The 115,343-nt window shown below is 44.9% G+C and carries 98 protein-coding genes and 1 tRNA gene (2 of these 99 running past the window's edge); 41 read left to right on the forward strand and 58 right to left on the reverse strand.

What is annotated here, in order from left to right:
- A protein-coding gene (locus DK846_RS08565; protein ID WP_109968523.1) for an FAD-dependent oxidoreductase crosses the window boundary here: on the forward strand, window positions 1-516 show its end. 831 nt of this gene lie to the left of the window's left edge; 516 of the gene's 1,347 nt are visible here — the last part of the coding sequence; its start codon lies beyond the left edge, outside the window; its stop codon occupies window positions 514-516.
- A gap of 2 nt (window positions 517-518) precedes the next feature.
- On the opposite strand, the gene nrdD is transcribed toward DK846_RS08565, so the two are convergent.
- Both nrdD and DK846_RS18205 read right to left on the reverse strand, forming a co-directional pair.
- Entirely contained in the window at window positions 519-2,714 is a 2,196-nt protein-coding gene (gene nrdD, locus DK846_RS08570; RefSeq protein WP_109968524.1) for an anaerobic ribonucleoside-triphosphate reductase, read from the reverse strand.
- 9 nt (window positions 2,715-2,723) lie between these two features.
- A complete protein-coding gene (locus DK846_RS18205) occupies window positions 2,724-2,879 on the reverse strand; it encodes a hypothetical protein (RefSeq protein ID WP_342769654.1) in 156 nt (51 codons plus the stop codon).
- A gap of 240 nt (window positions 2,880-3,119) precedes the next feature.
- Here DK846_RS18205 and thpR point away from each other — a divergent pair, with 240 nt between their 5' ends.
- From thpR to DK846_RS08590, 3 genes are all read left to right on the forward strand, one after another.
- Complete coding sequence (gene thpR / locus DK846_RS08580; RefSeq protein ID WP_181391692.1) at window positions 3,120-3,659, forward strand: RNA 2',3'-cyclic phosphodiesterase; 540 nt, start codon at window positions 3,120-3,122, stop codon at window positions 3,657-3,659.
- The gene (gene cca, locus DK846_RS08585) at window positions 3,656-5,056 is read left to right on the forward strand and encodes a CCA tRNA nucleotidyltransferase (protein ID WP_109968527.1); all 1,401 of its coding nucleotides are present in this window, start codon (window positions 3,656-3,658) and stop codon (window positions 5,054-5,056) included. Before thpR ends, cca begins: the two co-directional genes overlap by 4 nt.
- Before the next feature lie 67 nt (window positions 5,057-5,123).
- Window positions 5,124-6,854 carry a tetratricopeptide repeat protein gene (locus DK846_RS08590; RefSeq protein WP_109968528.1) on the forward strand — a complete coding sequence of 577 codons (1,731 nt, stop codon included), beginning with the start codon at window positions 5,124-5,126 and terminating at the stop codon, window positions 6,852-6,854.
- A gap of 34 nt (window positions 6,855-6,888) precedes the next feature.
- Here the strand turns inward: DK846_RS08590 and DK846_RS08595 are convergent, their stop codons facing one another.
- Both DK846_RS08595 and DK846_RS08600 read right to left on the reverse strand, forming a co-directional pair.
- Window positions 6,889-8,151: a clostripain-related cysteine peptidase gene (locus DK846_RS08595; protein WP_109968529.1), complete on the reverse strand. Its 1,263-nt coding sequence runs from the start codon at window positions 8,149-8,151 to the stop codon at window positions 6,889-6,891.
- 2 nt (window positions 8,152-8,153) lie between these two features.
- Window positions 8,154-9,068: an ROK family protein gene (locus DK846_RS08600; protein ID WP_109968530.1), complete on the reverse strand. Its 915-nt coding sequence runs from the start codon at window positions 9,066-9,068 to the stop codon at window positions 8,154-8,156.
- A 108-nt stretch (window positions 9,069-9,176) separates the two neighbouring features.
- On the opposite strand from DK846_RS08600, the gene DK846_RS08605 reads away from it, so the two are divergent.
- Together DK846_RS08605 and DK846_RS08610 are read left to right on the forward strand one after the other, a co-directional pair.
- Window positions 9,177-11,174 (forward strand): cation:proton antiporter domain-containing protein, encoded by a 1,998-nt coding sequence (locus tag DK846_RS08605; RefSeq protein ID WP_109968531.1) that lies wholly within the window; start codon window positions 9,177-9,179, stop codon window positions 11,172-11,174.
- 110 nt (window positions 11,175-11,284) lie between these two features.
- On the forward strand, window positions 11,285-13,798 hold the full coding sequence (locus DK846_RS08610; protein ID WP_109968532.1) for a methyl-accepting chemotaxis protein: 2,514 nt from the start codon (window positions 11,285-11,287) through the stop codon (window positions 13,796-13,798).
- A 23-nt stretch (window positions 13,799-13,821) separates the two neighbouring features.
- Here the strand turns inward: DK846_RS08610 and DK846_RS08615 are convergent, their stop codons facing one another.
- The 6 genes from DK846_RS08615 to DK846_RS08640 all read right to left on the reverse strand — a co-directional run bounded on the left by DK846_RS08615 (window position 13,822) and on the right by DK846_RS08640 (window position 22,797).
- Entirely contained in the window at window positions 13,822-14,232 is a 411-nt protein-coding gene (locus DK846_RS08615; protein WP_109968533.1) for a hypothetical protein, read from the reverse strand.
- 61 nt (window positions 14,233-14,293) lie between these two features.
- Window positions 14,294-16,201 carry a response regulator gene (locus DK846_RS08620; protein WP_109968534.1) on the reverse strand — a complete coding sequence of 636 codons (1,908 nt, stop codon included), beginning with the start codon at window positions 16,199-16,201 and terminating at the stop codon, window positions 14,294-14,296.
- Between the two features lie 115 nt (window positions 16,202-16,316).
- Window positions 16,317-17,915: a sensor histidine kinase gene (locus DK846_RS08625; RefSeq protein WP_181391693.1), complete on the reverse strand. Its 1,599-nt coding sequence runs from the start codon at window positions 17,913-17,915 to the stop codon at window positions 16,317-16,319.
- A 10-nt stretch (window positions 17,916-17,925) separates the two neighbouring features.
- The gene (locus DK846_RS08630) at window positions 17,926-21,414 is read right to left on the reverse strand and encodes a CHASE4 domain-containing protein (RefSeq protein ID WP_109968536.1); all 3,489 of its coding nucleotides are present in this window, start codon (window positions 21,412-21,414) and stop codon (window positions 17,926-17,928) included.
- A gap of 52 nt (window positions 21,415-21,466) precedes the next feature.
- Window positions 21,467-21,904, reverse strand: a complete 438-nt coding sequence (locus tag DK846_RS08635) for a hypothetical protein (RefSeq protein WP_109968537.1) — start codon at window positions 21,902-21,904, stop codon at window positions 21,467-21,469.
- A 149-nt stretch (window positions 21,905-22,053) separates the two neighbouring features.
- Window positions 22,054-22,797, reverse strand: a complete 744-nt coding sequence (locus DK846_RS08640) for an SIMPL domain-containing protein (RefSeq protein ID WP_109968538.1) — start codon at window positions 22,795-22,797, stop codon at window positions 22,054-22,056.
- A gap of 220 nt (window positions 22,798-23,017) precedes the next feature.
- Between DK846_RS08640 and DK846_RS08645 the strand changes: the two genes are divergently transcribed.
- The 5 genes from DK846_RS08645 to DK846_RS08665 are packed head-to-tail and all read left to right on the forward strand — an operon-like array spanning window position 23,018 to window position 25,994.
- The gene (locus tag DK846_RS08645) at window positions 23,018-23,338 is read left to right on the forward strand and encodes a helix-turn-helix domain-containing protein (RefSeq protein WP_181391694.1); all 321 of its coding nucleotides are present in this window, start codon (window positions 23,018-23,020) and stop codon (window positions 23,336-23,338) included.
- The gene (locus DK846_RS08650; RefSeq protein ID WP_109968540.1) at window positions 23,335-23,871 is read left to right on the forward strand and encodes a tRNA (cytidine(56)-2'-O)-methyltransferase; all 537 of its coding nucleotides are present in this window, start codon (window positions 23,335-23,337) and stop codon (window positions 23,869-23,871) included. The genes DK846_RS08645 and DK846_RS08650 overlap by 4 nt, the downstream gene beginning before the upstream one ends.
- Entirely contained in the window at window positions 23,868-24,956 is a 1,089-nt protein-coding gene (locus DK846_RS08655) for an ATP-grasp domain-containing protein (protein ID WP_109968541.1), read from the forward strand. Before DK846_RS08650 ends, DK846_RS08655 begins: the two co-directional genes overlap by 4 nt.
- Window positions 24,956-25,477, forward strand: coding sequence for a transcription factor (locus DK846_RS08660; protein ID WP_109968542.1), 522 nt, complete (start codon window positions 24,956-24,958; stop codon window positions 25,475-25,477). The genes DK846_RS08655 and DK846_RS08660 overlap by 1 nt, the downstream gene beginning before the upstream one ends.
- Entirely contained in the window at window positions 25,470-25,994 is a 525-nt protein-coding gene (locus DK846_RS08665; RefSeq protein WP_109968543.1) for an HDIG domain-containing metalloprotein, read from the forward strand. The genes DK846_RS08660 and DK846_RS08665 overlap by 8 nt, the downstream gene beginning before the upstream one ends.
- Window positions 25,995-26,013: 19 nt before the next feature.
- Here the strand turns inward: DK846_RS08665 and DK846_RS08670 are convergent, their stop codons facing one another.
- On the reverse strand, window positions 26,014-26,619 hold the full coding sequence (locus DK846_RS08670) for a regulator of amino acid metabolism, contains ACT domain protein (protein ID WP_342769655.1): 606 nt from the start codon (window positions 26,617-26,619) through the stop codon (window positions 26,014-26,016).
- A gap of 104 nt (window positions 26,620-26,723) precedes the next feature.
- On the opposite strand from DK846_RS08670, the gene DK846_RS08675 reads away from it, so the two are divergent.
- From DK846_RS08675 to DK846_RS08695, 5 genes are all read left to right on the forward strand, one after another.
- Window positions 26,724-26,808: transfer RNA gene (locus DK846_RS08675), tRNA-Leu, on the forward strand.
- Window positions 26,809-26,911: 103 nt separating this feature from the next.
- A complete protein-coding gene (locus tag DK846_RS08680; RefSeq protein ID WP_109968545.1) occupies window positions 26,912-29,980 on the forward strand; it encodes a PD-(D/E)XK nuclease family protein in 3,069 nt (1,022 codons plus the stop codon).
- The gene (locus DK846_RS08685) at window positions 29,977-33,342 is read left to right on the forward strand and encodes a UvrD-helicase domain-containing protein (protein WP_109968546.1); all 3,366 of its coding nucleotides are present in this window, start codon (window positions 29,977-29,979) and stop codon (window positions 33,340-33,342) included. The genes DK846_RS08680 and DK846_RS08685 overlap by 4 nt, the downstream gene beginning before the upstream one ends.
- Window positions 33,343-33,445: 103 nt before the next feature.
- A complete protein-coding gene (locus tag DK846_RS08690; RefSeq protein ID WP_109968547.1) occupies window positions 33,446-35,689 on the forward strand; it encodes a PAS domain S-box protein in 2,244 nt (747 codons plus the stop codon).
- A gap of 10 nt (window positions 35,690-35,699) precedes the next feature.
- Window positions 35,700-37,046 carry a PP2C family protein-serine/threonine phosphatase gene (locus DK846_RS08695; RefSeq protein WP_109968548.1) on the forward strand — a complete coding sequence of 449 codons (1,347 nt, stop codon included), beginning with the start codon at window positions 35,700-35,702 and terminating at the stop codon, window positions 37,044-37,046.
- Here the strand turns inward: DK846_RS08695 and DK846_RS08700 are convergent.
- Together DK846_RS08700 and DK846_RS08705 are read right to left on the reverse strand one after the other, a co-directional pair.
- On the reverse strand, window positions 37,043-37,513 hold the full coding sequence (locus tag DK846_RS08700; protein ID WP_181391695.1) for an OsmC family protein: 471 nt from the start codon (window positions 37,511-37,513) through the stop codon (window positions 37,043-37,045). The two genes, DK846_RS08695 and DK846_RS08700, sit on opposite strands and share 4 nt — an antisense overlap.
- A gap of 70 nt (window positions 37,514-37,583) precedes the next feature.
- Window positions 37,584-38,345: a PP2C family protein-serine/threonine phosphatase gene (locus DK846_RS08705; RefSeq protein WP_146201184.1), complete on the reverse strand. Its 762-nt coding sequence runs from the start codon at window positions 38,343-38,345 to the stop codon at window positions 37,584-37,586.
- Between the two features lie 147 nt (window positions 38,346-38,492).
- Here DK846_RS08705 and DK846_RS08710 point away from each other — a divergent pair, with 147 nt between their 5' ends.
- Window positions 38,493-39,593 carry a V-type ATP synthase subunit C gene (locus tag DK846_RS08710; protein WP_281269825.1) on the forward strand — a complete coding sequence of 367 codons (1,101 nt, stop codon included), beginning with the start codon at window positions 38,493-38,495 and terminating at the stop codon, window positions 39,591-39,593.
- Window positions 39,594-39,601: 8 nt separating this feature from the next.
- A complete protein-coding gene (locus DK846_RS08715) occupies window positions 39,602-40,279 on the forward strand; it encodes a V-type ATP synthase subunit D (protein WP_109968552.1) in 678 nt (225 codons plus the stop codon).
- Between the two features lie 6 nt (window positions 40,280-40,285).
- Here DK846_RS08715 and DK846_RS08720 read toward each other — a convergent pair whose 3' ends face one another.
- From DK846_RS08720 to DK846_RS08745, 6 genes are all read right to left on the reverse strand, one after another.
- Window positions 40,286-41,137: a methanogenesis marker 8 protein gene (locus DK846_RS08720; RefSeq protein ID WP_109968553.1), complete on the reverse strand. Its 852-nt coding sequence runs from the start codon at window positions 41,135-41,137 to the stop codon at window positions 40,286-40,288.
- The gene (locus DK846_RS08725; RefSeq protein ID WP_109968554.1) at window positions 41,134-42,108 is read right to left on the reverse strand and encodes a hypothetical protein; all 975 of its coding nucleotides are present in this window, start codon (window positions 42,106-42,108) and stop codon (window positions 41,134-41,136) included. Before DK846_RS08725 ends, DK846_RS08720 begins: the two co-directional genes overlap by 4 nt.
- Window positions 42,109-42,196: 88 nt before the next feature.
- The gene (locus tag DK846_RS08730) at window positions 42,197-43,699 is read right to left on the reverse strand and encodes a PKD domain-containing protein (protein ID WP_181391697.1); all 1,503 of its coding nucleotides are present in this window, start codon (window positions 43,697-43,699) and stop codon (window positions 42,197-42,199) included.
- Window positions 43,700-43,808: 109 nt separating this feature from the next.
- Window positions 43,809-45,350 carry a PKD domain-containing protein gene (locus tag DK846_RS08735; protein WP_109968556.1) on the reverse strand — a complete coding sequence of 514 codons (1,542 nt, stop codon included), beginning with the start codon at window positions 45,348-45,350 and terminating at the stop codon, window positions 43,809-43,811.
- A gap of 274 nt (window positions 45,351-45,624) precedes the next feature.
- Entirely contained in the window at window positions 45,625-46,233 is a 609-nt protein-coding gene (locus tag DK846_RS08740) for a tetratricopeptide repeat protein (RefSeq protein ID WP_181391698.1), read from the reverse strand.
- A gap of 241 nt (window positions 46,234-46,474) precedes the next feature.
- Window positions 46,475-47,239 carry a hypothetical protein gene (locus tag DK846_RS08745; RefSeq protein ID WP_146201185.1) on the reverse strand — a complete coding sequence of 255 codons (765 nt, stop codon included), beginning with the start codon at window positions 47,237-47,239 and terminating at the stop codon, window positions 46,475-46,477.
- A 489-nt stretch (window positions 47,240-47,728) separates the two neighbouring features.
- Between DK846_RS08745 and DK846_RS08750 the strand changes: the two genes are divergently transcribed.
- The 4 genes from DK846_RS08750 to DK846_RS08765 are packed head-to-tail and all read left to right on the forward strand — an operon-like array spanning window position 47,729 to window position 56,775.
- Entirely contained in the window at window positions 47,729-49,417 is a 1,689-nt protein-coding gene (locus tag DK846_RS08750) for a hypothetical protein (protein ID WP_109968559.1), read from the forward strand.
- Window positions 49,417-51,387, forward strand: a complete 1,971-nt coding sequence (locus DK846_RS08755) for a PA14 domain-containing protein (protein ID WP_181391699.1) — start codon at window positions 49,417-49,419, stop codon at window positions 51,385-51,387. Before DK846_RS08750 ends, DK846_RS08755 begins: the two co-directional genes overlap by 1 nt.
- 1 nt (window position 51,388) lies before the next feature.
- The gene (locus tag DK846_RS08760; protein WP_181391700.1) at window positions 51,389-53,383 is read left to right on the forward strand and encodes a type IV pilin N-terminal domain-containing protein; all 1,995 of its coding nucleotides are present in this window, start codon (window positions 51,389-51,391) and stop codon (window positions 53,381-53,383) included.
- Entirely contained in the window at window positions 53,383-56,775 is a 3,393-nt protein-coding gene (locus DK846_RS08765; protein ID WP_109968562.1) for a PKD domain-containing protein, read from the forward strand. Before DK846_RS08760 ends, DK846_RS08765 begins: the two co-directional genes overlap by 1 nt.
- 206 nt (window positions 56,776-56,981) lie before the next feature.
- Here the strand turns inward: DK846_RS08765 and DK846_RS08770 are convergent, their stop codons facing one another.
- Entirely contained in the window at window positions 56,982-58,487 is a 1,506-nt protein-coding gene (locus DK846_RS08770) for a hypothetical protein (RefSeq protein WP_146201186.1), read from the reverse strand.
- Window positions 58,488-58,658: 171 nt separating this feature from the next.
- On the opposite strand from DK846_RS08770, the gene DK846_RS08775 reads away from it, so the two are divergent.
- Window positions 58,659-58,892 (forward strand): DUF2164 domain-containing protein, encoded by a 234-nt coding sequence (locus DK846_RS08775; protein WP_109968564.1) that lies wholly within the window; start codon window positions 58,659-58,661, stop codon window positions 58,890-58,892.
- Window positions 58,893-59,382: 490 nt separating this feature from the next.
- Here DK846_RS08775 and DK846_RS08785 read toward each other — a convergent pair whose 3' ends face one another.
- The 4 genes from DK846_RS08785 to DK846_RS08805 form a co-directional block, all read right to left on the reverse strand.
- Window positions 59,383-59,565, reverse strand: a complete 183-nt coding sequence (locus tag DK846_RS08785; RefSeq protein WP_146201187.1) for a hypothetical protein — start codon at window positions 59,563-59,565, stop codon at window positions 59,383-59,385.
- A 597-nt stretch (window positions 59,566-60,162) separates the two neighbouring features.
- Entirely contained in the window at window positions 60,163-61,230 is a 1,068-nt protein-coding gene (locus tag DK846_RS08795) for an ABC transporter substrate-binding protein (protein WP_109968568.1), read from the reverse strand.
- 196 nt (window positions 61,231-61,426) lie between these two features.
- Complete coding sequence (locus tag DK846_RS08800) at window positions 61,427-62,488, reverse strand: ABC transporter substrate-binding protein (RefSeq protein WP_181391701.1); 1,062 nt, start codon at window positions 62,486-62,488, stop codon at window positions 61,427-61,429.
- 280 nt (window positions 62,489-62,768) lie between these two features.
- Window positions 62,769-66,809: a PAS domain S-box protein gene (locus tag DK846_RS08805; RefSeq protein WP_109968570.1), complete on the reverse strand. Its 4,041-nt coding sequence runs from the start codon at window positions 66,807-66,809 to the stop codon at window positions 62,769-62,771.
- Between the two features lie 322 nt (window positions 66,810-67,131).
- Between DK846_RS08805 and DK846_RS08810 the strand changes: the two genes are divergently transcribed.
- A complete protein-coding gene (locus DK846_RS08810) occupies window positions 67,132-68,325 on the forward strand; it encodes a cation:proton antiporter (RefSeq protein ID WP_109968571.1) in 1,194 nt (397 codons plus the stop codon).
- An 82-nt stretch (window positions 68,326-68,407) separates the two neighbouring features.
- On the opposite strand, the gene DK846_RS08815 is transcribed toward DK846_RS08810, so the two are convergent.
- Window positions 68,408-69,103 carry a hypothetical protein gene (locus tag DK846_RS08815; RefSeq protein WP_109968572.1) on the reverse strand — a complete coding sequence of 232 codons (696 nt, stop codon included), beginning with the start codon at window positions 69,101-69,103 and terminating at the stop codon, window positions 68,408-68,410.
- Between the two features lie 403 nt (window positions 69,104-69,506).
- Here DK846_RS08815 and DK846_RS08820 point away from each other — a divergent pair, with 403 nt between their 5' ends.
- Entirely contained in the window at window positions 69,507-70,670 is a 1,164-nt protein-coding gene (locus DK846_RS08820) for a thioredoxin family protein (protein ID WP_146201188.1), read from the forward strand.
- Between the two features lie 124 nt (window positions 70,671-70,794).
- On the opposite strand, the gene rd is transcribed toward DK846_RS08820, so the two are convergent.
- Complete coding sequence (rd, locus tag DK846_RS08825) at window positions 70,795-70,956, reverse strand: rubredoxin (protein WP_109968574.1); 162 nt, start codon at window positions 70,954-70,956, stop codon at window positions 70,795-70,797.
- Window positions 70,957-71,082: 126 nt separating this feature from the next.
- Here rd and DK846_RS08830 point away from each other — a divergent pair, with 126 nt between their 5' ends.
- The 6 genes from DK846_RS08830 to DK846_RS08855 all read left to right on the forward strand — a co-directional run bounded on the left by DK846_RS08830 (window position 71,083) and on the right by DK846_RS08855 (window position 81,434).
- Window positions 71,083-72,537: an MFS transporter gene (locus DK846_RS08830; RefSeq protein WP_342769656.1), complete on the forward strand. Its 1,455-nt coding sequence runs from the start codon at window positions 71,083-71,085 to the stop codon at window positions 72,535-72,537.
- Window positions 72,538-72,600: 63 nt separating this feature from the next.
- Complete coding sequence (locus DK846_RS08835) at window positions 72,601-74,550, forward strand: hybrid sensor histidine kinase/response regulator (protein ID WP_109968576.1); 1,950 nt, start codon at window positions 72,601-72,603, stop codon at window positions 74,548-74,550.
- A gap of 140 nt (window positions 74,551-74,690) precedes the next feature.
- Window positions 74,691-76,316, forward strand: a complete 1,626-nt coding sequence (locus DK846_RS08840) for a hybrid sensor histidine kinase/response regulator (protein WP_109968577.1) — start codon at window positions 74,691-74,693, stop codon at window positions 76,314-76,316.
- Between the two features lie 235 nt (window positions 76,317-76,551).
- Window positions 76,552-78,669, forward strand: a complete 2,118-nt coding sequence (locus DK846_RS08845; RefSeq protein ID WP_109968578.1) for a histidine kinase N-terminal 7TM domain-containing protein — start codon at window positions 76,552-76,554, stop codon at window positions 78,667-78,669.
- Between the two features lie 49 nt (window positions 78,670-78,718).
- Window positions 78,719-79,309 (forward strand): flavodoxin family protein, encoded by a 591-nt coding sequence (locus tag DK846_RS08850; protein ID WP_109968579.1) that lies wholly within the window; start codon window positions 78,719-78,721, stop codon window positions 79,307-79,309.
- A gap of 409 nt (window positions 79,310-79,718) precedes the next feature.
- On the forward strand, window positions 79,719-81,434 hold the full coding sequence (locus DK846_RS08855) for a transporter substrate-binding domain-containing protein (RefSeq protein WP_109968580.1): 1,716 nt from the start codon (window positions 79,719-79,721) through the stop codon (window positions 81,432-81,434).
- Between the two features lie 26 nt (window positions 81,435-81,460).
- Here the strand turns inward: DK846_RS08855 and DK846_RS08860 are convergent, their stop codons facing one another.
- Window positions 81,461-82,582, reverse strand: coding sequence for a hypothetical protein (locus DK846_RS08860; protein ID WP_109968581.1), 1,122 nt, complete (start codon window positions 82,580-82,582; stop codon window positions 81,461-81,463).
- A gap of 70 nt (window positions 82,583-82,652) precedes the next feature.
- Between DK846_RS08860 and DK846_RS08865 the strand changes: the two genes are divergently transcribed.
- A complete protein-coding gene (locus tag DK846_RS08865) occupies window positions 82,653-83,537 on the forward strand; it encodes a hypothetical protein (RefSeq protein ID WP_109968582.1) in 885 nt (294 codons plus the stop codon).
- Between the two features lie 23 nt (window positions 83,538-83,560).
- Here DK846_RS08865 and DK846_RS08870 read toward each other — a convergent pair whose 3' ends face one another.
- The 5 genes from DK846_RS08870 to DK846_RS08895 form a co-directional block, all read right to left on the reverse strand.
- On the reverse strand, window positions 83,561-84,604 hold the full coding sequence (locus DK846_RS08870; RefSeq protein ID WP_109968583.1) for a hypothetical protein: 1,044 nt from the start codon (window positions 84,602-84,604) through the stop codon (window positions 83,561-83,563).
- Between the two features lie 60 nt (window positions 84,605-84,664).
- A complete protein-coding gene (locus DK846_RS08875) occupies window positions 84,665-84,979 on the reverse strand; it encodes a DUF6506 family protein (protein ID WP_109968584.1) in 315 nt (104 codons plus the stop codon).
- 71 nt (window positions 84,980-85,050) lie between these two features.
- A complete protein-coding gene (locus DK846_RS17465) occupies window positions 85,051-86,127 on the reverse strand; it encodes a hypothetical protein (protein WP_146201189.1) in 1,077 nt (358 codons plus the stop codon).
- Between the two features lie 119 nt (window positions 86,128-86,246).
- On the reverse strand, window positions 86,247-86,567 hold the full coding sequence (locus DK846_RS08890; protein ID WP_109968587.1) for a hypothetical protein: 321 nt from the start codon (window positions 86,565-86,567) through the stop codon (window positions 86,247-86,249).
- 9 nt (window positions 86,568-86,576) lie between these two features.
- A complete protein-coding gene (locus tag DK846_RS08895; RefSeq protein ID WP_109968588.1) occupies window positions 86,577-86,828 on the reverse strand; it encodes a DUF4405 domain-containing protein in 252 nt (83 codons plus the stop codon).
- A gap of 229 nt (window positions 86,829-87,057) precedes the next feature.
- Here DK846_RS08895 and DK846_RS08900 point away from each other — a divergent pair, with 229 nt between their 5' ends.
- The gene (locus DK846_RS08900) at window positions 87,058-87,606 is read left to right on the forward strand and encodes a tetratricopeptide repeat protein (RefSeq protein ID WP_109968589.1); all 549 of its coding nucleotides are present in this window, start codon (window positions 87,058-87,060) and stop codon (window positions 87,604-87,606) included.
- A gap of 122 nt (window positions 87,607-87,728) precedes the next feature.
- Here the strand turns inward: DK846_RS08900 and DK846_RS08905 are convergent, their stop codons facing one another.
- The 5 genes from DK846_RS08905 to DK846_RS08925 all read right to left on the reverse strand — a co-directional run bounded on the left by DK846_RS08905 (window position 87,729) and on the right by DK846_RS08925 (window position 91,897).
- Entirely contained in the window at window positions 87,729-88,442 is a 714-nt protein-coding gene (locus tag DK846_RS08905; protein WP_109968590.1) for a DUF169 domain-containing protein, read from the reverse strand.
- Between the two features lie 88 nt (window positions 88,443-88,530).
- Complete coding sequence (locus DK846_RS08910; protein WP_109968591.1) at window positions 88,531-89,691, reverse strand: radical SAM protein; 1,161 nt, start codon at window positions 89,689-89,691, stop codon at window positions 88,531-88,533.
- A complete protein-coding gene (locus DK846_RS08915) occupies window positions 89,684-90,493 on the reverse strand; it encodes an EFR1 family ferrodoxin (RefSeq protein ID WP_109968592.1) in 810 nt (269 codons plus the stop codon). Before DK846_RS08915 ends, DK846_RS08910 begins: the two co-directional genes overlap by 8 nt.
- Complete coding sequence (locus tag DK846_RS08920) at window positions 90,490-90,981, reverse strand: flavodoxin family protein (RefSeq protein ID WP_109968593.1); 492 nt, start codon at window positions 90,979-90,981, stop codon at window positions 90,490-90,492. The genes DK846_RS08915 and DK846_RS08920 overlap by 4 nt, the downstream gene beginning before the upstream one ends.
- Window positions 90,982-91,039: 58 nt before the next feature.
- Window positions 91,040-91,897 carry a metalloregulator ArsR/SmtB family transcription factor gene (locus DK846_RS08925; RefSeq protein WP_109968594.1) on the reverse strand — a complete coding sequence of 286 codons (858 nt, stop codon included), beginning with the start codon at window positions 91,895-91,897 and terminating at the stop codon, window positions 91,040-91,042.
- 143 nt (window positions 91,898-92,040) lie between these two features.
- On the opposite strand from DK846_RS08925, the gene DK846_RS18330 reads away from it, so the two are divergent.
- A complete protein-coding gene (locus DK846_RS18330) occupies window positions 92,041-92,577 on the forward strand; it encodes a YkgJ family cysteine cluster protein (RefSeq protein WP_109968595.1) in 537 nt (178 codons plus the stop codon).
- On the opposite strand, the gene DK846_RS08935 is transcribed toward DK846_RS18330, so the two are convergent.
- The 3 genes from DK846_RS08935 to DK846_RS08945 form a co-directional block, all read right to left on the reverse strand.
- A complete protein-coding gene (locus tag DK846_RS08935) occupies window positions 92,470-93,633 on the reverse strand; it encodes an MFS transporter (protein WP_109968596.1) in 1,164 nt (387 codons plus the stop codon). The genes DK846_RS18330 and DK846_RS08935 overlap by 108 nt on opposite strands.
- Before the next feature lie 247 nt (window positions 93,634-93,880).
- Window positions 93,881-94,222 carry a hypothetical protein gene (locus tag DK846_RS08940; protein ID WP_109968597.1) on the reverse strand — a complete coding sequence of 114 codons (342 nt, stop codon included), beginning with the start codon at window positions 94,220-94,222 and terminating at the stop codon, window positions 93,881-93,883.
- Window positions 94,223-94,347: 125 nt separating this feature from the next.
- Window positions 94,348-94,932, reverse strand: coding sequence for a GNAT family N-acetyltransferase (locus DK846_RS08945; RefSeq protein WP_245926507.1), 585 nt, complete (start codon window positions 94,930-94,932; stop codon window positions 94,348-94,350).
- A 116-nt stretch (window positions 94,933-95,048) separates the two neighbouring features.
- Between DK846_RS08945 and DK846_RS17645 the strand changes: the two genes are divergently transcribed.
- Entirely contained in the window at window positions 95,049-95,384 is a 336-nt protein-coding gene (locus DK846_RS17645) for a hypothetical protein (RefSeq protein ID WP_181391702.1), read from the forward strand.
- Window positions 95,385-95,413: 29 nt separating this feature from the next.
- Here the strand turns inward: DK846_RS17645 and DK846_RS08955 are convergent, their stop codons facing one another.
- From DK846_RS08955 to DK846_RS08975, 5 genes are all read right to left on the reverse strand, one after another.
- On the reverse strand, window positions 95,414-96,040 hold the full coding sequence (locus DK846_RS08955) for a hypothetical protein (protein WP_109968598.1): 627 nt from the start codon (window positions 96,038-96,040) through the stop codon (window positions 95,414-95,416).
- Entirely contained in the window at window positions 96,033-96,695 is a 663-nt protein-coding gene (locus DK846_RS08960) for a TetR/AcrR family transcriptional regulator (RefSeq protein WP_109968599.1), read from the reverse strand. Before DK846_RS08960 ends, DK846_RS08955 begins: the two co-directional genes overlap by 8 nt.
- Before the next feature lie 9 nt (window positions 96,696-96,704).
- Window positions 96,705-97,430, reverse strand: coding sequence for a 4Fe-4S binding protein (locus DK846_RS08965; protein ID WP_219970678.1), 726 nt, complete (start codon window positions 97,428-97,430; stop codon window positions 96,705-96,707).
- Between the two features lie 123 nt (window positions 97,431-97,553).
- Window positions 97,554-98,015, reverse strand: a complete 462-nt coding sequence (locus DK846_RS08970) for a MarR family winged helix-turn-helix transcriptional regulator (protein WP_109968601.1) — start codon at window positions 98,013-98,015, stop codon at window positions 97,554-97,556.
- Window positions 98,012-98,485 carry a pyridoxamine 5'-phosphate oxidase family protein gene (locus tag DK846_RS08975; protein ID WP_109968602.1) on the reverse strand — a complete coding sequence of 158 codons (474 nt, stop codon included), beginning with the start codon at window positions 98,483-98,485 and terminating at the stop codon, window positions 98,012-98,014. The genes DK846_RS08970 and DK846_RS08975 overlap by 4 nt, the downstream gene beginning before the upstream one ends.
- 135 nt (window positions 98,486-98,620) lie before the next feature.
- On the opposite strand from DK846_RS08975, the gene DK846_RS08980 reads away from it, so the two are divergent.
- The 3 genes from DK846_RS08980 (at window position 98,621) to DK846_RS08990 (ending at window position 100,376) form a co-directional block, all read left to right on the forward strand.
- Window positions 98,621-99,070: a MarR family winged helix-turn-helix transcriptional regulator gene (locus DK846_RS08980; RefSeq protein WP_109968603.1), complete on the forward strand. Its 450-nt coding sequence runs from the start codon at window positions 98,621-98,623 to the stop codon at window positions 99,068-99,070.
- A 49-nt stretch (window positions 99,071-99,119) separates the two neighbouring features.
- Window positions 99,120-99,494: a carboxymuconolactone decarboxylase family protein gene (locus DK846_RS08985; RefSeq protein WP_109968604.1), complete on the forward strand. Its 375-nt coding sequence runs from the start codon at window positions 99,120-99,122 to the stop codon at window positions 99,492-99,494.
- 270 nt (window positions 99,495-99,764) lie between these two features.
- Window positions 99,765-100,376, forward strand: coding sequence for a hypothetical protein (locus DK846_RS08990; RefSeq protein WP_109968605.1), 612 nt, complete (start codon window positions 99,765-99,767; stop codon window positions 100,374-100,376).
- Here DK846_RS08990 and DK846_RS08995 read toward each other — a convergent pair whose 3' ends face one another.
- From DK846_RS08995 to DK846_RS09035, 10 genes are all read right to left on the reverse strand, one after another.
- Window positions 100,377-101,018: a class I SAM-dependent methyltransferase gene (locus DK846_RS08995; RefSeq protein WP_109968606.1), complete on the reverse strand. Its 642-nt coding sequence runs from the start codon at window positions 101,016-101,018 to the stop codon at window positions 100,377-100,379.
- Window positions 101,019-101,118: 100 nt separating this feature from the next.
- Complete coding sequence (locus DK846_RS09000; protein WP_109968607.1) at window positions 101,119-101,694, reverse strand: hypothetical protein; 576 nt, start codon at window positions 101,692-101,694, stop codon at window positions 101,119-101,121.
- 303 nt (window positions 101,695-101,997) lie between these two features.
- On the reverse strand, window positions 101,998-102,225 hold the full coding sequence (locus DK846_RS18335) for a hypothetical protein (RefSeq protein WP_394339595.1): 228 nt from the start codon (window positions 102,223-102,225) through the stop codon (window positions 101,998-102,000).
- Between the two features lie 9 nt (window positions 102,226-102,234).
- On the reverse strand, window positions 102,235-102,525 hold the full coding sequence (locus DK846_RS09005) for a hypothetical protein (RefSeq protein ID WP_109968608.1): 291 nt from the start codon (window positions 102,523-102,525) through the stop codon (window positions 102,235-102,237).
- Between the two features lie 27 nt (window positions 102,526-102,552).
- Complete coding sequence (locus DK846_RS09010) at window positions 102,553-103,113, reverse strand: PAS domain S-box protein (protein ID WP_109968609.1); 561 nt, start codon at window positions 103,111-103,113, stop codon at window positions 102,553-102,555.
- A gap of 6 nt (window positions 103,114-103,119) precedes the next feature.
- Window positions 103,120-103,827, reverse strand: coding sequence for a PAS domain-containing protein (locus DK846_RS09015; protein WP_181391703.1), 708 nt, complete (start codon window positions 103,825-103,827; stop codon window positions 103,120-103,122).
- A 217-nt stretch (window positions 103,828-104,044) separates the two neighbouring features.
- Entirely contained in the window at window positions 104,045-105,193 is a 1,149-nt protein-coding gene (locus DK846_RS09020) for an MFS transporter (RefSeq protein WP_109968611.1), read from the reverse strand.
- On the reverse strand, window positions 105,190-105,648 hold the full coding sequence (locus DK846_RS09025) for a MarR family winged helix-turn-helix transcriptional regulator (RefSeq protein WP_245926508.1): 459 nt from the start codon (window positions 105,646-105,648) through the stop codon (window positions 105,190-105,192). The genes DK846_RS09020 and DK846_RS09025 overlap by 4 nt, the downstream gene beginning before the upstream one ends.
- A gap of 384 nt (window positions 105,649-106,032) precedes the next feature.
- Entirely contained in the window at window positions 106,033-107,007 is a 975-nt protein-coding gene (locus DK846_RS09030; protein ID WP_109968612.1) for a BMP family lipoprotein, read from the reverse strand.
- Between the two features lie 146 nt (window positions 107,008-107,153).
- Complete coding sequence (locus DK846_RS09035; RefSeq protein WP_109968613.1) at window positions 107,154-107,585, reverse strand: hypothetical protein; 432 nt, start codon at window positions 107,583-107,585, stop codon at window positions 107,154-107,156.
- 489 nt (window positions 107,586-108,074) lie between these two features.
- Between DK846_RS09035 and DK846_RS09040 the strand changes: the two genes are divergently transcribed.
- Window positions 108,075-108,281 (forward strand): histone family protein, encoded by a 207-nt coding sequence (locus tag DK846_RS09040; protein WP_109968614.1) that lies wholly within the window; start codon window positions 108,075-108,077, stop codon window positions 108,279-108,281.
- A gap of 21 nt (window positions 108,282-108,302) precedes the next feature.
- Here the strand turns inward: DK846_RS09040 and DK846_RS09045 are convergent, their stop codons facing one another.
- Window positions 108,303-109,319, reverse strand: coding sequence for a C1 family peptidase (locus tag DK846_RS09045; protein ID WP_109968615.1), 1,017 nt, complete (start codon window positions 109,317-109,319; stop codon window positions 108,303-108,305).
- A 183-nt stretch (window positions 109,320-109,502) separates the two neighbouring features.
- Between DK846_RS09045 and DK846_RS09050 the strand changes: the two genes are divergently transcribed.
- Window positions 109,503-110,603: an ATP-binding cassette domain-containing protein gene (locus DK846_RS09050; RefSeq protein WP_109968616.1), complete on the forward strand. Its 1,101-nt coding sequence runs from the start codon at window positions 109,503-109,505 to the stop codon at window positions 110,601-110,603.
- Window positions 110,600-111,688, forward strand: a complete 1,089-nt coding sequence (locus tag DK846_RS09055; RefSeq protein WP_109968617.1) for an ABC transporter permease — start codon at window positions 110,600-110,602, stop codon at window positions 111,686-111,688. Before DK846_RS09050 ends, DK846_RS09055 begins: the two co-directional genes overlap by 4 nt.
- Window positions 111,689-111,772: 84 nt before the next feature.
- On the opposite strand, the gene DK846_RS09060 is transcribed toward DK846_RS09055, so the two are convergent.
- Window positions 111,773-113,005, reverse strand: a complete 1,233-nt coding sequence (locus tag DK846_RS09060; protein WP_181391704.1) for a tetratricopeptide repeat protein — start codon at window positions 113,003-113,005, stop codon at window positions 111,773-111,775.
- A 529-nt stretch (window positions 113,006-113,534) separates the two neighbouring features.
- A protein-coding gene (locus tag DK846_RS09065; protein WP_109968619.1) for a right-handed parallel beta-helix repeat-containing protein crosses the window boundary here: on the reverse strand, window positions 113,535-115,343 show its 3' portion. 1,002 nt of this gene lie beyond the right edge of the window; the window shows 1,809 of its 2,811 coding nt (coding positions 1,003-2,811); the start codon falls outside the window, past its right edge — the gene reads right to left on this strand; it ends in the stop codon at window positions 113,535-113,537.

The following is a 115,343-nucleotide window of genomic DNA, read 5'->3' on the forward strand; positions in this document are numbered from 1 at the left end:
AGAATAAATGAACGGATGGAAACAGAAATTCCAGGAGTATATGCTGTTGGAGATGTGACAGGAACCTCGTCGCTGACCCCGGTTGCACGCTGGCAGGGACGTACCGCTGCTGATGTCATACTCGGAGGAGAGCCACCATCACCATTACTTACCGTGCCACAGGCGATAAAATTAAGAAACGATCTCGCCTTTTGCAATCACCATGATCAGGGAGGTATGAAGGTGACCATGACATCACCTGCAGGACCAGGGAGTTTCTGGGCGGTTCCGGAGCGGGCCACCGGAAAAGCATCGATGACTACAGACCCTGATTCTGGTGAAATTATCGGGATGTTTGAAGCCTCCCCATATGCATCGGTGATCGCAGCGTACCACGCCCTCCTAATCAACACGGGCATCTCTATCGATGTAATGAAGCAGTTTATCGAGGTTCACCCGTCAGCAGACGCAACAGGCTGGATAGGCAGATATCTTGCTGAGAAGATCGATAAGAAAAAACAGATTAGATCCCTATAGGGTCAGGAGACCAGAGCCTGGTGTTCAGCGGTCACCTTTGGTGACTCAAATGAAGTGACTGGAACCTTTTTTCCTTTATATTCGGTGAATTGATGGAGACTGACTGTCAGATCCCTGGTAAAGGCAAAGTAGCCGATCTGGGTGTTTCTGCAGAGTTTCATTGCCATGTCCATGAGTCCACGGGGATCAGGACGTGCTTCTCCGAGCCAGATATGAAAGATATTCCCGCCATCAACTATCGGGAAGAAGACATGCTCGAGTTCGGCCCGCCGTGCCAGAGAGATATCTGCTCCTGGGGCAACATGAGTACCATTGGTGTAGTACACTGGAAGATCGCGTGTATCACCCAGATGATCCAGGGCATATCCAAGGTTGCCCTTGATAACCAGTTTTGCGTGATCCTCAAACTCACGACTGAGAAGATCAGAGATCGCAAAACGTTGTCCGGTTGTCTCGGCCGGGGTTCGGGCAAGAGCAATGGTCATCCCGTGCTTTGCAGTGATCTCACGGGCATAGAGTTCCATTTCAGTCATAGCCCGCACCGCAAGCCTGAATGCATCATCACTCTCATGAAGCTGTGAGCCGGTAAAATGCTGCACCATCTCGTTCAGGCCCACAACACCGATGGTGAAGACCAAGCCATCAAAGTCCACAGCCATAGCACCTCTCTCACCTGTGATCGGATCACGGGGTCGCTGCATGGCAAAGGGCATCCGCCCATTCCTGCCGATGAGATCCATCCACCTGACTTTGATCCTGAAAACCTCGACGGCAACATCCATCAGGGCTTTCAACTCAGCAAAGAGGCGATCTTCATCACCACCTGCCTTGTAGGATGCCCTTGGGCAATTGAGCGAGACGACGCCCCATGAACCCATTGAGAAGTGCATCCCATCCTCGAAGTAGAGCTTTCGATCAAAATCCTTGTCCTGATCTGCAACTGTTGAGAACTGGTACGCACAGCACTGGTAGCATGAGATCCCTTCTCCAGCTCCCCGGTAAGCTGGAAGCTGGTTGTCATAGTATGGCGTACCGAACTTTGATGCGAGCTCGAATGTGAGCAGGTAGAGATCTGTATAGGTCGGAAGATCAGGATGAGCACTGTTATACTGCTCATCCTCCTGCATAAAGTCAGGCTCGATGCTGATCTCCGGTTTTGGGAAGTTGAATGGTTTTCCCCAATAATCCCCTTCCAGCATCACTTCCATGAGTGCCTTAAAGAGGAGACGAACCTCACGTTCAAACTCACCATAAGTCCGAAGAGGGGCTTGTTTCCCATTCCAGACCCGGCCATTGTATACACAGGGTTTGTCTCTCCATAGCCGTGGTACACCGGGTGAAAGTTGCACAGATGAAAAGACCAGCTGACCACCACGAGCGACCATCATCTGGGTCATCTCGTAGACAAACATCTGCATGAGCTGCTTCATCCCCTCGTAATCCATCCGTTCAAAGAATGGTGCTAAAAACGTCAGGAAGTTATAGTAGCCCTGCCCACCTGCAAAGTTTGTCTGTGCTGACCCGAGTGCTTTTACTGCATGAAGCACGGCAACTTCAGCACGCTTCGCCGGCCCTGCAACAGATGCCTTGGTACCATTTCCGTCAGGCATCAAGCCATAGTACAGGAAATATCTGAGATCCCAGTCCTGACAAAACGGTCTGCTACCAAAGTACTCCAGATCATGGATATGGAGATCCCCACAGAGATGCCGATCTGCAAGATGAGGGGGAAGCTGGAGCAGGTACTGTTCCTTGCTAATCTTATCAGCTTTCTTTTTATGCGAGGTCTCTGCATTTTCCTGCAGATTCGCATTATCTTTAGCCTCAAATCCCCGCCCGACATCTATGAGATGGGCATCGTACACCGGGGTTCCTACCCTTGTACAGACATTGCGATACTGAACCATACCGCGTTCCAGGAGGACAATATTCATGACCTCCCTGATCAACGGCCCGGATAAACTCTTGAGACCCAGCTTTCGGATACGGTCCTCAACTTCCCTGGCAATCTCACGGGCACACTCCTCGTCTGCCCCTTCGTACCCGTAAAAAGTCTCGACCAGCCGTGTCTCCTTGACGATCTGCTTCGCTATCTTTTCCCGGTCCCATTCCAGAATATGTCCGTCACTAGTCCTGACGGATGGCATCGCCGGAATCGAGAGACCATCAAGTGTAACCTGTTTTGATATGCGTCCCATGCCGCCTTCCTACTGAAGAGCTGCAATGGCACTCTCGTTCACGGTATCGGATCCCCCGAAAAGTTCCTTACTTGTAAGAAACTTCTTCCCCATCTGAAGGACCGGCGCCTCCTGAACAAAAACGCCATTCACCCGAAGCTCAGTCAATGAAGCGGCTGATGACATGTCTGCTATGCTGAACCGAATGCCCTGCGACTCAAGATACTCTTTGAGTATCTCACATCGCGGACAAAATTCTAGGGTATAAACGATGAAGCCTGCCCCGTCTTTCATGTGACCCCTGTATCATATGATAGCATCAGCAACCGTATATTTTGTTGCCTAGCAGGGGGGTGACAGAAGAAATAGAGCAACCAGACTGTCTCCGTTCTCTTTATGCACAATGCACTCAGATTTTTAAACATAATGGTACGGCTGTTTATTGCGATAGAAATCCCTGAAGAGATCAAGAGCCAGTACGCAGAGGCACAGGAGATGATTCGCTCAAGCCGTGCACGACTCACAATGGTGCAGCCCGGCGATATGCACATCACACTCAAGTTTATCGGGGAGGTAGAGGGATCACGCCTACCTTCGATCATTGCTGCCCTACAAACAGTGTCCGGTGCGCCATTCATCCTTGACCTGGGATCGATCACTCTGAATAGTCCACGATCACCCAGAGTTGTCTGGGGTGACGTCCATGATCCGGGAGCCTGCAGCACTCTTCCAAAAACCATTGAAAAAACCCTGGAGCCTCTTGGTATTCCTGTAGAAGGGCGACGGTTCAGACCCCATATTACACTGGCACGAATCAGGCAGTTTCATCCAGATATTTTTCAAGAGGTCGCAGAAATCAGCAGTTCATGCACAGGCTCATTTTCTGTTGACAGGTTTGTTCTCAAGAAGAGCGAACTAACGCCACAGGGACCGATGTATTCTGATCTGCTGGAGGTTGGGTTGTGAGCGATCAAACGAAACGAACATCTCTTGAAGAGGAAGTACTCAAAGAGATCCGCCCGACTACTGAGGACCTGGATCAGATGTATGCTCTTGCAGATCTCCTCATCGGAGAGATAAACACCGGAGGCAGAGCTACCGGAATGCTGGTCGGATCGGTGGCACGAAGAACCTGTGTCAGAGGTGACCGGGACCTTGATATCTTCATGCTCTTTGACCCGGATCTTCCTCGTGAAGAACTTGAACGAGAAGGACTCTCTCTCGCTCACTCGATCGCAAGCCGCCATGCTGAACAGGCTGTAGAGAAGTATGCAGAGCATCCGTATGTCAATGCCACCATCAGAGGGATGGATATTGATCTCGTCCCCTGCTACCAGGTGGCCTCTGCCACAGGAATACAGAGTGCCGTGGATAGAACACCATTTCACAACAGGTACATCTCTGCAAGGATAGGGCCATTTACAGATGATGTCCTTCTCCTCAAACAGTTTGTCAAAGCCGGTGGGGTATATGGATCTGACCAGATGACTGAGGGGTTTGCAGGGTATCTCTGCGAACTCCTCACGCTTCACTATGGTGGGTTTATAAACCTCATAACAGCAGGTGCAAACTGGCGTCCCGGACTTGTGATCGATATTGAAAAGCATCAGGCAAAGGAATTTGACGATCCACTGGTAGTTATCGACCCGGTTGATCCAAAACGCAATGTATCAGCGTCAGTATCCCTCACAAAACTTCTTGAATTCAGTGAACTCTGCAGGGGATACCTTGAGTCTCCCTCAAGGTGGTTCTTTTACCGGCCACCGGTATGCATCATGACCAGAGAAGAAGCAGAGGCAGAACTCTCGCGAAGAGGATCGTATCTCTATGCAATCATGCTGCCAACTCCACCTCTGATCGAGGACATCGTGGTTCCCCAACTTAGAAAGAGCATGCAGACCCTGACCGAACTCTTAGAACGGCACGAATTTGTCGTGGCACGGGCAGATGCAGAAATGTTACAGGACAGGTCGATGATCCTCTATGAACTTCTGGTTGACACCCTGCCAGCGGTTAGATATCACGCCGGTCCGCCAGCTAATTCCTCATCCAATGCCAGAAAGTTCCTTGATAAGTATATATACGACGCTGCAATATTTGCCGGTCCGTTTATCAAGGACGGACGTTATGGGGTTGAGATTCAACGAAAATTCAGGACCGTTCGAGAACTCTTCTCCTCAAAAGATATCTTCCAGACAGCTCTTGGTAAACATGTGAAGCTCGCCATGGAAGAGGAGTACACAATCCTATCAGGGATGGAGTGCTGGGCGCAGGGGTTTGAGATCTTCGTGAGCGACTTTTTGATGAAGCGTTCTCCGCTTGTCAGGATTCGCAGGATGGAAGAGCAACAGAGGATTAACTGAGTTTGAGAATACACAAATCCTGGCATTGGAAACTATTTACCTGTCAGGACCTAATCTCGTCCAAGATATGACCGCCTCCACACTGAGGTACATCCCGTTAGTGCTGCTGATCCTGCTGATACTCGTCCAGCCTCTTGAGGCTACCACAGCGCAGGAGTGGTTCACGAGTGGGAATGCACTCTATAGTCAACAGCGATACTCGGAGGCGATCGATGCATTCACTCACGTTATCGAGGCTGACCCTGGAAATGCTGCGGCGTGGTATAACAAAGGGGTTGCACTCTTCAAACTCGGGGAAGCTGATGAGGCAATTGCTGCGTACGAGGTTGCCATTGGTATAGACCCGCGGAACCCGGACTATTGGTACAATAAAGGCAATGCACTATACAGCAAAAACCTGCTTACCTCTGCATTCACAGCATACGATGTAGCCATTCAGTTAGACCCATCAGATGTACAGGCGTGGATGGCAAAAGGGAATGTACTCTCAGACCTCCAGCAGTATGATGAGGCTATTAGAGCATTCGAGGCTGCAATCCAGATGGACCCCGAGAATGCAGAAGCGATTTTTGCAACAGGGAATGCCCAGTACAGTAAAGGTGCGTATGCCGACGCGATAAAGTCATACGCGGTAGCACTACAACACGACAGTAAAGACAGCAAAGCGTGGTATAACAAAGGTAACGCCCAGTATAATCTTGGTCAACTCGATGATGCACTGAAGAGTTATGAGATGGCTCTTGCCTTTAATCCAAAAGACGGAGTGGCCTTCACCAATAAAGGACTTACCCTTGCAGACCTCGGAAGGTATGATGAGGCTGTTGACGCGTACAAAGGTGCCATAGCACTGAACAGTTCTGATCTGAAAGCATGGAAGAGTCTCGGTCATGTCTATGTCAGCCAGAAACGGTATGATGATGCAGTGCAGGCATATCAGCAGGCATTACGACTCGATAAGACAGATCCAGATACCTGGACCAGTATTGGTGATGTATGGATGGAGGAGCGCAGATTAGACGAAGCCCTGGCCGCATACGAACAGGCGGTGGGACTTGCCGGGTCTGATCCAGCAACATGGGCAGGGAAAGGGAAAGCACTTCATGCATTGGGAAGAGACGGCGAAGCCCTTGCATCATATGAGATCGCAATCTCGCTCAAACCTCAGTCTGCACAGGCCTGGGTTGGTAAAGCAGACTCTCTTTCAGGTCTCAACCGTACCAGTGAAGCAGATACTGCATACGAGGTTGCACTTCAGCTCGATCCGAAGGTTTCAGGTGTTTGGGCAGGAAAGAGCAAGAACCAGGTAGAGATGGGTGATACCACCGGCGCCCTGCAGTCAATTGACCTTGCACTCATGTCAAGTCCAGATGATCAGAGACTGATCATCCAGAAGGCAAAGACACTTGCAGGTATGGGACGCGGCAGCGAGGCACTTGAGTTTATTGACAAGTCCCTTCAGAACATGAGCGGATCACTTCCGATCCTAGATGAGAAAGCACGTATCCTAATCAGGGACGGAAGAAGTGCAGACGCAGAACTAGCATACAAACCGGTCCTGAATGGAACTAGTGATGATGCACGGGTACTCGAGCATATGGGTGATGTCTTCGGAGCAGCAGGTCAGAAGAGCATTGCCGAACGTGCGTACAAAGGAGCACTTGCAATAAACCCGAACATGACCCTGGTCACAGCAAAACTGGACGCTCTTGATCAACAGGCAAAGAAGACTCCAGTGCCCCTGATCCTTATCATAGCTGCAGTCCCCCTGGGTTATTTTCTGGCAAGAAGGCAGAGATAATAAAATCCAGATGAGATCAGGAAACCTGTTTTTTTCAGGTTTCATTGCTTTTCTGTTGAACTGATGTCAGACTCACCTGATCAGTGATAGACAAATACCTTGCAAGGAGCCGGTCCCACGACGGGGTGATGAACGCCTCATCATGATAATACTGATAGAATCCTGAATTGAGCTGAACTGGTGAAAGGATGGCGAGGCCATTTGCTCCTGGAACACGATCATCGTGCCCAGATATAAGGACCATCTTTTTTGTTGCATCGATCAGATCGCCTGACGGACCAGCAAAGCCCGGGTCCATGCTGCTTACTTCCCTCGCAAACCCGATGAGATCCATGGTTGCGGGGTCGAGCACGCCTTCTGCCGTAAGCCCGAACTGTTGAGTTTTCTGAAATGCTTGTGAGAGGGACAAGTACCCTTCAGGGGTATCAAGAAGTGGGAAAAGAAGTTTAGAGGTGCGATCAAGAGCAGCCGTAACCACCCCGGCTTCTTCCAGATCAAGAACAGAAAGTGTCTTTCCCGGAGCCTTATTTGAGAGGTATGTATCCAGAAGTGAACGCCCGATATCAGAGATCGGAGTATCAGGATTCTTTGCAAGATCAGAGATGAAAGAGTCATACCGCCAGCCCTCTGCAGGTTCTGACTCCTCACTCGCGATCATATACTGAGAATATCCGGACAAATGAGATGCAACCTCAAGGGTACTCATCAGACAGGTATCAAGTCCGATGACCTCTACATTGAATCCACCAGTTTCCAATCCATCGACCAGTTCTGCTATTGTAAGCGGATCCTCCTTGTGATTCTGATCAAAGAGCATCCCTGTATATGCCTCACCATGACCGATCAGGATTAAAAAGACCCTGTCATACCGGTATCCTGAGCGAATTGTGGAGAGAAAAGTGCCTAACGTGCTTGCATTACCCATACTGACATCGGGATACCATGCAATCGCATCAGACTTGTTCCCTATTTCTTTGTCATTGAGATCGTGAGCGAGACCGGATCTGTTGGCGATAGTCATGCCCTGCCAGCCTGATTTCTTTGATCCGCCATACGCTACCAGGAGTTCGAGGGTCTGGGGAGAGGTATTTGCAGATCCTGCAACCATCTGGGCGATGTCTTCAGTGATCAGCCCGTAATCGGTCTCTAGACTCCCGCCAGCTGCATACACTGCCACTAGTACCTTTCCGGTCTGCATCTCACCTGTTGTAGGAACAGAAAACAGGATGAGTATCAGAAAAGCGACTGTAATTGAAGGCCTTTCGATTCGTATCAGATAGGGTATCCCGGAAAGCACGGTCAGACCTCACGAGAGAATACTGCCGCAGCAACTCCAAGCAGAGGGGCATTTCCTCCCAGAGGACTGATAACAATTTCTGGAGTTTTGAGGTATGAATCGAGGTACTTTATTGCAGAGTTGACAATGATTTCACGGTGAGCTGTGACAATCGGACCGTCCAGGATGATGATTTCAGGGTCATACGCAACAATCACTGTCGAGAGCCCCCGGCTGTTTACCATAGCCAGAACATCGGAAAACTCCAAGGCAACAGGGTCCCCCTGCGAAGCAGCATTTAGAACCTCCTTAGCAGTTTTGAGACGAGATACGTGACCATGGAATCTACACCAGGTCTGAAAAAACCGTGGAATACCCCGACCGGAGGCGCAACCTTCCCAGTGTCCAAAGCACCCGCATGAACATCTTTGTGAATACTTTGATTCAACTGTAAAGTGCCCGATCTCTCCCGCATTTCCTTCCCTTCCAAGCAGAACTTCTCCATTGGTATACACTCCTCCTCCGATGCCAGTAGAGATGGTGATATACACAACATGCTGATACTCTCTACCTCCACCGACAAACACCTCACCGAGCACGGCGGCACGACAGTCATTTAAGAGGGTAACAGGGAGCCCAAAAACTTTTTTGAGAGGAGAGATGATTGGAACCTGATCAAATGGCATATTAGGAGGGGTCACGATGCAACCTGTTTTTATATCAACCGGACCTGCAACCGAGACACCGATTCCACATAATCCAGAGGGTGATATGCCTGCAAGACATGAAAGGGAGGCACCGACCCGTGCAGAAACTTCATCAGGATCAGTTCCAGCCGGGGTTTTAAACCGTTCCATCGATAGGATCAGCCCATCCTCCCTGACCAGAGCCACCCTGGTGTTCGTACCCCCGATGTCTGCGACTCCTGCCACCCTCATTTGTATAACAGCCTCAGTGCTGCAGGAATAAAAGCGTCTCTAAAACCCCGACACAGGGAAATAACCTATATTATGAACCACAAACACTGAACTGTTTTTCAGGAGGATATGATGGAAGGCATATATACGTCATTCTTCACTGACATCGTGGTTATCTTTATCCTCTCGGTATTTCTGCTGCTCGTCCTGTACCGAATCAGAATCCCCTCAGTTGTCGGTTTTCTCCTCACGGGTATCATTGTCGGCCCTTCTGGCCTAGGCCTTATCCATAACCAGGATTCAATAGAGTTCTTCGCCGAGTTTGGAGTGATCTTTCTCCTCTTTACCATCGGGCTAGAATTCTCGATAAGTCATATCCTCAGGAGTAGGCAGTTTGTCCTGATCGGTGGAACAGTCCAGGTCTTCTCAACAATCCTGCTCGCAACAGCACTCATGAAACTTGCTGGGATGGGCTTGAACCACGCCATTTTTGTCGGAATGCTTGTTTCCCTCTCGTCCACTGCAATTGTGATGAAGGTCCTTGCCGACAGGCAGGAGGTTGGCAGCCCACATGGTAAGGCTGCACTTGGTATCCTCATCTTTCAGGATCTGATCGTCATACCGATGATGATGATCACACCGATTCTTGGAGGTGATACAACAGACAGTCCATCTGTCCTAAAACTTCTCAGTGGCGGGATCCTGATCATCGCAGTTGTGTATATCTCATCAAGGTATGTAATCCCTTACCTGCTCCATTATGCTGCCCGGCTGCGCAACAGGGAGATGTTTCTCTTTATTGTTATAGGCACCTGTCTTCTAATCGCGTACCTGACCTCGGAGATCGGGCTCTCGATGGCTCTTGGTGCATTCCTTGCTGGACTTATCATATCAGAGTCAGAATACTCGATGCATGCCATGTACAACATGGTTCCTTTCAGGGACATCTTTGCAGCGTTCTTTTTCATCTCCATAGGGATGATTTTTGATCTTTCGTACCTCCTTGTCCATCCGGTATTAGTGGCTGTACTGGTTGCCATTATCATAATAGTAAAATATGGAACCGGAACCATTGCAGCAATCGCTTCAGGCCTTCCGGCCCGCTCATCTGTGCTCACCGGGATCTCACTCAGCCAAATCGGAGAGTTTTCGTTCATCCTCGCAACAACAGGTGTTTCAGCAGGAATTCTGGCTTCAGACCAGTACCAACTTTTTCTAGATGTGTCAGTTGTTACAATGGGCCTTGCTCCCCTTCTTATCTCCCTTTCTACCCGTGTATCTCCAAAACTCGCTGCACCACTTACGAGGATTGTTCCTGATCATGCAACAACCCCTGACAAGGAGACAGCCAGGGAGATGAAGGATCATATCATCATTGTGGGGTTCGGACTGAACGGGATGAACGTTGCCAAGTCAGCAAAGGCTGCCGGCGTACCATACCGGATCATCGAGATGAACCCTGATACGGTTAGGAAAGAGCGGAAAAAGGGTGAGTCGATCCTGTATGGTGATGCTGCACAACCCGGGATTCTTATGAAGGCAGGCATAGATCAGGCTCGTGTCCTGGTAGTGGTGGTCAATGATCCCTTTGCCACCCAACAGACAGTTCGGATCGCCAGGGAATTGAATCCTGGGTTGTACATCATTGCAAGAACCAGATTTATGGGAGAGGTATCTACTCTTGTTGATCTCGGGGCTGATGATGTTATCCCAGAGGAATTTGAAACTTCTATCGAGATTTTTACCCGAATACTCAATAAATACCTGATTCCAGAAGATGAGATAGAACGTCTAGTGCGGGATATTCGGGCGGGAGGATACCAGATGCTCAGAAGTGTTTCTACGACACCTGCCACATTTGACGACCTTATGGGCCTTGTTCCTGACATCGACATGAGAACAATCCGTATCCCTAACTCGTCTCCATGGGTTGGAAAAAACCTGGCAGAAAGCCAGCTGCGAAACAGGTTCCATGTTTCAGTTGTGGCGATCAGGAGGGGGAACAGGATGATCATCAGCCCTGGGGGAGATGATGTAATAAGTGGATCAGACATCCTGATGATCATCGGTAAGTCAAATGACATCAGGAGGGCATTTCACCAATGTGAGGCTGAACAACAGGTCTAGCGAACCTGCATCAGATTAAATCATGCATCTTATATCCTTGTGATACAGAGATTCCACAATCAGAACTCCCATATGATGATCTAGTGTTCATCAGGGAAGTGGTATGTATCATGAATCGTCAGAAATGGTCTGATTTCAGATCCATCAAACAGAAGATCCTCCTTTTTGGCGGGATTGCCTTACTCCTTGTGGCAGTTGGGATCATCACATATGCAGCCTTTTCCCTTCATGGTGCTGCAGTCAAAAGTGCTACAGAAGGGCTGAACAGTATTGCCGAGCAGCAGGCAGGAAAGGTAGACACGATTCTTGAAGAGCCATTCAATACTGCTTCAGGAGTTGCTGCCCTTCTATCAGGACTGCGAAGTGAAAACGCAAATTTCCCCAGAACTGATGTGGTGCCGATGATAGAAGGGGTGCTTGATGCACGTCCTCAGTATAACGGAGTATATACCATCTGGGAACCGGACTTTTTTGACGGACGTGATACTGAATACAGTCTGAAAGATGGGTACGACAAATCCGGACGTCTGCGTATATACTGGTACCGCGATGCGAACGGAACGCTTGTGAGAAAGATCTATGATGCCCGGGCCCGCGATCCGACAGACTATTACGAGATACCTAAAAAGACCCTGAAAGGAGCAATAACTGAACCATACATTGAGACCCTCCAGGGCTCACCGATTCTGTTAACATCCATAGCAGCACCGGTCCTTTCAGGTGGAAAGTTCAGCGGAATAGTAGGGATCGATGTGACATTGAGTGAACTTGATACCCTTGCTGATAAAATGGACATCTACGGAGGAAAGGGAAAAGTCCTGATTGTAAGCAATCAGGGTATGGTAGCAGGAGTAACGGGTGATATCGATGCAGCCGGAAAGCCGATCAGCGAGATAGCACCACTCCTTCACCTTGACCCTGCAATGATAACAGGAGCCCTTTCCAAGGGAGTGATCACATCCTTTGACAGCGGTGGATACATTGGGACGTTTGTACCTGTGCAGGTCGGCAACGCAGAGACACCATGGGGGGTTATTGCATTTGCACCTCGGGATGTGGTCACTGCAGAGGCAACCTCACAGACCATTGCCCTCATAATCATCGGGATCCTGATATCCCTTCTCGGGCTTGGCCTTCTCTATCTCGTCGCACGATCGATTGCACAACCCATCGAGGATATTACTGTCGTGGCATTGCAGGTTGCGGGAGGAGATCTGGCAACAGAGGTTTCAATCAGACAGCGGGACGAAGTGGGGAGACTTGCAGATGCATTCAGAACAATGACATCAACCCTATTAGAAAAGGCAGATGCAGCCAAGAATATTGCTGGAGGAAATCTTACATTCAGAGTCCCTAAAATCGGAGAGAAGGATCATCTTGGCGAATCGATGATTCAGATGAAGACTGAACTCATCGCGATGACTGATGCAATGTCACGTCTGGCAGAAGAAGCAGCAGCCGGAAATCTCATGTATCGTGGTGACGCAGACCGATTCTCAGGTGAATATAGAAAGATCATTTCCGGAGTCAACCAGACTCTTGATCATGTAATCGGACCGGTCCATGAAGGAATTCGTCTTGCCAATGAATTTTCACAGAACAATTTTTCAGCCCGGTTTAACCCTGATATCAAAGTATCTGGTGATTTTGTCCAGTTAAAGGAATCCCTTGATTCAATCGGTATTCAGGTATCTGCAACGATTCAGGTTATTATAAACAAAATGACCGACCTTGCAGGTGGAGCTGAAGAAGCTCAGGCTTCAATTGACGAGGTTGCAAACGGGGCGAGTGAGGTGGCATCCAATGCTGAAGCAGTCTCGCATCATGCTGATCAGGGGAGTAACGGGGTCAACCAGGTACTTAAAGAGATGGAAGACTTGTCAGTTACAGTGTCAGGAATCTCATGCAGAACTGAACAAGCCTCCCGGTTGGCAGATGAGGGAAACGCACTCAGCGCTCAAGGACAGAAACTAGCACATGTAGCAGAAGAAGGTATGGAAGGGATTAGGAATGCCACCGCTGACTTGAACACGATGATTTTGGCAATTAGGGAGCAGATGGAGCAGATAAATAAGGTGGTAGGTATTATAACAGCAATATCTGATGAAACCAACCTTCTGGCCCTGAATGCCGCGATCGAGGCTGCAAGAGCAGGTGAAGCAGGACGGGGTTTTTCAGTAGTCGCTGATGAGGTTAAGGAACTCGCAACAGAGAGTCGTGAGAGTGCTGAAAAGATTGAGCAGATGATCAGAGGATTGCAGGACGAGTCAGCCAGAGCAGATCACCTGATGACAAGGGCAAATGACCAGGTCAAATCCGGATATGAAGCTGTTAGCAGTACACTTGGGATATTCAACAAGATAGTGGATAAACTGGTTCAGATCGCACAGAACACGACAGAAGTCGCAGCGTCATCACAGGAGCAGACTGCCTCGGTTGAGGAGATCACCTCAAGTGTCCATGAGGTCTCAAAAATGATTAGGCAGACTGCAGAAAATGCAGTCTCAAGTGCAGCAATTAGTGAAGAGTCATCGGCTGCGGTTGACCAGATTCGACAGGTTCTTGAAGATGTGAATGCAGTCATCTCTGATCTCCAATGCGAGATTGGAAAGTTCAGAATCTAAACCGAAATTGATTCAGATTTCTGCTACCCTTCATTTTCAATAAATTTCTTTGCATCACTCCAGGATGACAGACCTTTGAACCTCGCAATTTCAATTATATCATCTTCTATTAGGATACACGGTTCACCTGCTTTTACTATGAAGGTGAGTTTGAAGATACCAACATCACCCATTGGCACACCCCTTAAAAGTTCACCTGCTGAATGAAAAACTAGGAACTCAACCTGTTCATCACCAGGATATGTCTGGAAGTAGTACCAGAAGACCTGCCATGCATTGAGAAGATCAGATGAGAGAATATCATTCCTAGTCCCTGGTTCAAGGGCGTTCAGGGCATCGGCAATGCATGCTGGATCGTCATCACAGCGATCAAGAATTCCTTCCACCAGATCAGCAAGATCCGCATACCGTCCTCCGTCATCTCCAATAATCATGGATATCCATAATCACTTCAGATATAACCGCCCTTCGATCAGTGAATCCCTAATGAGATGGTTACTGGGACTTTTTACTACAGTAATGTTCATCTAGCAGAGAAAAGAGGAGTGAAATCATATCCTTTGGGTGATAGGGTTTTGGAAGAGATGCATCAAATCCGTAATCCTGAAACCGGGAACTTATCGGATCGTCTGAGTATCCGCTCGAGACGATAGAAAGGACTGAAGGCGATATCTTTCTAATCTCCTGTATTGCTTCCTTTCCCCCCATTCCTCCCGGGACAATCAGGTCCAGGACTACTACCTGGTATGGGTTTAGTTCGTCATATGCCTGAGCCACTGCGACTATCGCATCTTCTCCTTTTCCCACCACATCAACCTGAAAACCTTCACGTTTCAGGATGAGTTGAAGCACCTCCCTGATCCCTGGCTCATCGTCCATCACCAGAATTCTGACTCCGGATGAAACCCCTTTCTGCAATTCAGTACAAGACCCGGTAACTGAAGATAGGCCTGAGACAGATGGGAGAAGAATTCGAACACAGGTCCCATCCAGTAAAGATGAAGAGAGATTGATGGAACCACCATGACGCTCGATGATTGAGCGGGCTGAAGTCAGCCCAAGACCAAGATGCCCTTCCTTGGTAGTGAAGAAAGGATCAAACACCTTTGATTGATCCTGTGTTCTTATGCCAGGACCCTCATCTCTGACCTCAACGCTGACAAACGACCCTTTATTCTGATCTCGGTCCTGATATTCTCCGGAATTGGCAGCGATGATATCAATCGGGAGATCAGGAGACGCCTCCACTGCATTCATGACGATTGCACGAAGTGCAGTCCTCATCAGGTCAGGATCAACCTTAAGCATATCGAGATCAGGAGGTATTTTGAGGGTTATTCTGGCATCATTCTGATGATGAAGCGAGAGGACTTCTGTCATAAGATCCTGCAGTGAGATTGTGGTTATCAGCGGATACCCTCCGTCCGCATAGGTGAGAAGACGCGAGGCTACATCCCTGCCCTGTTGGATTGCACGTTCTGCCCGATCAAAACATGAAATCTGCAGATCACTCTCCCGGGAAGCGAGTTCTTTTACAAGCGAGAGATCACAGAGAAGGGAAGTGAAAACATTATTCATCTCATGGGCTATCCCGGCTGCAAGAACTGGAAGAGAATCGGGTGTTGCCTCTTCCTGTACAGGGTGAGAAGTCAGGTCAAATCCTGAATCAAAAAAGAAGATAAATTGCCTCATGGAGGTATTTTTTTCTGATCCCGTTATTGTAGAGTAAAGTGGAACAACCCTCCCATCAGGGAGACTCATGTTATGTATGAGTATCTCTCCTGTTTCATATCGTGCCCTATTGATCTGGTCAACAGGGATGCCATGATTCTTACAGAGATCATCCCAGAACTCTGCCTTCTCTGCTGAGGTTTTGACAAACTCACCATAAGGAGGGAGTCCGAAATGAGAGGCGAAACAGGAGTTAAAAAAGAGTGGTTCGCCGGTGAGGTAGTCCCTGACAAAGACACCGACAGGGGAAGACTCAGTTGAGTACCTACACATACTGCCGATAAGCCGTTCACGAGAAGTATCTATTCGTGCCCTGATGATATTCTCTAGATGACCAGGGAGAGCTGCCAGATATTCACGTGATGGATCTTTCACAATATAATCAGAGGCACCATTCTTGATCGCCCGAACAGCAGTCTCTACATCTGACACCCCGGTAAGGATGATGATAGCAAGACCTGAGTTCCCAACCTGACTGAGCAGATCCAAAGCAGAACCATCCGGGAGTCTCAGATCGGCAATGATGATATCAAAATTTCCTGATTTTATCTGATTCAACCCTTCTGTTAGGGTTTCGGCACAGGTATACTGGATAGGTAGGTAACTCTTCCTGACCACACGTTCGAATGCCATGCGATCAAGAGAACTATCTTCAATATACAGAACCTGCATCAATGAATAATTCTCGTATAGAGTATATAATGAAGTCGATTATTTAGTTCCTTGTGATTTCCAGTGGAGAGTGACTTTGCGGGTTCTGGGCAGACAGAATTAATTATTGTTCTTTTCAGTCCCACATAGGCTGGTTGGACCTTACGGAACGATCCGGGAGGGAGACACAAAACCGGGTACCCATGCCTAGACCGTCGCTCTTTACCGTTATATGGCCGTTATTGAGAAGAACAAGTTTCCTGACTACTGAGAGGCCGAGCCCGTGAGACAGAAGGTCACTCCGTGATGCATCAGCCTTGTAAAAATCGTCAAAGATCCGGGATGAATCCTCATGTGTCAGACCGATTCCCGTATCTGATACACAAAACCAGGTATATTCGCGATCTTTTCCACCATGAAGGGTAATAGTTCCTCCAGGTTCAGTAAATTGCAATGCATTATTGATCAATTTCTCAAGAATGAGATGGAGATGAATGTACTTGATCCGAATCATCATCCCGGGCTTGATGTCATTCCTGATAGAAAGCCCTTTAGAACTTATGACCGGAAGTGAAGCTTCGATAATCTCATCTGCCATACTACCAAGATCACAAGGCCTCGTATCCCGCTGACTAAATGCGGATTTCTCAACTCCCAGGTTTTCCGTCATCAGGATCTCTTCCACCAGGGACCTTATCATCATCGTACTCTCGCAGAGAACTCTCAGAGTATTCTTCTTCTCGCCATCGGTCTCGTTATGTTGAAGATATGGAAGCAGGGCTACAAGCGGGGTGAGAGGAGTGCGAAGGTCGTGTCCAATATTTACGATCAGATCACGCTGTTTTTTCATCAGATCCTCAAGTTGTTGTGTCCGCTCCTGAACCCGCTGATCTAGAGATGCATTCAGATGCTCAAGCCTGCGGGAGTAATCATTTACCGCCTCGTGTGCCTGGCTCAGGGCAGTATTATCTTCAAATATACTCACATAACAAGGAGGATCCCCAGGTTCTATAGGGATCCGGTCTGTGTAATAGCGTATCGTTTTTGAATTCCGAACTCTAACTTCTCCCGATCTGGCAATTCCTGAAATTCCATCTTCACCCAAGGGGAACATAGGAAGGTCATCACCCTCGTATTTGAGCAGGGTTTTAATCTGTCTGGAAATTAAATCGTGAGTCAACAGTGACTCCGATGTCTCAGTATCAAAGTCCCAGATTGAGAAAAATGCATTATTTGCATACATCACGGACCCTGTTATGGGTTCATACAGATACACCCCAAACGGAATCGCCCCCCCCACAGAAAATAAGAGCGAGGAGAGCCGTTTTCTGTCGCGTTCATTCCGCTGCTGTTTAAGCAGGTTTTCAATCTGGATTGGAAGGAGATTTAAATACTCACGTTCAGGATCTTTTACCAGGTAATCCTTTGCCCCAAGCTTTAGTGCAGTGACTGCATTGTTCAAATCTGCCTGCCCGGTCACAACAATTACCGGGGTCCGGGTATCAAATGTGGGGAGAAGATCAAGGATGGTCCCGTCAGATAGGAAAAAGTCGCAGATTACCAGATCATACATCTGGTTTCGGGACCGAGCCTCGGCTAGGGACGACGAGAGATCTATCTGATATGGTAAGGACTTTTTCTGAGCCACCCGGGTTAGTGCTTGCTGGTCAATCAGGTTGTCTTCAATATAGTGAATCCTGATTACCGGCTTATCTGCCGTAAATATCGGCATCATGCAACAACCCCTATCCATTTTTTAATGTAAAACAGAATGTAGCCCCACCACCAGGAACTGATTTAACCCATATTGATCCGCCTGACGTTTCAACAATCCGTTTGACAATGGAGAGACCGATACCAGAACTCTTCTTAGCATTCCCGGAAGGGTATGATCTGAAGATCTCAAAGATAGACTCATGAAGAGCAGGATTTATACCAGGGCCGTTGTCTGTGATCTCAAATGTCCAGAAACCAGGACTCTTGCCTGTGTTATCAGAGTCCGGTTCAACAGGAGTGCCATCCTTATCAGAAGAAGGATACGCACTGATTTGTATCTCTCCATCTTCCCGGTTCAGGCAGGAGAGGGAATTGCTGATGAGGTTCTGAAAAACCTGCTGAATCTTTGTCCGCTCGGCTGTTAGGACAGGCAGACCTGTTTCAATTACTATGTTCACAGATGGAGGAGGAGAGAGAATCTGCAGGGTTTCGTTTATAATATCCCTGATATTAACCGGGACACGGTCTTCTCTGACTATGCCAGCCTGTGAGTAGGCAAGAATTCCATCGATCAATTGATACATCCGTTGGATCTGGTCAGTTATCATGCCAACATATCGCTGGCCATCCGGTCCTATCTGTTCAAAATAATCCTCGCCTATCCAGGATGCCAGTGAATAAATACCTCTGAGGGGATCTTTGAGATCATGGGCAACGATATGGGCAAAATCCTGGAGCCCCTTGTTTGAAGCTGAAAGTTCTTTCAGGAGATCCTGTACCTTCTGTTCAGCCCGTATCCGTTCTGTGATATCAGCGATAGAAAAGAGGACGCAGGGATCGGTATCTATCTCGATAAGAGCACCATAAAGTGAGCCATGCCGTATCTCCCCGCTTTTAGTCTTTAGTGGGAGTTCAAGCCCGCGAATTGAACCTTCGGTAAGGATGGTTTCTTTGATATGCAGGAACTGATCAGGATCGATGATCCCGTACCCTGACCAGTGAGTTGATTTCAGGATCTCTTTTGCACTGTAACCGGTGGTCTCAAAAAATGTTTCGTTGGCATCAATCAGACGTTCTTCACGTAAATTCCAAATAGCGTGGAGAACCTGGCTTGACCTGAACGCTGTTGCAAACTTGTGCTCAGAACGCTTGAGATGAGATATATCTTTACAGATACAGAACACTGCCTGACTTTCATTCCATATACCTGATAGATATCTAATCTCTACCGGGATCTCCTTTCCTTCAATTGTCAGAAGAAATGCAGTCCGCTCCTGCGCAGACATTCTGTTTTCGTCAGGCGACAGGGGGGTGTTCATCCATCGTGAGGTGAAGAGACCTGAAAGGCGCATCCCTCTCATATCTGAAGCCCTGATACCGGTCTCCAACTGTGCAAAGAGATTTGCCGTTATAATCCTACCATCAGAATCCAGAATAAAGACAAAATCATTCAGATGATCAAAAAACTGCTGAAAGTTCTCATCTCTCTTCTTTTGTTCCTCATCTGAATCGATCCGTACCAGTGCAGCCATAAGCATGTTGGTGGCAATGCGGAGAGCATCAAGTTCTGATGCATGCCATGAACGATCACGGACCCGATCTACAAGTACCAGCACCCCCCGTGTTTCTCTTCTTGCAATAAATGGAATCAGGGCGATGGACCTGATGCCCTGACATGTCAGGAACTCCTGCTCTTTTCGAAATTTTTCTGCAGGACCTGCCACCGGACTCTGCATCTCAAAAATGACGGATTTGAGAGGACTTTCAAGGATCTCATCCCAGGTCAGTTGATCTTCAGAGAAGTCTGCGGTTTCTTGCACCCATACATAATCATGGGCCAAAACCGGGTCTCCTGAAGAATCCATATGCCAGGCAAAATAATGAGCTTCGCTGATCCCCATCTTTTTGACGATCTTATGAAGGATCTCGATGATCGAGGAGTCGCTTAGATCACCGATTACCTGCGCAGCTGAATATCCGATGGCTTCAAGAAGAAGATCTCGCCGATTCAATGCAGCTTTTGTTCTTCTCCGGTTCTCTTCACCGCTCAGTGTATGAACAATCAGATCCAGCATGATCTGGTTTACCTCACTCTCATGTTCGTTGCCTGATAGCAGGAGAGAGAGATCGCCAACCTGTTTCCCGGAAACACTAATGGCTCTTGAAACAACTATCCGTGCTCCCGGATATACTGTTTGTACGAGATTTCTCCCTTCTTCAGGTAAATCATCAATTGAGAGTACATATTCCCCACCAAAAGAAAATGAGGAACTCGGATGATCCGGCTGTGATAAGAAAAATTCGGCCAGCCATTTATGGACATTAGTATCCCTTTCAGGCCAGGAACTGACGAGTGAGTACCCCTCATCTTCAAACCGGGTGTAGAAGGTAGCTTCGGTCTTAAGCATCCCTGAAACACCTTTCGTTACCAGAGGGATATTCTGGTCACTTTCAAGACCGGCATACAGGTACTGGTCGAGGACCTGGTGAAATTTGTCAAGAATTTCACGACGCTCTTTCAATGCTGCCAGTTCTACGTTTTGTGCAATGATTTGGGATCGGACCTGATCATGCCTGCGGAAGAGAAGAAAGATAATGAGAATCCCGAGAGGTATTGCTATGAGACAGAAAATTACGGAATGGAGAAAGGAAGTTGATACATATATTCTTCCATGCGGTAACAGGTGCTTATCTCCAGATAAGGTAATCTGGATCTCTGAAGATGAGAAGGGATCAGTATACGATAATGTTCCTGACTTCCATGTCTCGTTCTGCTCCCCTAGGGTTGCAACAGGTTCTATTGAGAGATTAAAGGCAGGGACTGAAGTCAAATGAGGTATTGAGGATACCACACTTACTTTCGTGTCATTCAGCATGAGATCGTGAGCTTTTTTGTTTATTTTTGGCTGAATCGGAGAACCAAAAGTGAGTACTCCTGCTGGAGAAAGATTATCATATGAGTTGCTGATCCCTGCCTGTGAAACCACCAAAAAACTGCCATTTGTGCATACGAGTGATGTCCGGGTATTTCCAGGATTATCTTCAGATGATGTCAACATACCAGGAAGAAAAACCGGAGTTATTTCAGCATATGTATCAGGATCATACTGTTTAAGATACAGAGTCTTTCCATCTGCATCAGTAATAGAGACATAAGTGATTCCAAGGTTTTTCAACGATCTGACCTGCAGATTCTCCTGGAGATAGCGGTCATCCGGCTCCCTTATAAAATCATAAGTTTCATCCCACTTTGCATAATCAAGGGTTATTCTCTCAAATGTTTCGGCATATGATGTTATCACGCTGCCAACACCCATGAGAGCAAATCGGGTGCTTGCATCTTCTGCTTCAGCATACGAGTTCAGTATCATCTCCGAGTTATGGAGAATCAGAAGAATGGCTAAAATCAATATAAGAAACAGGATTGGCAGAACCAGTTTCCTTCTTATCAGGAACGGTCCGGTCCGGTCACCTGGTTTGTAATCAGGAAAAAGAAATGAAATCAGTGAATGTATCAACAAAAACCCTGGAAGTGATTTGTAGTCGATATCAATTAACTTATCTCCGGTTTTATCTCATCGAACTGCTCTTGTTACCATATTGTGACTCATAAGACCTCAGGGCAGGCATGGTACCCTGGACCTTTTCCGGGTCAACAATGATATCACCGGGATTGATATGGAGATAGGCAAAAGTCTCATTTATCAGAGGAATATCTAAAAACCCTTCGCTTTTTCCGGAAGACAGGTCAGTGATGACCCTGGTCAGGGATTCATCAACCATTGAAAAAATAGTCCCTCCATCTTCCCCATATGAGAGATCAATACCCACATCTTTCAGAAAACCAAGGAGTGTCTGGATTAACCCGTTGTCATCTCCTATAATTCCACTAGTACCTGACACATTTCTTCCCTGATCTTGTGCATACACAGCACTACCTGCAACCACCAGGGAGAGAAGTCCGCCTAAAACAAGGAACCGGATGAAAACGGAAAGATGTCTCTTCATATTTATCACATTTGTTTACAGGTACTCATGCCACTTTGAGCGGGCTGATATCAATGAATCTCCTTTCCTCCTATAAAACCAGACAGTATTCACAAGGGTCTAGGACAGGAGAAAAGGTTAAAAAAAGATTAAATTTTTGATAATCTCAATCAGGCAATCTCGTATGTTACTGAAACCCGTGCGCTGACATCCACACTACCGGGCTCTATTGGAGTTGAAGGAGCTGCTGCAGCCAGTTTTTCAGTTCTGAAGTCCTGATTGTAGTACACAGGGGGATTATAACTGTCCTCAACTGTCACCTCATGCACCGCCCCGACACCGGTTCCAAGGGCAGACGTAGTGGCATCGGCGTCAGAACGTGCTTTTTCTACAGCGATCTTAAGAGCTTCACTGCGCAATTCGGCAGTTTTCTGCTTGCTCAGGGTAAATTTCAGAGAACTGATACTATTTGCACCGTTTGCAACCGCCATATCGATAAGATCCCCTACTGAATCGAGTTGTGAGGTCTCAACTGATATGGTATTCGAGACCTCGTATATGGTCACATTATCCCCGAATTTCGCCTTGAGTGCGTCATCAGGGCTGTATACTTCTGATATAGAATATGAACTTGTACTGATTTCTGCTGGGGTAAGATTCCCTTTCGCAGGATCTTTGAGAACGGACATCAAACCATCCATCTTGCGGGCATTCTCCTTCTGTGCAGCTTTAACATCAGGATTCTTTGTTACAACCGAGAAAGATATCTCACACCGATCCGGAGTGGTTTTGATGGTTCCACTGCCAGACACATGGATCTGATTTGTCTTTGTCTCTTTGGTATCATCTGCATATGAAATACCAGCGAGAAAAAGGACCAGTACCAGCACAACACATACGCGTAAGAACTGCATGCTCTGATCTCACAGTGTAGGTACATACCCTTTCTGTTATCCTGAACATTAGTGACGATCACATCATCAAAGCCCAATCTTGTTCAATTGTTCTCCGGGCGATCACGGCCCTCAACCACGATGGATCCTCTCGAGATCACAAAGGAACGGAGTAATTCATGATTTTTCTCCAGCCTCCTGCATTCACTATAATAGTCATTCATACCAATCTTTTCCAAGCGTGAGAGCAGAAGAGTACGACTGGATAATCTACCACGTCATATGCGAAGAGAAAAACAACACTGCAGATGAGATCTGCGAGAAGAGCGGTTTTTCGCAGGAACAGGTTTCAGAGTCACTGGAACGACTTAAGAAAACCCGCCTCGTGGAATGCCGTGGTGATCGATATCGCGTCTGCTCTCTTGAAGAGTTCATTTTTTCGAGCCAGATAAACCAGGATCCTTTTTCAGATATTTTCATCGAAAATGGAGTTATAAAAGTGAAAACCGCGGCTAAGCAACCAGAAGATAAGAATCAGGATGATTCGGGGAACCAGGGATGAAAGAGGTTGCAATTTTAAGGCTTGGTCACCGCCCGCAGCGGGATCAGCGTGTCACAACTCATGTTGGATTGACAGCCCGGGCTCTCGGTGCAACCGGAATGTATCTGTCATCCAATGACACCGGGATTGTAAAGAGTATCCTTGATGTTGGTGAACGCTGGGGTGGCAAATTCTTTGTTGAGAACGATGTAGGCTGGCATTCGTGTATCCGCCGCTGGAAAGAGGCAGGTGGAACGGTAGTGCATCTCACCATGTTTGGACTAAACCTGCCCGATGTCGAGGAGGAGATCCTTTCCCGTGATAAGATTCTCGTAGTCGTTGGTGCTGAGAAAGTACCTGGAGAGGTGTATCATCTGGCAGATTTCAATGTCGCGGTCAGTAACCAGCCACACTCAGAAATCTCGAGTATGGCTATCTTCCTTGACCACCTGATGGGAAAAGATGCCCTTGTCCAGAAATTCCCAAATGCACAGGTGAGAGTTGTTCCCTGCAAGGAAGGCAAGCTGGTCGAGGAGATCAAACCTGAAGAATGACCAGAGCAACTCAGAGAATCCTGGTTGCCGGATTCTCAACCAGGCATGTAGTCTCTTCAGCGGTCAGGGCAGGACTTGAAGTCTGTGCTATCGATAATTTTTGTGACCAGGATCTGAGGCGTCTTGTATTCGCATACAAACGGTTTGAAGAGCTTGCAGAACTTCCTGATCTGATCCGTTCCTTTTGTCGAGAACAAAAGGTAGACGCGGTTATCACAACATCCGGTGCTGAAGATCTTCAGGATCTTCCAGTTCCAATACTGGGAACAGACCCAGGTACGGCAGCAAAATTCCTGGACAAATCTTTAACACAACAGTTCTTCGAGGAGCACGGGTTTCCTGTTCCTGCCAGGGTTTTGCCGGGAGTTTTTCCTGCGATGCTCAAACCATGTCGGGGATCAGGGGGCTGGAGAAACGCTCTTGTTACAAGTGAAGAGGATATCAGGGCATGGGAGAGTCTCTTTCCAGATGAACCATACCTTCTTCAGGAACTGATGCCAGGTATCCCGGCTTCGGTCTGCTGCGTTGCAAACGGGCATAAGGCTGTGGCAGTTGCCGCGAACCTCCAGATTTTACGGGGGAGTGAGGAAGCCAGATTTGGATTCTGCGGATCAGTCACGCCATTTTGCCATCCCCTGGCAGAGCAGATGTGCATAATGGCTGAGAAGATTGCATCTGCATCCGGGTGTTGTGGAGTTCTGGGTATCGACTTTCTTGTAACAGACACCAAAATCACCGCGATAGAAGTCAATCCCAGGTTTGTTGCAACCCTTGATACCATCGAACGGGCGACCGGTTGCAACCTTGTAAAAATGCATATCGATGCCTGTAACGGTGTTCTCCCGGATACGATTCCAAAAGCAGAAAAAACCAGCATCAGGCAGATCCTCTTTGCACCCCGTGACCTGACCATCAGGATAGATCTATCAGCTCTTATCCCCGACGTTGCAGATATCCCGGTTCCTCCGGCATCGTTTGAACAAGGAGATGCTGTAATCAGTGTGTACGGTGAAGGAGAAGACGAGGCATCAGCCCGACTCACACTGGATAATACTATCAGAAGAGTAACCCAATATATAGGGTAATGGTCACCGTAGAAGAGCTGCTCAAGGAGCCGGCGATCGTGGCGTACCTGCACCGGATGATCGGTGATGAGGGGATGGACCTTGTCCGCCGGTTCCCTGAGGGGAAAGAGTACAGCGACGAAGAACTGGCCGAACTGACCGAGATTAACCTGAACTCAGTCAGGAACACGCTCTATACCCTGTATGAGCACCGGCTTGCACGATACCGGAGGATTAAGAATAACGAGACAGGCTGGCTGACCTATCTGTGGCAACTACAGCTCTCCAATATCTATGACGCAGTTGCAAAGGACATGGACGTGATCCTTACAAAACTGAAGAAGCGTCACTTTTACGAGGAGCAGAACGACTTTTACATCTGCAAGGAATGTGGATGCGTATCCACGTTCTATGATGCAATGGATAGCCAGTTCGCATGCCCTGCATGTGAAAAGCAGATGTCCCACTTTGATAATGATCCTCTTGTAGATGCACTGGCACGTCGGATTGCCAGGATGAAGGAAACCCTCGGGTATGCCTGATCCCGGGGACAAGTATATCAGATATCTCAAAGAAGCAGGCTGTGATCCCCAGGTAATCTCACATTGCATCACGGTGCGTGAGGTTGCGGTAAGGATAACAGACCTGATCCTTTCTGCCGGTACAGCAAAAGTTGATCGCGATCTCGTTGCTGCCGGTGCTATTCTTCATGATATCGGCAGATCAGAGACACATGGCATGGATCATGCCGATGCGGGAGGGAGGATCTGCAGAGAAACCGGGTTTTCACAGGAGATATGCCGGATCGTTGAGCGACATATCGGTGCTGGCCTGAACCGAAGTGATCGAAAAGGATTCGGGCTTTCAGAAGAGGATCGAATTCCTGAAACGATTGAGGAGAAGATCGTAGCACATGCTGATAATCTGGTGAAAGGATCAGGGATCATCACGAGAAGCGATCTTGATGTATCCATCCAGAAGTTTCCACATGATGTTCAGGCAAGATTTACAGCGCTTGCTGATGAACTCGAAGCACTCGCGGGCAGCAGACTTCCCTGAACTTTTTTGTTTCCCCAAATTAGAGGATAAGCCGTCTGACCACCGGCAGTGCTCTGAGATCTTCGATAACCTGAGCAGGAATTACACTCTCTGTTATAATGACCAGCCGTGGATCTTCGGAGAGATGGGGATCAGTGACAAAGAGTTGTCTTATCCCAATCCCATGAGAGGAGAGGACGTGAATGCAGGCATCAACGATTCCGGTCCTGGTGGCGTCATCAGGAAGGATCGTAATAACCGAGAGTGAGAGTTTGTCAGCAATGAGGGTCACATCGGGGGTCGCCCTCATTGATAGGAAAATATCTCTGTATTGGGAATCAAGGATGCGCTTTGCAGTTGTGTCCACCACCCTGCGATCAACACCCACCCGCTGGCCAATCTGTGTTGATGCGATAGGGATAGAGTTACAGCAGATCCTTCCCTCCTCATTCACCCCGAATCCGTTCTCTAGGAGAAACCTGACAACCCTTCCCTGGGACGGAGAATCTGAAAAACCGGAGAGAATAGCCGACCACATATGATGCAGAGTTTTGATCTGGCAAAGATAAATAACGGGCCTCTCTGGATCGGAAGAGAAGAGATCATGGAGACTCAAGTCAATAAGTATAAGTGCTGGTGCGTCCACCTTATTCAGGCACGCAGTCAAAGGGACCCGTCAGAAATCTGAGTGATTCGGGGTGTTCTTTGCTTGTGATGACTGAAGAAATTCAGTGTCATCTTCTATTCTGCGTGGGAGTATCCGAGCCAGGTCAAAGGAGCAGGGTTGAGGGCCCTGTCGCGAAGGCGTTCGAGGGTTCAAATCCCTTCTCCCACATTATTCTTACATATTCAGAGAGCAGGAGCTGTCTTTTTTCACATTGATACGTCGGTATCACATGATCAGCAGATAAACGGTACATCCAAGGTGATATCCTGCGATGAGAACCGGCCCTGATGATCATACTGACTCACTGCTTTCAAACCTCACAGATTTTTCTCCTTCATCTGACAGGGATTTTCTGCTAGTTCCAACAACACATCTTGCCAGGGCGATCCAGGATGCATATATCAGCAGTAAAGTTCCGATAATCCCTGATCAGATCACAACACTGCGTGAGTTCTGCAGGCGCTGTCATGAAAGTGCAGGCTCCCTGACCACACTGATCTCTGACGGTCAGTCACTCCAGATCCTGTCAGAGACACTTGAAGCCATTCGGAATGATATCCCATTCTTTTTTTCACGGCACAATCCCGCTCCCACAACCCTGAAGGATCTCCTCGCACTCAGGGACATCATATCTCAGCGGAGAATCGATTTTTTTAAACCGGTCCTGATACAGAATTCAGAAAAATGCCAGCAGATACACCGGGCACTGGAGGCGTATGAGGCTACCCTTCTTGAGAAAAACCTGCTTGACGCAACCGGACTTATCGACTGGACCATCTCTGAGATTGATGATGGGTCATCTTTCAGTTTTGGAACTGTGATATTCCGGGGATTTCACCGGCCCCTCCTCCGTGAAAAAGAACTCATCCTAGCAATCAGGGATCATGCCAAACTCTGCAGGTATGATTATCCAACCGGGAAAGACAGCAAAATTTTTGATCTCCCGGACTGGTTTGGAGACGGAATTTCTCCGCTGGATGAACCATCTTTGTCTGGCCTTTTTACCGGTGAGGAATGCCATAACCACAACGAAATCAGGATCGGGATCTTCCAGAGTCCGCATGAGGAGTTCGAATCCATTGCAGAAGAGATCTGCACCCTCAACAACAGCGGCGTGGCACTTGATGATATCACAGTAGCATTGCCGGACATATCTTCCCATTCCCTGATCACCGGAATCTTTCAGGACTTCAATCTCCCCTGCCGTGTTTTAACCGGTGAAGCCCTGAACAGGGAACCACTAGTTGGTTTTTTTTCCCTCTTTCCCTCGCTGGTTGTGAATAATTTTCCACGTGAAGATCTGATCAGCCTTATTTCGAGCCCGTTCTTTAAAACAGAACAGTTAGATATCAGACTGCCAGAAGTCGGGGTAATAGATACAATACTCAGAAAAGCACGAATCATGGACGGGACTTCCTGGGACCATGACCTTGAAGCACTGGCTGGAGATAGCAACTGCGAAGCCGGTGATGAGAGAGGAGAACCTGTTGATCCAGATGCCTTGAATGCGGTGAGAACGTTTATCGTTACATTCCAGACCTCCCTTCTCACTCTAAAAATGGAGCAGACTCTGGCAGATCATGTAACTGCTTTGCGCCTGATCCTTAAGCACTGGGTAAAACCAGAGTTCATCGGAAACCCGGACATAAACAGAGTATCAGAACGCGAGAGGAGGGCATGGGAGCGGTTTGATGCCTGTCTCACAAGGCTTTCTGTAATGACTGACCCGGACAGGAAGATAGGAGCCGGATCATTCAACAGGTACCTGAATTACCTGCTTGAGGAACTGGTAACCATCGCCGAGGATCATGGTGGGGTCACTGTTATGAGGCTATCAGAGACTGCTCACCTGAACCTGCCGGTCCTTTTTCTTGCCGGGCTTGTTGAAGGAGATATCCCAAGGCCCTCTACCAGGCTCCCGCTCCTTACATCTGCAGAGTCAGAGGTGCTTGGAGGCAGAAACTTGGCCGAAGTGATCAGCGGGGAACAATACTCCTTTATCAGTGCCATCTCTGCCGGCAGGCAGGCATACCTTTCAGCACCCCGGACCAGGAGCGAGAAGACCCTGCTGACCTCACCGTTCCTGGAAGAGGTGAGGCAGAGGTTGAACTACCTGGAATGGAACCCTAAAATCACCAGGTCAAAGAGAAACGCCTCTATCTCTGCCGGGAGTGTTATAACGAAAGGGACTGGTTGTGCAGATGATATCCTTGATCTTCTTCCTGTAAACCAGACGTATGGCTCTGTTGCAGAGAGAATCCTGATGGAAGACTGGTACCGGACCGGTGCCCCGGACTCACCATATGACGGGATTGTGTCTGATGATCCGGATATTGCTGCCTGGCTTTCTAAAAAATTCGGCCCTGAAAAAGTATGGGCACCAACCAGACTTGAGACCTATGCCACCTGTCCGTTTCGTTTCTTTCTTGAGCGTGTGCTCAATCTCTTTCCGCTTGTGGAAGTTGACCCATCTCTCACTCCGGCACAGCGGGGTACCTTCATCCATGAGACCATATGCGATTTCTTCAGGCAGTGGTCACAGGACGGTCCAAAGCATATCACCAGGCAAACTCTCCCAGAAGCTGCAAGACTTCTCAAAGAGATCGGGAAAGAGAAAAGTGGAAGATATCATTTCACAAGTTCAGCATGGCATGCAGCACTTCTCTCTCTCTTTGGGACCCCGGATACCTCTGGACTGTTTGACCGGTTTCTCATGCGGGAAGCTGCACGGGAAGACTCATCACTCCTCCCCAGGTTCTTTGAACTTGAGATAAGAGAACGCCAGGATAAAAACTCTGATGAAAAAGAGGATGATGCAACACGAGAGGCAGCTGATGACCATCGGGTTCTTCTGGACCAGGGTGAAGGAGAACCAATCCTGATATCGGGGAGGATCGACAGGGTTGATATCTCCAGTGACGGGTTTTTTGCAATCATCGATTATAAGACCGGAGGTTCGTACCCGAGTGCCAAAGGGATCAAGGAGGGAACCGCCCTTCAGCTTCCTCTTTACCTGCTGGCTCTTGAGAAGATGCATGAAAGTGATGAGATCCCTCTTACCGGTATTGCGGGTTCATACTGTGAGATCAGCAGAAGGGTAAAACAGACATGGCCGTTACTGAGCCCTGATCAGAAAAATCTCATCTCAGCAGGTACCAGCAGGGCAACCAGTGGTTTTCGCGAGGTGATCTTAAGTTCGCTTGAAGCGGCCCGGGATTGCATCAATCAGATAAGATCGGGAAGATTCCCCCTACCAGACACCTGCCAGGTCCCGTACTGTGAATTCTCCGGGATATGCAGGTTTGATCGTTACAGGATATCCAGCGGGGATGAGTCATGAACGGAACACCGCGTCAGATTGAAGCGATTACTACCCATGACCGCTCTCTGGTAGTCACCGCTGGAGCAGGAACCGGGAAAACCCATGTTCTGGTCAACAAATACCTGAACCTTCTTGAAACATTTGGGGATGGAAAGAAGCGATACGAAGACCCGATATCAGTCAGGAACATCCTCGCTCTCACCTTTACCGACAAAGCAGCAGCTGAGATGAAGGAACGTATCAGAAAGAGTCTTGTTGAGAAGAAGGGAGAATTCTGGGAGAAGACACGGGCAGAATTTTTGATAGCCCCGGTCCAGACATTTCATTCATTTTGTGCCCAGGTACTCCGGGAGTTTGCATTTGAAGCACAGATCGAACCATCATTTGTTGTCCTGGATGAACAGGAAGCATCCCGGATCCTCACAAGTTGTTATCAGGATCTGATCCATGCCCCGTCAGAAGAAGGCGATGTCGTGTATGCCCTTGCAACTGTGGGAGCCTTTAACCTTGAGCAGATGATCAGAACGCTGTACTCCCGCAGGGATGAGGCTGAAAGATTCTTTGAGAGTATTAGAGCAGATCAGGATACAGTGATCTCATTCTGGCAGGACGAGATCAGGGCACACCGGGAAACAGAAGCAGAAAAGATCAGGGAAAGTTACAGGTTCAGAGAGACGGTGAGATCACTCATCGCTTTTTCACGGATGGATGTTTCACCTGAAGACAAGGCGATGATATATCTCCAGAAGGTCAGGCCGTTTCTTGAGGTCATGGACAGTGACGGGGCAGTGGACGAATTCCTTGATGCTGCTACCCGGTATCAGAAAGTGAAACTAGGAGCCGGCGGCTCTAAGAAACTCTGGACTGAAGAGATACTCTCTGAACTAAGAGAGACATACAAACAACTCAACGAGATGCTTGACAGAGCACCGGCTGTCGCAGCGATGAGATTTAATCCCGGTGATCAGTTCAGTATCCGCACAATCAGATTCCTGAATGCTCTGGGAATTTCATTTGCCCGGTTTTGTGAACTGGTGGAAGAAGAGAAGGCTGCTGCAGGAGGCATCGATTTTGCAGACCTGATACGAAGTTGCAGAAGGCTCTTTCGGGATCACCAGGGCCTGGTAGCAGAGCATTACAAAAGACAGTTCAGATACATCCTGGTTGATGAGTTCCAGGATACTGATCCTGCCCAGTTTGAGATTGTAACCGCAATTGCCGGCAGACCAGACCCTGGCATGCAGAGTCTTTTCATCGTCGGTGACCCCAAGCAGTCTATCTACCTCTTCAGGGAGGCAGATGTGACGAGGTTCCGTGATGCTTCCTCTCTGATAACTGACAAATGCAGTGGAAAGGAGATCCCGCTTGATGTCTGTTTCAGAAGTTCACCTGCCGTCATTACCTTTGTAAACATCCTCTTCGCGGGTCTTTTCCACAGCGTAGAAAAGCCGTGGGAGTTTCCGTACGAGCCAGCCCTGGTCTCTGATGAACGGGCTGGACATTCAGGAACCGTCAGCCTGCTCCTTACACACAAAAACGGAGAGGTATCAGAACCTGAAGCAGTGGCAGATGAGATTCTGTCAATTGTCAGAGATTATCTTGAGGTCTATGAAGAGGGAGATAGGGACGGAGATGGACTGCGGACGTTTACTACAAGACCGGCAGCGTGGAGAGACATTGCCATTCTGCTTGAAAGACGGACAAAACTAGGTGAGTTTCTTCACGCCCTGAGGAGAAGAAACATCCCGTACTATGTTCACAAAGGCTCCGGCTTTTACCAGCGTCAGGAGATCCTGGATCTCATTAACCTTCTCACATTCCTGCAAAAACCATACGACGATATATCCCTTGTCGGGCTGCTCAGGTCCCCGTATATCGGGATGAAGGATACCGATATCGCTCATATCCAGAGATCCGGGAGAGGAACATTCTTTAAGAGGCTCCAAAAGCGAGGAGAGAGCTTCGAACCGGCTGCCCGGGCATACGACCTTTTGGCTACCTGGAGAAGCAGGGCAGGAAGATGGCGTGTTTCAGATCTGATCCAGTCGGTACTTGATGAGTCTGGAATTTTTGCTGTGTATGGCGGACTCGCCGAGGGGCAGCAGATCCTCTCAAACATCAGAAAACTCCAGGAGATGGTCAGGGCACAGGAAGAGAAAGGGAGATACCAACTCCCAGATCTCGTCGCGGATCTTTCTGAAGCGGTAAAAACCGGGGATCAGGAAGGAGAGGCGATGGTTGATGACCCTGGACTTGATGCTGTGAGAATTATGACCATTCACGGAGCCAAAGGACTTGAGTTCCCGGTGGTCATTGTCCCTGAAATGGGCCAGCGATCAAACCGGGTCCAGCCTCCGATTCTCATGGAAGGACCCGGACCACTCATGGGAGTGAGAATACCTGATCCTGAAGATGACTTTGAGACTGTAGAGACTCCGGTTTATTCTCTCCTTAAAAGCAGGCAGGAAGAAAAACTGCTTGCAGAGAAGAAACGGCTTTTATATGTTGCACTAACACGGGCAGCAGATCACCTGATCATGAGTGGTGAGATTGGAGATGAACTTCCGGATGGAAGCAAAGATACACGGCTTGACTGGATCTGGAAAGAACTGGGTATTACCGGTAATGCAATAGAGGACGGTGAAATCCATCTTGTATCACCGGACGGAATGGATCTTTCAATGCGGATTGTTCAGCCTGATAAAAGACTCATTCAGGAACAACAGATCTCACCTCCGTTTACTATCCCTGATGAATTACGTGATGAGCCAGGACGATTTGTGTTACCACAGATCACTGGAAAAAAACCAATAGCACCCCTGCTGGTAACAGAGATTGCAAGCACAATTGACGAGCCTGCCGGGCAGCAACATGAAGGCTATGGAGCAGCCTTTGGAACTGCAATCCACGAAGTGCTCAGAGGAAAAGATCCGGATAGAGTAATCAGAGAATGGGAAATAACTGACCCGGTTCTTCAGCAGGAGCTCAAAGAGGCATTACAACGGTTTGAGTCGCTTCCTGAACTCAAACAGCGAGTACAGATCAAACGTGAACTTCCTTTCACTATAACAATCGGCCAAGCGGCTGTGACCGGGCGGATCGATTGTATCGTTCAGAATCAGGATGGATCGTGGCTCGTGATCGACTACAAGAGCGATATCCTTTCAAAGTCAGAACTTTGCGAAAAGAAAGCCTACCGAATCCAGACCGAGATCTACAGGCAGGCAGCAGAAATTCTGGGTATGAAACCAGCCACCGCTGCATTATATGGAGTTTTTGAAAGAGAACTCATGTATATGAATTCAGGTGAGAAAGAGGCTGCTATCAAGATTATACATGAGGTCTGGAGTGACCAACAAAACAAAATCGTAAATACATAATAGTTAGCAGACAGAGGAATAACGCGAATTAAGCAGGTTTTAATCTGGTATTAGAAACAGCAGAACAGTGCCAGATCTGCACAATAAAACAGAGGAGCGATAAATGAATCAGGTGTCTCATCCTGCTAAGCCTATTTCAGTGCTGTATGTAGATGACGAGCCTGATCTCCTCTCCCTTGCCAAAAAAAATCTTGAAGCAACAGGCAGATTCAGAGTAGATACTGCAATATCAGTACCCGGCGCTCAGGAAATGATGTTGTCAGGGACTTATGATGCCATCCTCTCTGATTACCAGATGCCCGGAATGAACGGCATAGATCTCCTCAAATATGTCAGAACAAATTATGGCTACATTCCGTTCATTCTGTTCACAGGAAAGGGAAATGAAGAGACAGTAATTCAGGCATTTGAGAGTGGTGTTGATTTTTACATAAAGAAGGGAGAGGATCCCTGCAAGCAGTTTACTGAACTCCAAATCAAGATAGAAAAGGCAGTATCAGATAAAAAAATTGACTTTCAAAGAGAAAAGTCAGAGTTACAGATATCTGACATCATAAACTCCCTTCCTGATGCATCGTTTGCAATCGATCGAAAAGGAACAGTGATTGCCTGGAACAAGGTGTTAGAGGAGATGACCGGGGTTTTGGCAGAAGCGATGATGGGAAGATCCGGTTTTGAATATGCAATCCCATTTTATGACTCACATCGCAAGACTCTGGTAGATCTGGTTCTTTTTCCAGATCAGGAGACTGAATCAGCATACTCTTCCTTCATCAGAGATCAGGACAACGTGATTATCGCTGAAGCGATTATTCAGAGACCACCTGGTAAATGTCAATGGCTTTGGATTAAGGCAAGCCCGCTGCGAGACAAACACAAGAATATCATCGGGGCTGTAGAAACAATCAGAGACGTATCTGACTGGAAACAGACAGAAGAAAGCCTGCTTGAAAGCAGGAATTTTTTAAACCAGATCTTCTCATCAGTGAAAGAGGGGATCCTCATCGTTGATGCGAACACCCATGCAATCATGGACCTCAATCCTTCTGCCGCTGCCTTGATTGGAGCAGAAAAAGAAGATATTGTTGGCAAAGTATGTCATAAATTCATCTGCCCTGCCGAAATTGGTGAGTGCCCGATTACTGATCTCAACCTGATCATCGATAATAAAGAACGAATTTTACTGACCGCAGACGGCAGAAAGATTCCAATTATAAAAAACGGGTACCCATTCCAGTTCCAGGGGAGGGAGATGCTGCTGGAAACATTTTTTGACAATACCCAGCGGATTGCAGATCTTGAAGCATTACGCCAGAGCGAAGAAAAATTCAGATCCTTTGTTGAAAATGCCAACGATATTGTATATGACCTGACTCCTGATGGTATCTTCACCTATGTTTCTCCAAACTGGACAGCCATCCTGGGCCACCCAGTTGATGATGTCATTGGGAAACATTTTTGCCAGTTTGTACATCCCGATGAATTTTCCCTGTGTGATGAACATGTCAGAACCATCCTTTCTACCGGAACAGGGCGGACCGGTATCAAGTACAGGATTCTTCACCATGATGGAACATGGAGATGGCATGTCTCAAACAATGCACCGAACCGCGACGATCAGGGAGAGATAAAATCAATCATCGGCATCGGGCGTGATGTTACTGAACAGAAAAGGATGGAGGACGAATTAAAACAGGCTTACCGGCAGTTAAACCTCCTTTCCGGGATTACCAGGCATGATATCCTGAATAAGATCTCTGTTATCACCGGGCTTCTGGTTCTTGTCAGGGAGATGACAAACAATCAGGAGGCAGAAGAGTATATCAGCAAAATTAATGAGTCTATCAGGATCATCAGGGCACAGATTGAGTTTACCAGGGTGTATGAGGATCTCGGTTCTCATGAACCACAGTGGCAATCACTTGATCAGATCATCGATTCCATCTGGGTGCCTGATTCTGTCGCCATCTCATCAGATACGAAAAATATCTCTGTCCTTGCTGATCCGATGTTTGAGAAGGTGTTCTTTAATTTATTAGACGATTCGATCACTCACGGAGCAAATGTACATTCTATCAGAGTAACTACTGAACCAGAGGAGGATACACTCACTATCATCTGGGAGGATGACGGTGGTGGGATCTCAACTGAGGAAAAATCAAAGATTTTCAATAGAGGGTACGGAGCTCATACCGGACTAGGTCTCTTTTTATCACGTGAGATCCTCAGAATAACAGGTATCACGATAGAAGAGAATGGTGTTCCGGGAGAAGGTGCACGCTTTGAGATCACAGTCCCAAAAGGAATGTGGCGAATTGAAACCCGAAGAGCAGGAGAGCAGAACTGAATGATCACCGATGTCCATGCTTATTGAACCCCTTGTAATAGGAGATCTGCTTGAGAAATTGTCAACCGTCTGCTTTGCAGCATACCTGCTCACAAGGCTTAAGGGCGTAGACAAATACACGGGAAAGGAGCAATCATGGCGATATATCGCCATAATGGCGGTGATTTTTGGGATACTCTATGCATTCGGGTATTATGCAGGGAGCGGTACAGAAACCGATTTCTTAAGCATCAAGAAGATTGGGCCCAATATGGCAGGGCTCATCGCAGGGCCATTTGCCGGAGTCGGAGCAGCAGCTTTTGGTCTTTTTCTTCAGGGAGCCGGAACTGGCGGGATACCGATAGATACCCTACTCACGGAACTCATGAACGGACTTGTGTGTGGGATCGTGTTTCTGCTGAACGGCAGGAGGCTGATCAAAGTCTGGCATGCAGTCCTGCTTGGTGCAGTCCTTACCACTGCTGATTCTATCATAACTCTCTTCTTTTATCAGGGGATTGACCTCTCGAGACTCCTTCTCTTCAACATTGCTTCAATAGAAATTCTGGTGATCGCAACCGGCATGGGCCTCTTCACTCTGCTGATGCATAACGTTGCCAGGGAACGGGAGATAAGCAGCACTGCCTCACGGCTTGAAGGACAGGTTCTTGCAGCTCGGGAGATTCAACTGGGGTACCTGCCTGCAAAGATTCCCTCAATGAAAGGGATCAGGGTTGCTGCAAAGCTGATCCCTATGCATGAAGTGGGTGGGGACTTTTACGATTTTCAACAGATTACACCAACCAGGTGTTTTTTTTGTATCGGTGATGTTGCAGGAAAAGGAGTCTCTGCAGCATTTGTGATGGCTTCATCCCTGACCCTGCTTCGCAATGCACTCATCTACTCGCAAAGCCCGGCTGAGATCCTCTCACAGGTGAACCAGGGGCTTATCAGGAGTAGTAATGACAGTCTTTTTGTAACCCTTCTTGTGGGAATAATGGATATTGAAACCGGTCTGATAACTTACGCTAACGCTGGTCACAATCTCCCATTTCTCATGAGTAAAAACACTGCTACTCTGATCCACATGGAGCCTGACATCCCGGTGGGAACATTTGATGATTACCAATACCAGCAGAATGAATTCAGACTCGAGAGCGGTGAACAACTCGTCCTGTACACCGATGGCGTAACCGAGTGTGAGAATAAAACTGGGATGCTCGGGGTTGAGCCGGTAATAAGAGCACTTTCAGATCTGCAGGGACCAGACCCCGATACCACGGTTCATACTATCACAGAACTTGTGTTTACATATGCTGGAAGCGGGATTCCCAGCGATGATGTGACCGTTCTTGTGATCGGAAGACAGGATTCTTAAGAGTTCTTTTCAGGTAGGATATGATGCTCAAATGTGACTTTGCCAACATCGGCAAACATCGCAGCAATCGGGCAGAGATGCGTCATGGTTCTGGTCATGATTTCTGAGATCTGGTCGCTTCCAATCAGACCGGAAAGTGTGACAACCAGATGTACCCGTTCAAACACAGCGGGGAGTTCCTGCCTTCTCTCTGCCTGAATCCTGATAGTTAGCAGATCAGGAGTGATCCCTTGATCGCTCAGTGATAGTAGGATCTTGATGCCGACGCAACCCCCTAGCGAGGCGATGAGGTACTCGATGGGGTTTGGAATCTTACCTCCTCCACCGAGATGAACATGTGCATCAATCGGAATTGCCAGACCTGAAGAGGTTTCAGCAGTGAATTTCATGCCGCCCGTATGAGAGACGATCATAGAGACCGGTTGAAACTCCATCCGTGACTGATCCCAGGTTATATCAGATTTCATGGTACTCATACAGAGTTAGCAAACCTAAACTTTTTGCAGATTAAAAGTGGTCTCTTAAACCACCATGGAATCAGCCAACAAGAACGATACTGATATTATCAGGACCTCCACCATCAAGACATGCCTTCAGCAGGGCATCAGTGGCTGACTGAAGATCACTTCCCATACCGAGGGTGAAGATGATGTCATCCCTGACAACCTCCCAGACTCCGTCAGTGCAGATCAGAAATCGTCCGGTGCCGGACCATGGAACCAGGTTTACTAATACCGTAGGAGCAGCCCTGCTGGGATCACCTGATATTGAAGCTGTTATAATGTTACGGTACTGGTGTGTATACATCTGGTCGCTTGTTATGGCCCCGCTGTCACAAAGTTCCTGAACAAGCGAGTGATCATGGGAGAGTCGTTCTGCCTTTCCATTATCGATGAGATACACCCGGGAGTCCCCACAGTTGAAGATGAGTGCATGATCAGAAAAGAGGACTAACCCTGCAACTGTTGTCCCAAAACCGGTATATGAGGGATCAGCACGGACAATCCTGTCAAGAGTCTCTTTTGCCCCTTGGATCATCGCCATGACTGCTGTAGGGGACTTAGGAACCTGAACCAGTGAGCAGTACTCCAGAACAGTACGGCTGGCTACCTCACCGTGAACTGCGCCACCTATTCCATCTGCGACCATGAAGAGAGCAGGCAGGTCAGGAATATCTGCAATCTCAGCCTGGTCCATGCTGGCAGTATTGATCACCTTTCCCGGAACCAGGATGCTGTCCTCGTTACCTGACCGGAGGTATCCACGATGGGTGAGGTAAGAACAGCGTGGTGACATCATGAGATCTACTGTACCTAATACCCGGATCCAGAAGAGTATTCTGATCCACAAAATACACCTTTACCAAGATTTCAGAGATGACCGTGCATCTTTAAGGTTCACCGATAAACCGTAACTAAAAGGAGGAGAAGACTGCACCATTTTCCGATCACCCCAACTGCATATATCTATATCTGTACCAGATTGACCGTCAGGAAGGCACGACTCATTAAAAAAGACCAGTATATGCGGCTTTTAAACATGGATCTCAACCAGATTAGCAGATTTATTGGTGAGACCGAATACCAGAACGAGGTGAACGAACTTGCCGGTAGTCTCTCTGGAATCGCTTTGATTGAAGGAGCCCTTACCAGAAACCTTGCTGAAACTTACCAGAGTGTGGTTGCAATAACTCCCGGAACCCTTCATGAACTCACCGTACGGTACCTTGCCAGATGGGATATCTGGAACGTGATGCTTGTGCTCCGGAGCAGACAGTTCAATATCCCTGCCGACCAGATACGGCAGGTACTGATCCCAGCAGGAGGGATATCTCCTGGACAGATAGAGGCGCTGCTCTCACAGCGTACAATAAATGATATTATCGAGGGGCTTGAGAAGTGGGAACTGTATCCAATTCTAAAAGACGGTTTTGCCACAGGATATCGGAAAGGGCTGTTTGCAGAGGTTGAAAACTCCCTCTACATGTCATTTTACAAGAATTATTACAAGGATGCAAAATCTGGTATCAGAGGTGGTGATGCTATCCTTCCGTACATGCGGTTTGAGATAGACATTGTCAATATCAGAAACCTCTTCAGGCTCAGGGCCGGAAGCAGGGTGACCGACATCAAACCATACATAATACCGGGAGGAAACCTGAGGCCTGAATATTTCCAGCAGATGTATCCTGTAGAAGATAAACAGCAATTTGTTGCAGGAATGCAACAGGCGAAGATCCTGCCGATTCTGATGGAGGCACTGCAGGATGTGAGATGCAATGAGTCAGTCTGCGAGGCTGATGCTGCAGATCTCATCTGGAAACTCTGGGCTGAACGAAAGACACCCCTCTTTGCGATGATGATGGCAGTCACGAGACTTCGTCTTCATCGTCTCGAACAGATTTCAAGGAGATACCCTTTCTCGGTTTTGCCTATTCTTTCGTACCTTGAACACAAGAGGCATGAGGTTGCGAACCTCCGGGCTATTGCAAGGGGAAAACAGTTCGGCCTTGATGCTGACCATATCAGGCGATACTTGGTTATGTAGAGGGAGTCATGGCCTATCAGACTGATGTGAAACCAACCCGTGCCGGCCTTCTTGCACTTAAAAACAGACTCAGGATGGCTCGGAAGGCATACAATATCTTGAGTATGAAATTAGACGGGTTGATCCTTGAGGTGACACGTCTTGCTCCTCAGGTAAAAAAGGAGCACGAACTCTTGATCAAACGCTACAACCGGACCCGGTTTCTGATTGCCGCAGCGTATATGATAGAAGGAACAGTAGGTGTGACCGTCGCTGCCTACTCGGTTGAGGTAAAGCCAGAAATCGACCTCTCACAGCGCAATGTCTTTGGAGTCAAAGTTCCGGTGATCACCGGAAAAAACGTTAAGACAGACGTGATTGAACGAGGGTACGGACTGCTTGGAACAACCCTTGTCATTGACGATCTCGCTGACTCATACGAAGAACTCCTCGATGCCATTATCGTATACGCAGGAAATGAAGCAACACTTAAGCGTCTTTTGGCAGAGATTGAGCGGATCAGCAGAAGAGTCAAGGCACTTGAACACATGGTTATCCCAACTCTTGAGGAGACTGAACTGTATATCTCCCGGATGCGTGATGAGATGGAACGTGAGGATACGAGCAGGCTCTTTCATGTAAAAAGAAGAAAAGAGGAAGCAGCTGAAAAGACTGATCAGGAGAGGAAAAACAAAGCCCTGGAATGAGTTGGATCAGACCAGTGGGCCGGGTGTCTTTTCTCCAATTACCGGAAGAGCTGTGTGGCTGACCAGAATCTGATTTGGTATTACAGCAAGCCGTGCCAGAAGCAGTTCCTTGCCTCTCCTGGTGAGGATAAAGATAGGAACTACAGTTCCTGCCTGCATGAGAGCCTTTTTTCCGCATACTTCCCTGATATGACGGGATGCACAGCCGGTTGAAATGTCAGCAACTTCTGAGATTCTTACTGCATCCTCACGTGAGGTCCCGGTGACATGAACAGCCATGATAATAGCAGAAGGATCTGCGTTTCTCACGGCTTCTGCCGCATCTGCACCTGCAACGGTTACAAGCAGACGGGAATATCCAGCCTTGTGTGCAGCAGCAATTCCGGCTAGTGGATCTATGGATGCATACACTGGATCAGGAACGATTCCTCCACCGGCTTCTATCCGTTCAATGACAGACCTGATTGGAGAGGTTGAGACAAGGCCCGACATCCGGCCTCCAATCCCCTGGGCCATTGCTGGATCAGTCACTACAACTGTTCCCGCACCATCACATGCCAGAACTGCTGCATCAATGATCCCTGAGGCGAGACCCGTGCGGGTGAGCTCAGACGCACCGAATCCGACAAAATCATCATCAGAAATGAGTGAACGTTCAGGAGTACACATCCCAAATGCTTCAATCCGGTTCTCAATATTTTTCTTTACCGCTTCTGGTGTGAACTCTTCGACCGGGCATGCAAATCTTTTTGCAAGAGGGCAATCGGTGATAACTGCTTCGCCGACCTCCACAACTTTTCCATCCCGAACAACTATTCTGGATCGTCCAATCGCTTCAATGATGTGTTCATCAGTCATGGATACCTCTTAAGAGCGAGAATGGCCCCTCCTGCAAGAGCAGGGAAAAGGATTAGAAAGCCAGAACCAGATTGCTGTGTCTGGGTTGGCGTCGGAGTTGGTGGGAGAGGGAAGGGAGTGCGGGTAGGGCCTGGAGTGAAGACCGGAGTAGGTTCATCAGTTTGTCTGGCTGTTGTCGTCGTACTGACCGGAGCAGGAGTTACATCAGCAGTCTCCTCTGCTGTGGTTACTGCGGCACTTACTCCTGCCTGCGATGTGGGAAGAGTGAGTTTAATATTGTCAATATAGCCTTCAGCCTGGGGCCCTGATGTTCCATCACCAATCGAAGTGAGATATAATTGTGTCAAATCCTCCATCTTCCCAGATACTGGAGCCGAGGCAGTGAAAATGACATCAGGAGAGCCCTGCTCCTGTACAACAATGGATGCACGGCTATCTGCTGCGTAGTATGTCAGTTTTACATGGTAGGTTGTGTTGTCCTCAAACCTTACCGTTGAACCAGAACTACCAGTCGAGGGACTTGATCCAATAAGGTTAAGAGAATTCTCCTTTGAAACCGTTTTAAGATAAAAAAGTCTGCCATCTTTCTTGTTAGCCAGTTCCACCATTAAAAGAGGCCCTCTCTGGCTATCTTTCTTGTCTGTACCGATTCCGAATCTAAAGGTTGATCCGTCATCGGTTTTTTCCGGAGTCACATCAAACTCAAGAATAAACTGACCGTTCACCTTTTGAGGAAGAGCGTAGGCAGAATACCCGCCGGTGCCTCCTTCGAGAAGATAATGATATCTTCCGGTCTCAACTTCAGGGTAAAACCGGTCTTTGCTATTGGTGATCCAACCATCTCCATTTGTAAAGTCTGTTGAATAGACGACCGAACCGTCATCAGCAGGGGCAGCGGAGCAGGGGAAGGCTGCTGCTGCCAGGCAGAAGAACAGAATTACAAAGAACATGTGGGGGGTATACAGATGCATGATACTCAGATCTATTCTGACTGAAAGGATGAATATCTGCTCGTCAGGCAAGAATTTCTAATGCACTGACTGGTGAAAAAAGATGGTGTTATCCCCGCTGGAACTCTGAAATTCCACCCTGGAAGTTCATCGCCCGGCTTGACTTCTGGTAGAAGAACTTCTGATCGCTTCCTGGTCCAAGGCCGACAAACCTGAGCTTCGGGGTCTTGACATATTTGTACTCTTCTTGGTCGATGTAGAGTTTGTCATACACATCTCCTGCCGGTATTGTAAGGTTCAGAGTGGATGAGAAACTATCATATCCACCAACCTTGAAGTCGTTCACCGGACCACGGGCTATGATCTCCTCGTTCTTTACCAGTGTCACATCATTGAAATTAAACGCTACGAATTGATTTTTATCAGATGATATCGTTCCATCTGATGAGCCTCCACCATAAATGAGTTGGATGATGTCTCCGGGAGTGAATTGGTAGATCTTGCCTGCTATCTTGATAGAACTGACCGGATCAGTAATCCTCATTCTAATGTATCCGTCAGGTTCAAGGTTTCCGGCTACACTGTTTGTCATATAGACATCCATCTTGGTCGGAGCGGTTACGTTGATCCCAACAGGAGGAGAGAATTTGTTAGTCCCATACGCATTTGTGACTGTCAGGGTGACATTGTAATCCCCGCCATTTTGGAAGATGTGAACCGGGTTCTTATCTGTTGACTGGGTACCGTCTCCAAATGACCATTCATACTGTTTCGGACTTCCGGTTGATAGGTCAGTGAACTGCACGGTAAGCGGGGATTGTCCACTCTTTGGTTCTGCAAGATAGTTTGCCATCGGTGGCGAACCTATGATAACATAGTTTTCAGCAGTCTTTCGGTTTGATCCATACGAATTGGACACCAACAGGCTGACAGTATAGGAGTTTGGCACAAAGTATGTGTGAACCGGGTTCTGTAGTGTTGAGGTAGTACCATCACCAAAACTCCAGAGCCAGTTCCCGATCTTTCCATAACTCATATCGCGGAATGAGACGGTCAGTGGTGGATCTCCGACCAGTGGATCAGCAGTGAAATCAGCAGCTGGTGGCTGGTATGGATCAGCATCCTTGAATTGTACAGGAATGATAGTCGCTGCCGGTGCCGGTGTTGAGGTTGCCACAATCTCGACCGGAATTGGAGTTGCGCTTACCTTTGGTGGAGGGTCTATTCGTGCCTTGTCGATGAGAACGCTCTCACCCTTGTCAGTCATGTAATAGATCTCAACAACCCTGGGAGATTCTGGTGCCGGGTAGAAAAGTTGGACATTCTCTCCTTCAGACCAGGGCCAGGCTCCGTTCATGAAGTTGAGATTCTGATTGTTTACCACATCACCGTTGACCCTGACAACAAGACGGTCTGACGGAAGCGGATCTCCGCTTATGTGATGCATCACAATCGAATCACCTTCTCCCTCGATTGAGATGGACGCTTTCGGTATCTTCTCAGTGATCGGGTTCCATAAGACAAGAGAGAGCCCGAGACCAAAGAGGACAATCATGACCACCGCCAGTACGATGATCGTCTGCATTTGAGACATCGCCTGATCATATCGCATTATTGAATCACCCATCCGAATAATTTGAGGTTGCTGCCCCATTTTCAGCAACCTTCAGAATCGTTTTGTTAATGTTGAACCTGCTTCTATTTGTTTGATAGTAAAATCATTACATTGATAAAGTGGAGACTTCATACGACCCCACACCGCCTCTAAAGGTGAATCCTGCCGCATCCTGCACACTGAAGAGAAGTTTACCGTATGAATCAAGGCCCACGTTACTGAAGATGATCTGCTGGCCTGGTGCTGCATTTACCACCGGCTGGCCTCCAACGAGGCCCTTCGCACCATCTCTGCCTGCTATTGCTTTGATGGTGAGATCTGCTGTTTCAAACTGGAGGTACTGATCGATATTGATGACTGATACAGTTCCCGTCTCAACTTCTTCTCCATTTACAACCATGGTAACATTTCCATAATTACAGTTAAGGACGGCATTTGATACAACCGTCAGATCTCCATTTCCTCCGCTACCAAGAATTAGTTCAACATGATCTCCAGCATTAAGATAATGATCACGTCCTGCGATCCTAATGTTGGTTCCCGGGCCCTTTACTGTGAAGAAGAGCTTCGCATCAGCACTAATCTGTGCCTTACCGGTTCCCTGGATAATAGTGTCCTGCCTAAGTGATGGAGCAACAGTCACCTGTCTGGTCTGAGGAACTGAATCATCCTCTGGATCACAGAATCTGACATCAAGAGAGATATTGTATGCGCCCGGGAATGGGTAGACATGAGTCGGACTCCGTTTCATTGTAGTTGTGCCGTCGCCAAAGTTCCAGACCCGGTTTCTGATACAGCCGGTTGAGAGATCATTACACTGAACAGTTAGCGGTGCAGCTCCAGATACAGGCTGAACATCCATACTTACTCCTCCCATTGTAACAGGTGCTACAATTGGGACCTGCGTCTGGGCTGGTGTCTGTGGCACAGGCTGCAACGGCACTTCAGGTGAAGCTGGCTGCTGGCTTGCCGGCGGGGGAGTTACAGGTGAAGTATTCTGAGGAGGAGCCTGCTGATCCGGAGTTATCATCGGCAGTGGTGTTGGAGTCGAAACTGGTTGGACCGTTGTTGTATAAACGGTATACTCGGTTGACTTTGGTTTATAGAGCAGAGTTACAACTGCCGGCTTGGTATATCCTGATGTGTCTACTCTGAGCACTGTCCCTGACGACCAGGGCCATGATCCCCCACCCATGAGCATATATTTATCAGATGATGCAGCTGCCCCGTTGACCTGAACTGTAAGGAATTCCTCGCTTAGTGGTGCCCCTCCGGCATGGTAGAGGAAGAGATCCTCTCCGGTCTGACTTGGATTAATAATTACATCAGGAGCTTTATCGGAGAATGCCGGGAGTACAAAGAGGATAGCTGCAACAAGTATTGCTGCTATGGCTACCGCAGCGACGATGAGATACCTGATATCTATTTCAAGTCCCTCTTTTTCTTTTGCCGGTTCAGGCTCTTTTACCTGTTCCTGCACATTTTTATCGATTGCTGGTTCTTCTTCTGTATCATCCAGTTCCAACTCATCATCAAATGAGTCGTCTGTTGACTCTTCGGTATGCTTTTGTGCCTGATCCTGGGCCGATTCTGCAATCAGCTCCTCATCATCAAGCAGTTCAAGCATATCATCTTCTTCTTCATTCATGGAATAACTCCAGACTATCCCGGGGCGGCAGGCAGATAAACAGGGTAGATATCTGTATGATACCTATATTAAAGATCTTATATAAAATATGGCACGTAAAAGAAAAGGTAATAGTGTATTATTTCCGGCCGTTTACGCCATAACCCCTTATACGATGAAGTGCGTCATTTACCGTCAGTACTTTCTGTTCGTTTTTATTGATCCGATTATCGCCTTATTTTACAAAAATGCGTAGCATATTCACGAAAATATGAGCACCAAAAAAACCAGAGTGTTAGGACACGAGTCCTACCTTGTGGGGAAGATCCGGATCTATCTCACTCGCTTTTCTCAGGTTCATGGCGTACCCTCCATAATCCCCTGTGGATTTCTGTACCACAGCAAGATTGTACCAGGCCCATTGGTTAGTAGGATCTAATGCAATTGCATCGCTGAATGCCTGTTCTGCTTCCGGGTAATGAGCAAGAGCCTGCTCTGCTGTTCCAAGATGATACCAGGCCCAGGCATTCTTTTGATCTGACTTTATTGCATTCTGGTACATTGTTATCGCCTGAGGGATCTGGTTTCGCTCTTGTAGGAAATTTCCCCTGAATATCCAGGCCCAGGTATTATTTGCGTCAGTGGTGGTCGCATTTTTAAAGGCATCATATGACGGAGTGAACCAGTTCATCCCCTGCATTGCCTTTCCCAGGTTGAGCCAGGCCCAGGTATTATTAGGATCGAGTTCGGTTGCGTTTCTAAACGCTGCTGCCGCATCCGGATATTTACTCTGGTTTAACAGTTCCACCCCCTTGTCATACCAGGCAGTGGAATCTTCTGCAAAGCAGCACTGGGCAATGAGTACTAGAGAGAGGAGGGTAAAGAAAAACACAAGGGATCGCATAGAGGATGAGTAGGATATCATCCCTCATCATACCTTCCCTGATGGGAAAAGTGGGAACTGGTAACAGTACAGAATTGAGATTTTCACGTTGATATTTCAAACCAGATGTATCAACGTTTGATAAGGGTCAATCACTCATTGAAAAATTTCATACAGGACAATCAGTTTTAAGAAGAGATATCATCGTATCTGAATATTAAACCGGGTTTATGCTAATAAAAAATAAGTTGTATTTAGCAACCTATCCCTGTTTGGCAACAACCAGGTAAACCTGTTCCTGATTTGTCTGATCAGAGCGGCCTGCCTGCGGGTTATTACTCTGGAACCGGTGATGTGACGATGGGTTATCATTTCGATCAAATCCCTGGTTGTGTTTTTCACCTGGGAGAGCCTGATCTCCTGATGTTCCTTGAGTAATCTTCTCCTTGTTCGGACATTGATTATACATTTTTCTACCTGATTCAGGAGAATTTCCCGACATTTTTTCCTGGTTATCCCCGTTACGTGGCCCAGTGAACCGGTCAATTTCACCAGGTTCCATACTAGAGTCCCTCATGCAGGGACAGGTATCATCACGGGAACCCATCTCATGGTCTTCCCGTCCCTGTTTCATCATGCCGGGACACCCCTGATTCGGTCTTGAATGATCGGGGGAATTTTCTGATAACTTTGAATCATGATCGCCCTCGTTGTGAGGACCTGCATCATCAGGTTTCATCATTTTCATCTGACCGTGATGTGCCATCCTACAGCCGTGCTCGCCACCAACATTTTCCGGTGATGATGAACCAGACTCTCCAGAACCAGGCCAACCACTGGATCTGTGCATCTGATCACCATTATTTCCCTGGCCAGGGGCTTTCATCTTTTCGTTATTCTTCGGGAAGGAATCTGTCGGGTTGTGACCGGAGGTTCCTTTGTACATGAGGAGGAATCCGGTTCCTGCAAATAACAGGACCGCAATGACTACCAAAGATGCACAAATGAGCAATGTTCTGTCTACCAATATATCACCATCATTGTTCTTGATGTGAGAGAGATTTCAGTCCCCGCAAATACAGAATTACAAAGTCTCGATGGGGATAATAAGAATATTATACTGGCAGTTAGGGATGACGAACCTCAAGGTTGTGTGGCCCTAGCGATCAGATGCGGGATGCGTCTCAAATGTGAGAAGGCCTACAGAAGGCTGCTATTGAGGTTTTGGCACGCTGTTTGATATAAACATCAGAGGGAGACCAACAGGGGATATGGGGGGCCTGATAAAACGATTAAATCGGGAGAATCAGGTATTTGAGCCTATATTTAAGGTAAATTTTAGTAGGAATTTTGGGAGGATCAAAATGAGGTTAATTTTGGAAAACAAGGCTACAGTTTAGGATATTTTTAGAGAGATCTAATTATTATGTAAACAGATCTGAAAGACGTGCCTAAATCATTCAAGTACTATTTGAAAAATATATATCCTGAATAGTCAATACTGGTATAATTGGTCATGGTGGATACGCAGAGAGAGTCCGGATTATCAGAAGTGATTGGGTTTATCTTAATAATTGCAATTCTCGTTGTCGTCGCTTCATTGTATGTTACCTATGTGGTCCCTGCTCACGGAAGAGAGGCAGAGATCGCCCATATGACATATATAAAAAACCAGTTCGTAGATTTTAAGATGTCAATGGATTCGTTATGGATAAACAGTCAGGTGAATACTTCGTTAGCTCAGAATATTGAGATGGGGACATTAGGGCAGAAAACGGAGGGCCAATTTGTCTTTCTTCCCTTAACCCAGCCAATAGGATCAGACGGAGAGATGAAGGTCGATACAGGATCAGGGAACGGGTTGATAAAGATTGAAATCAAAGGGTTGTTTAAGGATACATCTGATGGAGTCACTTCACTTTTCACATCTAAATCAGATTTATCCAATCTGATATCTGTAAATCCAGATTTGTACCGACAACTGCTTTATTACCAATCACTGTATCCATCAAAGTTCACCAACATGATCAGGATACCGGTTCCTGTTCATCCAATAATTACAAGTCGAATTCCAGATTCGCCAAACGATTTTTCATCAAACCAGTCAATTACATATCATCTTTGCGATATTTATCCTAATTCTACGAATAGTGGAACATATCAGACCACATCAAACTGGACAGCATCAATTGATCTCCTGCGAGTTCCTGCATTTTCTGTTCCTGAAACAAATGCTACAGCATATAATTTAGCCAAAAGTCCCTATCAGATGAAAGTGGATTACCGGTATGACCTAATAATGAGTTTAACAAAGTTGAATCAATCTACAAATACAAGATACCCTGTTTTTCAAAATTTCACCCTGAATAGTTCACCCACAAGACCTTTAGAATATTGGATAAACATTCAGGATCCTGCATATGGGCTGGATACACTCGGCCCCATGGACGTAAAGTGGTTCAATGGAACATTATTGCAACAATACAATGGCACAGCAGATATTACTAAAAACTGGGATGTAAACGTTAACAAATCTGTAGATACTTCAACTGCAATAAACACAACAGATCTCGATTCAGCAATACGATCCTCTTACATAAATATTCCAGTTACAACTGGACCAACATCAATGGGAAAATTCTCCTACACCGGGAGGAACTACTACTGGGTACCACAAGAGTATTATTACCAATTCGGCGGAGTATTCTTAAAACAGAATGGAAGTGTATCCAAATTACTTCCACTTGTCTCACTAGGAGTTGCAAAAAATCTTTCAAATAGTGACATCCCATCGGTGAGCATTACTAAACTAATCATTACAGGAGAGGATAACCAGGATATTTCCGGAACAACACCAGTACAGGTTTCATCCAGGGTTTCACGAATTTGGAGAGGAGTGGTGACAGACCAGATATCTCAAAGACAGTATTACCTCGCACCAGTTACACAGAATGCTGATGATGTCATCATTACCATCTCTAATCTACCAGACAATACGAGAGAAGCATGGAGAAGTGCATTTAGTTCAATTATCCATGCTGCAAACACATCTTCAGGATTTCAAACAGATTGGGCTTATTTATCTTCTGCCGGAACGGCGGGAAACCTTACCTTTCAAGTAAAGAGTTCTGGAGGAGTATATTTGGATTATTCTGAGGTAGATGTAAATATTATCCTTCAGCCAGTGGGATGGCAGGGGTCATAATGATAAAAGAACCTGGATTATCAGAGTTAATATCCGCTCTTCTTTTAATTGTGATTTTGGTCTCTGCTGCTTCTGTTGTTCTTGTTGTTTTAACCTCTCAGTATCCTCCAAAAATTATCCCTGATCCTCGTCTTGAAATATGGAATGAAACCACCATTAACGAAAATGTAACAAACAATACAATTTATATTCAGTCAAGAGGAGGAGATCCTGTTGATGAAAATGAATACCTATTCAGGGCAATTCCAATCTCCGGGCCTCCCTACACGTTTTACTCAGACTCACCAACAATAAGCAACACAGCAGGAACAAACAACTTAGTAACAGGGAATACCATCAATTTCTCTGTAAATATGACACCAATTATCTCTTCAGTTCAAGTTATCTACAGAAATAACGGCAATGGGCATGATAGTGGATTATATGAGGTATTGATGTATGAAAAGAAGTTCCTTAAAACTTTACCAAATTCATCACCCACATCAACGAATGCTCCAACCGATTATTATTTTGTCCGATTATTAACATCGGGGAGCGGAACGGTTGTACCTAGCGGGGGAACAACAACTACATTAGATGGTTTTACAGTAGTAAAAGTCCCGGTTGGAACCCAGATTTCATTGACTGGTACAGCAACATCCGGGATTATCAATCTTGCAACCAACAGGACTGAGTTCTGGACACAAGACCACATGAATAGCACCGAAGCAGATTCCATTCCTAATGCAATCGGAAAAACCACAACCACATTCTCTCCACTAATAAATACAAATCAGACCGTTTATTTTAGTTTTGGACTACCCGAGTCCCATATTACCATTTTCAACCTGGGTGCAGGGGGAATAGTAAGTAATGGTTCTGTATCAATTTCAGATGGAGGGAGTTACACATTTACGGTTACCTCCGGTGATCCATTTAGTGCCCTATTCTCTGCTACAGGTTCAGGAACGATCAGTACCCTTCGATGGATTTCTGGAACAGCAACTGATGGTAACTCGGTAATATCAGGAGGGGAAAATGTCAAAAATGCTGCAAACAACACAACGTTTACCTATCTAAACTCATCCGTGACACAGGATATATCCCTTGCAGTAATATTTTCGCCATCATACTCAATTAAAGCTACAACCGGACTCGGAGGAACGATCTCCCCACTTGGAGTAACCAACTATTCGGCTGGTTCCACACCGACATACACAATAACTGCATCAGGTGAAAACAGATCTTATGAGATCCTTGTTGATGGAGTTGCATGGACAGATATTAATCCTGCTCATAAAACACAAACATACACATTCAGTCCATTGACTGGATCCCACACAATCCATTCACGATTTGCAATTCAGGGAGTTTGGGGAAACTATTGGGGAAGTGCAACGGTTAATGGAAGTTATAATGATCCAGATAACCGCAGGGCTGTTGGAGTTCGAAACAGTTATCCATGGCAATATATTGAATCAACCACTGCATGGAATAAACAACTGCATCATCACATTCAGTTCGCTGACTCTTTGGCCATGTCAATTCCAGCGACTCCAGCATATTCAACACTTGAAGCTGCATGGCCAAACGGGCCTAATAGAGTACCGATCAGTACAACAAATGCAGTAGGATCCAATACCGATAAAGATTATTTCTATGTTAATTGGAGTGGATTAATGTTTATCGAAAATCCTGGATCCTACCGATTCTGGATAAGGGCCGATGACGGTATCAAACTGTTTATTGATGGAGTTATGCAGTCAATCGACGCACGAGCCTGGATTAAACCATATCCACCAGATGCAGCAGACTGGTATCCATGTACAACAGATCCTTCCGTTGTAATCCCAGGATGGCATACATACACGATCTGGTATTATGAAAATGCAGGAAAGGCTGCAGCTGAACTTCGGTACCAGTTACCTGGAACAACATCAAACGCCTATAATGCGAATTTCTTTACAGACCTGTATTATCTTGTTGATTAGAATGAAAAAGAGAGAAGGTGCAGTATCTGAGGTGATAGGTGGATTATTACTATTGGTGATGGTAATAGCCGGTTTAACCATCATTATGACGATGATACTAGGCCAAATTCATACCGATACCATTCCATCAACCGATCTTATCCCAATTGATGAAACAAATACATCCACCGGCTATCATACTGTAAAAATTGTTCATAATGGAGGCGATGCACTTTCTGATGATGAGATCGAGGTATTTATAGACGGAGTCGATTCAACCTGCGACTCATATTTTACCAAAAATAAACGAGCATTCTGTATTCAGGGAGAAATTTTTAAACCGGGAGATACACTAGCATTTAAGCCTAAAAAGTCGCCAATCCATAGTCTCACCATATATTACCAGCCCCATGGATCGAATGCATCCAGTCAGGTATTGTTCCAGACATTAAAATTCACCAAAGTTAATATTTCAGAGTCCATCAATGGAATTCCATCAAATTGGTCAACATATACCGAACCACCGGTCATATCATCGATAACCATTTCACCAACAACACCACTCAAGGCAGGCTCAACAGCAACAGTATCGTGGACAGTAACAAATCAAATTCCGGTTTATGGTGCAGAAGTCAGATTAACAGGGCCTGGTGTGAATACAGTTGTCTCATCATCCACATATGACTCACTCTCCTTTACAGTACCAACAGTATCAGGTTCAGGTTATTCTCTTGTCATCACCGTTCGTGACATGAACGGGAATGTTGGAACCGGCACCAGTAATCCTTTTTCTATACAGGATGTACCTGTTGTTATGCTTCAATCTCCAAATGGTGGAGAATCATGGACTGAAAAGAGTACGCATTCAATAGTCTGGAGTTCATCAAGTCTTACTGGCATTAGTCAGACATCTCTATCTTTTTCAAAGGATGGGGGATCTACGTGGTCAACAATCTCTTCATCCCCGGGATCAAGCTCATATTCTTGGATTATTCCCACCGGCTCGAAAACAGATTTGGGAAAAATAAATGTAACCGCATGCAATTTTGCCGGAGATTGTAGTTCAGACATCAGTGACGGGGTTTTTCAGATCTCCACCTCCTCGTCATCAGGAACCATTACAGTGACATCACCAGTATCTGGTGCCGCACTCAATGGAGCAGGAAAATATCCAATTACCTGGAGTATCACATCCTCATTTAATGTTATCTCCATTGACCTAAAATACACAGACGGATCTTCCTGGATCCCTATCCAAACCGGCCTTTCCGGAGTTGGTTCATATGACTGGACAACTCCAGACACTCCCGGGACTAGATATCAGGTTTCTGTTACAGCCCATATGAGTGACGGATCAACTATATCGGGACTCAGTGGAGTATTTACTATACAACAGGTAGCCCCGACTGTTGTTGTTGAATCACCAAATGGTGGAGAGATATGGTCTATCGGATCTACTCAACAGATCAAATGGAATGCTACATCTGGATCAGGGATTTCTTCAGTAAATCTGTTGTACTCTATATCAGACAGTCCAGTTACAACAGCAATAGCATCAGGGATATCTAATACAGGGACATTCTCATGGACTGTCCCTGCAGTACCATCACAAAAGGTAAGAATAATTGTCAAGGCATTTGGTTCTAATGGGCTCACTGGTACTGATAAAAGTGATAATTATTTCCAGATTAAAGACACCACGGCACCTACAATCTCTATCACAACACCAAGGGGAGGAGAAATCTGGCAGCAAAATCCAAGCAGCAACCCACAACAGATTGTATGGATTGCATCAGATAACGTAAACGTTGATCATGTTAAACTAGAGTACTCTACAAATTCAGGGGGTTCTTACACTCAAATCACTTATGCCGAAACTCTGAATAATATTGGGTATTTCTATTGGTACGTCCCAAACACTCCCTCAACAACGTGTACAATACGGGGTACTGCATACGATTTTGCTGGAAATTCAGCAACTGCAGTGAGTAATGGATTATTCACGATCAAGAGTTGATGATGACGGATAAGGCGATTTCAGATATCATTGCAGCGATTTTGCTTATTAGTATCGTTACTGCATCCATGGGGATCGTGGGAGTTATGGTTACCAGAGACATTGTGCCTACAAAAATCCCACATATGAACTTTGAGGCCTGTATCAAAGGTGGAACGATTTACTTATACCACACAGGAGGAGACTCACTCAACCCAAAAGAATCTGATGCGGATTTCTATATTAATCTTCTTGATTTAAACAAACAGATCATTAAAACTATCAAACTGATGCCCTGGTCGGGCGATCTATGGACAGTAGGTCAGGTGAGGAATGTATCAACCGAGATGCATCCAACAATGGATCCATCTATAAAATATGTTCAGATCATTGCCAAACCTGTTGGAGGTGGAGAAAACCTCATTCAGTGGACACAAACTGGTAACTGTAATGGAACTCCATTTTCACCAGGACCAGGGTGTCTTGCCAGAGCATTTGCAGATTACTCATATATCCCGGATTCACCTGATTCATTAAAAATATCATTTATTGATAAATCCAAATATGACGATCCATCATACCCGATAACTGCATGGGAGTGGAATTTTGGGGATGGGTCTGTAGGTAATACTCCCAACCCAACCCATACATACTCCAAATCTGGAAATTATACCGTGCGACTACGAGTACATAATGCCTGTGGTAATGATGAATTTTCACATTTGATTCAGGTTGGAACCTGTTTGTCAAGTGTGACTGCATCCATTAAAACTGATCCAAACCCCCCCGAATCACTCACCGGAACACCCTTGGCGGTTACTTTCTGGGATAATAGTTCCATTTCTTCTGGTTCTACAATATCAAATTATGAATGGGACTTTGGAGATGGAACGACAGCCACAGGACCAGGACCACATACGAGGACATATTCTTATGGAATCTATTACGTCCGGCTTGTTGTAACTGATGAATGTGGAAACATTGGCACAGACTCAAAACAGGTCACAGTTACTTCAGAGAGTGACTGTACGGTATCAGCGGCTATCAGTCCTGAACCATCATCAGGGAGAACCCCCCTTCAGGTTACGTTCTACGACAATTCAACTACAACAAGAGGATGGATCAATAGTTGGGTATGGACATTTGAAGATGGTTCTACCAGTTCTGGTCAAGGCCCATATACTAGAACGTATACAAACCCGGGTCCGGGAGATAAGACATATACAATCGTTTTAAAGGTCGGAAACACCTGTGGAGCAACTGGAACAGCCAGCACAACTGTTACAGTTCATCCACCCTGTGAAGAGGTAATTACTGACTTCTTATACACAGTCAATTCTTATAATCCCCTTAACATTACATTTATAGACAATTCAACGACAGCAAAAGACATCAAAATTACAAATTACCTCTGGGATTTTGGTGATGGAACTACCTCTACAGAAAAAGATCCAACACACATTTACTCTGATGTAAAAGGGTATACAGTCTCTCTCACAGTAACAAACGAGTGCGAATCTAAAGATACGGAAACAAAAACACTTGCATACAATTGTTATCACACCATCACACCAACCGCTGGAACCGGGGGCTCAATATCTCCATCATCACCAACATCCGTTATTTGCGGCGCGAATCAGACATTTACAATAGCCTCCAGTGCCTGTAATAACATCAGTGATATAATAATCAATAATACATTACATCTAGGCCAGGTAAAAAGCCCATATATCTACAATTTCACCAAAGTTCTTTCAGATCAGAGTATAAACGCTCAGTTCACTCCAATAACCTATTACATAAATGCAACTGCAGGAGATAACGGCACTATTTCACCTTTAGGAACTGTTATACCGGTAACATGTGGAACAAGTAAAACATTCACAATAGCAGCAAATTCCTGTTACAGAATCCAATCCATCACTATCGATAATACCACATTCAATATCACAACAGGTACAAATACCACAACCTTTGACTCTATTGATAAAAATCACACAATTAGAGCTGAGTTTACCGGAAAAACATCCAATATCAATACGGTGGTATACCCAAGTGGTACCGGGAGTATTACTCCTGCAGGCCCTCTCACAATGGCATGCGGAAGCTCCAAGACATTTACAATAGAACCCGTAGGTTGCTACAATATTACAGAAGTAAAGGTAAACGGGACTGTAAAATGTTCAGGATCACAGTGTACGAATCCCTATTACTTGACGTTATCAGACATTAGATACGACCAGAATATTCAGGCTAATTTTTCGATGAATGGACCATATTATATCAATGGAACTGCATTCAGAGCGTATACCAACGACGATATAATTGATATTTATGAGCCACTCAACCAGGGGATAAGCCCATTAGGTCTAATTCCAGTAAATTGCGGTAATAATCAATACTTTTCCATGAGTTATCCCGGATATATACTTACTGATGTAATTATTGACGGGACATCAGTTGGCCAGATAAACCCATCGAATCCATACTTTACATCAGTTACATCTAATCATTCCATATCAGCAATTTATACAACAGAATGTGAGAAGGTAGATGGGTATGTTATCAACCAGACAACTGGTTCTCCGGTACCAAACATTAGAATTACGCTGACCAACAGTGACGGAACCAATCCACGATATCGATACACTAGAAATGATGGATATTTCATATTTCCAGTTACCATAAATTCGGGTAAGCATATGAATATCTATTGTTACAATTCTCCGGTATGGACCTCTGTTTACTGGAGGTACTGTTATAAGAATAATATATGTACAGATATGGGACCTAGGGATAGACCCTGGGTTGTTAATGATTTTGTGATCAATAAGGGGGCAAAATGTGGACCAACATTCTGGTTTGAGGGTATATTAAAAACCATTACCCCAGCTGATTTCATACTCAACGCTGCCCAAAAAACGGCGTATATCCCAAGTGGAGGAGAACTCTCATTCACAGTTCAAAATCCAATTAATTCAAATTGTTATATTACAGTGGCAGGTGTTCGATTTGATTTTAATGCAGGAGATTCAATCCGGATAGTTTCCAAGTCTAAACAGAGTTCGGGATATAATTTATACATGTCCAAGTCTGGCAATAATCAGCAATTAACTACATGTAATTTTGACATGGTTGAACTGTATCTTAATAATGCATTAATTGCAGAAGGACCAAGTGGTCCAGTAAATATTCCCAATTTAACAAACTTTTATTCCTCTCTCACCCTAGTGATGCCGGAAAATCAAAACATTTGGACTTCCTTCACATGGGGAGGAACCTCTATTATCAATGGGGTAGATCAAAACGGATTGACAATTTTTAATTTATCACCAAATACGAACGGAGTGCTTAATGTAAACTTAAATAGTTTATATGTTCAAGGACATGGATCGAAATATTCATCACCATAACATCCACAGAATTAAATTGAGACAATTATATTTTTGGAAAATTTGTCTATATTTACCTAAAAAGGGACTCAGAAAACAATGATATGACCTGTGTTAACTTCATTGAAGAATAAGAAGAACCATGATGAACCATTGGCATCTTCAGGCAGAGACTGATTCTCTAGATAGTATATTCAGGAGCAGTCTGTCACTTGAAGTACAATATCTTACCCTCCTCTGAGTTCTTTTGGAAGATACCACCACTTCTCTATTTTATAGGCTTCATATGGAATATCTGCCTGTATTCTCCCATCAGTTATGGCCTGACACGTACGTTCCAGTCGATCCAGTTTATCACGGTACTGCCAGATTATCCCTCTGATAAACAGATCCCCATGTTCAAGCATATAGGTACGAAGATCCAGGAGTTCTTCGGCGTGATACCGCTGTTCAAACCGTTCGGCTAGAACAAGATCAAGATCTTCAGGCTTCCATTGCGCAAAGACGGGGTATGACCTGAGCTGATAGTAGGCGTTACTCCCATAGATTGCATCGTCAAATGCTTCTTTCGGACTTTGTTGTGCAGCACGCTTGGATTTATACGTGTGATAGATCTCGTCGGCAATGTCCGGGATGACAATATTGTCCCGGTAGAACCGCATCTTCTTCTCAAGCTCCCGGTACAAGCCAAGCAGACCGTAGATAGGACCGAATTCTGGGAGTGCAATCACGGATTCATACCCAAGACCTGCATCCACTGCAGTGATGTATGATTCAGCAATATCCATCACTCCCATCGTGTCCTCAATCTCCTTTCCAATGACATTTTCACCGGCTTCATCAACCAGCCTTCCCTGCCACCCCGGAATCTCTTTTGAAAAACTATCCCTGAACGACGTGATATCCCGCATCATGTTATCCTTGAGAGCGTAGGTGATCCCCTGATCCCTGCCAAGTACACCAGATTCGTTGATAACCAGAGCTTTATACAGGACTTCATCAGGATATTTTCCAAACTGACTTGGAAGATAATATCGCAGGGTCCAGATCAGTTCACCATAATCACGGGTTACCACCGGGGTACTGGTCGGAGTAGGCTTCATCGCATCCGGCCCGGGTGTGCCCTCATCCAGACGGTTCCAGGTCAGTTTAGCCAGACGAATTGCCTCATCCCGTGAAAATTTCTCCAGGCTGATTCCAGTATAGGTATCGAGTTTATACTCTGCGTTAACGTCAACATTGCCGTATACTCCGGGCCTTTTCCACAGAAAGGCCTGGCTGTGTACAAAAAAGCCGTTTTTCTCATCAGAGGTCCAGAACAGCCCGCCCGGAAGATCTGGTATCGGTTCTACCGGGCCGTGTTCTGACCAGATTTTCTCCTGGCTCTGGCGATAGGCATCAGGAGATGACATAAAGTCATAGAGTGATGCGATCTCCTCGTTATTCCAGTCAAGACAGACTGATACAACTGCTACCCGGTCATCTGGATCTTTTGCTGAATACCCGTGATAATAAACACAGGAGGAACCCTGTTTTGAGTCGATATCACAACCTCGTGATTCTTCTTTCCATATCAGTCCGGTATAGAGATCACCAGTTCCGGGAAGGGCACGGCATATCTCAGGTTCTGCACAGGTTGCCTCAGCCCAAAATCCAATAACAGATATCAGACTGATAAAAGCGATAATGACTACAGAAATCATGATACCCGGATTATTCCTGTGCAGACCCATGATCACCACATCCCGAGAATTACAGTAATAGAAGATAAACATATCTGAGGATCAGTTTATCCGGTTATTGGTAGCAGGTCATGACTGACCTTTGTGAACTGATCATCCCGGTTCCCGATCTGTGATACCATTGGATATAGTGAGGGGAACAACACTATTTTGAGGAATCTGATGAAGCATGAACAGCCCATACCCCTCTCGAAAGAGAGACGGAACACCATGATATCAGAGATTAAAAATTATTATTCCAATGAACGGGACGAAGTCATCGGGGAGCTTGCTGCTGGTATGCTTCTTGATTTTTTTATGGACCGGCTTGCCCCTGAAATTTACAACCAGGGGGTATACGATTCTCACAAATATATCGCAGAAGCTGCTGAAGACCTTCTCTCTATCCTGAAGTAATCTTTTCCCGGTCCTTTTTTTCGGTCGGTAGTGCGGGAAAACGGGCACAGGATTTCCATCAGGTCTGGATCTCCCGACCTATGAAATATGGCGTATCTCAAAGAAATAGTAATTATAAGTACAATAAATTGGATTTGTTCATCATAGGTCGGGGAAATAGGTGCGGGAGGTTTTGCGAGATCCGGGTGAGGGGGTGTATGTGAGTGTAGGAGTCCCGACCTCCCGAACGAAGGGTGATCGGAGAGTTGAGATATCCGGAATGGGAGTTTGAGCAGGATATCTCAGGTCTGATGCGAACAGACCTGAAAACAGATACCTCCGGTTTAAGTTGTGATTTTCCCAGGGGTTTGGTTGGGGTATTGAGAATCCGGTTAGATGGGGTGCCGGGAGGGGCTGATCTTTTGCTATCGAATAAGGAAGGTCATCTCTTGCTTCTCAATCGGATGATGATATCAGCAGGGTTTTTTTGGGGGAAATTGAGGCTGAAGTATCATTCTATTTTTGATCCGGTGGCTTGAGGATCATCAAAGATTGAATCCACTACCGCTGCGGCACCTTCGTTCTTGAACTTCTCTATAGTCTGCTCGATAAGATCCTGGACTTGTTCAGGTGAGTATCCGGATGAGACTTGTTGGAATGTGGAGAGAACCGAATCGGTGCGTGGATGGTTCACGGATTGGTACATGAGTGCTGAAAGACCAAGGAGTTGGAGGGCACCAATCGGATGATCTTATCGCGATGCTATTTCCCATAGGCAATGTGGTAAGAGATGAGGCGTATGTCACCCCTCCAGGGCTTAATCTGGACATTATCGATGTCTCAATGAATGCAAACCAGTTCAGAATATCTTCAATTTTCGCATTATTTTTTTTACTAATATTTTGCCAGAATCATGATTCAAAGTATTTGGACATATTCGGACATTCATTATAGACCTATCATGAGACTCGCTTCAGAACTCAAATCAGACATATCCTCTGAGACTGGTTCTGGTCAGTAGGCATATCAAATCCCCTTCAGTCCATCGAATCTATATCTTCTCTCATCATCAGGAAACGACCTGAGGACATAAAAATACCCAAGGATCGAAGAGTAGTTGCTATACAAATAACATACACCTCGATTTTTTCCGGACATGACGAATGCAATCTTCATTATCACAAACCTCATTCCTCAGAAAGCAGTGTCATTGTTTGCTGGATACCTATCACTGCCCGAAACCGGGGAACTATTTCTTGCTAAAAAAGTTAGGTAAAAAGAGTTCTACCGTTTAATAGGTAGTCAATCCTGAGCCTTTAAGAATATCATCGACATCATTGTCTGATAAATCATAATGGTAGAATTTAGAGTAGAATTCTTTTGTTACTGCCTTTAAATCGAGGTCTTTAAATTTATCTGGGTATAATACCTTTGCAGTCCATGGAATACCCATGATAATATTGATCCCTGGAGACCTATCATACCAGTTAAAGGGATCACTTGGAACCAGATATACCTGCTTATCCTGTACAGCCTTGACCTGTGACCAACTTGGATCCGAGTATATTTTATCGTAAAAACTCTTTTCAAAGGCAATAATAACATCTGGATTCCACTTTAGGATCTGTTCCATTGAAACAGGTGTTCTTCCAATGCCACCATTGAATTGAACATTAGCCACATTTATACTATTACTTACCTCAAGTGGCTGTGTATGTCCAACCCCTTGTGGATCTGTTAGCAGGCCTTCTGGACCTTCAGCATAATATACACGTTTCTTTTCAGATTCAGGAATGGATGCCGATGTCTGATTTACTTTTTTGTAGATATTCTGATAAAATGAGATGAACTCCTCTGCTTTATCAGAATCCCCTAAAACCTTACCCATAAACCGGACTGGTTCAGCAAAATTTGTGATGTCAGTAGTTGAACCGAGAGCCAAGACAGGAATCGGGTTCAATTGTCTTTGAGTATCAACCACATCTGCTTCAGATCCCTTGGTGTATGGCATAAACATGACGTCGGGATGCATAGACTGAAAACTTTCAGCATTTAATTTCGTTTTTCCTTGGGTCCCTCCGACATTTGGGAGATTTTTGTATTTATCAGGAATATATTTTGATTTACTATAGTCAGAGCTGAGCCCAATTAGTTTGTCAGGTGAAATGACATAAATCATCGTTGTTGCAGCCTGATTAGTACCAAGTACTGAATTAACAGATGTAGGAACAACGACTTCTCTTCCTGCCATGTCTGTTATCGTATGAGTGTCACTCGTGTCACACATTACCGGACATGTCTGAGAAAATATCAGGATGGTCATCAAAAAGATGCCAATTACAATTCTCTTTACTTCCATCACAATCACTTAATGTATACAATAATCAATTGTAAACAAATATTAGTTTAGATCTCATGCGGTTTATTTACATATAGTTTAATTCTATCTATTAGACCTCCCTAAATATTCGGGATATCGATTATATTTTTAATTAAGCGAAAAAAAGAGAGTTTGGATCCATCCAATAGATCCTGGAATAAGATGTAAAAAACAATCACACCGTTGGATTTAATATATCATTTATTTCCGAATCACTCGGATCATACCCATAGAACTTCTTGCAGTAATCCCGGACAACCTGATTCATGTCAACATCAGCGAATAACTCTGGATGGAAGGTTTTCGCTGACCAGACTGGCATCAGAGATGCACAAGCACTTCTCACACACCAGGCATAGACATCTTTTGGACTCACATAGACCTTGCCATTTTTCACAGCATTGATCTCTTTCCACTGAGGATCTTCCATGATCTTGGGTTTTTGTGCAGCATCCCGGACAACAATGATGTCAGGATTCCATTTCACGACATCTTCCATAGAGATATCTTTAAACGTTCCAGAGATTCCATTTTCAGCTGCCACATTCACTCCACCACCCAGCTCAATCCAGTTTGTCACAATTGAACCAATTCCTTCTGTATTGAGAGGATTGTTTGCCGTGTATAGCACCTTTGGCTTTTGATCTTTTGGAAGATCTGCAGTCTTGGAAGATACGAGTTTAATATTAGAATCATAGTAATCACTAAACTCTTTGGCCTTCAATTTAGCATCCGGGCCTAAAATGTCACCAACAATTGACACTGCCTGTTTTAATTGCTCAGGAGTGGAGACATTGAGTTCTACAACCGGCATTCCAAGATCACGGATTTTTTTGGAAGTTGTTGTATTGGCACTTAATGCCATAATGACGACATCTGGATTATCTTTAACAAGTTCCTCCATGTTCACTTCAGTATTGAGTGACTGGGGAATACTCTTGATCTGGGGATACAATTTTATCAGCCAGGGCAGGGTATCAACGGTTGAAGACGTTGCAACAATCTTGTCAGCCCCGCCGAGCATGAAGATAACCTGGTTCATCGCAGGATAACTGACACCAATCCGGTTTACATCAACCGGAATAGTCGAGGTAGTACCTGCCATATCAGTTATTGTTCTGGTATCAGACGATGTCGAAGCTGCTGAAGTACACCCAATCGTTGTAATAACAGCAAGAGCAATAACGGCAAATATAGTTATATATCGCAATATTTTTTCATCAATTCCAATTTTCATACGGTCACCATCATGAATTTTACTAAACATCCAGTTTTTTCAAATATCCAAAGGATACTTCTAAAATGAAAATCTGCAAGGATATACGGGTAGTCACTTTTTTTATTCAATAACAAAGAAATCGTAGATTCTTGTATTGTAATGAAAATCCATGCATCACTACCTGCAGGTACATATAGACGTATAGAATTTATATATTTACTTAAATAGGCAGAGAAGTTAATTTATTTTGGTAGACAGGGGAAGATACAGATCCCATACTACCATGGATATCATATGACTACAGACTTTTCCAGGAACCTTTTGGCACATTGATCTCAAAGCAGGACCCTTTGCCCGGGACGCCTCTCTCTTGTATGGTCATCCTGGTAATGCCTAATATTTCCCTAATCAAAAAAAGACCAAGACCACTATTCTTACCGTACCCACGCTCAAAAATTTTATCTTTTTCTGAATTGGCAATGCCAATACCATTATCTCCACAGGCAATCACCAGGAAATCTCCCATGACCTTGGTAGATATTACTATTCGGGTCATGGCAGGACCTCCATAATGCAGGGCATTATCAATTAAATTGAAAAAAACCTTTGAAAACATTGGATCTGCATATACCATGATCACATCAGACACTGAAACAGATACCTGAACATGGGATATATCAAGATCAAGGATAGCATTTTGAATCGATTCTCCAAGATTCTGCCATCTTGGTTGTTGCTTTTTCAAATCCTGATAAATATTTGTGAACTCAATCTGATGGCGAATGGTATCAACAATATCTGAAGTTTTTTCAAGGTACATCTGAGCCTCATCAGGCAATGCCACCTCAGTCTTCAATATCTCCAGATACCCATAAAGTGCAGTCATCTGATTCTTAATATCGTGATGAGTAATATTTGTCAGAAGGTTGAGTTTTTTATTCGCTTCCTGGAACGTTTCCTCCATCTGTTTTCGATCTGTGATATCCATACCTACAGACTGATACTCAATTACATTCCCGGAATTGTTGAAAATTGCACGATCACTCCAGTGTTGCCACCGCATACTCCCATCAGGCATTATCACCCTGTTATCAATAGTTGCAATCGGACGTGCCGGAGTGATCCTGGAAAAGGCCTCCTTCATAAGAACTAAATCTTCAGGAGGGATTAATACCGAATGAGGCTTCCCAATACAAGTCACACTATCAAGCCCGAAGTACCTGCAATAAGCACCATTCACAAAAGTAAGTCGCCCATCAGGAGAAAAACGGCATATTAATTCGGTTTGATCTTCGACCACGTTGCGGTACTGACTCTCACTATCACAAAGAGCTTTCTCGATATCTTTTCTCTGCGTAATAAACCGTGCCTGCTGAACATTCTGATATGCAATTGATGATAACTGAGTAGCCAAAGTATAGAGGAATTCTGCAATTTTACAAAACCTTTCACGAGACATCACCGGAACCTCGCGAAATGCTTCTACCATTACCTGTTCATCTGCTCCGATTTCACGAGCATATGTACGCATTTGTTCTTCGGTCTGTGTCTCATCACGAATCTGACCAGCCAGCCAACAGGCGATAGGTTTTCCACCAACCGATATGACGGCACCTGCATCCCATAACCCACAACTTGAGCATGTCTTGATAACAGGACCATTTGAGAGAACCTGACATATTGCTGAATCTGAGCGAATACAGTTTTCAAATCCAATTTTTGTTTTCTGAATAATATCATGGCATAACCTGCAGAATCCACTCGCATGGGTTATTGGAGTTCCATCGATATGAGTAATAATAGATGCAACCCCGGTAGCTGCGACAAACTCATCCTGAAGACGTTGAATATCTGCGAGGTTGAAGAGGCTTTGAAAACTGATACCAGACTCCGACGTCATGGGCTGGGTTAAAGCTACAATTCTCTTTTCCAGCGCTTCCTCTGCCCGCTTTCGATCAGTAATATCCTGATTCGCACCCTGAATCCGGTACACATTTCCATTCGAATCTAGTTTCGTCGAGTATCGGACAATGACATATCTGATTTCCCCATCACGCCTAATGATTCGATGTTCCAGTTCTGTACAAAAATCCGGTTCTTTCGCTGCGAGTGCTTTTGGAATTTCTTCCAGAACCCGATGAACATCAGAAGGATGAACAAACATCCGGAGGTATTCTTCAAAAGAAATGTTATATCCCCCTTCCTGTTCTACAGTTGTTCCGTACAGAGAATAGAACCTGTCATCGAAGGTGAACATCTTTGATGACACAGTATAGTCCCATGTTGCCATATGGGCAAGGTCAAGGGCATTGTCAAGTTTTCGATGGTTTTCCAGGAGAGTGCGTTCCATCTGAATTCGTTCAATTTCAGATGATACTTTTACTGCAATAATGTCAAGGGTTTCATGGAGAGCAGGCAGTGGTAGCAGTGGAGTGCGGGAAAGGATGCAAAGAATCCCGATTGTTTCTCCTTTTGAATTTTTTAGCGCTATTCCCACATATCCCCTGATATTGAGATCTTGTAATTTTTTGCTTTCAGGGAATTTTTTTGCCGCATTATCATGGATGACATAAAACCCTTTTTCAATTACACGTTTACATGGTTTGCCTTTCAACGAGTAGGTAACCCCGGATATCTCCCTGTTATCTTGAAGCATGTAAACAATCTGAATAGTTTCCTTATCTGCACCAATCTCCCCGATTATCACACAATCTGTATGTATCCACGAGATTATCGTCTCAGAAACAATTTTGAGAGCATTAAAACCGGTTGTCCCCACCATGCTCCTTACAAGCATCTGATGTGTAGCATCTATCTCCTCTTGTTCTGTGATATCTTGAAAACTGACTAAAATGAATGGCTTTCCATTCATATTCAGAAGATTTGAATGAAGCCTGCAGGTAGCAGTCTCCCCGTTTTTTCTTCTGCAATGTACGACTAATTCTTCAAAAAAATCATCTTCATGAACATTTGATATGTAATTTATAAAATCATCAAGATTTAGAAACAGACATAACTCATCAGCAGTCTTGCCTAGTATATCCTCTCTTGGATACCCAGAATATTTTACTAACGCAGAATTAATATCAACAAAAATCCCGGTTTGCGCTGATATTAATGCAAGTGCTACCGGATTCTTATGAAAAACTGTTGAGAATTTTTTATTTGATTCCCGGAGAGATATTTCAGCATGGTGCTGAAGAGTGACATCCCTTACTGAAACCAGTATGGCTGGCTGGTCGAGAAAAGTAATCTGTTTACTTATGCAATCAATCCACTTTTCTTCAAAATCGAGGTTATGTATCTGGTACCGGGAAACATCTCTTTCGATCTCATCTCCAGCCTGAATAGAATGTTCAAGAAAATCTGCCCTTGAAGAGGGAATAATGATCTCAAAAAAATTCTTTGTTCCTATAATATCATCAATTGTATCAGCACCAATGATATGATGTGCAGCATTGTTGATAAAGAGAATAATACCGGTGATATCTAAAATAAGGATTCCATCAAAGGATTGCTCAACAAGCATCCGGAATTTTTCTTCACTCTCCCGAAGTGCTGATGTTATCTTCCGTTCTTCAGTGATATCAGTCCCAATACTGATCATACCGGTGATCGTTCCGTCAGCGTCAAACAAAGGCTTATTCCACCAGTTGATCCATACTCTCTTGCCACTTTTCGTGATATTTTCATTCTGGTTGTGTGTATATTTTTCAGGATTATGCACGATATTATCTATCAACTGCACCAAATATCGCCCGGAATCAGCCTCTTCTTCAGGAACAATTGTTCCAACCATGTACCTACCGAGGATCTCATCACTTGCATATCCAAAAAATTGCTGTGCATACTCGTTGAAAAAAGTAATTTTTCCGTCTTTGTCACTTTTCAAAATGATTGTCGTGGCATTTTCAACAAGTTCGCGGTATTTCTCTTCGTTTGTCCTGACTGCTTCAAGTGCCTTTCTTCGTTCTATTGCATGCTTGATCTTATGCGAGAGTTCAGCAAATTGAAATTTGGGGTCTCCACCTTTCTGAAGGTAAAAATCAGCCCCATGATTAATTGCTTCAATAACAACTTCCTCCCTGCCACGTCCGGTAAAGAGAATAAACGGGATATTGCCATATTGTTCCCGGATAATCTGCAAAAAAGCAATTCCATCCATACCAGGCATCTGGTAATCTGAAATAATTGCATCAAAACTTAATGTACGTATTAATTCAAGGGCTTCCTGTGCTGACGGTGAGGTTTCAACAGAGTATTCGCCTCCTTTCTCAAGAAAGAGTTTTCCAATATCCAATAGACTTTCTTCATCATCAACATAGAGGAGCCTTGCCATATTCTTTCCTTCAAAGATGTGCCAGGATTATTATATTTAATTGTTTTGTACGTATTTATTCCATTAACCATCCTAATTAAAAATTTTGGCGAAAAATATCAGCAAATTAAGGGATTGAAGTAATTATTCTATCATATATGAGTCTTAATAAACTAGACATTCTCAAACATTTAGGCAATACAATAAAAATGTCTTGTAGCAAATACTTATCCAACAAGTATTGCAGATAGGATTAATATCGAATTTATTTTTCCCTCTGAAAACCAAGGTACAAGAACTACAATATTTACCTCAATATAATTGGTTTTATTTTGGAGACATTATGGAAGAATTATTTATTTCACCTGAATTTCAGATGAGTCTGCTTTTGTTTGTCGCCCTTGCGGGATACGTAATAGCCTCGCAAATTAATCAGTCAGCAGTGATTGGTCTCATCTTTATTGGAATAGTAGTTGGCCCAAGTGTATTAGGATGGATTCAGTACACTGATTTCGTAAGTAGTCTCGCTCATCTGGGTGCAGTCATTCTGCTCTTTGTAATTGGACTTGAATTTAAACTTCATGAGATTATGAAGATAAAAAACGGGATAATAGCTCTTATAGGCGTGATAATACCCTGGATTGGAGGATATGGAATATCATTACTCTTTGGGTACTCAAGTTCAAGTGCGATCTTTATTGGAACCGCACTTACTGCAACAAGTATTGCAATTACGGCCAATGTTCTTCAGGAATTAGACCAGCTTCAGACTGATGCAGCAAAAGCCATCATCGGGGCTGCTGTAATAGACGACATCTTAAGTCTGCTTGCCCTTGCCATCTGCAATGAAGCTGCAACCGGGACCGTATCTGCTTTTTCGATTGGTTTGATGACAGTCAAAGCAATAGCATTCGTCATCATCGGAGCGGCAGCAGGTGTTCTGGTCATCTCCCGGTTTATTGAATATGTAGATGAAACAGCGTTTGCAGGAAAATACCCCGAGTTCACCTTCATTTTCGCGATGATGATGGCATATATGTATGGAATTCTCGCAGAAATGGTGGGATTATCAGCCATTGTGGGTGCATTTATCGCTGGTGTTTCATTCAACGAGATTAAACTGAAACAGGGCCATGATTTAAAGGAAGGAGCTGGGTATCTGCAGATAATATTTGCATCAATATTCTTCGTATCACTCGGAGTTATGGTTGATCTCAAAGCAGTGACCCCTGAGATCATTGTATTCCTTGTGGCATTAACCGTGATTGCAGTATTAACCAAACTAATCGGTTGTGGGATACCGGCTTACCTGAGTGGAATGGGTTGGAAAGAATCCCTTATTGTCGGATTTGGGATGGCTCCACGGGGAGAAGTTGCAATGATTGTTGCATTAATAGGGCTTCAGGAGGGAGTAATAGATCAGGGCATTTACGTTACAATCATTATCATGAGTCTGATTACAACCATCATGACCCCGCTAATATATCGGAATTGTTTCTTTAGAGAATGCAAAGAAATTGCGTCTAGTTCGCCCTGATATCAGGCCCCTATTTTTAGAGGTGTTAAGAAATACCAGCGAACAAATTTTAAAAATTAGGTTTTTTTAAGCACTTGAAAGATCACTTGATAATTAACTCAGCATATTGCATATCTCTCTGGTTTGCTGCATCCCAAAGGTTAATTCTCCCGGTGCTTGGGTATATCTTCTGATGAACGATATCCCATCCATTGGGCATTAAATTATCATCATTCTTTTTCTGGTTTGTTGCATCCCAGATATTTACGTGATAGGTTCCAGGACTGAGTGGTTTTTTATCATCAGTCTTATCAATCATCACACTCCAGGTCTTGTCCTTCTGTCCATTCTTCACGACGGCTCCGGTTGCAAGTACATGATCTTTCGGGATGTCCATATTCTGTTGTGATTGAGTCCTGTCTGCATTGAATCGTACAAGATTGATACCAGTAGGATGGATATTTTCTGACGTTATTGCAACAGGATTAAAAACTACCTTTCCAGTACTATCCCCTTTTGCATATGCTCCTATTTCATCCCAATACTTTTTAGGGATAATTTCTACACCAATCTGTTTGCAGCTGTCAATTGAAGTTGTTCCCGTGATATTGATCTTCTCTCCGCTGGTGTGCTCCCCAATCGGGTTTACAGTAATGGTTTGATTGGCATCTGCCAAAGAGGACGTTACACAGATTACGGTGATGAATATCAACCCGAGAGCGGCAATACAAAATCGAACTGCTGCTTGATGGTTCTGTTGTGCTATATCACATAAAATTGAATGTAATGAATTATCCATTAATCAATTCGCCTCATTTCCCACCCGAGATGGGTGATTTTAAAGACTTACAAACGAAGCGGTATGATATTTTTTTAATTCTTTAACAGACTTCTTCTTACACGAGTGTATCAAATTCCTGGAATCTATCAGGATCAGACCTGATACCTTACTGAAAACAGCAATTACGAAGTACAAACGTAACGTAAAATTCAGATACAGAATGTTCAGGCTTTCATGATTAATACTGATTCATCTTGTACCTCCCAGGCAAACCAAGATTATCATCAGAATTAATCCACCCTCATATGACAACCTCATAAATGCAGCTTCTGAAACGACCCGAAAGATGCAATATGTAGCTGATCATCGGGGAACGCTTAAAACAGTACCACAACAAAGGATCTTGATACAGTTGATACGTATGAATCCCCACTATATGCCCCGCTATATAGCAGCACTGTTCCTGATACTTTTGAGTATAGCGATCATCTGCTCTCCTGCAGCTGCAGCGGAGGGAAAGGATGCATCATCAAATCCTCTCGGATCAATACCCTTTATCGGAGGGTTTGGTTCCTTATCTGATCCGGTGATTATACACTTCTTTTTCAACCCCGGTTGCGGGGCTTGTGAGAAGATCCACCCTGTGATGGAGGCCTACGCAGCTAACCATTCAGATGTAAAAGTTGAATTCTACAGTCTTGCAGGAAACCAGACCAATATTGATCTCTTCAATACCTACCAGAAGGCCTATAATATCTCCCATGCCCATGTTCCAATCCTCTTCCTTGGAAACACAAACCTGATGGGAGAAGAAGAGATCACTGAAAAACTTGATACAACCGTTGCAGAGGTAAAAAAAGGGAGTAACAAGGCAGGCCTTCTCTCAAATCTCTCTTCTGGCAACGGTAATGTATCAGCGTCTTCCATTAATCCCGGGTTTCTCATCGTAGCAGGAATCGGTGAAGGACTTAATCCATGCGGATTGCTCGTTCTCGCCCTTCTCCTCGTGTCACTCATGGCTTCGCAGTCACGAAGAACTGTTCTGGCCATTGGACTTGCATATATCGTCGCCTTCTTTGCAGTCAGGCTCCTCTCCGGGTTTGCAATATTCTCTGTTATACAGCTCCCCGGACTCTCACAGACCTTCACCCTGATAGCAGCAGCAGTGGCAATCATAGCCGGTATCATACAGGTCAAAGATGGTCTCTCTAAGAAACAACATCCGCTTCTCTCAATTCCTGATTCCAAAAAGAGTCTCATCTCATCATACATGAAGAAGGCAAGCGTCCCTGCTGGCCTTGTTGTCGGAGCTCTCGTAGGTGTGTACGGAATGGCCTGCACTGCAGGAATTTACATCAGCATCCTTGGTATGCTGTACAAAGAGCCTGCTATCGGACTTGTCTACCTGGTGCTCTACAACATCCTTGTAGTAATCCCATTACTTGCCATCCTGCTTCTGGTATTCTTTGGAATTCCACCAGAAAAAGTCAGTGCATGGCGTGATGACCAGAAGAGCATGCTCAGGCTGATGATCGGTATCGTGATGATCATCATGGGAATCGTTATTCTTATCCCAATGCTTTAACTTTTTTTCCAGATTCCGTTTCCTTAAGCATACAAACATCATCTCATCGTTTTCGGTTAATATCCACCTGAATCACGATTCAGGATAATGTTATCATTTACGCAAAAAAGAGGATTGAAGAACGCTATGATGTTGGCTCGAACTGATCCTTGCCAACTCCGCAAACCGGGCAGACCCAGTCACCTGGCAGGTCTTCAAACGCAGTGCCAGCAGGAATATCGGCACCCTCATCACCAAGTTCAGGATCATACACATAACCACACGGAATGCACTCGAACTTCTCCATTGGACCCTCCCCAGAAAAAACCGGAATATGCAGATCTCAACCTGCAAGAGAGATAAAGATAGGGCTTGCTCGTAGCAGTTTTTCCGCATACCCTAAAAGCCAATAGCAGCATATCTCTCATAAAGCATGCAACACTATATTTCACAAAAAGGGCCAGGAAAAGAGCACAATATGGATAGTTCTTCACCTGTAACCAATTGTGGTCCTGATAAAACACTAAAACGGATCGTTCTCTTCATCGCAATCCTTGCAGGATTTTTAACTCCCTTTGATGGTTCAGCAGTGAATATCGCTCTGCCAACCATCGGAGCAGAATTCAGCATGGATGCCATCTCGCTCTCGTGGATAGCTACTGCATATCTTCTGGCTTCAGCCCTCTTCCTCGTACCATTCGGAAGACTTGCCGATATATATGGAAGAAAGAAGATATTTGAAAGTGGAATTGCCATATTTGCCATTTCCTCTTTATTAATGACCCTGGTCCCAACTACAGGGTCATTAATTGCTATCCGGGTTCTTCAGGGACTTGGTGGTGCCATGATCTATGGAACAAGTATGGCGATCCTGACCGGAGTCTTTCCTCCGGGAGAACGTGGGCGTGCAATCGGTCTCTATGTCTCGTTTGTTTACTTTGGCCTCTCACTGGGGCCGTTTCTTGGTGGCATTCTTACTTCGTATCTTGGTTGGAGGAGCATCTTTCTTGTTAATGTTCCAATAGGCCTTCTGGCTGTCATCCTTATCCGGTTAAAACTGAAAGGCGAATGGACAGAAAGCAAAGGAGAACCATTTGATATAATTGGATCAGTATTATACAGCCTTTCGCTTGTTGCAGTGATGTATGGATTCTCCACACTTCCGCACGAAGGAGCCATGACACTGGTCATTGCCGGATTAATTCTTGTTACTATCTTTGCATGGTATGAAAGCAGGGCGTCATATCCAGTCCTCAACGCCCGGTTATTCTCCGGGAACCGGGTATTTCTGTTCTCGAATGTTGCAGCATTGATCAACTATAGTGCGACCTTTGCTGTGACATTCCTGCTCAGTCTTGATCTTCAGTATACCAAGGGGTTCTCACCTGAACATGCCGGACTGATTCTTATTGCACAGCCAGCAGTGATGGCACTTGTATCAACCCTTTCGGGAAGACTTTCAGATCAGATAGAGCCAGGGAAAGTTGCATCAGCAGGAATGGCTATCACAACACTCGGGCTTTTCCTGCTCGTCTTTCTCACTGAATCGACACCGCTCTGGTACATCATCATGAGTTTGTTGATCCTTGGAACCGGCTTTGGCTTCTTTACATCACCAAACACAAATGCAATAATGAGTTCAGTGCAAAAACACGATTACGGAGTCGCTTCTGGAACCACATCCACCATGAGACTTCTTGGACAGATGCTCTCAATGGGTTTTACAACTATGCTCTTTGCCATCTATATAGGTCCGGTCGAGATCACTCAGGAGTATTATCCGGCTTTTATATCCTGCCTTCAAACCGGATTTACTTTTTTCACAATCCTCTGTGGAGCGGGCATATTCTTCTCACTCATCAGAGGCCACATGAGGGAGAATGTTTAACCTCAAAATTCCATAATCGCAGACACATATATATCTAAACAGGCCCTTTTTTTACTTTATCAGATGATACAATCTATTTCCAGAATATTATATGTCGATGATGAGCCCGGATTTCTTGATCTCTGTAAAACATTTCTTGAACGCTCTGGTGAACTTGTTGTAAAAACCACCCGTTCCGGGTCTGAAGCACTACGCTTGCTGAAAGAGGAGCGGTTTGATGCCATCATCGCAGACTATCAGATGCCAGGGATGGATGGAGTCGAACTGCTCATCGCCGTTCGTTCAGATCCCCTCATAAGTGAAATCCCATTTATCCTCTTTACAGCACGGGGTCGCGAAGAGGTTGTCATCAAAGCCATCAATAACGGTGCTGACTTCTATCTTCAGAAAGGCGGCGAGACAGGAATCAGATTCCTTGAATTGGCAGAGACAGTGAAAACTGCCATAAAACGTAGAAATAATAGAATCATGTATTACCAGGATGATGAGAATGTACATTCAAATACCTCATTATCCGGTGGTTCAGGTGATCCTGCCAGAGAAACTGCCAGGATTCACGGAATTCACCAAACTGATGAAATCAACACAGGAATTGAACACGTAAATAAGAAAAATAAGACTGAACAGCGTGAACTCCGGTGTACCAGTATTATCGCTCACGCACCATGGGGAATCCATTGTTACCGCCTTGAAAACGAAGTATTCATCTTTGAATCTGCAAACCAGGCAGCTCAGAGAATGACGGGAATAAAGGCAGAAGGACTCCGTGGAAGACCTGTGACTGAAGTATTCCCGGTTCTGGTTTCTACAGATATTACAGAAAGACTGCAAGAAGTTAATCAGTTTGGACAGTCATGGCATTCAGATAATCCAGTCAGGTTTTCTGATAAACCAGATGCAAAAGCACTTGATCTCTTTGCATTCAGAACATCCCCGGGTAATATTTCAGTAATTTTAAACGAACCTGTTCAAGGCAGAGAAAAAGAGATCATTCCTCCAAAAGAACTCTACCAGTCATTCATAGAAGCATCACCAGACGTCATTATAATCACCGATATTACCGGAAATATCATTTTCAGTTCACCAAAATCACAAACTATGTTTTCACTTCCACCGGATACAGAAGTCAACGGCACAGAAATACTGGCCTGGATATCTCCGGATTACAGATATCAGGCGTTTGATTCCATATCCAGACATTTGAGGGGAGAACAGACACCTCCAGCCATATACTGGTTACTTCGCATTGATGGAACTTCATTTCCTGCAGAGGTCCATTCAGCTCCTTTACATGACAAGACCGGAAAAATAACTGGGATTGTATCGATAATCCGGGATACATCAGAACGTACAGCACAACAAGACGCATTAGAGCGTGGAAACCGGAAACTCAACTTACTCTCATCGATTACTCGACATGATATCCTGAACAAGATCACAGCACTTCGCCTTTATTGTTCCCTCATAGAGGAGGGAGAAGATCCGGCACAGAACAAGGAGATGATCATGAAGATAGAGCAAATGGCTTCAAACATTTCCGATTTGGTAACATTCACAAGTTACTACCAGAACCTTGGGATCAACACTGCCAGATGGATTGCGCCGGGAGAGGTGGTGACCAGGATCGTTGACATGATCGAGCTTGGCAATATCAAGATTAAAAATGACTTTGGACAAATTAGAATTCTAGCAGATCCCCTGTTTGAGAAAGTCCTCTACAATCTCTTTGATAACGCAGTGAAGTACGGCAGGAAGATAACAACTCTCAAAACAGGATATGAACTCAACAATGATGGAATTATACTCTATGTTGAGGATGATGGAGTGGGAATTCCTCCGGAGGAGAAAGAGAAAATCTTTGATCGGAATGTAGGGAATGGAACCGGACTTGGCCTTTTCCTCATCAGGGAGATATTAAACGTTACAAACCTTTCAATCAGAGAGACAGGAATTGTAGGTGTAGGAGCGAGGTTTGAGATCCTGGTTCCTCCATCGAAATACCAGAACCCTTAATATTCTGATGGCCTCTTTCAGAAGAAAGATAAGTTTACCAATTCATTCCCAACAATTAAATAATAATCCACCCCATTTGCTGGATATATTTTCAGAAGCCTGGTGCTCATGCACTGTTCTGAAATCTCTTCTGTAAACTGATGAACAGGGGGAAATCACGGTTTTCAGAGGTATCTGGCCAGTGTGATCGGGGGGACAGCGTGATATCGGTTCTGCATGTTGATGATGAATGTGGACTATTGGAAGCAGTAAAACTCTCACTAGAAGACACCGGAGCGTGTATTGTTGATACTGCCGAATCAGCAGAACTGGCAATTGAGATGTTCAGGTCACATCCATATGATGCAATCATTTCAGATTATGCAATGCCAGGTACGAATGGGATAGATCTCCTTAAACAGGTCAGAAAAGAGTTTGGAGATATTCCATTCATCCTTTATACAATCATTCCCCGTGAAGATGTTTTAATAGAGGCAATAAATTATGGCGTTACATTTTACCTACAGAAAGGAACGGAGCAGGGATTACAGACCGCAGAACTTGTACATGTCATCGATCAGGCAGTGACACGACGGATAACTGAACAGGCACTTTTAGAAAGTGAAAACCGATACAGGACAATTATCGAGAACATTATCGATGTATATTACAGGACAGATTCTGAAGGTACTCTTGTCTTCATAAGTCCATCCGTTCTTCCAATGCTTGGTTATAACTCATTGGATGAACTACTGGGAAGAAAAACTGGTGAGTTCTGGAAACACCCATCTGAACGTGATACTCTCATATCCATCCTTAAAGAGAAGAAGGAGATAAGAGATTATGAAGTGACCCTCCTCACCAAGACCGGAGATGATATTCAGGTCGCGGTAAGTTTAAGGATCTGTATTAATGAAAAGGGAGAATTTGATGGAGTAGAAGGGATAATAAGGGATATTTCTGAAAGAAAGAAGATTGAATATGAACTCATAACAAAGAATCTTGAACTCGAGAAAATAAACAGGGAACTTTCTGGAACTCTAGAAGAACTAACTTCAACCCAGACTGCACTGGCTGAACGTAATCAGGAGCTTCTTACCCGTGAAGCATCACAGAAGAGATCTGCTGCTGCACTGAAAAGGGCAAATAAACAACTCAACCTCCTCTCAAGTATAACAAGACATGATATTCTCAACCAGATAACAGCCCTGAACGGGTACCTTACTCTGATTAGAGATGAAATACGGGACGAAGAAGTTGCAAGGTACCTGGACAAACTTGAATCAGTTGCAGGTACTATCGAGACGCAGATAGCGTTCACCCGGGTGTATCAGGATCTTGGATCACAGGAACCACAGTGGCTTGATGTTAAAAACCTAATTCCTCATGTCACTCTTTCAGGACTAACAATCATTGAATCAAATCTTGATAATATACGGATTTTTGCAGATCCTATTGCAGGAAAAGTCTTTGAGAACCTCTTTGATAATACAATCAGGCACGGAGGGGACGTTAGCAGAATTGAAATAACTGCCCGCAAAGAATCCGGACATTTGATAATAACCTGGGAAGATAATGGAATCGGAATCCCTACTCCCGAAAAAGAACTTATATTTAATCGAGGATATGGAAAAAATACTGGCCTGGGTCTTTTTCTTGTACGGGAGATCCTCTTAATCACCGGGATAACGATAAGAGAGATCGGAACAGAGCAGAAAGGTGCCATATTTGAGATATCAGTTCCAGAAGGGGGATACGAAATAGAAAAGACAAAAGGAGATGCGTAGTGTATAAGGCAACATCCCCATTCCTCTAAAAACCATACAATTATGGTAAACCATCAAAGCATCAAAAAGAGGAACCGGAAAGGGAACAACGATAACACTCCGGTTCACTGATGAATTTCGCTAAATCAGTCTCTTTATCACTGTATTGAGACACAGATCCATATACTTCCTGTATACATGTCTCTGGAGTTTTTTTTATGAAGATAAGTAAGAAGTTCAGAGGGGGCTGACCTGAATGCAAATTACTACAGAAGAGATAATCCCATTACTCTTTTTTCTTATGCTCGTTTCTTCAGCTTTTGTAATGATATGCCTTGGACTTTATTCCAGAAGGTTTTCCGGAAATCCTGCTGTTCTCCCGTACCAGATTTTAATGTTCAGTGCTGCATACTGGGCACTGAACTATGCAATCGAACTATCTACAGTTGATCTTTCACTGAAGATCTTTATACAAGAGATTAGATTCGTTGTCATCGCATTCATCGGGGTACTTGATCTCTGGCTTGTCCTCTTGGTACTTGATAAAGCCGAATGGATCAAAGGATGGAAATGGAGATCTCTATTTGTCATTCCTGTTATCATTGTTTTAGCAGCCCTTACAAGCAGGTATCACACACTTTTTAGATACGACTACGGGATTGATCTTACCGGTCCACTTCCCACACTGACATTTTCAACCGGGCCCTTGTATTATGTTCATGTTGGCTACACCTACTTCCTTATAATAATTGGACTAGCACTTCTGCTCCTTACACGGGGAGAATCTCATAGAGTTTATCAAAAACAACGAATTCTCCTTTTTGGAGCTCTTGCATTTCCGATTGTCCTTGATATCATGTTCCAGTTTGGCTGGACTCCGGTTCATAGGGTGAATCCAACTCCTATTCTCTTCTGGATTGTCGGCATTTTCTACGTTATCGCCCTATTCAGATTCGGATTCCTTAATGTTGTCCCAATTGCACGAAGCAGGGTTATCGAAGAGATGGGTATGCCGATGATAACGCTTAGCACCGATTCACGGATTGCCGATCTGAACCCTGCAGCAGAAAAACTGCTCAGTGGTGATTCAACCCAGATTCGTATTGGACAGTACATTGCCTCTGCTGCTGCATCTTGGCCAGAATTTATCTTGTTTTGTTTCTCTTCAGAGAACAGAACAGAACTATCAAAGCAAGATGATACAGAGACCCGCATTTATGATGCAAGCATGGAGTTGCTTTATTCATCAGAAGGGATTCCTGAAGGTAGATTAATTCTATTAACTGATATTACTGCACAGAAAAAACTCGAAACTGAGATCAGAAAGAGTGAGGAGCGGTGGAGAAGCATCGTGGATGGTGCACCGTTTCCCATTGTTATCACCAGTATTTCAGATAACAAGATAATGTTTGTAAATCAGCGGACTATCAGGCAATTCAACCTCTCATACAGTGATCTCATTGGGAGGAATACTGAGGCCTTCTACACAGACCTGGGTACAAGAGAGCAGATTATTAAGACTCTCCAGGTTCAGGATGAAATAGATGATGCCGAAATGAAGATGCATGCAGGAGACGGGAGAGAATTCTGGGTATATGCATCAGTCAGAAAGATCCAGTACATGAACCAGGACGCATTTTTCATTTCATTTGCAGACTTCACTCTGCGAAAAAACCTGGAGGAAACTCTCAAAAGGAAAAACTGTGAACTTGAGATGGTCACTTTCTCGCTAACTGAGACGAATAAAAAACTCAATCTCCTCTCCTCCATCACCAGGCATGACATTCTGAACATGGTTCAGGTCATCTCTGCAATATCTGAGATTATTGCCGTTGAAAACCAGGAGCCCGGCTTTCAGAAACAAATCAGAATGATAGAAGATGCAGGAAAGACTATCCAGAACCTGATTGAATTCACGAGGGAATATGAAGATCTCGGGCAAAAAAATCCAATATGGCAGAATATCTCACAAACCCTGCAACGCGCCAGTATCACACTGATCTGCTCAGGCATAACCCTTATTACACCAGAAAAACCGGTTGAGATTTTAGCGGATCAAATGCTCTCCAAGGTTTTTTTCAATCTTATTGAAAACTCCATTCGTCATGGCAGAGGGATCTCAATCATTCGGGTTTCAACAGAATTAGAGGGGGATTTACTCAAGATCATCTATGAAGATGACGGAGTGGGTGTTTCTCAAGATGACAAACTTCTGATTTTCTCCAGAGGGTTTGGAAATCATTCGGGCCTTGGATTATTCTTTATTAAAGAAATCCTTGAGATCACCGGGATGACTATACGCGAAGAAGGAATACCCGGAGAAGGAGCCAGGTTTGTAATACGAGTTCCGGAGGGGAGATTCAGGTTTACCTGATCTCCTAACCATAACCTTCACTTCATCAGGAGAAGGATCTTTGGTACACATGACACAAAGCCAGAGGTATGTTGTAGCCTTTAATTCAAGTCCACGAAAAGATGGGAATACTTCCCGATTGATTCGGTATGCCCTGAGCAAGATCGAAGAGCAGGGCATCAGAACCGAACTTGTTCATATCGGGGGAAAGCAGATCCATGGATGCACTGCTTGTGGAAAATGCTGGGAGAACCTGGATCGTCATTGCGCATTGACGAAAGATGTGGTGAATGATTGTATCGATAAAATGATTGAGGCAGATGGGATCATCATCGGGTCGCCAACATACTTTTCAGATCTAACCCCCGAAGCAAAGGCCCTCATAGACAGGGCAGGATTTGTATCAATAGCCAATGGAGGACTTCTCACAAGAAAGGTTGGTGCGGGAATCGCGGCAGTCAGACGAGCAGGAGCGGTTGCAGCTCTTGATTCTATCAACCATCTCTTTGGAATATGTGATATGTTTACAGCCGGATCCACATACTGGAACCTGGGAATCGGGCTTGAGCCTGGAGATGTGGACAAAGACGAGGAGGGAATCAAAACCATGGAACGCCTTGGGGAAAATATCGCATGGTTTATCACACAACTCAAAAACTGAAAATCTCCACTTTTTTTGATTTTCTCCTACCCATGATCTTGTCACAAGTTACAGGATAAATAGAAAGGTTCGGAAATATTGAGATCTGTATTCTAATAAAACAGCAGATCTATGATGTACCGGTTTGATCTTTAAAAGACCAATACTCAAAACGTATGAGAGAAAGCCACCTGAAAAAAATGGGATTTCATTGAGGGAGAAGAAATGCCGTTCGAGAGAGCACTACTGATACCCGTTCCAGAAAGAAAAATCCGATTCATCTGATAAGAAGTGACATAAGGTACACTGATCAGAAAGTTAAGTTTAGTTTCCGAGCATTCATCCATAAGAGAGAATTGTTTCTATCGAACAGAAGGTACCATATCAACCCTCATTGGTGATCAAGTTAATAAAACAAATGTGAGTGATCATGAACAAACCAGAACCAACGGGATATACTACTAAATGTTCGTATCCAAGCCCCGTTCTCCTATTTGGCATGGTCATTACCGGGTTCATCATTGCGGCTATTGTAATGCTCGTTATCCCCTCTTCTGGACCAATGGATGCCATTACAGGATATAGCCCGGTAAATCTTACTCCAGATGAGAAACAGTGGATTGCTCACCACCCTGAGATCCTTGTATGCCCTGATCTGAACTACCCCCCATTTGAACAGATCACAAAATCTGATGACTATCTGGGAATATCTGCTGATCTACTCAGAGAGATTGCAAAAAATACAGGACTTCACATAAAGGTGTCTCATGAAAAAGACTGGGATTCATGCATCGCAAAGATCAAAAATGGATCTGTGGACATTCTTGGAGCGGTGTACATTTCAAGTCTCAGGGATGACTACCTCGTCTACTCAGAACCCTATTATCACTCACTCCTTCCCATCATCACCAGATCAGATGCGACAGATATGACCCTAGACCAGCTCAGAGGAAAAAGAGTTGCATCAGTTGGAGAATATACAACAAACCTGTTGCTCAGAGAACAATTTCCAGACATCACTATCGTCACCGTTCCTGATGTCAGATCCGGCCTTATGGCGGTATCTCTAGGGACTGCAGATGCATACTTTGGAGATTTAGCATCTGCAACATACTATGTCGAGTCTGAAGGAATAACAAACCTCCATGTTTCTGGATCGTATATCCCACAGAATACTACTGAGTTTCAATATGCCTTTGGAATCAGAAAAAATGCACCAGAACTACTCAGCATTGTAAATAAAGGGCTCAAATCAATACCACCTGAAAAACGTGAGGAGATATTCAGAAGATGGATATCTCCTGCACTTACAAAAAACCCGATTAATCCTGTGTTGATCCTGCTTACAATCGGGACACTGACTGCCCTCCTTCTTGTGACTGGAAGTGTAATCCTCTGGAACAGATCTCTTACCCGCATCGTGAGTGCGAAGACCTCTGATCTTGAACGTGAACTGGCTGATCACAAAAAAACCGCAGATACCCTGCTCATCACCAGATTCACGGTTGATCACAGTCAGGCCATGTTTCTCTGGATAGATAACAACAGAGTTATCCGTGACTTTAATGAGACCTTCTGCCAGGCTACTGGTTATTCACATGAAGAAATCACAAATATGCATTTATCAGTCCTGAATTCACGGCTTAATGATGACAGGATACATGAACTCATCATCAGAGTGAGAGATGAAGGGCGGATTAGGATAAAATCTGAAATTAAGACCAAATCAGGCAGTGACCTGCCAGTTGAGATCGTGCTTTGGTACTTTACCTTTGAAGGCAACGAATGGTTCTGCGCAGAGATGCAGAACATAACTGAAAGAATACAGTTTGAACTTGAGCGGGAGACTGTCATTGCCCAGATCCAGCGTAACCTTGCCGAACTCTCTGTTCTGAATGATGGGATCAGAAACCCGCTCACTGTCATCCTTGGAACAAATGAGATCTACAACAATGAGGGTACACCGGTGATTGAAGAGCAGGTTAAAAGGATTGATGCAATGATCAACCAACTTGATCACCGTTGGAATGAGTCTGAGAAGATCTTCAGGTACCTGAAAAATCATTATGGTGTCACAGTAAACCAGTCAAAAGAAAGTGATACAAAAACTCAGCAGGATTCAGAATTCACAGAGAACTCAGGTTAAGGTCCTGAAAGAATGGTGCTCACCACTCATTTCCTGAACATTCCGGAGAGCTCTTCAAGCGACCGGATTCTAAATATCTCATCAATATCAAGCCCTATCGTATAGGTAGGGAAGAGACCACCCATATGCATCCTGGTGATATCGTGAATCCGGGACTCTATTATCAAGGGGAGGACCATGGCAGCCAGTTCATCCCTACTGAATACTGCACCTGATTTTGAAGTTGGATTATTAAGCATCTCATCTGCTTCCTGGATTCTGATTAACTGATCAGAACAAAGCGTTCGTGCAATCCTCCTGCTGAGAGCACTCTGAAAGTACTGCATTAATATGAACTGGGATAAAAAGAGCAGTAGAATCCTGATATCTGCCCTGTCCTGAACAAGGACTGTGGCATCCACATACATACCAAGAGTAAATCCAGGCATCAGAATTGCAATAAGGAGAATAATGGTTGCACATGATGCAATGATCACCACCAGTATCCCGAAGACTGTAATCAACAGATATCGGATCCAGTGATCTGAAGTAATAAAAGAAAGTGACCGGGTGAAGAAAGAGAACTGGCGTTTGAGATAGGAGAGATCCAGATAAAAGATCAGAATCCCAAGGCACTGAATTATGATGAGCAGTGAGGTAAGGAGAGGAATGTTACCATTTGCACCAAGGGCTATCGCAAAGATGAGGGAGAGGCTGTATATCAAAACCATTCCTGATGTAAGTGGCATGATGCCAAGGAGAAAGAACCGGATGGCTAGTTGCAGTATTATTCTGCGGTTTTTTACGAGATGCAGATTTTTTAGCCAGGGGAGCAGGGGATCGCGGTCAGACCTGCTTTGAGTTGTCTTTCTAAAAAGCCCGGGGATAAGGATGACAGCCACCGGAATGAGAGGATAGATAAGATAAAAGTAGAGGCTTGCAAGGATCCACAGGACCATATAACTGCCGGGCCTGTCAACAAGACAGATGAGATTAAGAATCGCGGCCACAACGAGGGCGCCGTATCCAGCCGCATGAATGCGATCTGAATCTATCACTTTAAGAAGAGCCAGGAGTCGTGATTTCTCATCTGCAATGGCATTTTCCAGATATGCAGCCTCATCGCGGCAAGCCTCCTCCATCTGTTCATCTGTTGGCTGATAATCCATATATTCTTGCACAACAAGACCCCTGCGGCATATTAATACAATCTCTCGTCGATGGCTACCATACTGATGTATGTCGCCAATCGAAGATTTTCTGCACCCTCTCCATGAAGGGATCTGGGAGGTGGTGATCCCCAGGGATCAGGTGACAGAACCACTCGGACAAGGATGGGAACGATCACAGATCAACGTTCCGACACCGGGAACTATTGCCAGTTACCGGTGTGGACAATACCACCTGCATATGACAAAAACCGAATTCAGGGTTCATCTTGATCGGTATGATCCCAAGAAACATCCTATTCTTCATCTCATCGATGATGCACCTCTCCTGTTGATGATTTCAGAGACGTTCATAACGCTCATCTCTTTCACCAGGGAGTATTACCGGTCTGGCACCAGCGAAAAACTAAAAGAGCAAAATGCCATCCTTCGGCATCATTTATTACTAGGCCCACTTGTGATTTTTCTGGGCCTTATTTTTATTCTTATTCCGGATATGACCTTTCTTGGGATTACAACCTATCTCATCCCGGGAGTGGTTTTAATTTCAGGGGCTTTCACCCTTAGAAGTAGTCTCTCAGTCCGTCCATTCAGAGTGATAAATCGCAATGACCTCATAGGAGGTATCTGGATCATCGGGGCGGGGCTCATACTGAGTGCAATATCCCCTGTACTATGGGGGGGTGTTATCCTATTCATCCTTTCAGGATGGATGTTTGCCTCTTCAGTTATGCTCCTTCGGAGAGTAATAAAAGGAAGAAAAGCTGTTCCAGAGGGATTTGTTAGCAGAATGCTTATAGGAACAGTCTCTCTGGTTCTCGGAATTGCGAGCCTTATTGAACCGGCAGCAGTTCTTATGATCTTTATGGATGTTCTTGGTGCATTGACAATAGTTGTAGGAGGAATTATTACCCTCACAGGTGTCAGACTCAGAACGCTGATGCAACCGGTATAATTCAATTTTTCAAAAAAAAGGAATCAGAATACTCCATTATCTTCCAGTTGTCGCTCTATCATCTGAATCCGGGCTTCAATCTCATCGCTCATAAGGAGTTGCCCGGCCCTGATGAGATACTCTCTGGCTTTCATGAGATTATGTTCTTCAAGATAATTCTCAGCAATACCTGTAAGAAGTGAGATGATCACAGAGTCCGGGCCAATGGGAACGTTTCTGTCTGAGAGGATCTCTTTTCCATTGAGGTTAAAATATCCATAATCTAGATCTCCATTTTCTCCGGTGATGAGTTTGAGCTCCTCCCGACCATCATGTGACTCCTCCCAGGTCTCTGCCATCAGGTAGCAGGCTATGGCAGCCTCTTTATCTTCCTGTAATGATAAGAGGAATCCCTGATTTCTAAATGCAGCTGCAAGATCCTCTTTCATCCACGCTGTTTTGAATGACAATGCAAGAAGGGGGATTGCTTTGGCAATATTCCGGTGCCTCAACATGAGAGAGACCGTATCTCCCAGAATTCCTGCATGTACAGGACTCTGATGCCTGGCCTTATCAAGAACACTGAGTGCTTTCTCATCCTCTTTAATTCCTTTAAGATATTTTCCATATAAGTAAAGAATATCAGTCGGGAGATAGGGAAGCACAATTACATCAAGATCAGGTTTACATTCAGTTACGTACCATGTGTATTCGATCAGATCACGAAATGACCTGTATTCTTCTGATCTAGATTCAGGCCACTGACGTTCACCAAACGGTAGGAGAAATGGGAGAACAACTAAAGCCTGATCATATGATCTTACAGAAATGGTACTGGAGAGATCTTCGAGAATAGGTAAGAGAAATGGTTCAGGGTTCCTTGATTCCTCACAGAAATCAACAAATTCACTCGGAGAAGTTCGTGAGAGCAGGACCCTGCTGATTTCCCCGGCAATGAGGAGGTAGCAGGGGTGACCCTCATATCGCTGGCAGACTGTGAGCAGATATTTCGTGAGATCTCCCGAAGCAGAAGGAAGATTTGCCAGAATTCTTTGTATGGCATCTTCACATAATCCGGTGCTTATCATGCCTGCTCCGGTAGAAAATTTGAGAGATAATGTTCTCTCTCACAGGTCAGAAGATCTGATCTACCCGGTACGTGAGAACAAATCATCACCACTCCTGAATTCAAGGCCCGGGTGAGGATCAAAGCGTACAACCCCGACTACAGCTTTTCCAGCGACTGCTTTTTTTACTGCAGCCGTGCCCTCAATTCCAAAACCTCCACAGAGTTCAATCGCTCCAACCCCTTCATCAACGAGGCTTTTTGCGATCTTTTCAGCCATCTGATAGTTTGCAACACCGACTGTTGTCAGGATAACTTCAGGGGTGGTGATAACCGAACGATGTTTTACCGGATCTGCATCAGGTGCAACAAAGATGAATGCTGCCTTTAGTACCATAGTACCCTGATTGCACCGGCACCGAGATATAACAGTGGTAAAAAATTTTATAATTTTTTTTCTCTACTTGACTACCCACTTGAAACATTGACCCTTGCATCAGGTGTTATCGTTACTGTGAACTTAATAACAGATCCTGCTGATACCGTCTCCTGCTCCCCGGTATACTGGTTTGTTAATGTCTGCTTCGGATAATATGCATACAGGTAATTTCCCGGGGATTCGGGAAGTGGGATTGGGAAGGTCACTTGGAACATTTCTTCGGATTTTCCGGATAATGGGTATAGAAGGTCGTTGAGGGATTGATCTAAGTCCGTTCGTTTAAGAGTGACGGTTTCGGATCCACTTGTTCTGGCCTGTAGGTTTGCTGGCTCTAATACCAATGTAATCTGCGATTCAGAAGATTCAGGAGCAAGGTTTGACAGGGTGATTGTGATATCACTGGTCTTTCCTGGAGCTGCATCATCTGAAATCGATGCATCTTCAATATTCAGGCTCATAGGTGGTGAAATGAATGGAGGGGGGTAATAAGTCAGTGTAGGTGTAGGGGTTGCTGTAGCAGTTACTGTGGGGATCACTGTAATGGTTGGAACAACTGTAACTGTGGGAGTCGGGGTAGGGGTGATATTAACAGTCTCGTTTGGAGTAGGAGTTACAGTAACTGAAGGCGTGGCTGTTGGAGTGGATGTCACGTCTCCTGCTGTAACATTGCTGACTAATGAGGCTTTTTGTAACAGGGAAGAGGATGAGGTGAGGGTGATTAGTGTACCATTAGACAGAGGAGTTGTTGATATCTGTCCGCTTGAACTGCTTAAAGGGACGATGTTCTCTGTTTCTGTGGGAGATACCACAGGGTATAAGGTAGGTTCAGGAATTTCCGAAGTAGGAGATTCTGTCGGTTTCACATTCGTATTCTGGATAAGATTATTTAGTAAATCAGTAGTGGCAACAATGGGCTCTGAGGATGTAGGTACCGGAGTATCAACTGGATCCTGCACCGGGACAGATTGAGGAGCGGGAGTCGGAGTAGGTGTTGTCGTAATACTTTCAGATGGTACCAGTGTTTCGTTATCACCCCATACCGGTACCTGAAATAACAATACGAGAGAGATGATACAAGGGGTCAATATCTTATAATTAATCTGCATGGTTTCACGATTTTTTAGTAGTTTTCGACACCAAATTGCAGTAAGAAGAATCATTCTCGATATGGAAAAAGAAGTAAAAAGGGAGAACAAAGGTGACTGTTCTGATACAATCACCAGGTTCAGGCTTCAGTTTCTTCACCACGATCACAGAAGGAATCTTCATCCAGGTCGCTGTATAATGGGCAACCCGGACAGCTGCAATGGAACCCTTTTGGACAGGTCCCGGAGAGAGAGTCAGCTTGTGCCTGAGTGTCCTCGTCAATCAGGGTTGTGGCACCTGATTCGCTGATACTGTCCTTCTTTGATGAAGAAGTGGCGGCAATAGTGGGATCCTGACACCCGTCTTTGGTATCTGCTGCAGTAACATTGCCAATGATACCTACAGCAAAACTGAGCAGACAGAAGATTTGCAGGATGATGAGAATTCTATTATGATTCATATACCGTTCCTACGATACCGTGCTCGTGATTATCCGTTTCATTCGTGCTTTAAACTGAACCACATGAAGCAGAGCACACACTGCCATCAATATTCCTGACCAATCATGGAGGTCAGTAATGAGGGCTATGGGAACCTGACGATAGGTAAACCCAAGTGTGGTCAATAGACCTGGCCATTTTATTATTCCAGTAATAACACAGATCACCGTTGAAACGAGGAGAATCAGTGTTGTTATATTGATGAGTGTTTTTCGCTTCATAATCCACAAGATACCGGATAATCAGAGCCGGTATGCGATACCAGTTCTCTGATTACAGGAAATATAAGCAGCCAGGATATCCCAGGTTAGATCCCCCCTCTCACAGGTTCAATGTTTTACCGAATCAAAACAAGAATGACACAGGTTGATAGGAAGAGACAACCACATGGTTGGAGAAATAGATCAAACAGTTGGATCTTCTTTTTGAGATATCAAACAGAGTCGAAGCATGGATCTTCGAAAGAACAAACATATCAGACAGTTGTGTAGTTTGCTTCAGGTCTCCACATTTTTATCACTTTCACTTATTCTGATCCTGTCAGGAGTGGGCATATGTGCTGCTGATACTACTTCATATGACTGGAACAATCAGGGTGAATCATATTACAGCAGCGGAGATTATGATGATGCCATTACGGCATTCATGAACGCAGTTACTGTAAACCCGAATAATGCAGAGGCGTGGAATAATCTTGGTAATGCATATGAGCAGGTGGGCAGATATGAGGATGCCGTGCTTGCATATCAAAGGGCGGTTGCAATTAATCCCCGTTTTACTGAAGCATGGAATAATCTTGGCAATGTCTACGAAAAACTGGGAAGATATGAGGAAGCACGTGATGCATATCAAAGGGCTACATCAATTTCTTCAGATATATCAAGGGTTCCACCAATGAACCAGTTCCCACCCAATGGTCAACCAGGTCAGTATCCGGGAAACCAACCTGCCGGACCACAAATGCCAGGGATGAATCCGGGTCCACAGCCTGGAAGATGAGTCATCCAATTACAACATCTGAAGTTTCCGTTAAAAAAACACCGGGCGATTATGGTAAGAAGGAAGGACCCTTTGGGTCCTTTGAATAAAAACAGATTTAAAAAATCCTTCTTTCAAATAAATTATGATGAACCCGGAGCTCCGCAGACTACTGGTAATGCATCAGCTATCTCTTGCAGCATCTCTGCCGGAATCCCCATGACCATCTCTCCTTCTTCAATTCCGGAGTACTTCCGTGACCCATCGCATCCCAGCGAAAAATTAATTTTTCCGGTCAGATACACCTGGGCTGAAGCATCTGCGCATACAGACTGAATCCCGGCGAAGTTGCACGTAATTCTACCTCCAATCCGGTACAGGTTGCTTTGTGCAAGTTTCAGCATTGCTTTTGGTTTGGTGACCAGAAGAACGATGGTGGGATCAAACGGGACTTTTTCAAGCGGTGCATAGGCCATGCCGTAAGTTGCATTAGATTCAACGTGAGGGATATTGAGAATCGTCCGTTTACACGCTGCCCAGCTGTCATATTTCCCAAGTTTGTAGTAAAACTCTCCACTCTTCAGGGTAGGGGTTATCTCACGTAATCCAAGAGCCCACGACCCCCCCATACAGGCATGATTCTCACTGAGAGTGTAAAAAGTTCTACCTTCTTTTCGAGCCAGGTTCACCATCTGACAGTGGGTTATTTTCTCTTCAAGAGCAGGGACACCTTCAGGGAGATGCTCTTTCCCAGTGATGAATTTGATGGCAACCGGAGAACCTTCGAGGTGAAGGAGTTCTTTCATAATCCTGGATATTTCAGGATAATCTATCTTGGTTCGTATGGCATCCTGCATGATGATCTACCTTGGAAACAATAGGACCATCTACCATAAAGAGTTTGAGGATGGTCATTTCAATTGTGAATTTTGAGGAGAAACCATGTTATTCCGGGTTACCCGGACCCGGAACAAGCAGTGACTGTGCCCATACCCTGTTTGCCCAAAGGGCGCATCCACCCCCCGATTCTGAAAGCATATGATGATTAACCCTGATTTTTGCAAGGAGATCGGATTTGAGAGCTTCACGTAACGGAATCTTTGTAACATTCACATCAGAGATCGGAGCAGCAGGACAGGGCTCAAGATCACCGGAAGGGCTAATATGGACAAAACCTCTTCCCGCAGAGAGACAGCCTCCAAATGCTTCTTCATCACCGGGAAAACCAATGACAAGAACGGGGTACTGATCAGAAAACCTGGAGAGAATATTGTTCAATGAATTGTGTTGGTCTTGAGAAAGAACCAGGTCAGATGTTCCTTCCCCAATGGGAACATACTCCACATACGTGATCAACCGACATCCACACGAGATCATATCTTCAACAAACCTGTCACTCGTGACTTCTGTAAAATTTTTACTGCTTACAGTAACAGAACATCCAAAAAAATTGCCATTCTGGCGAAGTAATGAGAAAGATCGTATGGCAGCCTCATATACACCGTCTGCTCTTCTTGAATCTGTTGCCTCCCGGTCGCCTTCGATACTCAGGATAGGAACGATATTTTTATATTTCCCTATTTTTGTCGCAAGAGTGTCATCAATAAGAAGCCCGTTTGTATATATGGCAAAGGTCATGAGGGGAAACTCTCTGGCCAGCATCAGGATATCATCTTTCCTTACCAGTGGTTCTCCTCCTGCTAATACCAGAAACGAGACGCCGAGATCGACACACTGGGAGATCAGGTTCCTGATTTCATCAGAACTCATTTCCGGTTCCATGACCGGATGCAGGGATCTCATATAGCACCCATGACAGGCAAGATTGCACTGGTGGGTCAGGCTGAGCATGACTACTGCCGGAACCTGCACGCCTTCCGCAGCCAACATCTCACGCTTTCTAGCCGCCTTTTTTTGTGCTGATAATAGCCGTGTTGCAGTCAGAAGGAGAGAGGGATCAGCCCCAACAATGCTGACCACTTTTCTGATATTTGCGGTGATACTCTGCGAAAGAATATGTGTGTAGAACCCTGGCAGCCAGTCAGGATCATGACCGGAGGCAGAACCGGTCACCGGGGTCGAGTACTGGATCTGCTGACTACTCATGTATCAGTTCCTTTTGTCTGCGTATATCTGCAGGAGTGACTGACGGGTGGTGATACCGTCCTCTTCCTTCTGTTCCAAGCATCATTTTCAGATTGATTGCCTGAACGGGGCAGTAATTTAGACAGGCACAACAGAGTTCACACCGGTCGGCATACACAGGCAGTTTGTCATTGAGGGTAATGTTACCGGATGGACAGACAGATACACAGGTCCCACAGGAAGTACAGGCATCAGATACGGAAAATTTCTCTCCAGCATTGTGAACATTTTTCGCAAATGGTTCATAGAGCAGGAATTGAAGAAGGGATGACAATGGAGCAATTCCCGGGCGCTTTTCTTGATTGTTTCTGATTTCTTCAGCTATCAGGGAACAATCTTTTTCTGCTTTCGTAAGAATGGACCGCTGTTTTTCACCGGTAGGAGGTGAACTGATTGGAGGAAAGTTTGCAGGCATCTTTACCATAAACCCTGCATTAATCCCTCTGCCATTGCGAGACTTCACAGCATGATCAATCGTCTTAAGGGCGGATGCACCGGTTCCCCCAAGGGTCAGAACTGCAAAGAGATACGAATCTGCGAAGATGGAAAGCCCATGCAGGAATTCCCGGACCATGACCGGGATGCCCATGTCATACACAGGGCAGCATATCCCGATCCGACCTTCAGGCACAGTGGTATCCTTCTTCTCATTCATCAGGGCAGCAATTGGAACAAGATCAGTATCTCCAAGAATTGTGGCAATGTTCTTTGCAACAACCAGGGAATTTCCGGTTCCAGTGAAATAATAGATCGTCGTCTTCATGCTATTCCATCGACAGAACGAATTTTTTCGATAAGAGGGGTAATTGCTTGATCGCTAATTACAGCGTGCTTGTCAAGAATTCCTTCTCCAACAGGGATCAGCCCTGCATCAGTGACACGTGATCTCAGCAGAGTAATAGCCTGTTCACCACTTTTCGCATCATTACAGGTAACAATCAGAAACACTCGTTTTCCATCTTCTCCAGATAGTGCCTTGAGTGCCCCATTCATGACAGGGGTGGGCTTTCCTGCCCAAACAGGGCATGCGAGAACCACAAGGTCTGCATCGTCAAGGGCGATTGAAGCAGGGGTGACTAAATCTGCTGTGCCTGTCAATGCACGATAGCATCCTTTCGTTACTGCTGAAAGAGTAGAATACTGCTGATTCGGGACGACTTCGATAAGATCTCCTCCAATCTTGTGGTGAATCTTCTCTACTATTATCCTGGTTTTTCCTGAATGTGAATGATAGATGACAGTGATCTTCATGATGGTCAGTCTCTCTTTTTGTATGAGTTCTTTCTGGTTGGATCAATTTCGTTACGGTTTATGTCTGATATGCCTCGATGATCATCCTGATCAGTTCCATTACATGATGTGAATCCTCTGTTTCACGCCGGGAAAATGCTGCCTCCCCCGCAACAACAACTCCTTTTTCTTCCAGATTTTTCTTGAGTATCGGAAGACAATGACCAGGATTACTGCTGTACGTGGTGCACACAAACGCCTTCTTTCCTGCACATCCGATTAATCCTGAAACTAGGGAGTTTGCAGCAGGAGCAGGTTTCCATGCCCACACAGGGGTTGCAATCACCAGGAGGTCATACGCAGATACATCGATGGTATCAGGTGTAACCTGATCCTTCTCTTCATTGCGGGAGCGAAGACATCCGGTTGTGAACGCAGTGAAAGACCTGTATTTTTTCAAAGTGTGAATTTCAATGAGATCCCCACCGCATACTTCCTGAACCTTCTCCATCAGACCCCGGGTAATCCCGGAATAGGAGTAATAAATGATAGCGATGTTAAGAGGACCTTCGGGAATTTTTTCTCTTACTAACTGCTGGTTACATCGTGAGAGCACGATGGAACGCACCTGTTCGAATTGCCCTGCTATCTGAACCATGCGGGCACGATTCAGGGTAAAATTTACGTGAAAACCCACACGTTCCGACTCAACAAGCCCATCTGATTTGAGCAGTTTGAGATGTTGTGAAACGGCAGGTTGAGATATACCTACGCGTGCAGCCAGGTCAGATACACCTAATGTTCCGGTTGTATCTGTCGCCAGATGAAAGAGGATACGAAGCCGGTTTGCATCGCTCAGGACTTTGAATGCCTCTGCAAGATCTCGAACCTGTGGACATTCATCAGGAGCGTTGTCTTCAGGAACTTCTGCTGCCATGAAGTGTATAACTAATTACTTATAGTCTTATAACAAATTTCTGTATGGTGCTGCGGGGCCTGACATGAGACTGAGAACCGGTACATACTACCGCTGATACCCTCCACCTCCTATAATATAAGCACTCAGTCTATTCTGCACGAATGGATCCTGATCAGACCCCCGGCCTGGCACCTGTTTGCCTGAGATGTGGCAGGTGCTGCAGGTACGGCCCTTCTATTAATGCAAACAGTACAGATCTCAAGCGATGGGTTATTGAAGATCGAACAGATATTCTCACTTTTTTTCAAGCATACTGCACGGATGGATCATATGTTAACTGCGCATTTTTCAAAAATCCACAATCCCTGTCCCGGGTTCTCTGGACAGATATGATAAATCCCGATACCAATGATTATTATAAGGATTGTCCATTTTTACGACCGCTTTCAGAAAACAAGTGGTATTGTTCAATATATGAAACGAGACCTGCTATCTGTACAAGATTCAGACCATGGGAATGGGGAGAGAAAGGAGAGTTCTTCAACTGCCCGGTTGTTGAACGCATGTCAAGAGAAGCCTCAACCTCATTTTCAGGTACATTGATCCATTCTGAAAAAGAGGAACGTACAACAGATACTTGCAATCCCGGCCACGTAAAAGACAACCTGGGTACCAGAAAGATCCATCACCATCCCTGAGAAAAGTGGGGATATGACGAGTCCGATTGAGAGTACAGTGTTCACCAGTGCCGATGCACTTCCCTGCCCAATCTCCCGGCCTGCTACGGTCACAACAGCATACATTGCCGGAAGTGAGACTGCTCTGCCAACACCCATCAAAAGAGCTGCAATTAGATAAGGGAGTAGTCCGGTAAACTCAGGAAGGACCAGGAGAGAAGTGCCAATCATAGCAGTTCCTCCGGCAATAAGGTAGTACCTGTCAAACTGATCAGCAATCCTGCTGAAAAAAAACTGGAAAACAGGTGTCGCCAGTACTGATACCAGAATCACCAGTCCGGTCTCTGATGCAGAAAGCCCGCCGGTCTTTATCGCTGCAACCGGGAGAAAAACCATAAATGTGCCATTTGCGAGTGCATACATTAACTGGTACAAAATGGGTCCACGAAGCGGTTTGTAGGCTATTACTGTCCTGATTGGAGCCTTTTGAACAGGTCTTGAAGGGATGTCAGGAAGAAATATAATAACAGTTGCCAGGGCTGCCAGGGAGAGGAGAGTCATTGCATGAAAAACGGCATCCATTGTGAATATGTCAGAGATGACTCCTCCGATAAGCGGACCAAGACTCATTCCCAGTGCGACTGAACTTGCAAATGATCCCACAAATCTTCCTTCTTCTCCGGTGGGGGCTATTTCACTGATATATGCAATTGCAACCGGAAGTACCATCGCAGAGGCTATACCATGGATAAACCGCAAAGCCGTGATTTCATACACTGATCCGGCAAATGTGTACAGAAAAGAGATGAGAGAGTACATACACAGCCCAAAAATAATGAGACGGCGACGGCCGTGATCATCTGATAACCTCCCAAAGACAGGAAGAAACAGGGCCCTGGATAATGCAAACGCTGAAAATATCGCACCAATCCAGATCCCGGTTGCTCCAAGAGTGACTGCATAACGGGGAAAGAGCGGTATGACGATACCCACACCTATCATTGTTGCAAACACTGCAGAGTAGAGAGAGAGAAAGATCCGCCTTCTGGTTCCTTGAGATGGCAGGCTGGCGATCATATAACTGTTGAATTCTAAAAGGCTGACAGGTTGATGCAGGCTATCAATTCGAACATTACAGATGATCTAAATGCTCTCGTGAATCCTCTCATTCCATACTCACTCAGCATAAAAAGGGAAATAAGGACACGATCTAATCATCCACGATAATATCGGCATCCTACAGAAATATTTAAACTTCTAGTTTACTTATTGAGCAAGTTGAAAGGAGTATCGTGGTCTGGTTTCATCCACGCATTCACATGAGTTATGTCATACTCATGGCTCTGTTCATCACAAGAACCCCCCCAATCCATACCAGATACGCTCCACAGATACTTGACAAAAAAGAGAACCGTTCCGCAAGAAGATACAGCGACGCCAGGAAAATGAGCGAGGGGATGGCGAAATAAAACGAACCCAGGACAAGTTGGTGGGCGACATTGGTTCCTGACTCAGCATACGTGAAGAGAAATGCAATCGTAGTGGTTATGGGAGCAGCAGCAAGAATGCCACCATAGCGGGGATCAATATGCTGAACAATGAGGGTAACCCCGACAATGATACATCCGGCAACAATGAACTTTAAAAGAGTATACAAGTAATCCATATCAGAAAAGAGTGAATGCTGACTGGTATTAAACATAAGCCAATTTTGTCATAATTTTGGAGTATTCAAAAATTACAAGCGGCTGTCCGGAAATCAAAATATCATTGTTATGAGATGCTAATGACCTATCCTTCCGGGCTATCTTCATCTCTGAAGAGTACATACAGATGTTCATCAAGGATCTTTCCTTGTTTGGTGATCGCTTTTTTATGAATTGCCTCAAGGACAAACCCATTCTTTTCCAGCACACGCATGGAGCCGGGATTATTGGAGAAGACACCAGCCTGTATCCTGATGATATCTGGATTTTTAAACGCAATAGGGAGAATGGCACAAACTGCATCTGAAATGATCCCTCTTCCCCAATATGGTTTTGACACCCAGTATCCAATTTCAGCACTTCTCCGGTATATATCAACAAGGAGGTGAATTCCAATACCTCCCACTGCCTGATCGTCCACCACCACAGCCATAAACAGATGGGGATGATCACTGGTTGCCATGGCAAGGAATCTGTCTGCATCTGCTAGTGTGTACGGGCTCGGAAATCCATCACGCATTGATGCTGCTATCTCCGGGCAGTCTGCATGTTTTACAAGAGAGGGACGATCATTTAATGACCACGGCCTGAGAAGAGAGGATGGAGTTTGTAGTATCATTTCTGACATCTCGTACTTTCCGATGCTGGTTGCTTTTTTTGAGTAAATCACCAGATAATTCCTAAAATATTTGCATGAGAACATAATATGGTGCAGGTTCGAGCAGGACAGGAACAAACAGAAGACCGAACATCTATGAAGTTATGATGAGAATACCTCTATCATCTATGAGCCGTATTCACCTTTCTCCATGTCAGACCTGTAGACATTATTACCAGAATAATCCAGATGATTTACTGGTCTGTGAGGCATTTCCTGACGGGATTCCAGACCCAATACTCACAGGAGAAGATAACCACCATCGGGCGTTCCCCGGTGACCACGGGATCGTGTTCGAGCCGATGCTAAACCATGAGATCATATCACGGGAAGAAGAGGAAATTAAAGGTACGACCATAAACATGGATTTCAACCTTGGAGATGATGTTATTAAACGACAGGGGATTGATATCGTGATACGGGTCAACCCGATAAAAGACCGGTTTGGTGACCGGTATACCTGATAACCAGTATTAGTTCAATTTTCTAAATATCACACAATACCATTTCTTTTGGCAATCAGTTTTTTTCCTGCAGACAATGCAGCAAGAATGAGAGCGATAATGATCAACAACATCGTTGAGATATTGCTAACAAATTTGAGTTTTGTAAATACTGAGGCAACAATCACAATCTCCGGGTAATGAACCGGATAAAGGAGGAGAACTGCAACAAAGCAGAGATTCTCAATGATATCTGCAATTCCGCCTATCACCGGGATGATAATCAGACCCTGAAGTTCTTCTCTGCACGGGTACAGGTACCGGAGAAGAGAACTCAGAGTTATTGCAAAGAAGAAGAGGTAACATATGGAAAATATGGTATCAAGAGGAAGGATAATTGAGAGCCAGAAATCCCTGCTGATCTGACCAAATGCATCAATAAGAGAGTATACAGAAAGGGGCGAATACCCAAAAGAAAGGTCAGGAACTTCAAGACCACCAGTGAAGGCAGAAAGCTCACGGGTTCCAAGGGGTCTGCCTGTTGAAGCAAAAAAAGAGAGAAGGAACAGGATGGTAATGATCAGATACGATGGCCATGATGAGAGGCGTCTGATGATGCCAATAAGATGAGCCATCCAGAAGATCTCCTGACTTTCGTTTTTCTGATTGTTACACATCAATACTTCCATTCCCCCGGACTATGGATTCAATAAGATTAAGATAGTGAGAGATGAGGAGATCTTCATCAATATCACGCCTTTTCAGTGACCATACAAATTCAGGACTTTTATCCATCACGCTGCTGATCATCATTCTGACGATGATCGCAAGTTCGATGGGATCGATATCGCTCCTGATAGACCCATCCTCTACTCCACTTTCAACAATATCTTCTGTAAGGCTAATCATGGCTTCAGAGTGTGAGATGAATTCAGTTACCTCGTCGTTATAACTCTCCCTTTGATCAAGAGAGAAACGTCCTGATTTAAAGAGGAGGATCATTGAACGGTACCCGGGATATTCGCGTGAAAACCTGATACCCGCCATCCCCAGTGCTGTCAACTGACTGATTGCAGGACCCTCGCACTCATGTACTGCATCACTGATTTTCTGATGGAAGAGTTTGATTCCCTGTAGGACTATGGTAAAGTATAAGGCCTCCTTATTTTTAAAATAGAAAAAAATTGTCCCTTTTGAGAGTTCTGCTTCGTTCGCAATCTGCTCCATGGAGACTTGATCATACCCGTATTCAAAAAAAAGATGTTCAGCTGCAGATATGATCTGCATTCTTCGCTCTTCCCGCTCCCGTTCTTTGCGCTCGGTAATCGTCATGAAAGGATGTTAATTCCTGAAGTCATACGTAATCGCATTTTTAGGGCAGATATCAGAGCATGAGGCGCAGAGAATACATTCGGTATTTTCCATCTGCCCCTTTTCCACCATCTCTTTAACGTCCAGTCCCATCGGACATACCGTGGAACACCGGCTACATCCGGTGCAGAGATTATTATCACCTGATAAATGAAGGGCAGGCCATCTGAAGAGATTGCGGACCTTTCTACCAATGATTAATAAGACACAGGTAGGGCAGATGTAATGACAGAAACCCCTCTTTCCTGATATTATGGCAAACAGAAAAATGCCGCCAAAGATTATGAAGTAGACCAGATACGAGATCGGTTCGGTGAGGGAGACTCCGGAGGTTGTACTGTAGAAGATATTTACTGAATGGATACCTCCTGCAGAGAGTAGTGTGGAAATAATCAGGATAACCCAGAACACCCATACACCGTATTTGATGAGGTTGAGTCGTCCTCCGCTAACCGGTTTATCCTGTATTCCTTCACAAAGTTCCTGAAATCCACCCATGGGGCAGAGCCAACCGCACCAGAACCTGCCGAGGATCAGTGAAGACAGAAATGTTATGATAAACAGGATCATGCTCCCGGTGGCTATCCCTTCAGATGTGCCCATCAAGAGGATGATTGGCGATACATAGAACAGAGTTGCCGGTATGCTTGTAAAAAGCAGAAGAATCAATGCCTTCCGCATCTGTTGGCGTTTCATGACCATTCCCTTCCATTATGCCATATATCAAAAGTGTCCAGATTCATCATACCAATTCACAACATAATTTTGACCGTCGGTCAATACATATCCTTCGGTCAAAGTGGTCTTAATGTCTTTTAATTAAGCAGGATTATTTTCTGCGAAACCATCCTCACCCTGAAGATTTCTAATGATTCGCCTGAGTTTCTCCTCAAATTCCATGATCTCATCAGGAGAGAATCCAGCGTAAAACTCATCAATCATCTCGCATGATACCTGAAGGAAGAGATCTCTGATGATCTCATGATCCCGTGCAAGGAAGATGAGAATGACACGCCTATCTTTTTCAGAAGGATTTCTGGTAATCAGTTTATCCTGTTCGAGCCGATCAAGCATACTTGTCAGGGTGGACTTTTGCAGTTTGGTCCTGCTTGCAAGTTCGCTAATCGGAATACCATCACCCTTCCAGAGGGCAAACAATATTCTTCCTTGTGCCGGGTTAATCGCCTCGAGCCCATGTTCGCGAAGTTTGCGGGCAAATACCCGCCCGGCAAGCTGATGAACCTGAGAGATCAGAATCCCGCCTTCAGAGAGTGACTTCATTGGCTATCTGAAGGATTCCAGGATACAGAATCAAGATATTCATAGTACTTTGCGACCCGTGGTACAAGACAGAGTATTGAGTAATCTGGATCAAAAACTCCACCAGGGTAGTACATCGTCCAGTCCTTCTGCCAGATCTTCTCTTTTATTGCAGGATCAGAAACTACAGATATTACTCCACCAAGCATCAGACCACGCCATGTCAGGGGATCGCAATAATAAACTGAAGCTTTTTCATTATTCTTAATCTGACTTACTTTCCCAGAAGAAGTATTGGTGGTAAAGTAAACCAGAAGATCGTTCTGGTGAGAATCAAAAACAGGGGCAAGATCAGGATAAGTTTCCATGTTTCGCAGATTGAGCATTGCCCTGGTACTTGGCCAGCCCTGTTCATCGATAGTGGTTAGAACAGTTGCTTTAGCTTCAGACATCAAAGTTATGGCACGATCATGCCCAGTCATTTGATCCATATAGTATTATGTAAGATAATACTACATAAAACTAATTTCAATAAAAAATAAAAATTTGCTGCTATACCTCATTTCTCTTTGTCCGAAACAGGTATCCCACGAATTATAATGCATGGGTGATCCAGTACATAACCAATGGATCTCGGAGAGTTGTTTCTCCAATTTATTGAACAATACCATGAAGTTCTCCGCGAAGCTGATGCGGAAGAGATGAAAGCAACGGGCCTGCCAGATATCACAATTCACCAGTTTTTTTATCTCAGGGAGATCCGTCGTCAGGAACAGACAACGCTTACTGAGCTTGCCCTTTCACTTCAGGTAACAAAACCATCTGCGACAGCTGCAGTCACAAGGTTGATCAAAGATGGTTTCGTATCACGGACTCAGTCAACCTTAGACCAGCGAAAGTTCCATCTTTCCCTCACCAAACAGGGACAACAGATATTTATTCACAAAGAGAGGGCATACAAACAGTTCATCCAACAGGTAGAACGTCGGGCGACAGAAGAGCAGAGGGCAACCCTGGCCGAAGCATTCAAAATTATGATATCCAGTTTTCCGGAAAAAGATCATAACCTAATATAATTAGTTAGATCAAACAAACTATTTATTCTGCAACATTGAATATCACTGTATGGAACAGAAACAGGTAGAGACAGGTTTTAAAAAACTTTCAGAAATCGATGGACGAGCAGGAGAAGAAGTCTACGAGCGATTGCAGAAGATATCACCATTTATGGCAGATTATCTGCTTGGATCATTCGGAGAAATCTGTTCTATCACGGATATTGATAACAAAACAAGGGAGGTAGCAGTTATCGGGGCATGTACAGCTCTCGGCTATGCTATCCCACAATTAAAAGTTCACATCCATGCAGGACTTAATGTAGGTCTCACAAAAGAGGAAATTTTGGCAATCATTAACACGATGAGTGCATATGCAGGGTTTCCTGCCACCCTTAATGCATTGTATGCTGCCGAAGAGGTTTTTAAAGATGAAGGCATCTGATAGGTCCTGAAAAAGATCAAATCTCTGAGCGCGAGATGGGATCTTATTACCCTCTCTATCCCTATGGTAAGTTCCAGGATCGCCAGTATCGATCACGAACTTATTTTTTTCAATTAATCGGCCATTTCTATCATATCATCGACTTTTTTAGCCCTTAATGCCAGTTTTTCTGAATGATCCCTGAGCAATAAGTACAGACAAGTTACCATCACCAGTGGCTTTATCATGGCTTGAGGATATGGAATATCTGACGTTTCTCCAGAGGTAAAGATGCAAAGTCAAAGAAATGATAGAAATGATCACTTCAGGAAAGAACTCTTTACCAGATGGACAACAGGACTCGAACCACTAGAACAACGGGTCAGCATTTTTTCTCATATCCGGGATATTCCCTATGCAATAGTGCCTGAATGGCGTGACTTTGAGGATGTTGAAAAGAAAATGGTCATTGCCAACAGGGGATGGTGTGGACCAAAACATCATCTCCTTGCATGGATGTTTCACTCTCTCGGAATTGAAATCAGATATACATACATTCCATTCAGATGGCAGAATCAAAAAGTGGAATATCCACAGGAACTGAGAGAACTACTCCCATACATCCCGACATCAACACATCTCTGTTGCACTGCACTCCTTAACGGAACCTGGCGACTTCTGGATGCAACATGGGATCCTCCACTCAGAATAGTAGGATTTTTTGTAAATGAACCCTGGGACGGGATGTCAGAAACCATTCCTGCGGTTACCGGTTTTGAACCAAATGACAGGGACTCTGCATTGTCCGATCCTTCTTCCTGGGAAAAGAGAAGAGAGTTTGTGAAGGTCCTTAATACATGGCTTGAAGAGATCAGGGAAGAGACAAACCAATTTAAACAGTGATCAGGAGTCCACCGGCTTTTCAAGAATTATTGTATATGAAAACCGGTTTCCAGAAAATTCTTTCACCCTGAATCCTACACCCTCTGCAAGCTCTGTTACAGTGGAGCGTGACTGAAAATGTGGATCCCGGATCGTCTCCTCTACAAGGAGGAGACCGCCTTGCTTTAACGTTTTGAAAAGGCTTTCCATCGCAGTTTCCCGGTTTGGGATCTCTCCAAGGACAGTAATCAGTACAGCCCGATCATATTTTTCAGATGGAAGGTCGATGTTGCCTATTCCCCCCTGAATGAAGGATATATTGAAGATTTTATTTTTGTCTGCACGTTCACGGACTATGTCAAGCATCCCATCCTGAAGGTCCATTGCGGTGACAGTTCCATCAGGTCCGACTGCTGCTGCCAGTGGAATTGAGAGTCTCCCAGGACCGCAACCGGCATCAAGCACCTGCATACCAGGTTTGAGAGACAGATTTGTTATTGTTCTCCGGGTCCGGGAACTCACTCCTTTTCCTGATGAAGGATCAAGAAGCCACCTCATCCACACCGGACAGGGAAGTGCAGTTCGCCGGGATGCGAACCTCCAGGCAAGACACGAGAGGAGAAGAATCAAGATGAGAAGGATCAGGAGGATTGTCAGGGTCATTATGATAGGTATCAGGTACTATTCATAAAAAGATATCATCGCTTTTGCAAAACGTGATATTCAAACTAAAAAAAGGGTGTTCTGTTGTGAACATCAGAGCCTATACTTTAGGAGTCCTCACTTCAGCAGGCAATTCTCCAAGTAATGAGGTGACATTTGCGTAATCATCGCTGTAAGCTGCATTATAGAAATCAGTCACCCATGATGATGAGATATCAGTCCTGCCATAATACTCCTTGGACGCGGCATATTTCATAGAACTCAGTTGAACCTGCTGTTTGTCACCAAGTTTGAAGACATTCTCGCCAGCCTGGTAGTATGGAATATTCACAAGCATTAAAGCGACTTCCTGTGCTTTGGTAATAAGATTCTGCTCATCTTGTGTCAGCTCCGCACCAGTTTGCTTTTTACTTGACGTAACGGGCTGAATGGTGGGGTTATTCGGATCTGATGGAGGAAGAACCAGACGCTTCTCTACCTTGCCAATGGACAAAGACTTACGTTCATCCCAGAAGGAGGGATCAACAGTAGATTCCATGACATTGCTCCTTGAAGTATACAGGCTGTCATCATAGGTGTCAGAAGAACCAGAAGTAAAAGTTCCGCTAAAAGGGTCATCTGCGGCAACTGATACAATACCTACGAGAACAAAGAGGAACAAGATACTTATCAACATATAAAATCCTGAAAATCGCATATTTCTTGTCATTTTATCACCAAACGCATTTTTACACTAATAAAAAAAACACTGCACAATATGATTTGAGCCAGGGAGATACAAAGTTTCAGGGTACTTTGTGATTATTCACGATCTCAATCATCTCCATCAGGGAGATCGCGGAAAGAAATATATATTGGAATACTTATATTTATTCGCTTAAATTTCAGGATAAACCTAAATAACCAATGATTTACTCTTGTATAATTCAAACAAAGAGATACAAGGCAGACACAAGTTTTAGAAGAACCAACAATCATGTCAAGGTATTTGAATGGTTATACACTCTTTTCCTGCAGACAGTCTTTGGAATATCCAATTAAAACCGACTCCTCCAGGAGATGACCCAGTCTCCTTAATAGAAATATGAATAATTGAATGAATTTCACGGGTTAGAAAGAGACCAAATCCGGTGTTTTTACCAAACCCCTTCTCAAAGATGCGTTCCTTTTCTTCTAAAGAAATTCCAATCCCATCATCTTCGTACAGTAATAAATTTTACTCAGTATGTTCAACCCATGAGAGTACTATTTTCGTAGCACCTTTTCCATGTCGTACAGTATTTTCAAACAGATTATACAAGACTTGTTCAATAAGAGGATCAGTAAATAGTTCTAGATCAGGAATCTGACTCTCGATGACAGGAAATGAATCATTGTTACAAAAGAATGCTTTTGCGTGACATATTATTGTATCAAGGCTATTCCAGCCAGGTGCATGGAGTCCAAGATCCTGGTACATCCTAGTAAATTCCATCAGATGTATGAGATCTTCCACACTCTTTCGCATCAATTCCAGTATGTTATTTTTTACTTCCTACGAACTCTGATCTCTCAGAAGATCAAACGAAATATCAAGTGCTGAAAGTTTATTCAAGACATCATGACGGATGAGGTTTGATATCAGGTTTAACTTTTTATTTGTCAATGAAATTGCATTTTCAAGTTCTTTCCGTTTAATAACATCGAAAAAGGAGTTCTGGATACAGATTTCACCCTTAACAGATATGGGGGAAGATCGTATCTCCAGGGTCCTTATAGTCCCATCCGGCCTTATAACTTGAAATCCTGATACCGATTGATCCTTTTCTACTGTTTTATCAAATAAAATTGATAAATATTTTTTTGAATCCTGTGTTACTAGTTCTGATAATAACAGGGATTTTACAGGATCTAGGGATTTAATCCCAAGTATTGTGAGTGATGCCTGATTTGCATAAATGATTCCCATGATATGAGTAATTATTACTCCAAACCTTGATGTTTCAACAAGAGAGCGATACTGTTCTTCGCTTTCTGCAAGCCTGCGCTGGATAATATTTTTTTCTGTTACGCCATGAACAATAGAGTAAAGATATTTCTTCGAATGAATTGAGATTGGACCTTAAAAAACTTCAACATCTCGAATTTCCCCAGAGGTAAGTTTATGTTTAAATTCAAAGAAATTTCGTTTCTCAATAATTGCCTGGTTCATCTCACGAAAGATTTCATCCCTTGTAAACTGATTAATATCAGTTATGTTCATCCTGACAATATCAGTGTGAGAATATCCATAATACCGGCATGCATACGGATTTGCATCAACGATCTCCCCACTTTCCTGATTAATGATGAGCATCACAGAATGGTCGTTCGTGAAAAGACTTTTGTATCGCTCTTCATTATCCCGAAGGTCACATTCCAACTGTTTCTGGCTGAAAATATCCCGAATGGTTTCAATGGCACCAATAACGTCACCATTCCCTGACCGTAGAAGAGAGGCTTTTCCCCAGAGAACCCTTTCTTTTGAACCTGATTTCTCATAGGTGATTTCAGCTTCAACCACATCACCATTCCGGGAGAAAGGGTTGTACATCCTGATTATTTCAGGATCTTCGGTGAGGATATAATCAATCAGTGTCGGCCTGTTGAATCCATAAATTGACAATGAAGTAAAGATATTGCCTCTTCCCAGTACTTCATTAGCAGAATTCCCTGTCAGAATCTCCATTGCTCTGTTCCATACAATAACCCTGTGATCTTTATTTACTGCAAAGACAGGATCAGGAAGGAAATTCAGGATATCAAGTTGTGAGATATCATCAGGATTCATATTCATCTCCAGGGTGACAGGTTCTGAAAGGGCTTTTCAACAGATATTAGGATATGCCTATTATCTCATATATCATGGAGATTATTTTACTGCCGATGAAACTACTTCCGACCTATAAACAACGCATTATTTAAGATATACAGGAAATTAAACGATATCTTCAGGTACACGGATAGTATATAAAAAAAGAGGACCTGAATCGTGATTTTCAATCTTTTTATTCAGGAGATTTTTTTAGCCTTGGTGATTTGACCATCATAAAGAGTATACTGGCAGCTACAAGAAGCACCGGGAAGACCGCCAGGGTCGCCATCAGACCGATCTGATCTGCAATCGCTCCGGAAATAGATACGCCTATTCCACCTGCACCCATGGCGATACCAAGGAATAATCCAGATATGAGTCCAATCTGCGAGGGGACCTGTTCATGGGCCATTGCTATGGTTACAGCGAATGAGGCCCAGAGTAAATATCCGAATAACAACATGCAAAGAATCAGCACAAAACCATGGGTCATCAGGATCCCGACAAACGGGGGGATGGATGCAACCGTTGTGATCACAACTACTTTCTTTCTTCCAATCCGGTCTGATAGAATTCCACCACTTATCTGACCAATAACACCAGCCACCAACATGAGACTGACAAGGGTTGTTGCCTCGATAAGGGGATAACCCTGGAGGACAAGAAAGGTCGGGAAGTAGGTCATTGCCCCGAATGTGACCCAGGCTCGCAGTGTTGAGCCTGCAAAGAGCAATTTTACCGGGTTCCAGTCTTCTCCACCGGGTTCACTCTTCTCTTTTACAGCCGGGCAGACATCTGGAATTGGTTTGACATAAAGGACTGCTGCAGCTAACATTGCAGGAATAATCAGTATTGTCACCATAGGAATTCCTCCTGAGGTGAGTACTATACCGGCAATGATGGGGCCAAGTGCCATGCCCATATTTCCACCAACCACAAAAAAGGAGGTCAACCGGCCACGGGACTGACCGGTGGCAAGAGCAGAGACTTTACAAAGTGCTCCGGGATGGAAACTTGCATGTCCCACAGCAGATATGAGTACACACATGAGCATGACCATATACTGATCAGGGATGAATCCAAGTAGTGAGATACCGATTCCTGAAAGCATAATTGAGAGCCCGACGCTCACCCGAAGTCCCCTGGTATCAGCAAGATGTCCGAAGACAGGCTGAAGAAGTGACGAGACAAGACTATGAGTTACGGGAAGAAGGGCTGCCTGGAAATAACTATACCCGTACATCGTGATCAGCACAGGCTGAAGCGCCATGAGAACAGGGGCATAAATGTCATTTACCAGATGTGCCAGGGTCAACTGACCAATTTGTCTGAGTTGACTCATATCTCTCCCTCTTTACGGGTTTTCTGTTCTTTCATCTCATTTCTCACTGTTTCTATTCGCTCATCATAGACAGACTCCACAGCATGGAGAACATGTTCAAGAAACGTATTTTGGTCTGAAGATAGAGGCCCAATCCTTTCAACAATCTTTTGAAACACCATCTCATGGATCGTCTCATGTGCTTGATATGCAGTAATACCCGAAGGAGTCAGTTCGAGGTGAACCTCTTTCTCGTTCTTGAGTCCACGGACCTTTGTAACAAGTTCCCTTTTCGAGAGTTTGCTTATCATCTGGGACGCTGCTCCAGGGGTGATCCCGAGATGCTCTGCGACAGTTCTTACATTGGCTTGTGGATGATCGCCAATGACCTGAAGAGTATGGATCTCAGACGGATATAACGGGACATCAACACCAAATTTGCGGGGGATACTTTCAGATTCGTTTAATTTGTTCATAATCCGCATCCAGATCTGATACAGATCACGAGCAGATTGATCAGGAGACACCATCGTTAGTATGTAATTGATTTAGCAGCATAATAATTTAGTGCGTTACTAATTTGATTCTGACTTAGTGACAGTATCATACTCACAAGGAAAGGGTCCCAGATCCTGACTCAAATAACGTAGATTGTTCAACAAATATCAAGGATCAATCCTCGTTTACACAGCCGGATCAAAGGTTGTTGCCTTTTCAAACAACAGAATTTCGGATTAATCCTGACAAAAAGATCTCAGCAAAAGAGGAGGGAACATGTATCATTCTCAAGAGGAACAAGGATTGAGATCTTATTAAAAAAGTCTAGCCAGAAAGAGGAGAGGGAGGTATCATAGAGAACCTCACGATCTATACCGATCTTCGGCCTGGGCTGCCTCTTTAACCCGGTCTCTAATTAGTGATGACAGGTTGCCAAAGTTCGGGTTAAAAACTATACCAGACCCATTATCTTCAGGTCCTGACATTTCTACCCCGGGTGTAAAGTTACCTTCAATAACTGAAGAGATCTCGTTGTAAACAATCTGGTCAAGATTTTTCAGCACTGATGCGACAACAACATCAGGACCAAGAACTGACTGATCAGAATCAACTCCGATGACCTTGAGACCAGATGTGTTTTTGGCATGCTCTATTACACCTATTCCTGATCCACCTGCCACCGTAAAGATAACATCAGTCCCATTCGCGGATAAATTTCTCGCGATTTCTTTCGCTTTGTCCGGGCTCCAATATCCGGAATTATCGTCAGCGACATAGGCAGTGGCTACCGATACATCTTTTCCAGACTGGGCTGCACCATTAGAAAAGCCCTGAATAAACTCGTTCATAGGTGCATTGTCCCTTCCTGCTATCACTGCTACCTTTCCGGTTCGGGTCTCATTAGCAGCGATGATACCTGCCAGATAACTAGACCCATACATTGGAAAAATGACGGTTTTTGTATTATTACCCTGAAGCGGATCGCTGTCAAGTGCTACAACCGGCAGAGTAGGATAGGAATCCGCTATTCCCTGTGCCATACCAGAGAGCGGATTTCCAACCAACAAGACCATTGCCGGTGGCTCCCCTTCAGGTCCATTGAGTTGTGGAACAGGATCAACAGAGGCATTCATGATAGAATACTCCTGTGTAGTAAACGAGTACTTTTCCAAAGCCTTAGTGAGCCCTCGATATACACTGTCAATGAAAGAGTGATCACCCTTTCCTCCAGAGTAGATGACATCTACAAGCGGCTTCGTGTTGGATTCTCCCACGACAGGTATGCAGATAAAAGCAGTGAAAAGACAGAGTAGGATTATCAAAGATTCTAATTTCATATTGGTTTTCCTGACCGGGCGATCATAGAGACAGAGATACTCTGATGTGAGATATTCTCCTTGTACTGAAAACTTAAGATCTGCCCGCCGATAAGGATTTCTTTATTCTTCTGAAAGAAAAGAAACAAGAAAAGGAGTTATCAAGGTTACCAGGTGATAGTGAGATTTGGCTTTGCTGAACTTTGATTTCCAGAAATTTTAGGTGCAACAGTGGTGTTGGTGCCGTGCTTCAGGCTTGTTCTATTCAGGACCGGGGTCTGATTCATACCGGCAAGTTGCTTGTAAAATCCGTCACTCAATGCACCTTCTGGAAACGAACCATTACCCATGAGCATGGCACCCGTATCACCAAAGTTCATTCTATCTACAACATGAAGCGGATTATCATCATCAGAATTTATCATGACAGTTATTGGCATAAAGACAACGATATTGACCGTTGTTCCGTTGGGAAGAGTGACCATATCCTCATAAGGCACATCTGACATGTTTTCATCGTAAAAGGCTGGTTCAGCATAGACACTCAACACGCAAAGAGACAGCAGGAGTAGACCACAGATGAGGATACCATTTTTCATGATCGTGAGTTAGGTAGGAATGGTAAAATCGTTTCTTGATACTGGAAGAAGAGACCTAAAAAATGAAGAGAAACCTGAATACATCATTACCAAACCCTGACTCCACGCATACTTGGATAGTAACATCGTTATCCGCGCTGCTTTATAGATCTCCTGTTGCAAGTTATCGAAATTTAAGCGTGGATCGCATGACAAAGAGCTCTGCTTGGGTCTCTGAAGTAACTACAGCGCAGGTTTAATAGGTACATGAAATCTCACATAATTGCCGTAAATTGACAATTAAGGAGTTATTTTCAATAAATATCCGAAGGAATCACAGAATCATCTGATGGACAGAAGGAGATCAATAGATGGATTGAGGGGGGTCCATAGGATACATCAGGGACAGTCAACATACCCACAGAATGCCCACGAAATCACAATATTTCCGGATTCAAAGCATAGCTTTTATATCTTATTCAGGATATTATCTTTAGAGGTAGGAAAAATATGGCAGACTTACCAATTGCAGCAGTAACCAGAATCGCTAAGAATAACGGTGCAGAACGTGTCGGTAGCGATGCAGCAGAGGCACTCGTTAAGATGGCAGAAGACTACATCGCACAGCTTGCCCGTGAAGCAAACAAACTTGCTCAGCATGCTGGACGTAAGACCATCAAGGAAGAAGATGTAGAGATGGCTTCCCAGTCCCTCTAAATCTTTTCACTACAGATTACTCTATTCTTCGTCAAGATACACAGCTCCTTCACCAATCCTGGACGAGTTCACAGCTATCCTGAACCAGCCATCTTCGCCCCACTCAGTTCCAAAACTATTCTTCCCAATGAAGTACTCATTCCCATTTTCATAGCCCCATCCAACAAGGATTACAGCATGATTCGTTGTCTCTTCCGGGGGTGGGGCAGTACTTGAATAAATTCCTCCTTGATAATCATCAAAGGCATCATCATCATCAACACCCGTTGCAATAGGCCCTTTGAGATAGATTGCAGCTTTCAACTCGCCTACTGGAGGGATGGAAATTTCAGGATCACCCTCGCCAGAAGAATTGACATATGCCCAATGTCCGGCTTTGTACCGCGTTGCATTCCCAAGATCAGCACAGGAATCATCAGTAATGTCAACAGGATACACAGATTCGTTGACCGTGCCAATTTTTCCATCAGGACCGGGTGTATCCACAAGATAGGCCAGTGCAGTCTCAAAGTCACCACCATCACATCCATCATCATCCTCATCACAGGAGATCAGATATTGTTCAGAGAGATCTGGAGTGAGGGTTGGATTGTGCTGAATAATCTTCATATGAGATTCAAGAAGCCCGACTGCGGCATATGCCCAGCAGCTTCCACACTCTTCCCCTTGATCCTTGACCGGAGTTGTCCAGTCCCCATTATTAGTACGCCAGTCAAATGTCCGGGGAAGGACTGGAGGAATAGTAAGTGGAGAAGTGGTAGATGGGACCGATCGGTTATTCTCACGATGCAGAAGGCCTGGTGCATGTTTCTCTCTTTCTCTATCTGATCCAGGAAGAGGAAGGTGAGAGGAATTTATCGATGTTGTGTATATCCCGTTTGATGGAGAACTCCCGGAGTTATACTCATTTTCAGGCCCGCTGTCCAGCCATGCACTCTTATCATCAGGAAATGCTCCTAAAACAGGGATGGATGGCAGGCAAAGAAATAAAATTAGGACAATAGTTATGATCGAGGCGATTGTCCTGAATGAAATCATACCGTAGAATTGGCTGGCATTAGAATAATGAAGCTGTTCTTTCTGTCTTGACGGTACTTTAGTCGCTTCTTGAAATGATTTGTGATAATAATGTTTTAATTGATGAAATATTCATTACGTGAATAATGTTTTGAAATCTCCGATTACAAAAAAACTACAGATAGCCGGATTTGCAATGAACTGATGAATATATATCATCCGGTTCCAGATAAGAAGTATCAGGATTCAACATATTTATGGAGGGAGAGGTTGACCGGGACTGCCAGGATATCAGGTTTAGATCACACAAACGTTCAGGAGGATGCCAGGATCATACGGATTGAACACCTGAGCAAAGTTTTTAGTGGAAAACGGGAAGTTCGGGCTGTAGACGATATCTCCTGTTCCATCATGACTGGTGAGATATTCGGACTCCTCGGTCCCAACGGGGCAGGAAAAAGCACATTGATAAGAATCCTCACTACTCTCCTGACTCCATCCTCTGGTACTGCATTCATCGGACCATATGATGTCACAAAAGATCCAGAAGCAGTTCGGAGGATCATCGGAGTCTGCCCCCAGAACGGGACCCTGGATCTTGATTTGACAGCCTATGAAAACCTCTCCTTTTATGGAAAGTTACAAGGAATAGGTGATGCTACCCTCAAAGAACGAATCAATGAACTCCTGGAAATGGCTCATCTCACAGACAGGGCTCATACACCGGTTCAGACTTTTTCAGGAGGAATGAGAAGAAAACTTGAGATAGTCAGGGCGTTTATTCATCATCCTCTCATCCTCTTTCTTGATGAACCAACTATCGGACTCGATCCGGATTCCAGAAGACAGGTTTGGCAACAGATCACCCTTCTAAACCAGGAGCATACAACAGTTATTCTCACCACCCATTATATGGACGAGGCTGAAAAACTTTGTAACAGGATTGCATTTGTAGAGGGAGGGCGGCTGGTCGCTCTCGATACTCCGGAAAAACTCAAACAATCACTACCTGCAGGAGACCTGATAGGAATATCAACCGGAACAGTCGTCCCAGGACAGGAGATGCTTACAACAATCCGCAATCTCTCAGGAGTCATTTCTGTTTCCACAATAGGATCTAATATTCAGATCGCTGCAATGGGAGGAAGTACTCTCCTTCCCGCCATAATCGGGATCATTGAAGGAGCATCACTTCCCATAACCTCGATAACTATCCGGTCGCCTTCACTTGAAGATGTTTTTATCGAACTGACCGGCAGGTATCTTGATACAACTGATTCAGGAGCCGGGAGGCTGCACTCATGATAAGAGGTGCATATGCCATATTTGAGCGGGATATCAGGAAGTTTCTCAGGTCGCCGTTCTTCATCTTTATGACCCTGATCTTTCCCCTGGTATACCTGGTAATATTTGGAAATGCAATGGGCGGAACCATTGTTCACATTCCAATAGGAGTCACCCAGGAGGAACTCTTCAAGAACGAAACACCGCTCTTTGCAGGAACAGTTGATGCACTTGCCCAGGCACATGAACGAAACAAACCGCCACTCTTTCAGGTGACCAGGTATGTTGATGAAGAAACAGCCAAACTAGACCTGGCAACCGGCAGGATCATGGCAGTCCTGGTACTTCCACCTGCAGTAGCTCCTGCAAATCCAATCAGGATTTATCTGGACAGTTCTGAATACATGATTCCTGCCCTGATTCAGTCAGGTATCACATCTGTGCTGATGCAGACCGGTGTACATAGTGAGGTCCTCATCCAGAACATATACGGAAAGATCGAGTATATTCAGTTCTTCGGAGTTGGTGTCATTGTTATGGCCATTTTCATGACCACAATGATGGGCGGGGGCAATGCCCTGATTAGAGACCGGGAGATGGGAATCATTGAAGGGTACCTGGTCACACCGGTCAGGAGATCAAGCATTGTGCTTGGAATGATCGCAAGCGGGACAGTGAAAGCCTTCATTGCCGGAGTTTTTGTGCTTCTCATCGACATCTTTGTTGCAGGAGTGCCGGTGAGGAGTGCTACAGATATCTTGATGGTTCTTGCTGTTATCTTCATCATCTGTCTTGGTATCAACAGCCTTGTTATATCATTTGCTTCACGATTCTCAAACCAGTCAGCTTATAGTTCTGTAGTAGCATTCCTCAACCTGCTTTTGTTTATGACAAGCGGGGCTTTTTATCCGGTTATTGGAATGCCTGACTGGCTCAGGTGGATTACAGTTATTAATCCTGAAGCATACGCTGTTCATGCTCTGCGTAGCATCATCCTCCGGGGTCAGGGACTTGAAGTGATGGGGGTTGATCTTTTTGCCCTTGGGATCTTCTCTGTAGCTGCCATCATTATCGGCATTACAAGCTTTAGAAGGACCCTTGAATAAGAAAACCTAGATTTTTAGTTTTTACGTGATGTAGAGACAGAAAAAATTACGAAATAGTTGTTCAGATTAACTCATCCACGAACTCTATTTCCTTTCAGGTCTGGTCTGCTTACTCATTGATGCGATTCTGCCAGGACCCCGCCCACCTGCTGTAACTCCCGGGGATGATCCCATCAATCCAAAGATGAAAGCGGGATCCCGCTCAGAAAGATCTTTTAGCAGGGCTTTACTCTCCTCTTCTTTCCCGACAGAATTCAAAGCCCAGGCCTTTCCAACTCCTGACCTGATGTCAGCAGGATCAGAGTCTACCAGTTTACCGAACAAGTCAAGTGAAGCTTGGGGGTCATCGTCAATGAGAATAAAGGCTTTCTGCCTGATGAAGGCACGGTTTTCAGGATCACTCTCAATCGCCTTATCAATCCACGTAACCGCTTCAGGAACCTGTTTATTGAGTTTGTAAAGTGAGGCAATACCTGAAAGAGCATACCCATGGGAGGGATTAATTTCCAGAATCTTCTGCAGATCAGACTCTGACATTAACTTTTTTCCTCCCTCATTCTCCAGAGAAAGAAATGCCCGGTAGTAGGTTGCAGCAAGAAAATCTGGATCTGCCCCTGTTACACTCCCCTGGTGCTGATACTCATCGCTCTCCCTGACTATTGGACAGAGCATCTCATACATATGTGACGAAAGGAGGGTCGTCTCAACAATGCGGGAAAATATTTTTCGTGCACGGGTGAAATTGCCAATTTTGTATAGGGATTCTCCAAATATTATCTGCAGATCCGGATGATCGCCAATAACTCCTGATGCCTGTTCTGATTCCTTTACTGCATCATCAAATCTTCCTAAGAGGAAGTAAACCTGGGCAAGTGTCAGATGTCCAATTTCATAATCCGGCCTGATAGTTATAGCCTTTTCAAGCAGGGAGAGCCCTTCTTCTCTTTTCTCAAGTTTCACAAGAAGGGAGCCGAGATTATGCATTGCCCGGTAATTTTCCGTATTAAGTGCAAGAGACCTGCGAAAAGACTCTTCTGCCTCTTCTGTTTTTTCTAGTTTGGCATAACTGGTGCCCCGAAACATCCAGGCTTCTGCATTCTGCGGAAAGAGTTCAACAAGCCGGTCTGATTCTTCAACATTCTTCTCACCAGGCCTCTCATCAGATGAACATCTGAAGAATTCAATATTGGCCTGTTCATGATTCGGTTCAATCTTCAGGACTGATTCATAGAGTTCACAGGAACGTTCATAATGCCCCATCCGGTGATGTTTCTCTGCATCCTGCATCCTGCGTTTGATTAGTTTATCCTTGTTCATGAGCGACCCCAATGACATCGAAGATGGTACGTGCCATCAAATTGCAATATTCAGTATACAACGATCTCAAAGAGACAAATGGATTGCTAAAAGATAACCAAGATCGAAACACGGACTATATGTGTCAACAGATTTACAAAAAAAGCAGGAGGGTTTGTTGATATGATATAAGAGGACGGTGATATCTGTTTGATATCTGCATGTTGGGGTTTTACTTTACTGGATGGATGTGCTGTCTGTCTGTTCTGTATTCTGTTATCAGCTCAGGTAGGTTCTCATTGCGGATTTCAGGGTATGGAGTTCCGCATTTCATAGAACCGTTACATACAACCGGGCATTGCCGATTGTACAAGTACTAATCTGGGCCCGGATTACATACGCTTTCTTCTCTTCAGCAACGAACTACATGTCTTGGTAAAAAGGACTATGTCAATAGAGTGATTGATTGTTAATCAGAAACATGAAAACACTAATAATTCATAATCAAAGAAGGCCGGAGTCTATTGACAGAAAAAAGGACACGAGTGAATTAGGATTTCTGAAGGATAACCTTAGGAATATAGGTAAATGTTCCTGAGTTTATCTGAACATATCCTATCCAGTCATGATATCCTGCTGAAGAAACCCTGATCTGATGAATACCTGCCGGGAGTCCAAGTGACTGAAGAGGGGTCACCCCTGCCTTCACCCGGTCAACATATACCTCTGCTCCCTGTGGTGCTGAACTGATCCAGATCATCCCGTTCGGACCAGTTACCCTTCCGGATGTCGTGACAATATATGAAGGAATTCTCTTAATGTCCTGGCCTTGGACATTTCTTACCTCTAGAGTCACGGTATATCGCCCGATACCACCGTATACATGAACAGGGTTCTGCTCATGTGAGCCTGACCCGTCACCAAAGGTCCAGTTCCATCCAACCGGTGAGCCAGGCGAAGAATCTGTGAATTGTACAGTCAGAGGGGGAGTTCCGGTCCTTGACGTTGCCGTAAAATTGGCTGTAATTGGCTGAGGAATCGGAGTTACAGTCGGCGTCACTGTCGGGGTTGGTGTAGGAGTAGGGGTCGGTATTCCCGGCATATGAAGTGGCAGATAATCAGTGTTGTTTGCATCAAAGACATAGGGCTCACCCACAAACCCATCTCCCCGATCAGGATGAGTCTCAGACCAGCCTGTTCCATTCAGCGTTGCATAGTAATTACCACCAATAAACGAGCCATTAACAATGTTTATCCCTGCGATCTTTGTTGTATTCCAGATATTGGGATATCGTTCTCCTGTTTCATTTCGAATTGATCTTGGAAGAACGCTACCCCACTGGGATCTTTTAAGTTGCAGACCCTGATAACCGGTGTCACTTGAGATGAGATTCACCGGATTTGCACTTTTGATATAATTATTTGCAAACAGATTATTCTTTGAGACTCCACCACTGCTATTCTGTGATTTCACCAGGCAAACACCTTCAGAATACTGATACGAGTTATTGATGACATTACCTGAGAGAACATTGTTTTGAGCACCGTTCAGGTTAAATCCAACACCAGTCCCTGTGATCAGGTTATTGCGGATCTGAAATCCCACCGCTTCAGAGAAGAGCATCCCATAGGTCGTGTCAGATACGGTATTGTTGGATATCATGACTGTTGCTCCATCAGCATCCATTATGGCAAATCCATGACTTTTTCCAGACAAAACTCCGGTAATTGTGTTGTTTGATATCTGCACACGGTCAGGACTCGCACCGTGAACAACAACACCGGTGTCTGCAAATCCTGATATCGAATTATTTATTACCGTCGTTTTGCTGTTGCCACCAACACCCATCCCAACCCACCCACCAGAGATTAAGTTACTGCCAACATCTACGGAGTCTGAACTGACAAGCATCATTCCGGTGTTCGAATCAACAATCCTGTTGGATGTGACTGAAATATTCTCTCCCTGGTATACTCCGATTCCAAGACCTGATCCCGAAATGGTGGTGTTATTGATACTCATATTTCTACAAGACATCAGTATCACCATTGCAGGAGATGAAGTGTTGATCATGGCTCCATCTTCCTTCTCATAGTACAGGACAGGGTGGCCGTCTGCAGTGTTAGAGGAGTCAAATACCATGCTTGGTTGCATGTAAGGCCCGGGAGCATAGAAGAACCCGTATGGACTGACACCACTGAGAGAATTATTCCTGATTGTTGAGTTGGTAACCTGAGTGACAGCCATACCTGCCCATCCTGCTTTTCCGTTTACCACTCCTCCCCTGACTGTGTTATTTTTTATCGTGAACCCCTGAAGAGCGTTCAGTTCAATTCCATCTCCATTAACAGTAAAATT

Source organism: Methanospirillum lacunae, from assembly GCF_003173355.1.
Taxonomy (GTDB): Archaea; Halobacteriota; Methanomicrobia; order Methanomicrobiales; family Methanospirillaceae; genus Methanospirillum; species Methanospirillum lacunae.

Bases quoted from the DNA above. Each gene is read 5' to 3' on its own strand.
- nrdD (WP_109968524.1), bottom strand. From the start codon at position 2,714: ATGGGACGCATATCAAAACAGGTTACACTTGATGGTCTCTCGATTCCG.
- DK846_RS18205 (WP_342769654.1), bottom strand. From the start codon at position 2,879: ATGTCATCAGCCGCTTCATTGACTGAGCTTCGGGTGAATGGCGTTTTT.
- thpR (WP_181391692.1), top strand. From the start codon at position 3,120: ATGGTACGGCTGTTTATTGCGATAGAAATCCCTGAAGAGATCAAGAGC.
- DK846_RS08590 (WP_109968528.1), top strand. From the start codon at position 5,124: ATGACCGCCTCCACACTGAGGTACATCCCGTTAGTGCTGCTGATCCTG.
- DK846_RS08600 (WP_109968530.1), bottom strand. From the start codon at position 9,068: ATGAGGGTGGCAGGAGTCGCAGACATCGGGGGTACGAACACCAGGGTG.
- DK846_RS08605 (WP_109968531.1), top strand. From the start codon at position 9,177: ATGATGGAAGGCATATATACGTCATTCTTCACTGACATCGTGGTTATC.
- DK846_RS08610 (WP_109968532.1), top strand. From the start codon at position 11,285: ATGAATCGTCAGAAATGGTCTGATTTCAGATCCATCAAACAGAAGATC.
- DK846_RS08615 (WP_109968533.1), bottom strand. From the start codon at position 14,232: ATGATTATTGGAGATGACGGAGGACGGTATGCGGATCTTGCTGATCTG.
- DK846_RS08620 (WP_109968534.1), bottom strand. From the start codon at position 16,201: ATGCAGGTTCTGTATATTGAAGATAGTTCTCTTGATCGCATGGCATTC.
- DK846_RS08625 (WP_181391693.1), bottom strand. From the start codon at position 17,915: ATGATGCCGATATTTACGGCAGATAAGCCGGTAATCAGGATTCACTAT.
- DK846_RS08635 (WP_109968537.1), bottom strand. From the start codon at position 21,904: ATGAAGAGACATCTTTCCGTTTTCATCCGGTTCCTTGTTTTAGGCGGA.
- DK846_RS08640 (WP_109968538.1), bottom strand. From the start codon at position 22,797: ATGCAGTTCTTACGCGTATGTGTTGTGCTGGTACTGGTCCTTTTTCTC.
- DK846_RS08650 (WP_109968540.1), top strand. From the start codon at position 23,335: ATGAAAGAGGTTGCAATTTTAAGGCTTGGTCACCGCCCGCAGCGGGAT.
- DK846_RS08655 (WP_109968541.1), top strand. From the start codon at position 23,868: ATGACCAGAGCAACTCAGAGAATCCTGGTTGCCGGATTCTCAACCAGG.
- DK846_RS08660 (WP_109968542.1), top strand. From the start codon at position 24,956: ATGGTCACCGTAGAAGAGCTGCTCAAGGAGCCGGCGATCGTGGCGTAC.
- DK846_RS08665 (WP_109968543.1), top strand. From the start codon at position 25,470: ATGCCTGATCCCGGGGACAAGTATATCAGATATCTCAAAGAAGCAGGC.
- DK846_RS08680 (WP_109968545.1), top strand. From the start codon at position 26,912: ATGAGAACCGGCCCTGATGATCATACTGACTCACTGCTTTCAAACCTC.
- DK846_RS08685 (WP_109968546.1), top strand. From the start codon at position 29,977: ATGAACGGAACACCGCGTCAGATTGAAGCGATTACTACCCATGACCGC.
- DK846_RS08690 (WP_109968547.1), top strand. From the start codon at position 33,446: ATGAATCAGGTGTCTCATCCTGCTAAGCCTATTTCAGTGCTGTATGTA.
- DK846_RS08695 (WP_109968548.1), top strand. From the start codon at position 35,700: ATGTCCATGCTTATTGAACCCCTTGTAATAGGAGATCTGCTTGAGAAA.
- DK846_RS08700 (WP_181391695.1), bottom strand. From the start codon at position 37,513: ATGAAATCTGATATAACCTGGGATCAGTCACGGATGGAGTTTCAACCG.
- DK846_RS08705 (WP_146201184.1), bottom strand. From the start codon at position 38,345: ATGATGTCACCACGCTGTTCTTACCTCACCCATCGTGGATACCTCCGG.
- DK846_RS08715 (WP_109968552.1), top strand. From the start codon at position 39,602: ATGGCCTATCAGACTGATGTGAAACCAACCCGTGCCGGCCTTCTTGCA.
- DK846_RS08720 (WP_109968553.1), bottom strand. From the start codon at position 41,137: ATGACTGATGAACACATCATTGAAGCGATTGGACGATCCAGAATAGTT.
- DK846_RS08725 (WP_109968554.1), bottom strand. From the start codon at position 42,108: ATGCATCTGTATACCCCCCACATGTTCTTTGTAATTCTGTTCTTCTGC.
- DK846_RS08730 (WP_181391697.1), bottom strand. From the start codon at position 43,699: ATGCGATATGATCAGGCGATGTCTCAAATGCAGACGATCATCGTACTG.
- DK846_RS08735 (WP_109968556.1), bottom strand. From the start codon at position 45,350: ATGAATGAAGAAGAAGATGATATGCTTGAACTGCTTGATGATGAGGAG.
- DK846_RS08740 (WP_181391698.1), bottom strand. From the start codon at position 46,233: ATGCGATCCCTTGTGTTTTTCTTTACCCTCCTCTCTCTAGTACTCATT.
- DK846_RS08750 (WP_109968559.1), top strand. From the start codon at position 47,729: ATGGTGGATACGCAGAGAGAGTCCGGATTATCAGAAGTGATTGGGTTT.
- DK846_RS08755 (WP_181391699.1), top strand. From the start codon at position 49,417: ATGATAAAAGAACCTGGATTATCAGAGTTAATATCCGCTCTTCTTTTA.
- DK846_RS08760 (WP_181391700.1), top strand. From the start codon at position 51,389: ATGAAAAAGAGAGAAGGTGCAGTATCTGAGGTGATAGGTGGATTATTA.
- DK846_RS08765 (WP_109968562.1), top strand. From the start codon at position 53,383: ATGATGACGGATAAGGCGATTTCAGATATCATTGCAGCGATTTTGCTT.
- DK846_RS08770 (WP_146201186.1), bottom strand. From the start codon at position 58,487: ATGGGTCTGCACAGGAATAATCCGGGTATCATGATTTCTGTAGTCATT.
- DK846_RS08775 (WP_109968564.1), top strand. From the start codon at position 58,659: ATGAAGCATGAACAGCCCATACCCCTCTCGAAAGAGAGACGGAACACC.
- DK846_RS08795 (WP_109968568.1), bottom strand. From the start codon at position 61,230: ATGGAAGTAAAGAGAATTGTAATTGGCATCTTTTTGATGACCATCCTG.
- DK846_RS08800 (WP_181391701.1), bottom strand. From the start codon at position 62,488: ATGAAAATTGGAATTGATGAAAAAATATTGCGATATATAACTATATTT.
- DK846_RS08805 (WP_109968570.1), bottom strand. From the start codon at position 66,809: ATGGCAAGGCTCCTCTATGTTGATGATGAAGAAAGTCTATTGGATATT.
- DK846_RS08810 (WP_109968571.1), top strand. From the start codon at position 67,132: ATGGAAGAATTATTTATTTCACCTGAATTTCAGATGAGTCTGCTTTTG.
- DK846_RS08815 (WP_109968572.1), bottom strand. From the start codon at position 69,103: ATGGATAATTCATTACATTCAATTTTATGTGATATAGCACAACAGAAC.
- DK846_RS08820 (WP_146201188.1), top strand. From the start codon at position 69,507: ATGAATCCCCACTATATGCCCCGCTATATAGCAGCACTGTTCCTGATA.
- rd (WP_109968574.1), bottom strand. From the start codon at position 70,956: ATGGAGAAGTTCGAGTGCATTCCGTGTGGTTATGTGTATGATCCTGAA.
- DK846_RS08830 (WP_342769656.1), top strand. From the start codon at position 71,083: ATGCAACACTATATTTCACAAAAAGGGCCAGGAAAAGAGCACAATATG.
- DK846_RS08835 (WP_109968576.1), top strand. From the start codon at position 72,601: ATGATACAATCTATTTCCAGAATATTATATGTCGATGATGAGCCCGGA.
- DK846_RS08840 (WP_109968577.1), top strand. From the start codon at position 74,691: ATGAACAGGGGGAAATCACGGTTTTCAGAGGTATCTGGCCAGTGTGAT.
- DK846_RS08845 (WP_109968578.1), top strand. From the start codon at position 76,552: ATGCAAATTACTACAGAAGAGATAATCCCATTACTCTTTTTTCTTATG.
- DK846_RS08850 (WP_109968579.1), top strand. From the start codon at position 78,719: ATGACACAAAGCCAGAGGTATGTTGTAGCCTTTAATTCAAGTCCACGA.
- DK846_RS08855 (WP_109968580.1), top strand. From the start codon at position 79,719: ATGAACAAACCAGAACCAACGGGATATACTACTAAATGTTCGTATCCA.
- DK846_RS08860 (WP_109968581.1), bottom strand. From the start codon at position 82,582: ATGGATTATCAGCCAACAGATGAACAGATGGAGGAGGCTTGCCGCGAT.
- DK846_RS08865 (WP_109968582.1), top strand. From the start codon at position 82,653: ATGTCGCCAATCGAAGATTTTCTGCACCCTCTCCATGAAGGGATCTGG.
- DK846_RS08870 (WP_109968583.1), bottom strand. From the start codon at position 84,604: ATGATAAGCACCGGATTATGTGAAGATGCCATACAAAGAATTCTGGCA.
- DK846_RS08875 (WP_109968584.1), bottom strand. From the start codon at position 84,979: ATGGTACTAAAGGCAGCATTCATCTTTGTTGCACCTGATGCAGATCCG.
- DK846_RS17465 (WP_146201189.1), bottom strand. From the start codon at position 86,127: ATGCAGATTAATTATAAGATATTGACCCCTTGTATCATCTCTCTCGTA.
- DK846_RS08890 (WP_109968587.1), bottom strand. From the start codon at position 86,567: ATGAATCATAATAGAATTCTCATCATCCTGCAAATCTTCTGTCTGCTC.
- DK846_RS08895 (WP_109968588.1), bottom strand. From the start codon at position 86,828: ATGAAGCGAAAAACACTCATCAATATAACAACACTGATTCTCCTCGTT.
- DK846_RS08900 (WP_109968589.1), top strand. From the start codon at position 87,058: ATGGATCTTCGAAAGAACAAACATATCAGACAGTTGTGTAGTTTGCTT.
- DK846_RS08905 (WP_109968590.1), bottom strand. From the start codon at position 88,442: ATGCAGGATGCCATACGAACCAAGATAGATTATCCTGAAATATCCAGG.
- DK846_RS08910 (WP_109968591.1), bottom strand. From the start codon at position 89,691: ATGAGTAGTCAGCAGATCCAGTACTCGACCCCGGTGACCGGTTCTGCC.
- DK846_RS08915 (WP_109968592.1), bottom strand. From the start codon at position 90,493: ATGAAGACGACGATCTATTATTTCACTGGAACCGGAAATTCCCTGGTT.
- DK846_RS08920 (WP_109968593.1), bottom strand. From the start codon at position 90,981: ATGAAGATCACTGTCATCTATCATTCACATTCAGGAAAAACCAGGATA.
- DK846_RS08925 (WP_109968594.1), bottom strand. From the start codon at position 91,897: ATGGCAGCAGAAGTTCCTGAAGACAACGCTCCTGATGAATGTCCACAG.
- DK846_RS18330 (WP_109968595.1), top strand. From the start codon at position 92,041: ATGGATCCTGATCAGACCCCCGGCCTGGCACCTGTTTGCCTGAGATGT.
- DK846_RS08935 (WP_109968596.1), bottom strand. From the start codon at position 93,633: ATGATCGCCAGCCTGCCATCTCAAGGAACCAGAAGGCGGATCTTTCTC.
- DK846_RS08940 (WP_109968597.1), bottom strand. From the start codon at position 94,222: ATGGATTACTTGTATACTCTTTTAAAGTTCATTGTTGCCGGATGTATC.
- DK846_RS17645 (WP_181391702.1), top strand. From the start codon at position 95,049: ATGAGCCGTATTCACCTTTCTCCATGTCAGACCTGTAGACATTATTAC.
- DK846_RS08955 (WP_109968598.1), bottom strand. From the start codon at position 96,040: ATGTGTAACAATCAGAAAAACGAAAGTCAGGAGATCTTCTGGATGGCT.
- DK846_RS08960 (WP_109968599.1), bottom strand. From the start codon at position 96,695: ATGACGATTACCGAGCGCAAAGAACGGGAGCGGGAAGAGCGAAGAATG.
- DK846_RS08965 (WP_219970678.1), bottom strand. From the start codon at position 97,430: ATGAAACGCCAACAGATGCGGAAGGCATTGATTCTTCTGCTTTTTACA.
- DK846_RS08970 (WP_109968601.1), bottom strand. From the start codon at position 98,015: ATGAAGTCACTCTCTGAAGGCGGGATTCTGATCTCTCAGGTTCATCAG.
- DK846_RS08975 (WP_109968602.1), bottom strand. From the start codon at position 98,485: ATGGATCAAATGACTGGGCATGATCGTGCCATAACTTTGATGTCTGAA.
- DK846_RS08980 (WP_109968603.1), top strand. From the start codon at position 98,621: ATGGATCTCGGAGAGTTGTTTCTCCAATTTATTGAACAATACCATGAA.
- DK846_RS08985 (WP_109968604.1), top strand. From the start codon at position 99,120: ATGGAACAGAAACAGGTAGAGACAGGTTTTAAAAAACTTTCAGAAATC.
- DK846_RS08990 (WP_109968605.1), top strand. From the start codon at position 99,765: ATGCAAAGTCAAAGAAATGATAGAAATGATCACTTCAGGAAAGAACTC.
- DK846_RS08995 (WP_109968606.1), bottom strand. From the start codon at position 101,018: ATGACCCTGACAATCCTCCTGATCCTTCTCATCTTGATTCTTCTCCTC.
- DK846_RS09000 (WP_109968607.1), bottom strand. From the start codon at position 101,694: ATGTTGATAAGTATCTTGTTCCTCTTTGTTCTCGTAGGTATTGTATCA.
- DK846_RS09005 (WP_109968608.1), bottom strand. From the start codon at position 102,525: ATGCGAAAGAGTGTGGAAGATCTCATACATCTGATGGAATTTACTAGG.
- DK846_RS09015 (WP_181391703.1), bottom strand. From the start codon at position 103,827: ATGAATCCTGATGATATCTCACAACTTGATATCCTGAATTTCCTTCCT.
- DK846_RS09020 (WP_109968611.1), bottom strand. From the start codon at position 105,193: ATGAGTCAACTCAGACAAATTGGTCAGTTGACCCTGGCACATCTGGTA.
- DK846_RS09025 (WP_245926508.1), bottom strand. From the start codon at position 105,648: ATGAACAAATTAAACGAATCTGAAAGTATCCCCCGCAAATTTGGTGTT.
- DK846_RS09030 (WP_109968612.1), bottom strand. From the start codon at position 107,007: ATGAAATTAGAATCTTTGATAATCCTACTCTGTCTTTTCACTGCTTTT.
- DK846_RS09035 (WP_109968613.1), bottom strand. From the start codon at position 107,585: ATGAAAAATGGTATCCTCATCTGTGGTCTACTCCTGCTGTCTCTTTGC.
- DK846_RS09040 (WP_109968614.1), top strand. From the start codon at position 108,075: ATGGCAGACTTACCAATTGCAGCAGTAACCAGAATCGCTAAGAATAAC.
- DK846_RS09045 (WP_109968615.1), bottom strand. From the start codon at position 109,319: ATGATTTCATTCAGGACAATCGCCTCGATCATAACTATTGTCCTAATT.
- DK846_RS09050 (WP_109968616.1), top strand. From the start codon at position 109,503: ATGAATATATATCATCCGGTTCCAGATAAGAAGTATCAGGATTCAACA.
- DK846_RS09055 (WP_109968617.1), top strand. From the start codon at position 110,600: ATGATAAGAGGTGCATATGCCATATTTGAGCGGGATATCAGGAAGTTT.
- DK846_RS09060 (WP_181391704.1), bottom strand. From the start codon at position 113,005: ATGAACAAGGATAAACTAATCAAACGCAGGATGCAGGATGCAGAGAAA.